Source organism: Mesorhizobium sp. M0140, from assembly GCF_040322475.1.
In the GTDB taxonomy this organism is placed as follows: Bacteria; Pseudomonadota; Alphaproteobacteria; order Rhizobiales; family Rhizobiaceae; genus Mesorhizobium.
The window spans coordinates 108,984-202,382 of sequence record NZ_JAMYTM010000010.1 but is presented as its reverse complement, the minus strand read 5'-3'; the positions used below and the strand labels follow the sequence as shown (position 1 = coordinate 202,382).

93 protein-coding genes (1 of these 93 cut by a window edge) are annotated in these 93,399 nt (G+C 62.2%); 46 read left to right on the top strand and 47 right to left on the bottom strand.

Going from position 1 to position 93,399, the window contains the following annotated elements; translation table 11 throughout:
• Positions 1-139 precede the first annotated feature (139 nt).
• Positions 140-751 carry an LOG family protein gene (locus tag NKJ37_RS13300; protein WP_023812907.1) on the bottom strand — a complete coding sequence of 204 codons (612 nt, stop codon included), beginning with the start codon at positions 749-751 and terminating at the stop codon, positions 140-142.
• Between the two features lie 143 nt (positions 752-894).
• Here NKJ37_RS13300 and NKJ37_RS13295 point away from each other — a divergent pair, with 143 nt between their 5' ends.
• Entirely contained in the window at positions 895-2,379 is a 1,485-nt protein-coding gene (locus NKJ37_RS13295; RefSeq protein WP_128303054.1) for a LysM peptidoglycan-binding domain-containing protein, read from the top strand.
• 24 nt (positions 2,380-2,403) lie between these two features.
• Here NKJ37_RS13295 and NKJ37_RS13290 read toward each other — a convergent pair whose 3' ends face one another.
• On the bottom strand, positions 2,404-3,198 hold the full coding sequence (locus NKJ37_RS13290; protein WP_023813729.1) for an NAD(P)H-dependent oxidoreductase: 795 nt from the start codon (positions 3,196-3,198) through the stop codon (positions 2,404-2,406).
• Positions 3,199-3,293: 95 nt separating this feature from the next.
• Between NKJ37_RS13290 and NKJ37_RS13285 the strand changes: the two genes are divergently transcribed.
• The 6 genes from NKJ37_RS13285 to NKJ37_RS13260 all read left to right on the top strand — a co-directional run bounded on the left by NKJ37_RS13285 (position 3,294) and on the right by NKJ37_RS13260 (position 8,856).
• Positions 3,294-4,226, top strand: a complete 933-nt coding sequence (locus NKJ37_RS13285; RefSeq protein ID WP_031213735.1) for a LysR family transcriptional regulator — start codon at positions 3,294-3,296, stop codon at positions 4,224-4,226.
• A gap of 67 nt (positions 4,227-4,293) precedes the next feature.
• Positions 4,294-4,626, top strand: coding sequence for an ArsR/SmtB family transcription factor (locus NKJ37_RS13280; protein ID WP_031213736.1), 333 nt, complete (start codon positions 4,294-4,296; stop codon positions 4,624-4,626).
• Between the two features lie 76 nt (positions 4,627-4,702).
• Complete coding sequence (locus NKJ37_RS13275) at positions 4,703-6,583, top strand: ABCB family ABC transporter ATP-binding protein/permease (RefSeq protein WP_023813732.1); 1,881 nt, start codon at positions 4,703-4,705, stop codon at positions 6,581-6,583.
• Positions 6,584-6,704: 121 nt separating this feature from the next.
• On the top strand, positions 6,705-7,052 hold the full coding sequence (locus tag NKJ37_RS13270) for an antibiotic biosynthesis monooxygenase family protein (protein WP_023813733.1): 348 nt from the start codon (positions 6,705-6,707) through the stop codon (positions 7,050-7,052).
• A 283-nt stretch (positions 7,053-7,335) separates the two neighbouring features.
• Complete coding sequence (locus tag NKJ37_RS13265; protein ID WP_352442157.1) at positions 7,336-8,034, top strand: phosphatidylserine decarboxylase; 699 nt, start codon at positions 7,336-7,338, stop codon at positions 8,032-8,034.
• A gap of 3 nt (positions 8,035-8,037) precedes the next feature.
• Positions 8,038-8,856, top strand: coding sequence for a CDP-alcohol phosphatidyltransferase family protein (locus NKJ37_RS13260; RefSeq protein ID WP_502895160.1), 819 nt, complete (start codon positions 8,038-8,040; stop codon positions 8,854-8,856).
• Positions 8,857-9,090: 234 nt separating this feature from the next.
• Here the strand turns inward: NKJ37_RS13260 and NKJ37_RS13255 are convergent, their stop codons facing one another.
• Together NKJ37_RS13255 and NKJ37_RS13250 are read right to left on the bottom strand one after the other, a co-directional pair.
• On the bottom strand, positions 9,091-11,313 hold the full coding sequence (locus NKJ37_RS13255) for an AMP-binding protein (protein WP_352609786.1): 2,223 nt from the start codon (positions 11,311-11,313) through the stop codon (positions 9,091-9,093).
• 123 nt (positions 11,314-11,436) lie between these two features.
• A complete protein-coding gene (locus NKJ37_RS13250; protein ID WP_352609784.1) occupies positions 11,437-11,844 on the bottom strand; it encodes a tautomerase family protein in 408 nt (135 codons plus the stop codon).
• A 113-nt stretch (positions 11,845-11,957) separates the two neighbouring features.
• Between NKJ37_RS13250 and NKJ37_RS13245 the strand changes: the two genes are divergently transcribed.
• Complete coding sequence (locus tag NKJ37_RS13245; RefSeq protein WP_352773967.1) at positions 11,958-12,815, top strand: LysR substrate-binding domain-containing protein; 858 nt, start codon at positions 11,958-11,960, stop codon at positions 12,813-12,815.
• A 133-nt stretch (positions 12,816-12,948) separates the two neighbouring features.
• Here the strand turns inward: NKJ37_RS13245 and NKJ37_RS13240 are convergent, their stop codons facing one another.
• The 4 genes from NKJ37_RS13240 to NKJ37_RS13225 form a co-directional block, all read right to left on the bottom strand.
• Entirely contained in the window at positions 12,949-13,875 is a 927-nt protein-coding gene (locus NKJ37_RS13240) for a DMT family transporter (RefSeq protein ID WP_352677475.1), read from the bottom strand.
• Positions 13,876-13,935: 60 nt separating this feature from the next.
• Complete coding sequence (locus NKJ37_RS13235; RefSeq protein ID WP_128303058.1) at positions 13,936-14,823, bottom strand: DMT family transporter; 888 nt, start codon at positions 14,821-14,823, stop codon at positions 13,936-13,938.
• Positions 14,824-15,001: 178 nt separating this feature from the next.
• Positions 15,002-15,409, bottom strand: a complete 408-nt coding sequence (locus tag NKJ37_RS13230; protein WP_352773965.1) for a hypothetical protein — start codon at positions 15,407-15,409, stop codon at positions 15,002-15,004.
• Positions 15,382-16,518: a S10 family serine carboxypeptidase-like protein gene (locus NKJ37_RS13225; RefSeq protein WP_352773964.1), complete on the bottom strand. Its 1,137-nt coding sequence runs from the start codon at positions 16,516-16,518 to the stop codon at positions 15,382-15,384. Before NKJ37_RS13225 ends, NKJ37_RS13230 begins: the two co-directional genes overlap by 28 nt.
• Before the next feature lie 153 nt (positions 16,519-16,671).
• On the opposite strand from NKJ37_RS13225, the gene NKJ37_RS13220 reads away from it, so the two are divergent.
• Positions 16,672-17,373 (top strand): helix-turn-helix transcriptional regulator, encoded by a 702-nt coding sequence (locus tag NKJ37_RS13220; protein ID WP_352753442.1) that lies wholly within the window; start codon positions 16,672-16,674, stop codon positions 17,371-17,373.
• A gap of 21 nt (positions 17,374-17,394) precedes the next feature.
• Here NKJ37_RS13220 and NKJ37_RS13215 read toward each other — a convergent pair whose 3' ends face one another.
• Together NKJ37_RS13215 and aguA are read right to left on the bottom strand one after the other, a co-directional pair.
• Positions 17,395-18,489 (bottom strand): polyamine ABC transporter substrate-binding protein, encoded by a 1,095-nt coding sequence (locus NKJ37_RS13215; protein WP_352550560.1) that lies wholly within the window; start codon positions 18,487-18,489, stop codon positions 17,395-17,397.
• 45 nt (positions 18,490-18,534) lie between these two features.
• Complete coding sequence (aguA, locus tag NKJ37_RS13210) at positions 18,535-19,641, bottom strand: agmatine deiminase (RefSeq protein ID WP_352722768.1); 1,107 nt, start codon at positions 19,639-19,641, stop codon at positions 18,535-18,537.
• Between the two features lie 202 nt (positions 19,642-19,843).
• Between aguA and NKJ37_RS13205 the strand changes: the two genes are divergently transcribed.
• On the top strand, positions 19,844-20,350 hold the full coding sequence (locus NKJ37_RS13205; RefSeq protein WP_056580352.1) for an OsmC family protein: 507 nt from the start codon (positions 19,844-19,846) through the stop codon (positions 20,348-20,350).
• Positions 20,351-20,353: 3 nt separating this feature from the next.
• Here NKJ37_RS13205 and NKJ37_RS13200 read toward each other — a convergent pair whose 3' ends face one another.
• The 16 genes from NKJ37_RS13200 to rpsF form a co-directional block, all read right to left on the bottom strand.
• Positions 20,354-20,575, bottom strand: a complete 222-nt coding sequence (locus NKJ37_RS13200) for a hypothetical protein (protein WP_352773962.1) — start codon at positions 20,573-20,575, stop codon at positions 20,354-20,356.
• Positions 20,576-20,742: 167 nt separating this feature from the next.
• Positions 20,743-21,372, bottom strand: coding sequence for a hypothetical protein (locus NKJ37_RS13195; RefSeq protein WP_352722767.1), 630 nt, complete (start codon positions 21,370-21,372; stop codon positions 20,743-20,745).
• A 134-nt stretch (positions 21,373-21,506) separates the two neighbouring features.
• The gene (locus NKJ37_RS13190; protein WP_352442166.1) at positions 21,507-22,247 is read right to left on the bottom strand and encodes an SDR family NAD(P)-dependent oxidoreductase; all 741 of its coding nucleotides are present in this window, start codon (positions 22,245-22,247) and stop codon (positions 21,507-21,509) included.
• Positions 22,248-22,291: 44 nt separating this feature from the next.
• A complete protein-coding gene (purF, locus tag NKJ37_RS13185; protein WP_013532528.1) occupies positions 22,292-23,761 on the bottom strand; it encodes an amidophosphoribosyltransferase in 1,470 nt (489 codons plus the stop codon).
• Between the two features lie 104 nt (positions 23,762-23,865).
• On the bottom strand, positions 23,866-24,525 hold the full coding sequence (locus NKJ37_RS13180; protein WP_352442167.1) for a CvpA family protein: 660 nt from the start codon (positions 24,523-24,525) through the stop codon (positions 23,866-23,868).
• A gap of 63 nt (positions 24,526-24,588) precedes the next feature.
• A complete protein-coding gene (radA, locus tag NKJ37_RS13175) occupies positions 24,589-25,992 on the bottom strand; it encodes a DNA repair protein RadA (protein WP_023813748.1) in 1,404 nt (467 codons plus the stop codon).
• A gap of 231 nt (positions 25,993-26,223) precedes the next feature.
• Positions 26,224-27,714, bottom strand: coding sequence for a replicative DNA helicase (locus tag NKJ37_RS13170; RefSeq protein WP_127261333.1), 1,491 nt, complete (start codon positions 27,712-27,714; stop codon positions 26,224-26,226).
• A gap of 226 nt (positions 27,715-27,940) precedes the next feature.
• On the bottom strand, positions 27,941-29,170 hold the full coding sequence (locus NKJ37_RS13165; RefSeq protein ID WP_352773960.1) for an RNA polymerase sigma factor: 1,230 nt from the start codon (positions 29,168-29,170) through the stop codon (positions 27,941-27,943).
• Positions 29,167-29,532 carry a YciI family protein gene (locus tag NKJ37_RS13160; RefSeq protein WP_128303068.1) on the bottom strand — a complete coding sequence of 122 codons (366 nt, stop codon included), beginning with the start codon at positions 29,530-29,532 and terminating at the stop codon, positions 29,167-29,169. Before NKJ37_RS13160 ends, NKJ37_RS13165 begins: the two co-directional genes overlap by 4 nt.
• Before the next feature lie 40 nt (positions 29,533-29,572).
• Positions 29,573-30,286, bottom strand: coding sequence for a DUF1428 domain-containing protein (locus NKJ37_RS13155; protein ID WP_352773959.1), 714 nt, complete (start codon positions 30,284-30,286; stop codon positions 29,573-29,575).
• A 140-nt stretch (positions 30,287-30,426) separates the two neighbouring features.
• On the bottom strand, positions 30,427-31,398 hold the full coding sequence (locus NKJ37_RS13150) for a small ribosomal subunit Rsm22 family protein (RefSeq protein WP_023813754.1): 972 nt from the start codon (positions 31,396-31,398) through the stop codon (positions 30,427-30,429).
• Position 31,399: 1 nt separating this feature from the next.
• Positions 31,400-31,723, bottom strand: a complete 324-nt coding sequence (locus tag NKJ37_RS13145) for a YnfA family protein (protein WP_023813755.1) — start codon at positions 31,721-31,723, stop codon at positions 31,400-31,402.
• A 67-nt stretch (positions 31,724-31,790) separates the two neighbouring features.
• Positions 31,791-33,095, bottom strand: a complete 1,305-nt coding sequence (locus NKJ37_RS13140; protein ID WP_023813756.1) for a cyclopropane fatty acid synthase — start codon at positions 33,093-33,095, stop codon at positions 31,791-31,793.
• 301 nt (positions 33,096-33,396) lie between these two features.
• A complete protein-coding gene (gene rplI, locus NKJ37_RS13135; RefSeq protein WP_127289263.1) occupies positions 33,397-33,981 on the bottom strand; it encodes a 50S ribosomal protein L9 in 585 nt (194 codons plus the stop codon).
• Between the two features lie 221 nt (positions 33,982-34,202).
• Positions 34,203-34,451 carry a 30S ribosomal protein S18 gene (gene rpsR, locus NKJ37_RS13130; protein WP_006203718.1) on the bottom strand — a complete coding sequence of 83 codons (249 nt, stop codon included), beginning with the start codon at positions 34,449-34,451 and terminating at the stop codon, positions 34,203-34,205.
• Positions 34,451-34,951 carry a 30S ribosomal protein S6 gene (rpsF, locus tag NKJ37_RS13125; RefSeq protein WP_013532520.1) on the bottom strand — a complete coding sequence of 167 codons (501 nt, stop codon included), beginning with the start codon at positions 34,949-34,951 and terminating at the stop codon, positions 34,451-34,453. The genes rpsR and rpsF overlap by 1 nt, the downstream gene beginning before the upstream one ends.
• 453 nt (positions 34,952-35,404) lie before the next feature.
• On the opposite strand from rpsF, the gene NKJ37_RS13120 reads away from it, so the two are divergent.
• Positions 35,405-37,063 carry a pilus assembly protein TadG-related protein gene (locus tag NKJ37_RS13120; RefSeq protein WP_352773957.1) on the top strand — a complete coding sequence of 553 codons (1,659 nt, stop codon included), beginning with the start codon at positions 35,405-35,407 and terminating at the stop codon, positions 37,061-37,063.
• Between the two features lie 47 nt (positions 37,064-37,110).
• Here NKJ37_RS13120 and NKJ37_RS13115 read toward each other — a convergent pair whose 3' ends face one another.
• Positions 37,111-39,042, bottom strand: coding sequence for an LTA synthase family protein (locus NKJ37_RS13115; RefSeq protein ID WP_352773955.1), 1,932 nt, complete (start codon positions 39,040-39,042; stop codon positions 37,111-37,113).
• 277 nt (positions 39,043-39,319) lie between these two features.
• Here NKJ37_RS13115 and fabD point away from each other — a divergent pair, with 277 nt between their 5' ends.
• The 5 genes from fabD (at position 39,320) to fabF (ending at position 43,068) form a co-directional block, all read left to right on the top strand.
• On the top strand, positions 39,320-40,261 hold the full coding sequence (gene fabD / locus NKJ37_RS13110) for an ACP S-malonyltransferase (protein WP_352631896.1): 942 nt from the start codon (positions 39,320-39,322) through the stop codon (positions 40,259-40,261).
• Positions 40,262-40,321: 60 nt separating this feature from the next.
• Positions 40,322-40,546 (top strand): type II toxin-antitoxin system RelB family antitoxin, encoded by a 225-nt coding sequence (gene relB, locus NKJ37_RS13105; RefSeq protein ID WP_352631894.1) that lies wholly within the window; start codon positions 40,322-40,324, stop codon positions 40,544-40,546.
• A gap of 40 nt (positions 40,547-40,586) precedes the next feature.
• Positions 40,587-41,324 carry a 3-oxoacyl-[acyl-carrier-protein] reductase gene (fabG, locus tag NKJ37_RS13100; protein ID WP_023813762.1) on the top strand — a complete coding sequence of 246 codons (738 nt, stop codon included), beginning with the start codon at positions 40,587-40,589 and terminating at the stop codon, positions 41,322-41,324.
• Between the two features lie 210 nt (positions 41,325-41,534).
• Positions 41,535-41,771 carry an acyl carrier protein gene (locus NKJ37_RS13095; protein WP_006203723.1) on the top strand — a complete coding sequence of 79 codons (237 nt, stop codon included), beginning with the start codon at positions 41,535-41,537 and terminating at the stop codon, positions 41,769-41,771.
• Positions 41,772-41,805: 34 nt separating this feature from the next.
• Entirely contained in the window at positions 41,806-43,068 is a 1,263-nt protein-coding gene (gene fabF, locus NKJ37_RS13090) for a beta-ketoacyl-ACP synthase II (RefSeq protein WP_352609745.1), read from the top strand.
• Here the strand turns inward: fabF and NKJ37_RS13085 are convergent.
• Positions 43,056-43,328, bottom strand: coding sequence for a hypothetical protein (locus NKJ37_RS13085; RefSeq protein ID WP_352442176.1), 273 nt, complete (start codon positions 43,326-43,328; stop codon positions 43,056-43,058). The genes fabF and NKJ37_RS13085 overlap by 13 nt on opposite strands.
• Here NKJ37_RS13085 and mltG point away from each other — a divergent pair.
• From mltG to gmk, 3 genes are all read left to right on the top strand, one after another.
• Entirely contained in the window at positions 43,327-44,379 is a 1,053-nt protein-coding gene (gene mltG, locus NKJ37_RS13080; protein WP_352442177.1) for an endolytic transglycosylase MltG, read from the top strand. The two genes, NKJ37_RS13085 and mltG, sit on opposite strands and share 2 nt — an antisense overlap.
• A gap of 156 nt (positions 44,380-44,535) precedes the next feature.
• Positions 44,536-45,426 (top strand): YicC/YloC family endoribonuclease, encoded by an 891-nt coding sequence (locus tag NKJ37_RS13075; protein WP_352442178.1) that lies wholly within the window; start codon positions 44,536-44,538, stop codon positions 45,424-45,426.
• Positions 45,427-45,429: 3 nt separating this feature from the next.
• Positions 45,430-46,086: a guanylate kinase gene (gene gmk, locus NKJ37_RS13070; protein ID WP_013532512.1), complete on the top strand. Its 657-nt coding sequence runs from the start codon at positions 45,430-45,432 to the stop codon at positions 46,084-46,086.
• Positions 46,087-46,136: 50 nt separating this feature from the next.
• Here the strand turns inward: gmk and rsmA are convergent, their stop codons facing one another.
• From rsmA to lptF, 6 genes are all read right to left on the bottom strand, one after another.
• Positions 46,137-46,976, bottom strand: a complete 840-nt coding sequence (gene rsmA, locus NKJ37_RS13065; protein WP_352609739.1) for a 16S rRNA (adenine(1518)-N(6)/adenine(1519)-N(6))-dimethyltransferase RsmA — start codon at positions 46,974-46,976, stop codon at positions 46,137-46,139.
• 10 nt (positions 46,977-46,986) lie between these two features.
• Complete coding sequence (gene pdxA / locus NKJ37_RS13060) at positions 46,987-48,003, bottom strand: 4-hydroxythreonine-4-phosphate dehydrogenase PdxA (RefSeq protein ID WP_502895161.1); 1,017 nt, start codon at positions 48,001-48,003, stop codon at positions 46,987-46,989.
• Positions 48,004-48,016: 13 nt separating this feature from the next.
• On the bottom strand, positions 48,017-48,946 hold the full coding sequence (locus NKJ37_RS13055; protein ID WP_023813768.1) for a peptidylprolyl isomerase: 930 nt from the start codon (positions 48,944-48,946) through the stop codon (positions 48,017-48,019).
• Between the two features lie 99 nt (positions 48,947-49,045).
• Entirely contained in the window at positions 49,046-51,484 is a 2,439-nt protein-coding gene (locus NKJ37_RS13050; RefSeq protein ID WP_352631891.1) for an LPS-assembly protein LptD, read from the bottom strand.
• Positions 51,484-52,569 (bottom strand): LPS export ABC transporter permease LptG, encoded by a 1,086-nt coding sequence (lptG, locus tag NKJ37_RS13045; protein ID WP_031213741.1) that lies wholly within the window; start codon positions 52,567-52,569, stop codon positions 51,484-51,486. The genes NKJ37_RS13050 and lptG overlap by 1 nt, the downstream gene beginning before the upstream one ends.
• Positions 52,566-53,768 carry an LPS export ABC transporter permease LptF gene (gene lptF, locus NKJ37_RS13040; protein ID WP_352773953.1) on the bottom strand — a complete coding sequence of 401 codons (1,203 nt, stop codon included), beginning with the start codon at positions 53,766-53,768 and terminating at the stop codon, positions 52,566-52,568. The genes lptG and lptF overlap by 4 nt, the downstream gene beginning before the upstream one ends.
• 351 nt (positions 53,769-54,119) lie before the next feature.
• On the opposite strand from lptF, the gene NKJ37_RS13035 reads away from it, so the two are divergent.
• Complete coding sequence (locus tag NKJ37_RS13035; RefSeq protein WP_352773975.1) at positions 54,120-55,631, top strand: leucyl aminopeptidase; 1,512 nt, start codon at positions 54,120-54,122, stop codon at positions 55,629-55,631.
• 28 nt (positions 55,632-55,659) lie between these two features.
• On the top strand, positions 55,660-56,109 hold the full coding sequence (locus tag NKJ37_RS13030; RefSeq protein WP_352631889.1) for a DNA polymerase III subunit chi: 450 nt from the start codon (positions 55,660-55,662) through the stop codon (positions 56,107-56,109).
• Positions 56,110-56,197: 88 nt separating this feature from the next.
• Here the strand turns inward: NKJ37_RS13030 and NKJ37_RS13025 are convergent, their stop codons facing one another.
• Both NKJ37_RS13025 and NKJ37_RS13020 read right to left on the bottom strand, forming a co-directional pair.
• Positions 56,198-56,719, bottom strand: coding sequence for a DUF995 domain-containing protein (locus NKJ37_RS13025; RefSeq protein ID WP_128305682.1), 522 nt, complete (start codon positions 56,717-56,719; stop codon positions 56,198-56,200).
• A 179-nt stretch (positions 56,720-56,898) separates the two neighbouring features.
• Positions 56,899-57,822, bottom strand: coding sequence for a glycoside hydrolase family 26 protein (locus NKJ37_RS13020; RefSeq protein ID WP_128305696.1), 924 nt, complete (start codon positions 57,820-57,822; stop codon positions 56,899-56,901).
• 625 nt (positions 57,823-58,447) lie between these two features.
• Here NKJ37_RS13020 and NKJ37_RS13015 point away from each other — a divergent pair.
• The 3 genes from NKJ37_RS13015 (at position 58,448) to NKJ37_RS13005 (ending at position 63,860) form a co-directional block, all read left to right on the top strand.
• Positions 58,448-60,334, top strand: coding sequence for a glycosyltransferase family 2 protein (locus tag NKJ37_RS13015; protein ID WP_352773951.1), 1,887 nt, complete (start codon positions 58,448-58,450; stop codon positions 60,332-60,334).
• Positions 60,335-60,561: 227 nt separating this feature from the next.
• Positions 60,562-63,003, top strand: coding sequence for a sulfatase-like hydrolase/transferase (locus tag NKJ37_RS13010; protein ID WP_352773949.1), 2,442 nt, complete (start codon positions 60,562-60,564; stop codon positions 63,001-63,003).
• A gap of 350 nt (positions 63,004-63,353) precedes the next feature.
• Positions 63,354-63,860 (top strand): hypothetical protein, encoded by a 507-nt coding sequence (locus NKJ37_RS13005; RefSeq protein WP_352773947.1) that lies wholly within the window; start codon positions 63,354-63,356, stop codon positions 63,858-63,860.
• Positions 63,861-64,018: 158 nt separating this feature from the next.
• Here the strand turns inward: NKJ37_RS13005 and NKJ37_RS13000 are convergent, their stop codons facing one another.
• On the bottom strand, positions 64,019-65,020 hold the full coding sequence (locus NKJ37_RS13000) for a glycosyltransferase family 2 protein (RefSeq protein WP_352773973.1): 1,002 nt from the start codon (positions 65,018-65,020) through the stop codon (positions 64,019-64,021).
• Positions 65,021-65,064: 44 nt separating this feature from the next.
• Positions 65,065-65,991 carry a lysylphosphatidylglycerol synthase domain-containing protein gene (locus NKJ37_RS12995; protein ID WP_031213747.1) on the bottom strand — a complete coding sequence of 309 codons (927 nt, stop codon included), beginning with the start codon at positions 65,989-65,991 and terminating at the stop codon, positions 65,065-65,067.
• Positions 65,992-66,538: 547 nt separating this feature from the next.
• Here NKJ37_RS12995 and NKJ37_RS12990 point away from each other — a divergent pair.
• Positions 66,539-67,015 carry a DUF995 domain-containing protein gene (locus NKJ37_RS12990; RefSeq protein WP_352442186.1) on the top strand — a complete coding sequence of 159 codons (477 nt, stop codon included), beginning with the start codon at positions 66,539-66,541 and terminating at the stop codon, positions 67,013-67,015.
• 690 nt (positions 67,016-67,705) lie between these two features.
• Here the strand turns inward: NKJ37_RS12990 and galE are convergent.
• Positions 67,706-68,785: a UDP-glucose 4-epimerase GalE gene (gene galE, locus NKJ37_RS12985; RefSeq protein ID WP_352442187.1), complete on the bottom strand. Its 1,080-nt coding sequence runs from the start codon at positions 68,783-68,785 to the stop codon at positions 67,706-67,708.
• Positions 68,782-69,819, bottom strand: a complete 1,038-nt coding sequence (locus NKJ37_RS12980) for a UDP-glucuronic acid decarboxylase family protein (RefSeq protein ID WP_352442188.1) — start codon at positions 69,817-69,819, stop codon at positions 68,782-68,784. The genes galE and NKJ37_RS12980 overlap by 4 nt, the downstream gene beginning before the upstream one ends.
• 1,053 nt (positions 69,820-70,872) lie before the next feature.
• Here NKJ37_RS12980 and NKJ37_RS12975 point away from each other — a divergent pair.
• From NKJ37_RS12975 to NKJ37_RS12955, 5 genes are all read left to right on the top strand, one after another.
• Entirely contained in the window at positions 70,873-71,478 is a 606-nt protein-coding gene (locus tag NKJ37_RS12975; protein WP_352442189.1) for a hypothetical protein, read from the top strand.
• 61 nt (positions 71,479-71,539) lie between these two features.
• Positions 71,540-72,394, top strand: coding sequence for a 23S rRNA (adenine(2030)-N(6))-methyltransferase RlmJ (locus NKJ37_RS12970; RefSeq protein ID WP_352631878.1), 855 nt, complete (start codon positions 71,540-71,542; stop codon positions 72,392-72,394).
• A 193-nt stretch (positions 72,395-72,587) separates the two neighbouring features.
• Positions 72,588-73,040 carry a hypothetical protein gene (locus NKJ37_RS12965; protein WP_023813788.1) on the top strand — a complete coding sequence of 151 codons (453 nt, stop codon included), beginning with the start codon at positions 72,588-72,590 and terminating at the stop codon, positions 73,038-73,040.
• A 133-nt stretch (positions 73,041-73,173) separates the two neighbouring features.
• Positions 73,174-73,755: a TetR/AcrR family transcriptional regulator gene (locus NKJ37_RS12960; protein ID WP_352442190.1), complete on the top strand. Its 582-nt coding sequence runs from the start codon at positions 73,174-73,176 to the stop codon at positions 73,753-73,755.
• Positions 73,752-74,588, top strand: coding sequence for an EamA family transporter (locus NKJ37_RS12955; protein WP_023813790.1), 837 nt, complete (start codon positions 73,752-73,754; stop codon positions 74,586-74,588). Before NKJ37_RS12960 ends, NKJ37_RS12955 begins: the two co-directional genes overlap by 4 nt.
• Before the next feature lie 38 nt (positions 74,589-74,626).
• Here the strand turns inward: NKJ37_RS12955 and NKJ37_RS12950 are convergent, their stop codons facing one another.
• Positions 74,627-74,938 (bottom strand): transcriptional regulator, encoded by a 312-nt coding sequence (locus NKJ37_RS12950; RefSeq protein WP_023813791.1) that lies wholly within the window; start codon positions 74,936-74,938, stop codon positions 74,627-74,629.
• 573 nt (positions 74,939-75,511) lie between these two features.
• Here NKJ37_RS12950 and NKJ37_RS12945 point away from each other — a divergent pair.
• The gene (locus NKJ37_RS12945) at positions 75,512-75,991 is read left to right on the top strand and encodes a histone (RefSeq protein ID WP_081734982.1); all 480 of its coding nucleotides are present in this window, start codon (positions 75,512-75,514) and stop codon (positions 75,989-75,991) included.
• Positions 75,992-76,403: 412 nt separating this feature from the next.
• Positions 76,404-77,000 carry a glutathione S-transferase family protein gene (locus NKJ37_RS12940; RefSeq protein ID WP_031213750.1) on the top strand — a complete coding sequence of 199 codons (597 nt, stop codon included), beginning with the start codon at positions 76,404-76,406 and terminating at the stop codon, positions 76,998-77,000.
• A gap of 106 nt (positions 77,001-77,106) precedes the next feature.
• Here NKJ37_RS12940 and NKJ37_RS12935 read toward each other — a convergent pair whose 3' ends face one another.
• Complete coding sequence (locus tag NKJ37_RS12935) at positions 77,107-77,763, bottom strand: outer membrane protein (RefSeq protein WP_023812630.1); 657 nt, start codon at positions 77,761-77,763, stop codon at positions 77,107-77,109.
• Between the two features lie 413 nt (positions 77,764-78,176).
• On the opposite strand from NKJ37_RS12935, the gene NKJ37_RS12930 reads away from it, so the two are divergent.
• From NKJ37_RS12930 to NKJ37_RS12905, 6 genes are all read left to right on the top strand, one after another.
• Positions 78,177-78,941 (top strand): SDR family oxidoreductase, encoded by a 765-nt coding sequence (locus tag NKJ37_RS12930; RefSeq protein ID WP_352442191.1) that lies wholly within the window; start codon positions 78,177-78,179, stop codon positions 78,939-78,941.
• Positions 78,938-81,001, top strand: a complete 2,064-nt coding sequence (gene uvrC / locus NKJ37_RS12925) for an excinuclease ABC subunit UvrC (protein WP_023812628.1) — start codon at positions 78,938-78,940, stop codon at positions 80,999-81,001. The genes NKJ37_RS12930 and uvrC overlap by 4 nt, the downstream gene beginning before the upstream one ends.
• 100 nt (positions 81,002-81,101) lie before the next feature.
• Positions 81,102-81,698: a CDP-diacylglycerol--glycerol-3-phosphate 3-phosphatidyltransferase gene (gene pgsA, locus NKJ37_RS12920; RefSeq protein WP_023673449.1), complete on the top strand. Its 597-nt coding sequence runs from the start codon at positions 81,102-81,104 to the stop codon at positions 81,696-81,698.
• A gap of 1 nt (position 81,699) precedes the next feature.
• Positions 81,700-81,957, top strand: a complete 258-nt coding sequence (moaD, locus tag NKJ37_RS12915; RefSeq protein ID WP_023812627.1) for a molybdopterin converting factor subunit 1 — start codon at positions 81,700-81,702, stop codon at positions 81,955-81,957.
• A gap of 1 nt (position 81,958) precedes the next feature.
• Positions 81,959-82,435 (top strand): molybdenum cofactor biosynthesis protein MoaE, encoded by a 477-nt coding sequence (locus tag NKJ37_RS12910; RefSeq protein WP_023812626.1) that lies wholly within the window; start codon positions 81,959-81,961, stop codon positions 82,433-82,435.
• Positions 82,436-82,546: 111 nt separating this feature from the next.
• On the top strand, positions 82,547-83,311 hold the full coding sequence (locus NKJ37_RS12905; protein ID WP_023812625.1) for a YbaY family lipoprotein: 765 nt from the start codon (positions 82,547-82,549) through the stop codon (positions 83,309-83,311).
• A 69-nt stretch (positions 83,312-83,380) separates the two neighbouring features.
• Here NKJ37_RS12905 and ndk read toward each other — a convergent pair whose 3' ends face one another.
• Positions 83,381-83,803: a nucleoside-diphosphate kinase gene (gene ndk, locus NKJ37_RS12900; RefSeq protein WP_352773943.1), complete on the bottom strand. Its 423-nt coding sequence runs from the start codon at positions 83,801-83,803 to the stop codon at positions 83,381-83,383.
• Positions 83,804-84,148: 345 nt separating this feature from the next.
• On the opposite strand from ndk, the gene NKJ37_RS12895 reads away from it, so the two are divergent.
• Complete coding sequence (locus NKJ37_RS12895; protein WP_023812624.1) at positions 84,149-84,406, top strand: DUF2934 domain-containing protein; 258 nt, start codon at positions 84,149-84,151, stop codon at positions 84,404-84,406.
• A 17-nt stretch (positions 84,407-84,423) separates the two neighbouring features.
• On the opposite strand, the gene NKJ37_RS12890 is transcribed toward NKJ37_RS12895, so the two are convergent.
• The gene (locus NKJ37_RS12890) at positions 84,424-85,116 is read right to left on the bottom strand and encodes a glutathione S-transferase family protein (protein ID WP_128305352.1); all 693 of its coding nucleotides are present in this window, start codon (positions 85,114-85,116) and stop codon (positions 84,424-84,426) included.
• A 60-nt stretch (positions 85,117-85,176) separates the two neighbouring features.
• Between NKJ37_RS12890 and NKJ37_RS12885 the strand changes: the two genes are divergently transcribed.
• Positions 85,177-85,689: a DinB family protein gene (locus tag NKJ37_RS12885; protein ID WP_023812622.1), complete on the top strand. Its 513-nt coding sequence runs from the start codon at positions 85,177-85,179 to the stop codon at positions 85,687-85,689.
• Positions 85,690-85,737: 48 nt separating this feature from the next.
• Here NKJ37_RS12885 and NKJ37_RS12880 read toward each other — a convergent pair whose 3' ends face one another.
• On the bottom strand, positions 85,738-86,328 hold the full coding sequence (locus NKJ37_RS12880) for a GNAT family N-acetyltransferase (protein WP_206535255.1): 591 nt from the start codon (positions 86,326-86,328) through the stop codon (positions 85,738-85,740).
• A gap of 1 nt (position 86,329) precedes the next feature.
• A complete protein-coding gene (locus tag NKJ37_RS12875; RefSeq protein WP_023812620.1) occupies positions 86,330-87,289 on the bottom strand; it encodes a LysR substrate-binding domain-containing protein in 960 nt (319 codons plus the stop codon).
• A 110-nt stretch (positions 87,290-87,399) separates the two neighbouring features.
• On the opposite strand from NKJ37_RS12875, the gene NKJ37_RS12870 reads away from it, so the two are divergent.
• The 5 genes from NKJ37_RS12870 to NKJ37_RS12850 all read left to right on the top strand — a co-directional run bounded on the left by NKJ37_RS12870 (position 87,400) and on the right by NKJ37_RS12850 (position 92,015).
• Positions 87,400-88,233 (top strand): hypothetical protein, encoded by an 834-nt coding sequence (locus tag NKJ37_RS12870; protein WP_023812619.1) that lies wholly within the window; start codon positions 87,400-87,402, stop codon positions 88,231-88,233.
• A 45-nt stretch (positions 88,234-88,278) separates the two neighbouring features.
• Positions 88,279-89,205, top strand: a complete 927-nt coding sequence (locus NKJ37_RS12865; protein WP_023812618.1) for a DMT family transporter — start codon at positions 88,279-88,281, stop codon at positions 89,203-89,205.
• Complete coding sequence (locus tag NKJ37_RS12860; protein WP_023812617.1) at positions 89,198-89,401, top strand: hypothetical protein; 204 nt, start codon at positions 89,198-89,200, stop codon at positions 89,399-89,401. Before NKJ37_RS12865 ends, NKJ37_RS12860 begins: the two co-directional genes overlap by 8 nt.
• Before the next feature lie 162 nt (positions 89,402-89,563).
• Positions 89,564-90,013: a Ros/MucR family transcriptional regulator gene (locus NKJ37_RS12855; protein ID WP_023812616.1), complete on the top strand. Its 450-nt coding sequence runs from the start codon at positions 89,564-89,566 to the stop codon at positions 90,011-90,013.
• A gap of 124 nt (positions 90,014-90,137) precedes the next feature.
• Entirely contained in the window at positions 90,138-92,015 is a 1,878-nt protein-coding gene (locus NKJ37_RS12850; RefSeq protein ID WP_352773941.1) for an ABC-F family ATP-binding cassette domain-containing protein, read from the top strand.
• 244 nt (positions 92,016-92,259) lie between these two features.
• Here NKJ37_RS12850 and NKJ37_RS12845 read toward each other — a convergent pair whose 3' ends face one another.
• On the bottom strand, positions 92,260-92,598 hold the full coding sequence (locus NKJ37_RS12845; protein WP_023812614.1) for a winged helix-turn-helix transcriptional regulator: 339 nt from the start codon (positions 92,596-92,598) through the stop codon (positions 92,260-92,262).
• Between the two features lie 135 nt (positions 92,599-92,733).
• On the opposite strand from NKJ37_RS12845, the gene NKJ37_RS12840 reads away from it, so the two are divergent.
• A protein-coding gene (locus NKJ37_RS12840; protein ID WP_128305354.1) for an NAD(P)-dependent oxidoreductase crosses the window boundary here: on the top strand, positions 92,734-93,399 show its 5' portion. 249 nt of this gene lie beyond the right edge of the window; 666 of the gene's 915 nt are visible here — the first part of the coding sequence; its start codon is at positions 92,734-92,736; its stop codon lies off the right edge, out of view.

The window sequence follows — 93,399 nt, the reverse complement described above, 5'->3', positions numbered from 1 at the left end:
AGGGGAATAGGGGAATAGGGGAATAGGGGAATAGGGGAATAGGGGAATAGGGGAATAGGGGAATAGGGGAATAGGGGAATAGGGGGCGCCGTTCCCAGGCACTTCACATATTCCCCTACTGCCTTACTCCCGTATTCCCCTACATCTTGTCTATCACCGACTGCACGCCCTCGGTCGGGGCGTCTACGGAGGATCCAGCCACCATGATGGCGGCGACGATCGCTTCGGGGTCGTCGACAACCAGCGGCTTGACCCGTTGCGCGGTGTGGATGAAGCCCTCAGCGGCCATGTGATCGAGCAGCGTCAGCATCGGATCCCAGAATCCTCCGACATTGCCGAAGACGATCGGTTTGCGATGATGGCCAAGCTGCGCCCAGGTCATCACCTCGACGATCTCCTCGACCGTGCCGATGCCCCCCGGCAGCGCCACAAAGGCGTCGGATTTCTCGAACATCTTGTGTTTGCGCTCGTGCATGTTGTCGGTGATCAGCAACTCGTCGAGCCGGTCAAGCGCGGTTTCGGTTGCCTCCCTGTTGATCAGGAAGCGCGGAATGATGCCCGTCACCTTGCCGCCGGCGCGCAAAGCGCCTTCGGCGACAGCGCCCATGATGCCTTTGGTGCCGCCGCCATAGACCAGCCGCATTCCTGCTTTGGCAATCGAGCGTCCGAGCAGGTTTCCGGCCTTGATATAGATTTCATCACGGCCCGGAGACGAGCCGCAATAGACGCAGACGGATCGAATCGTGTTCATGCCGATGATTGGTGATTGGGTCTGAAAGCGTGGTCAAGCCCCAAGGGTCAACAAGCCCGGGCTTTTTCTTGTCGGCCCGTTTTTCTTGTCGGCATTGGCAAAACAAGCTAGACCGGCGTTAGGTGGCTAAGGGGTAGGGAAATATGGCAATTAATCCACTGAAGGCGTTCCTGTTCGCGGCGGGTGGGACCGTTGCTGCCGCGGGAACCGCCTATGTATCGGGCGCACTCGACCCGTATCTCAATCCCACGCCGCCGGCGCAAGTGGCGGCGCAGACGTCGCCCGCAGCGCCAAAATCGGCCGATCCCGGCACCGAAGCGCGGCTGCCCGCCGCGGAGGTCCCCGCGGCTCCCGCCGCGGTGCCCCAGGCAACGGCACCGGCCGCGGCGGCGCCGGCTGCGGCCGGTCCCGTCGCACCGTCCTTTGACGTCGTGCGCGTCGAGGGCAATGGCTCGATCGTCGTTGCCGGCAATGCAGCGCCCAACGCAAAGGTCGAGATCCTCAACGGCACGACCGTGCTTGGCTCGACGGTTGCCGGTCCCGATGGCGCATTTGTCATCGTGCTGGACGATCCGCTGAAGCCCGGCGACTATACAATCGCACTGCGCGCGACCACGGGCGATGTCGTCACCCCTTCGGTGCAGACCGCTGTCGTTTCGGTTCCCAAGGATGCCGCCGGCCAGGTGCTGGCAATGGTCGAGGAGCCGGGCAAACCGGCCGAACTGCTCACCGTTCCGGCGCCCGAAACAAAGCCGGCTGCTCCGGCCGCCGCGCCGGCTGCTCCCGCAGCCGAAGCGCCCGCAACTGCTCCGGCACCAGCCGCCCCGGCACCTGCCGTCGTAGAAGCAGCACCGGCTCCTGCCGTGGTAGAAGCAGCACCGGCTCCTGCAGCGCCGGCGACGCCGCCCGCTGCAGGCGTGACCGAGCCCAAGATCGTCGTCGAGGCGGTCGAGATCGACGGCAGCAAGATCTTTGTCGCCGGTCTCGCCGATGCCGGCCGCAAGGTGCGCGCCTATGCCAACGATATCCTGCTCGGTGATGCGCAAACTTCGACGGACGGTCATTTCCTGGTCGAGGCGACGCGCGACATTCCGGTCGGCAGCTACACAATTCGTGTCGACGGCCTCGATACCGACGGTGTGACAGTTGTGGCCCGCGCAGCCGTGCCGTTCGAGCGCGAGCCCGGCGAAGCGGTCGCCGCCGTGGCACCCTCGGCGCCGAAGCCCGTTCAGCCCAAGCCGGCCGCACCTGCCGCCGCCGAGGCGCCGGCCGCGGCCGGGACGGCCCCGGCCACGACGCCTGCTCCCGCCACCGAGGCTCCGGCCGTTGTGGCGGAGGCGACGCCGCCAAGCGATGTGCCCGAGACCGTGGCGCCCAAGCTCGAACATGCCGACGGCGCCGTCATCATCCGCCGCAACGATACGCTGTGGCGGATCTCGCGGCGCGTCTACGGCCATGGCGTACGCTTCTCGACCATCTACCTCGCCAACCAGGACCAGATCAGTGATCCCGACCGCATCTGGCCGGGGCAGGTGTTCAAGGTCCCGGAAAAGTCGAAGGAAGGCGAGGCAGCCGACCTCAAGACGATGGGCGAGCAGGCAACGACAGCGCCGGCCAAGACCAACTAGATCCAAGGCCGTCCAGGTCGAAATCTACTGGTGTGCTGAGCCGCTCAGGTGCAGTTTGAATCCGATCATGTTCGGATCCCCCAGGTCGGGGCGTAGTTTCATGCTCGGAATCAAATAGTCGCCGCCATTCTGCCGGCGATAGGGGATGGGTTGCGTGGTCGCGAGCGTTCTCATCCTCTCGCGCAGGCGCTCGGCGGTGGGTTCGAAGTCGGCTTCACCGAAGCGGTCGACGCTGTAGACGACGAATGGCGGAAGGACGTCGTAGCCCGGGTAGTAGAGGATCCCGTGGTTGATCGGGAACAGCAGATCATCAATTGGTCCGTTGACGCCGCGAGGGGCATAGTGCTCCTCCCAGCCGCCGGCGGTCACGATCAACATTGCGCGCTTGCCCATCAAGGTTCCCTCGCCGTAGCGGTCGCCCCATCGTTTGTCGCTATGTTCGCCCACGCCGTAAGCGAAGCCGTAGGCAAAGACCCTGTCGACCCAGCCCTTGAGGATCGCCGGCATGGCAAACCACCAGAGCGGAAATTGGAGAATCAGGGCATCCGCCCATAGCAGCTTTGCGATCTCGGCCTTGACGTCCTCTGTCAGCGCGTCGGCCTCGAAAGACTTTTTTGACGCTGCGGCAGGCATCAGCCGCGCGCCCGGCGCCAAAACCGGAAAGTCGGCCCGATCAACCGCTGATTTCCAACCCTGGGCGTAGAGGTCCGTCACCCGCACTTCGTGGCCTTGTGCCTCGAGTTCTCTGATGGCGACGTCGCGGAGCGCGCCGTTGAGCGAGCGGGATTCGGGATGTGCGAAGACAAGTAGGATTTTCATGCGGGGGACTCCGGGGATTGAAAAACTGGTCCCTTAGCTAGGCAATATCGACGCAATCCGCTATATATTCGTAATGCATAAGATTGTGCCGAATAGTGGATAAATCGGACATCACCCTCGAACGCATGCGCACCTTCGTTCGCGTCGCGGAACGGGGCAATCTGTCCTTGGTTGCCGGTGAACTGGGTATCGGACAATCGACGGTCACGCGGCATCTGCAGGAACTCGAAGAGGCAGTGGGTGCGCCTTTGCTCAGCAGGACCACCCGGCGGGTCACGCTGACCGACGAGGGCAGCCGCTACTATGCCAACAGCGTCCAGATCCTGCGCCTTGTCGAGCAGGCCGGCGACGAAGCGCGGGGCGCACGTGGCGCGCCGGCCGGCACCGTCCGGATATCCTGTACTGCCGCTTTCGGGGTCTTGCACACCAGCCGACTCATCTTCGACTTTCAGGACCGATATCCCGACATCGGCGTTGACCTCAGCCTCAGCGATGAGCGTGTCGACCTCGTCAGGGAAGGTGTCGACATCGCGCTTCGGTTGGGGCCGCTCACCGACAGCTCATTGAGGCTGCGGGCCCTCGGCCTGTCACGGCGCCTGCTCGTGGCATCGCCGGATTATCTGGCGCAGCGAGGCAGACCGGCTATCCCGTCGGATCTGTCTGGACATGAGGGTATCCGGATGTCGAACGTGGCGGGGAGTGAAACTCTTGCCTTGCAGGGCGCCGGAGGCGAGCGCCATATGGTGCCTTTCGCGGGGCGCCTGCGTGTCGACCATGGGCTTGCCGCGCGCGAGGCTTTGCTCGCGGGTCGAGGGGTCGCACCGGCTCACCGATGGCTTGTCGACGATCTTTTGGCGGCGGGCCTGCTCGAGACGATACTGGATGATTATTCACTGCCGTCCGCCCCTTTGAACATGCTGATCGTCCCGGAGCGCGCGGGCGTTGCAAGGGTCCGCCTGATGGTCGACTTCCTGGCTGAGCGGATTGCCGGCATCCCGGGGATCGAGAAGTCCAGTCCAAAGCGTTAGCCGCTATCTGCTCTGCCCAGAAGAGTAGCTTGCAGCAGCGTCGACCATCGTTTATCGCCGATGGACGATGAGCGAATCCCTAGCTGAAATAGGTATGCCTGGCTGCGCCCCGGACAGCCGAGCCGTTGCCACCCGGCTGGCAGCACTTTCGCACCCGGCTCGGATCGAAATCCTGAAATACCTGTCCGCAAGCAACTCCTGCTGCTGCCGCGAGGTTGTCGACCGTTTCGATCTGGCGCAGTCCACTGTGTCACAACATTTGAAGATACTGGTCGAAGCCGGGCTGGTCCGGTTCGAACCCGACCGTCAGCGCTCGCGCTACGAGGTCGATCGTGCCGCACTTGCCGATGTTTCCGCGTCGGTGGCCGCGCTCGTCAATTCCTGCTGCTCCGGCCGCTAGACCATGATCCCGAAAAGTGGAGCCCGGTTCTCGGACGAGATCATGGTCAAAAAGACATAAGAAGAAGGCACAAGAAATGGCCGAAAAAACCGTCTCCGACTCCTCGACCTTCAAGACGCTGCTCAATTTGTGGCCCTATATGTGGCCGGCGGATCGCGCCGATCTGAGAGCCCGGGTCACATGGGCGACGCTTCTGTTGGTCGTCGCCAAGCTGACGCTGGTCGCCGGTCCCTATTTTTTCAAATGGGCGACCGACGCGCTGGCCGGCGACGCCAAATCGGTGCCGCCGCTGCCGAGTTTTCTGCTGGCGCCGGTCATGCTGGTCGTTGCCTACAATGTCGTGCGCCTGGTGCAACTTGGCTTCAATCAATTGCGCGACGCCTTGTTTGCCCGTGTCGGCCAATACGCGGTGCGCCAGCTCGCCTTCCGCACCTTCGTCCACATGCACCAACTGTCGCTGCGCTTCCATCTCGAGCGCCGCACCGGCGGCCTGTCGCGCATCATCGAGCGCGGCACCAAGGGTATCGAGACGATCGTGCGCTTCATCATGCTCAACACGGCGCCGACCATCCTCGAATTCGCGCTGACCACCGGCATCTTCGCCTACACCTATGGCTGGAAATACGTAGTCGTCGTCGCGGTCACCGTCTGGGTCTATGTCTGGTTCACGGTCCGCGCCAGCGACTGGCGCATCTCGATCCGCCGCGACATGAACGACAGCGACACCGATGCCAACACCAAGGCAATCGACTCGTTGCTCAATTACGAGACGGTGAAATATTTCAACAATGAGGGCATGGAAGCCGAGCGCTTCGACCGCTCGATGGCACGCTACGAGGTCGCAGCGACCCGGATCTGGACCTCGCTCGGCTGGCTGAACTTCGGCCAAGGCATCATCTTTGGCCTCGGCACCGTCATCGTCATGTGCATGTCGGCGCTGGAAGTGCAGGCCGGCACGCAGACGGTCGGCGACTTCGTCTTCATCAATGCCATGCTGATGCAGCTGTCGGTGCCGCTCAATTTCATCGGCTTCATCTACCGCGAAATCCGCCAGGGGCTGACCGACATCGAGCAGATGTTCGACCTTCTGGATGTGCCGCAGGAGATCGTCGACAAGCCGGACGCGAAGCCACTTACTGTCAGCGCCGGCAAGGTCGAGTTCCGCGACGTGCATTTTTCCTATGACCCCAACCGCAAGATCCTGAAGGGCATCAGCTTCGAGGTGCCGGCCGGCAAGACCGTGGCCATTGTCGGGCCCTCGGGCGCCGGCAAGTCGACCATCTCGCGGCTTCTGTTCCGCTTCTACGACGTCCAGTCCGGCCAGGTGCTGATCGACGGCCAGGATATCAGGGACGTGACGCAGGAGAGCCTGCGCGGAGCGATCGGCATGGTGCCGCAGGACACCGTACTGTTCAACGACACCATCGCCTACAACATCCGCTATGGCCGCATCGGCGCCAGCGAGGAGGATATGCAGAAGGCCGCCGAACTCGCCCAGATCGGCCCGTTCATCGAGCGATTGCCTGACGGTTACAAGTCGATGGTCGGCGAACGCGGGCTAAAACTTTCGGGCGGCGAGAAGCAGCGCGTGGCGATCGCCCGCACCATCCTGAAGGCGCCGCCGATCCTGATGCTCGACGAAGCGACCTCGGCGCTCGACAGCCACACCGAACAGGAAATCCAGGCCGCGCTCGATCTGGTCAGCCGTGGCCGCACCACCATCGTCATCGCCCACCGCCTGTCGACGGTGATTACCGCTGATGAGATCATCGTGCTGCAGGACGGCCAGATCGCCGAGCGCGGCACCCATGCCGAGCTGATGCGCAAGCATGGCCTCTACGCCTCGATGTGGGACCGCCAGCGCGAGGCGACCGAGGCCGAGGAGCGCCTACGCATCGCCCGCGAGGGCGACGAGCTTGGCGTTGTCGTTCGTCGACGAACGTCGGAGGTGAATTGACACCGTTTCCTTCTCCAACGAGGGGAAAAGAGAAAATTTCCGCTTGACCTCAACTTAAGTTGAGATCGTAGGCCGTTCTTGGAGCCCGCCAACTAGCGTGTTTAAAAAACGGAGCAATCGAATGAGCGAGACAAATCAGACTGTTGACGGGGGCAGCGTGTTCAGGGTGGACAAATTCGTCGTCCCGGCCGCCGCTCGCAAGGAGATACTCGCCAAGGTCCGGACGACGCATGAATTGCTGCGCCTGCAACAAGGCTTTGTGCAGGATTTCCTGCTCGAGCAATTCTCAGGCCCAGGCGAATTCAACCTCGTCACCATCGTCGAATGGGAGAGCCAGGCGGCCGTCGACAACGTCGTGCCGATCGTCAAAGCCGCGCACGAGCGCATCGCCTTCAACCCGCAGGAGACGATCGCCCGGCTCGGCGTTCGCGCCGACATCGCCAACTATCAGAGGGTTCCCGGGCTGTAGCAAGGCTGCTACCGCCAGCCGATGCCAGGTGCCGGCGCTTCGACGCTGAGCACCTGGCCGGTGCGGGCTTCAGAAGCCTTCGGATTTGGGATCATGGACGGGCAACCTTTTCCGGCGCCTTGAACCGTCGGTGTCCCGAATTCTGCCGACAACGACACCGACCTAGCAAGCGGATCGCGACCCCTGCCGGCGCACCCAATACGGCCTTCCCTATTGTTGCGTTGCGGCGAGGGGGGCTTTCGGCTATTGAGGCCGGACTTGAAACGGAGCCTGTTTATTACCGATGAGCCTTGTCGATACGGTCAAGAACGCGTTCGTACCGATCCATCGCGAGGGCTATCCCTTCATCGCAGCCTTTGGCGCGGCGACGCTTTTCCTCGGTTATTTCTCCTCGATCCTGTTCTGGATCGGTCTGATACTGACGGCCTGGTGCGTCTATTTCTTTCGCGATCCCGAGCGCGTCACGCCGGTAGATGACCGCCTGGTGGTCAGCCCCGCCGACGGCATCATCTCGGCGGTCGGACCCGCCGTGCCGCCGCGCGAACTCGGCCTCGGCAATGTCGAGATGACCCGCATCTCGGTGTTCATGAACGTCTTCTCCTGCCACGTGAACCGCGCCCCGGTGCGCGGCCGTATTGCGAAAATCGAACATCGGCCGGGCAAATTCCTCAATGCCGAACTGGACAAGGCCAGCACCGAGAACGAGCGCAACGGCCTGGTCATCGAGAGCCCCAATGGCACGGTCGCGGCCGTCCAGATCGCCGGCCTGGTGGCGCGCCGCATCGTCTGCTGGGCCGAGGCCGGCGGCTCGATCGGCACTGGCGAGCGTTTTGGCCTGATCCGCTTCGGCTCGCGTGTCGATGTGTTCCTGCCCCTGACCGCGACGCCGCGCGTTGCAGTCGGCCAGACGGCGGTTGGCGGCGAAACCGTGCTGGCCGAATTCGGCGGTGTTGCCGGCACGCCTCTTGTTCGGGTTTCCTGACCGGTGGGCACGCAATACAAAAAGTTCGAGGCCCATGCCAGCGGCGGTCCGCGCATCCGCGAAATCCCGATGCGCATGGTGCTGCCCAATCTGGTCACCGTGCTCGCCATTTGCGCCGGCCTGTCCGGCATCCGCTTCGGCTTCGAAGGCCGCTTCGAGCCGGCGGTGGTGATGGTGCTGCTTGCAGCCTTCCTCGACGGCATTGACGGCCGCTTGGCGCGGATGCTGAAGGCGACATCCAAATTCGGCGCTCAGATGGATTCGCTGGCCGACATCGTCAATTTCGGCGTGGCGCCGGCTCTGGTGCTCTATGCCTTCCTGCTCGACCGCGCCGGTTCGCCGGGCTGGATCGCGGCACTGCTGTTCGCCATCGCCTGCGGGCTGCGCCTCGCCCGTTTCAACGTGCTCGATGACGAGAAGGCCGATCGCCCCATATGGCAGTCCGAATATTTCGTCGGCGTGCCGGCGCCGGCTGGCGCCGTGCTGGTGATGCTGCCGCTTTATCTCTATTTCCTGCGCACAGGTCTGGAGCCCAGTCGTCCAGCAGCCTTCGTCGCCACCGGCTTCACCATCCTGGTCGCTTTCCTGCTGGTCAGCCGGCTGCCTGTCTATTCCGGCAAGAGCCTGAGAATCCCGGGCGACAAGGTGTTGCCGATCATCCTGGGTGTCGTCCTCTACGTGCTCCTGTTGATGACCTATCCCTGGTACACGCTGACCGCTTCGGTCGCCGGCTACCTGATCTTCCTGCCGTTCAGCGTGCGCGCCTATTCGAAGCGCGCCAAGCTGGAGGGCGAGAAGGTGCCGCCTTCGGATATAGGTTAGAACCTACGCTTTCGTCATCCTAGGGCGAAGCAGGAGCGAAGCGACGTTGCGAAGACCCTGGGATCCATGCCGTGACCTCAGCCAAAAAGCGCAACGGACGAGAACTGGCAATCGCTTGGCGCCGGTCGCCTTCTGAATGGCCGCGCGTGACGTGAATGTCACGGAATGGATCCTAGGGTCTGCGCCGCGTCGCTTCGCTCCTTGCTTCGCCCTAGGATGACGACCGCGAGGTATTTACGCCGCGACGCCGAGCCCCAGCCTGTCGATCGCCAGCTTTCTCGTCGACACATAGTCGGTCTTGCCGGATCCCAGCACCGGGATTTCCTCGACCTTAACGATGTCGTTCGGCACCATCAGTTCGGCAGCACCCGCCTGTTTGCCGAATTTGCGCAATTCGTCGGGATTGGCGTCGTCGGCGGTGGTGACCAGCACGATGCGCTCGCCGCGCCTCTTGTCGGGCACGGCCACAGCCGCGTGGTGCTCTTCCGGCCACAGCGACTGCACCAGCATCTCCACCGCACCCAGCGACACCATCTCGCCGGCGATCTTGGCGAAGCGCTTGGCGCGTCCGCGAATGGTGATGAAGCCTTCGCGGTCGACGGCAACGATGTCGCCGGTGTCGTGCCAGCCGGTCAGCGGCTGCAATTCACCGGGGCGGTCCGCGGTCATGTAGCCCATCATCAGGTTCGGTCCGTCGAGCCACAATTGGCCGGCGTCGGAGATGCCGTCGACCGGCTCGAGCTTCATGCGCATGGCCGGCAGCAGCCGACCCACCGTGCCGTCGCGGCCATGGATTGCGGTGTTGACGGCAACCACGGGTGCCGCCTCCGTCAGCCCGAACCCTTCGATGATTTCGGCTTGGAAGCGTTCGCGGTAGACGCGGCGGGTTTCCGGCTTCACCGCCTCGGCGCCGGCGACGACGAAGCGCAGGCTGGAAAAATCACCGTCCTTGGCGGTGCGCGCATAGTTGGCGAGGAATGTGTCGGTGCCGAACATGATGGTCGGTTTTACCTTGCGCGCAACCTCGGGAATGATCTTGTAGTGCAGCGGCGAGGGGTAGAGGAACAGCTTTACCCCGGTGACCAGCGGCAGGATGGTGCCGCCCGTCAGGCCGAACGAATGGAACACCGGCAGCACGTTGAGCAGGATGTCGGCGGGCGAGATGGTGATCCGCGCCTCGGCCTGCATGGCGTTGGCGTAAAGGTTCTTGTGCGACAGCACGACCGCTTTCGGCGTGCCTTCCGAACCGGAGGTGAACAGGATCACCGCCGGCTTGGCCGCATCCTGCCGCTGCAGCGGCCAGCGCCACAGCAAGGCGGCGGCAAGGTTGTCCAATGTGGTTACGCTTTCCCGCACATCCTCCAGCCAAAGCAGCCTGGCGCCGCCCTTTTCGACCGCCGCGACGATATCGGCAAGGTCGGCCTTCTCGACGAACGCGCGGGACGAAATCACGGTCCTTATCACCGCCGTGCGCACGGCCGCGGTGACGCTCGCCGGCCCGGCCGTATAGTTGATCATCGCCGCCACCCGGCCGGCCGACAGAAGGCCGGTGAGCGACAGCACGACGCCATTGGCGTTGGGCAGCATCACACCGACCGCTTCGCCCGGCGCCGTGACGGCCTCGAAGCGCCTGCCCAGGACGCGGGCGCCGATGAACATCTTGCGGTAGCTCAACGCACCCAAGATGACGTCTTCTATGATCGTGTGCGAAGCGCCGACGCGGTCGGCGGCATCGCGCATGGCCAGGAACAGGCCACGATCGAGGTTGGTGCCGAAGAGCCGCGCCTCGGCGACACGGTCGAACAGCGCGTTGGTGTTCGAGGCCTGCTCGGGATTGCGCGCCACCAGTTCGGCGATGGTCATCGGCTCCAGCACGCTGATCGACAGCTGCGGAAACCAGTGTCGTGGTGCCTTGTCCGCGGGCGTCAGCGACACCGGCAGGCTGCGCGCGCCGCCGACGAAGATCGGCACGATCTTGGCATCGGCCTGCATGGCGATGCGGGTGACGGCACGAAACAGCCGAAACGTCTTGACGTCGGGCTCGACCGCATCCGGCAAATAGACAGCGAGCCGGCCCTTGCCCTTCAGCACCCGCACCAACCGGCGGCTGACGAAGACATGTTCGGCGTTGAAGGCGATGGTGCGGCCAAGCTCGCGCCAAGGTTCGAGCCACGGCGAGCGCGCCGAGACCTCATCGAGAATATGCAGCGTGTCTTCCGGCAGCAGCGACAGCATCAGCGCCGGCTCGAAGCGCGATTGATGCGAGATGACGTAGATGACTGGGGCCTGCGCCTTGCGGGCGATCCTGATGCGGCTATCTCCGATCCGGTAGGCGAGCTTGAACGGCACATAGAGCAGCGCCTGGGTGAAGCGCAGGCCGAGGCGGAATTTTTCCGCCACGCCGATCAGCAGCCAGGCCAGAACAAGACCCGCAAGCAGCGCCAGTGTCAGGATCATGCCGCGTCTCTCCCAACGTTTTTAGCATCTCGGCTCTTTGCGGCCGTGTCGGCCAGAACCTAGACGATGTGGGAGCAAGGTCAATGCGGAGCTTTTGCTTCCCTTGGTGCGGGAAGCTGCTTCTCACGCCGCCTGCAGCCGTCCACTGATGAAACGAAATTCCTGCGTCTTGCCGCCATAGCCGTAAGCGGCTGCCGGCACTTCATGCACGAAGGCGTAGCTCTCCTCGTGCACTGCGCCCAGCAGACGGCCGAAGGCTGCGAAGATCGCCTTCAGATAGGCTTCCAGCTCGAGCTTGGTGTTGGTGCCGTCGACCACCTTGATATCAAGCCAGAACGTGTTGGTGCCGTGCTCGGCCAGCGACTTGCCGCCGGCGAACCAGTGCTGCGGATCGACATAGGACACGGCAACTGCCGTGATCGTCGGGTCCTTGCGCAGCTGCGTCGCGGTGATTTCCGTGGCCTCCTTTGCGATGCGAGCGGAAAGCGCCGCGTCAGGCTTGCCGGTGACGCTGACGTTGATGATGGGCATTTTTCTTCTCCTTGGCTTGAGCGGCGTCCGATCGCCGTTGAAACAACCATGCCATCATCTTTAGGTCAAAAAAATCGAATTGTTTTTAACTGAAGATTCGATAAGATCGAAGTATGGAAACACTGGATCCCGATCTGCTCCGAACCTTCCTTGCTTTCGTCGACAGCGGCTCGCTGGCCCAGGCGGCTGCAAGCGTTGGCCGCTCGCCCTCGGCGGTGACCGCCCAGATGCAGCGGCTGGAGGAAATCGTCGGTGAGCCGCTGCTGGCGCCGCAAGGGCGAGGACGCGGCTTGACCCCTGCAGGCGAAGACCTCGTCGGCCATGCCAGGCGGATCCTTGCCGCCCATCGCGAGGCTTGGCTGGCACTGAAGGGCGTGCGCGCTGCCGGGCGCGTCGCCATCGGCACGACGCAGGATTTTGCCGACAGCGGCCTGCCGGATCTGCTGCGAGCCTTCGCCGTCAGTCATCCACGCGTCAGGATCGAACTGCGGGTCGGCCGCTCGGCAGAGCTGGCGCAGGCGCTGCAGTCTGGCGGCCTCGATCTGGCGATCGTCATGCGCCAGGCGGCAGCGCCGGACGAAGTCGGCGTGCTGCGGGAGCCGATGATATGGCTATGCTCACAAAAAGGGCTGGCTTCGCGGCAGGAGGAATTGCCGCTGGCGCTGCTCGATCCGTATTGCGGTTTTCGCGAGGCAGCACTTGCCGCACTCGATGCTGCCGGCCGCCGCTACCGCATCGCTGCCGGCAGCGCCAGTCTGGCCGGCCTGCGCACGGCGGTGAACGCCGGTGTCGCGCTGACGCTGCGAACGGCTCGCTTTGCCCATTCCGGCATTGTCGAGGCGCCGCGCGAACTTGGCCTGCCGCATGTTCCAATGGCTGAGTTCGCCATCCGGTTGCTCGCTGGCTCCGATGGTCCGGCGGGCGATCTGGCGGCCCTTCTCAGTGGCAACCTTGCCCTGCCGGGCGGTTGAATGCCCAAAGAAAAAGCCGACCTTACGGTCGGCTTGGAGTAGGACGGGCCGAGGGGTTTGGGGGGACTTGGGGATGGCCCGTCGCAGCAATAATGCCTGACCCGGATGATGGTTCCGTGACCGCGTCACTTTTTTAAGAAATATTTGACGCCACGCGTTGCGGGCCGGCCAAGCGTTGCGAGCGGGCCATCAGCCAATCCCGCCCCGCATGGGCGAACACCGCGCACAACACGATGACGCCGCCGATCATGCTGGCGGCTGGTGCAATCTCGCCCAGGAACAGGAAGGCAAACAGGATCGCGAACGGCACTTCGGCCGAGCCGAGCAGCCCGGATTCGGCCGGCGGGATGAGCCGCGCGCCTTCCGTCCACAGGATCGAGGACAGCGCGAAGGACGCGCCGAAAGTGACGAGCAGAACCGCATCCCTTGGCGAAACCGCCAGCGGATCGGTGACGAACCAGCCGAGCACGAACAACAGGAAGGCCGACACCGCACCGGCCCACACCACGGGCGTGTCGCGGAAGGCGCGTACCATGATCATGTAGAGGCCGCTGCCGATGGTCATCAGCAGTGCCAGTCCGTCGCCGAACAGATTGCCGCTGCCGAAGCCGGACCAGACCATGATCGCCACGCCGCACAGCGACACGGCGGCGGCGACCATCGTCTGCAACCGGAACGGTTCGCGCGTCAGAACCCAGGCCAGCAGTGCGGTGACGAAAGGTGCTGTGGCATAGATGACGGCGACATTGGCGACGAAGGTGAACTTGAACGCCGATATGAAGGCGATGCTGGCCAGCGCACCTTCCACCGCCAGCAGCCAGCCGCGCCAGCCAAGCCGCAGCGTTTCGCGGTTGCCGGAACGGTGACGCCGCCACAGCACATAGAAGCTGATCAGGATCGCGCCGACAAAGCCGCGCCAGCAGATGATGGTCAACGGGTCGGCATGGATCGACTTTGTCAGGACACCGGTCAGGCCGAAAACGGCAGCTGAGGACGACACCAGGATGATGCCGAGTGTGCGCTCCGCGGCGGTGTCGGTGGCGGCTGCAAAGTCAGTCATGCAACCAGCCTACGCCGCTTGGTCCTGACATCGTAGTGTCAGCAATCATGGCCATGCACATCATAGCCGTTTGCGGAAATGCTCGGTGCCGACGATCAACAGGCCGGCGGCGACGATCAGGGCGGCACCCAGGAAGACTTCGCGGCGCGGCACGTCGCCCCAGATCGCAAAGCCGAGCGCGAACGCCCACAACAGCGAGGTGTATTCCAGCGGTGCCAGCACCGAGGCCGGTGTGCGCTTCATGCCCTCGAAGAGAAGATACTGCGCCAGGCCGCCGAGTGCGCCGACGCTGGCAAGGAGCAGCAACTGAGCCCCGTCCGGTGTCCGCCACCACAACAACGCCGGTACCGCCGAAAACAGCAGGAAATAGAAATTGTTGAGCAGGAGTTGGATCATCGAGCGCTCGGCAAGGGCGGTTTTGCGCAAGAGTACGATGGCGATGCCCCACAAGAAGGCGGCCGCCAGCACCAGCAGCACCGGCACGGACAGGCCGAGATGAGTCGGATCGCAAGCGATGAACACGCCGGCAAAGCCGATCAGCACCGCCAGCCAGCGCAGCATCGGCACTTTTTCGCCGAGCAGGAACACCGAAAGCACGGTGACAATGATTGGGGCCGCGTAATAGACGGTGGTCAGTTCGGCGAGCTGCAGGCTGCGCGCCGCGTTGTAGTAGCAGAGCCACGCAGCAAGCGTGAAGGCACTGCGCACCAGCATCGGCCGCACGATCGGCGAGCGCATCGTGTCAGCAAACAACTGTCGTCCGCCGATCGCCGCGCACGCACCCAGAATGGTGATGCTGCGGAAGAACATGATCTGCCAGACGCTCATGCCGACGACCAACAGCTTGATCGAAGCATCCTGTGTCGAAAACAGCAGATAGGCCGCACCGGTCAGCAGGATGCCTGCAAGAACCCGCTCGCGTGTTTCGAGAATGGCGATATCGGCCATAAGGCGCGTGGGACCAAAATTGCCGGAGCGGCAGAAATGCTGTGAGGAGCGACACAAGGGAACTGTGAATTCAGCTCCCTTGGCACCAAGCTATACGGGCGAAAACCGCTGCGGCGCTACGCCAGCCCGGTGCTTATGTTGGGGCAGGGGTCCATGGCGAGTTGCACTGTCGCCAAGCCTATTGCGTCGCCTGGTAAAGCTCCGAAGCGGCCTCTTTCAGGGCGCGCCGACCATCGGATCGGAAATACATCATGTGCCCGCCCTCGACGACATCGAGACGGATAGGCTTGGCATTGGCGAGCGACGGGATCTGGTTCACCAGGTAGCGCGAGGCGAGGTAAGGCGTGACCAGGTCGGTGTAGCCGTTGACGATCACGACGCCGAGCGAGGGGTTCAGCGAGCGTGCTCGCTGCAGATCGTCCATTACCCCGGCATAGCCTTGCCGTGACGCGCTGGTCCCGTAGTCCCAATTATGGCTGATTTCGCCATTGAGCAGCCGATAGCTGACATCGGTGCGGAAATGCAGTTCGTCGCTGATATAGCCGACGAACGCCGACGTCAGCGCCGGCACGCTGCGGTCGAGCACCGGATCCGGGCCGGCGATGCGAGCGCTCTCGGGCGCGATGTCGGCCGTGCCGATCGTGGCGTCATAGGGGCTGAGCACCTTGCCGCTGGCGCGGGCGAACTCCCTTGCGAACAGGCCGGTGGGAATGCGGGCGGAGTTCCGCTGCACCAGGTCGAGCGGCAGGCCGGTGATGTCAGCCACGCGTTGACTGGCCAGCCGCTGCCTTGCTCCAGTCCGCTGGTGAGCGCCGTAAGGTAATCGCCCATCGCATAATGTTCGACGTCTGCCAGCTTCTCCCGCAATGCATCGCCGCTGACGCCTTCGGCGCGCAGGCGCACCGCCGCCAGTGAAGGCAGTTCGAGCGCCCAATGCAGCGGCTCGAATTCGTCGGGCTGCACCAGCGTGAACTCCAGCGCCGGGGAGATCAGCACGATGCCGTTCGGACTGATGCCGATATCTTCCTGCAATGTCCTGGCGAGCAGCGCCGCGCGGAACCCGCCATAGCTTTCACCGGCAAGGAACAGCGGCGAGCCGGTGCGGCCGTTCTGCGAGAGATAGAGCCGGATGAAGGCGCCAATCGAGCTGGCATCCTGGTTGACACCCCAGAAATCGCGCGTGTCCTGCCCCGGTGCCTCGCGGCTATAGCCGGTTCCGACCGGATCGACGAAGACGAGATCGGTCATGTCGAGCCAGCTGTCCGGATTGTCGATCAGTCTTTGCGGTGACGGCAGGAATTCGCCGTCGGCTCCCGTCGCGATTATCCGTGGACCGAGAGCGCCGATATGCAGATAGGCGGACGCTGCTCCAGGGCCGCCGTTGAACACGAAGGTGATCGGCCGCTGCGGGTCTTTGGCCCCGCTTGCCGGCGGCTCCAGCGTGTAGGCGACATAGAAGATCTCCGCCGTGACGTCGCCCTTGCCGGAAAGCAGCGACAGGGTGGCGGCTTTTGCCTGGTAATCCAGCTTTCTTCCGGCCAGCGTGATCGAATGGTTGGTTGTCTGCGGCGGCGGCAGCAGGGACAGAACGCCGCCCGAGGGCGCCGGCCGCTCCGCTGTTTCAGCCAGGACGGGCTGCGCCAGGACGGCAAGCATCGGCAGGATAAGGCAGATCAGTTTCAGCTTGACCGGCATGATGGCTCCGCGACAACGACTCCCGCATAGGTATGGCCGAGAGGTTCGAAGTCAAAGGAAATGGCTGTTTTGAACTTGTAACGGCTTGCGCTACTGTGAGCCGGAATGCAGTCGAACGTTTCCCTCGATCAGTTTGGACGCTGGAGCGGCGGTGTGGCCGCTGCGGCCGTTGCCGCGACTCCCGAAGAATTGTCGGCTCGCTTCACGGCAGCGGCGAGCGAGTTGCTTGGCTCCGACCGCGCCTATGTCGGCTTTTACCGTCGCGATATCACGTCCCTGACCATCGACGATGCCGGCCCCGATCGCTGGAACCGCGACTACGATGCACGACTGTATCGCCAGGATCCCTTCTTCCAGAGGTTCGCCAGCACAAGGCAGGATTTCCTGTTGCCGCTGTCGGCACTCCGCAATGGCGACTTCCAGCGCACCCCCTACTATCGCGAATTCTTCGGCCCTTCCGACAGTTTCGACGAGATCACCGGCGTGTTCAATCTCGACGGGCTGACCGCTGGCTATGTCACTTTTCTCAGGCGAAACGGGGCAGAACCGTTTGGCGAGCAGGATCTGGCAACGGCTTGCGCGGCAAGCAGCGCGACAAGGCTCATTTTGGGAAGATTGCTTCATCTGTGCCGCTTCCGGCACAAGGGCGCCGCAATCGGTGACGCTCGCTCGCGGCTGAGCAGGCGCGAGGCCGAGATTGCGCGGCACCTGGTCGATGGTGGCAACGCCAAGACCATCTCGCGAAGTCTCGCCGTCTCGCCCGGCACCGTCCGCAACCACATCAAGCAGATCTACCGCAAGCTCGGCGTGCACTCCCAGGTCGAGCTGCTGGCGACCCTCCGCGACGTCGCTTGAGCCTGACGGCTCCCGCCGGCTCTATTGCCCCGTCACGATGCGCGTCCACATGCGGTTTTGCGATCGCAGCCACTTTGGGTCGTTGTTGTCGACCACGAACAGCTTGGCCTTTACGGCATCAGCCGGAAAGACGCCGGGATCGCTGGCTATGGCCTTGTCCATCAGCGGCAGGGACTCCGGTATCGCATTGGCGTAGGAGACATAGCTGGAATTGGCCGCGGCGATATCGGGCCGCAGATTGAAGTCGATCCAGGCCTGGGCGTTGTCGGGATGCGGCGCATCTTTCGGCACCGCCATCGTATCGAAGTTGATGAGCGTGCCTTCCCTGGGAATGGAATAGGCGATCTCCAGCTTCTTCACGGATTCCGCCGCACGAGTCCTTGCCTGGAGGATGTCCCCCGACCAGCCCAACACCACGCAGATGTCGCCGTTGGCGAGGTCGTTGATGTATTTGGACGAATGGAAATAGCGGATGTAGGGCCGCACCTTGCCCATCAGGTCCTCGACCCTGGCGAGGTCGTCGGGACTGGTCGATTTGGGGTCGATGTGAAGATAGTTCATCGCCATCGGGATGACTTCCGCCGGCGCATCGATCATGGCCACGCCGCAATCGGACAGCTTCTTGACCATTTCGAGGTCGAAGACCATGGCGAAGGAATCCGTCGGCGCGTCCGGCAGCCGCTGCTTCACCGCGGCGACGTTGTAGCCAATGCCGTCGGTGACCGCCATATAGGGCACGGCATGCAGGTTCCGCGGGTCGGCGCCAGCGATCAGCGCCAGGGCCTGCGGATCGATCTTCGAATGGTTGGCAAGCTTCGATTTGTCGAGTTCCAGGAACGCCCCCGCCTTCACCTGGTTCTTCAGGAACGGATAGGCTGAGGGGTAGACCACGTCATATCCCGAGCCGCCGGTGAGCAGCTTGGTTTCAAGCACCTCGTTGCCGTCATAGACATCGTAGCGAACCTTGATGCCCGTCTCCTTCTCGAATTTCTCGGCCGTGTCCTGCGCGATGTAGTCGGACCAGTTGTAGACGTTGACGATCTTTTCCTCGTCAGCCGAAGCCGCATTTGCGCAGATGCCGCAGGCAAGCAGGGTTGAGAAGATCAGAGCGCGCATAAATGTCCTCCGTTTTCGCTATCTGTTTTGGGCATGCCCCGTCCCTCAACGCCGTTGCGGGGCATAGACTGGCAAGGTGATGCAGGCGACATTGCCGCCACCCAGCAGGATCTCGCGTGAGTTTTCGATGCCGACTATCTTGTGGTCGGGAAACAGCTCGGCCAGCGTCTGCTTGGCCGTCACATCGAGATCGCAGCCGAACTGCGGTACCACCACGACGCTGTTGCCCGGATAGTAGTTGATATAGCTCGCCGCGATCCGGTTTCCAGCCGGTCGCGCCCAGGTCGAATCCAGCCGGTCCACGCTGTCGCTTTCTTCCGGCGTCATCTCGATCGGCAAGGGGTGGGGCAGCCGATGAACTTTCAGCGCGCGGCCACGCGCATCGCGGGCCGAACGCAGCACCTCTTCGGCTTCTCGCACAATCTCGTATTGCGGGTCCTCCCGGTTGTCGGTCCAGCTCAGCACGACCACGCCGGGGCGCACGAAGCAGCAGACGTCGTCGACATGGCCGTCGGTCTCGTCGAAAGCGAGGCCGCGTGGCAGCCAGATGACGGTATCGACACCGAGATAGTCGCCGAGCTGGCGTTCCACTTCGGCCTTGCCGAGATGGGCGTTGCGATTTCGGTTGAGGAGGCATTGCTCCGTCGTGATGAGGGTGCCCTGGCCGTCGCACTGCAATCCGCCGCCCTCGGCGATCAGCGGTGCGCGGTAGCGATCCATGTTCTCGATTTCGAGCACTTTCTGCGCCGCCAGGTCGTCCAGGTCCCATGGCGAATAGAGGCCGCCGTCGAAACCGCCATAGGCGTTGAAGATCCAATCGACGCCACGCACGTCGCCTTGATCGTTGACGACGAAATTGGGGCCGCTGTCGCGCAGCCAGGAATCGTTGGTGGACATCTCCACGATGCGCACATGGCCTGGCAATCGCGCTCGGGCATTCTGCCACTGGCGAGCAGAGGCCGCCACCGTCACCGGCTCGCTTTGCGCGATCGCCCCGGCGACATCCGCGAACAGCTTTTGCGCGGGCTTGGCGCCGAGGCGCCAGGTGTCCGGTCGCTCCGGCCAGATCATCCAGCAGCCTGATTTGGGTTCGAATTCGCCGGGCGCGCGAAACCCATCCTGTTTCGGCCTTGTCGAGAGGGTACGGGGCATCTTGGGACCGCCGGGAAATGGAGTGATGACTTGCCCGGATCAGACGTTTTGGGACCTTGTCCGTCAATGTCCCATTTGGGATATCGGTGTTGGCGGCTGTCTCCTGTTGCGGAACGGCATTGCCTTCCCACGGTGATCGGCGCAAATCTCGACCGGACGGCGTATGCCGGTGACGCAAGCAGTCGACGAAAGGGGAAAGCGGATGGATGCGACCGAACTGAAGGCCATGCAGGCGCCGCTGAAGCAGGCCTATCGTGACGATGCTTCGCAGGCCCTGATCACGCTTCGCGCCAAGGGCTCGATCGACGACCAGTCGGTTGCCTGCAAGGTGGAGACGGGCAGGGCGCTCGCCATCGCCGGACTGCATCCGGCAACAGGCGGCTCAGGGCTTGAGCTCTGCTCGGGCGACATGCTGCTGGAGGCCTTGGTGGCTTGCGCCGGGGTGACGCTGAAGGCGGTGGCGACGGCGCTCGAGTTCAAGCTCGGTGCCGCCACGGTGGAAGCCGAAGGCGATCTCGATTTTCGCGGCACGCTCGGTGTCGCCAAGGATGCGCCGGTCGGCTTTCGCGCCATCCGGCTCAATTTCAACCTCGACACCAATGAGCCGCAGGAGCGGATAGACTCGCTGCTGAAGCTGACCGAGCGCTATTGCGTGGTATTCCAGACCATCAGTCAGAAGCCGGAGCTGACGGTGAGCGCGCGCCGCTGACGCTTACTGCGCTGACGGTTCTTCGGCGTCGCCCTCGTCAGTGAAGGGCAAGGCGCTCGGCACGCATTGCACCGACCAGCCGGCCGGTGTCGGCTGCTTCTGATATTCGGTGATGGCGGCGGTGCACTGTTCGCGTTTGTCGAAGGTGCTGGGCAGCACGACCATGCCGCCTTGCGGGCCGGCGATTACCAGATACCAGACCAACGCTGCTGCGGTCGTAGCCATGGGGATTTCCTCATTCTGCCAGTGGGCGCTTGTTGTGGGAGTCGCTGTGATCCTTACCAACTCCACGGAAATGACGAAAGCATGACGGCGGCGCAGCCTTCCATCGTCACATCACAGCCGCGTGATGTGACGGGGGTTTCGCAGCCCGATTTCGAAGCGAAATCGGCTCAGTTGGTGGCAAAACAATAGAACAAGCCGTCGCCCCCGGTGCCCCTGAGCGCCTCCTGGCTGCAGCCGCCGCGCGAAGCGTGCGAGGAATTCCAGGATTTGGCCGCTGCCGAATCGTCGAGGCCGGCGCGGTCATGATGGCCTATCATAGCGGCGCCTTCCGCCCCGCTCATCGTCCAGTCGCCGCAGGTCTGGTCGGCGATCTTGGTGCCGTCGGGCTTGGAGCCGGTCAGCACGTCGTGGCGGTTGGGCGTGTCGCCGCGGCCGTTGACCGCTTCGCCTTTCTCGTTGAGCGCTGTCTGCTTGGTGATGCCGTTGGCATCGCTGTGCAACGAGGCGACATCGTCGGCGATCTTGATGCCCTTTGCGTTTACCCATGGCCCCTTGCCGATGCGGTCGCGGGCGTCGGTGTCGCTGGTCGACAGATAGGCGGCCCAACTTTTGCCGGTGACGCCAGCGGCTTCCGCCAGCGACGCGCAATGCGCGTCGGCGCCTTTGAGGCCGCCGAGGTCGGCACCCTTGCCGGAACCGACACTGGTAACGAAGAAGCTCATCTTGGCATCTTGCGAGTAAGCGGCGCCCGCGGCTGCGATCAGGGTGGCGGCGGTGGCGAGAAGCAGTCTACGCATGTCGGTCCTCCGGTTGGTCTTCGACGGGTTACATCAGAAGAAACGTTGCCGGAGGCCTGTTTAATCCCTACGCATGTCGCCTAAAAGTGTGCAGCGGTTTTTGGGAACCGACATGCGTCAAAAAGGCTCTAGTTTTATTCCGGCTGGCGATAGGCGACGAAGCGATTGTGCTTGGCTTGGAAGATCAATCCGGTCTCTTTCAGCTCCGGGCTGGCCAGCGGCACGATGCGTTTGGCGATCTCGGCGGGGTGCGGCAACGTCTCGGGATCCTCGCCCGGCACTGCCTGGGCACGCATGGCGGTGCGGGTGGCGCCGGGGTCGGCGGCGTTGACCCGGAGCGGCAGGCTCTGCGTCTCATGCGCCCAGGAGCGCATCATCGTCTCCACCGCGGCCTTGGACGCCGCGTAGGGCGCCCAGAAGGCACGCGCCGAGTGCGCTGCGTTGGAAGATAGGATGATCGCTCGTCCAGCATCGGAGAGCCGCAGCAGAGGGTCGACCGAGCGGATCAGCCGCCAGGTCGAGGTGACGTTGATGGTCATCACCTTCTCGAAGGTTTTTGCTTCGACATGACCGATCGGCGAAATGACGCCGAGAACGCCGGCATTGGCGACGAGAATGTCGAGCTTGCCCCAGCGTTCGTGGATGGCGCCGCCCAGGCGGTCGATGCCGGCCATGTCGGCGAGGTCGAGCGGCACCAGTGTCGCCTGGCCGCCGGCCGTCTTGATCTGGTCGTCGAGCTCTTCCAGTCCGCCGACAGTGCGCGCCACCGCAATGACATGCGCGCCGGCGGCAGCCAATTCCTTGGCCATGAAATAGCCGATACCGCGCGAGGCGCCGGTGACGACCGCAACGCGGCCGGTAAGGTCGAGGGTCATGCGATGGATTCCGGGAGTTTGACTAACGCTGATGACGGTCCGGTCTACGTCCCGCTTGTCGCCAGCAGCGACAGCGTGCGCACATTGTCGTGGCCTTCGAAGTCGAGCAGGCGGGTTGGATACTGGCCGGTGAAGCAGGCATCGCAGAATTGCGGCTGGTCGTTGTCGCGGCTGGCTTCGCCGACGGCGCGGTAGAGCCCGTCAATGGTGAGGAAGCCGAGCGAATCGACGCGAATGAACTCGGCCATCTCCTCGATTGACATGCGCGATGCCAGGAGCTTCGATTTCTCCGGCGTGTCGACACCGTAGAAGCAGGAGGCGCGTGTCGGCGGTGAGGCGATGCGCATATGCACCTCCTTGGCGCCGGCGTCGCGCACCATCTGCACGATCTTCTGGCTGGTGGTGCCGCGCACGATACTGTCGTCGACCAGCACCACGCGCTTGCCCTCGATCATGCGGCGGTTGGCATTGTGCTTCAGCTTGACGCCCATGTGGCGGATCGAATCGCCCGGCTGGATAAAGGTGCGGCCGACATAATGATTGCGGATGATGCCGAGCTCGAAGGGAATGCCTGCGGCCTGGCTGAAGCCGATCGCCGCCGGCGTGCCCGAATCCGGCACCGGCACGACGATGTCCGCCTCGACCGGGCTTTCAACCGCCAGCTCGGCGCCGATGCGCTTGCGCACCTCATAGACGTTACGGCCTTCGACCGAGGAATCCGGCCGCGCGAAATAGACATATTCGAAGATGCAGAAGCGGGTCTTCTGCGGTTCGAAGGGGAACAGGCTTTCAATACCCTTGGACGTGACGACGACCATCTCGCCGGGCTTCAGGTCGCGAACGAAACGAGCGCCGATGATGTCGAGCGCGCAGGTTTCGGAGGCCAGGATCCAGGCGCCGTCGAGATCGCCGAGCACCAGCGGCCGGATGCCGAGCGGATCGCGGCAGCCGATCATCTTCTTGGCCGTCATCGCCACCAGCGAGAAGGCGCCCTCGACCTGCCGCACCGCATCGATGAAACGCGAGTTCAAATCGCGCTCCTTGCTGGTGGCGACAAGGTGCAAAAGCGTCTCGGTATCGGAGGTGGAGGAGAAGATCGCGCCTTGCTTCTGCAGCGCGCGCTGCACGGTCATGGCGTTGGTCAGATTGCCGTTGTGGGCGACGGCGAAGCCGCCATCGGCCAATTCTGCGAAAAAGGGCTGGATGTTGCGCATGCCGGCGCCGCCAGTCGTGGCGTAGCGGGTATGGCCAATGGCGCGGTTGCCTTGCAGGCTGTCGATGACGCGCTGCTTGGTGAAGGTGTCGCCGATCAGGCCGACATGGCGTTCGACATGGAACTGGCTGCCGTCATAAGAAACGATGCCTGCCGCTTCCTGGCCACGATGCTGCAGCGCATGCAGGCCCAGTGTGACGATGGCTGCCGCGTCCTGCCGGCCGAAAATGCCGAACACACCGCATTCGTCGTGGAAATGGTCGTCGGCCTCGGCGGAAAGCACGTCGTCTGCGTCTGCCATCTTAAGCTCCGCTAAAATCGCCATATAATGCGGGTTCGCGCCGAAAGCAACGCGGGCCGTGCGGTCGTTCACACCATCGTCAGATCCTGACGTCGTTTTCGGCGTCAGTTTGCCGGTGCCGTCGGTGCCGGAGCGTTGTTGGCCGGTGGTGTTGCGTCATTGTCGTCAGGCGCCGGCGTGTTGGCATCGTCGCCGCCCGCCGGAGCATCCGCCGCCGGTGCGTCCGGAGCAGCTGGTGTCTCGGCGGCCGGCTGATTCGGATTGAGCTTCTTGAGGATCGCGTTTTCCGGATCCTCGGGCAGCAGGCTTTCGAGCTTGGCGCCGATCTGTTCGAGCAGCGGCCGCGACTTGGCCTCCGTGACCCAGGCTGGTGCCTTGGCACCGGCCAGCCAGTTGAAGAACAGCAGGGCGACGGCAACGACCAGGATGCCGCGCGCGGCGCCGTAAAGGAAACCGAGCGTACGATCGAGTGCGCCGATCCTGGAATCGATGATCCAGTCGGCTAGCTTCATGGTGATGACCGAGACGACGATCAACGCGATGATGAAAACCACGCCGGCGGCCGCCGCCATGGCGACCTTTTCATTCTCGATGTAGGGCGCGAGGTAAGGCACAACCGGCTTGTAGAAGAAGAACGCCGCCGCTGCCGCCGCTGCCCAGGAGACGACGGACAGGACTTCGCGCGAGAAGCCGCGAACCATGGCGAGCATCGCCGAGACCAGAGTGAAGCCGACGAGAATTCCGTCAAGCAGCGTAATCGGCATGTCTTTCGCCCCACTCCATGAGCCGCATTATAGCGCGGAGCATCGGGTTCTGGGTCCGATGCTCTAATCTTCTTCGTCCACGCGGCTTCGGCGTGAGCCGGCTATGCGTGCCACGAGGTCGGCAAGCTCGGTCGGCTGGAAAGAACCGGCCCCGATCCCCCCGGCCAGTTCCCCGCTGCCCGAGGGCAGAACCGCGCTTCCAAAACCCAGCTTTTCGGCTTCCTTGAGGCGCTGTTGCGCATGCGCAACCGGCCTCACGGCGCCCGAAAGGCTGATTTCGCCGAAATAGACGCAATCGGCGGGAAGGGCAAGACCGGTGAGCGAGGAAACCAGGGCGGCCGCCACTGCCAGATCGGCCGCGGGCTCCGAAATCCGGTAGCCTCCGGCGACATTGAGATAGACATCGTGAGTGCCGAAGCGCACGCCGCAATGGGCTTCGAGAACCGCCAGGATCATCGACAGCCGGGCGCCGTCCCAGCCGACGACGGCGCGGCGCGGCGTGCCGAGCGAGGAGGGTGCGACCAGTGCCTGGATCTCGACCAGCACCGGCCTTGTCCCCTCCATGCCGGCGAAAACCGCCGCCCCCGGCGATTTGGCATGGCGTTCGCCAAGGAAAAGCTCGGACGGATTGGCGACCTCGCGCAGGCCCTTGTCCGACATTTCGAAGACGCCGATCTCGTCGGTCGGTCCAAAACGGTTCTTCACCGTGCGCAGGATGCGATAGTGATGGCCGCCTTCGCCTTCGAAGTAGAGCACGGCGTCGACCATGTGCTCGACGACGCGCGGCCCGGCGATCTGGCCTTCCTTGGTGACATGGCCGACCAGCACGATCGCCGCCCCTGTGGATTTCGCATAACGGATCATCGCCTGGGCGGCGGCGCGCACCTGTGTGACGGTCCCAGGCGCCGAATCGGCAAGGTCGGTCCACAGCGTCTGGATCGAATCCAGGATGACGAGATCAGGCCGCTTGCCGTCGGCGATCGTCGCCAGGATGTCCTCGACATTGGTCTCGGCGGCAAGTTCCACCGGAGAAGAGGCGACGCCAAGCCGCTGCGCCCGCAGCCTGATCTGCGCGACCGCCTCTTCGCCGGAAACATAGACGATGCGATGGCCTTTTGATGCCAGCGCCGCGGCCGCCTGGGTGAGCAGCGTCGACTTGCCGATGCCGGGGTCGCCGCCGACCAGCAACGCCGAGCCGCGCACGAAACCGCCGCCGGTGGCGCGGTCGAGTTCGCCAATGCCCGAGATGATGCGCGGCGCGTCCTCGATATCGCCGGACAGCGTGGTCAGCACCACCGCGCGGCCCTTGCGGGCATTGCGCGTGTTGGCTGGTCCCGAGCCGATGCCGCCGGACGTGCCTTCCTCGACCAGCGTGTTCCACTCGCCACAGGCATCGCATTTGCCGGCCCAGCGCTGATGCACCGATCCGCAACTCTGGCAGATGAATTGGACGCGTGACTTTGCCATTACGTCGCCGCAGGCTGAAAATTGGGAAAGCGGGGCGTTCCTTCACACCCCCCTCTGTCCTGCCGGACATCTCCCCCGCAAGGGGGGAGATTGGCAGTTTTGACTACAGCACCATCTCTGCCACGTCGGCGATTGGCGAAATCGGTAACGACATCCAATCTCCCCCCTTGCGGGGGAGATGTCCGGCAGGACAGAGGGGGGTGTGACAGAGCGCGACGGTAGGTCAAAAAGCTACTCGAACCTTTCCGGCAGATGATGCTCCTCGGCGAGGTCGGAGAAGCGGGTGAACTCGCCCTGGAAGGCAAGGCTGACGGTGCCGGTCGGGCCATGGCGCTGCTTGGCGATGATCACTTCGGCCTTGCCCTGGACCTCGATCATCTTCGTTTCCCAGGCGAGGTGCTCGGGCGTGCCTTTCTCCGGTTCCTTGTTCTTGATGTAATATTCCTCGCGGTACACGAACAGCACGACGTCGGCGTCCTGCTCGATCGAGCCCGATTCGCGCAGATCGGACAGCTGCGGATGCTTGTCGTCGCGGCTTTCGACCTGACGCGAGAGCTGTGAGAGGGCGATGATCGGCACGCCCAACTCTTTGCCGAGTGCCTTCAGTCCGGTGGTGATCTCGGTGATTTCCTGGACGCGGTTCTGCGACGCCTTGGCGGACGAACCCTGCATCAGCTGGATATAGTCGATGACCATCAGGTCCAGCCCGCGCTGCCGCTTGAGGCGGCGGGCGCGCGCCGCGAGCTGGGCGATCGAGATACCACCCGTCTGGTCGATGTAGAGCGGGCGCTTGTGGTTCTCCTGCGTGTAGGCGACAAGCTTGCCGAAATCGGCTTCCGTCAAATCGCCGCGCCGGATTTTCGACGATGGAATCTCGGTCTGCTCGGAGATGATGCGGGTGGCCAGCTGCTCCGACGACATTTCGAGCGAGAAGAAGCCGACGACGCCGCCATTGGCCGCCTTGACCGAACCGTCGGCCTGCTGGGCAGGCTCATAGGCGGCCGCGATGTTGTAGGCGATGTTGGTGGCCAGCGACGTCTTGCCCATGCCTGGGCGGCCGGCGATGATGATCAAATCGGATGGCTGCAGGCCGCCCATGCGGTGGTCGAGATCGCGCAGGCCGGTGGCAATGCCGGATAGGTGACCGTCGCGCATGTAAGCCGCACTGGCCATGTCGACGGCGTTCTTCAACGCATCGGAAAAACTCTCGAAGCCGCCATCGTAGCGGCCGTTTTCGGCCAGCTCGAACAGGCGGCGTTCGGCGTCCTCGATCTGTTCGCCGGGCGCCATGTCGACCGGCGCGTCATAGGCGATGTTGACCATGTCCTCGCCGACGGTGATCAGCGCGCGGCGCGTCGCAAGGTCATAGATGGCGCGGCCATAGTCGGTGGCGTTGACGACGGTAACGGCCTCCACCGCCAGCCGCACGACATATTGCGCCATCGTCATGTCGCCGACTTTCTCGTCGGCCGGCAGGAAGGTTTTTAGCGTTATCGGCGTCGCGACCTTGCCCATGCGGATGAACTCGGACGCCACCTCAAAGATCTTGCGGTGCAGCGGCTCGTAGAAATGGCTGGCCTTGAGGAAGTCCGAGACGCGGTAGAAGGCATCGTTGTTGACCAGGATCGCGCCGAGCAGCGCCTGCTCGGCCTCGATGTTGTTTGGCGCTTCACGATAAAGCGGTGTTTCCGCGACGCCGAATTTTCGCGCTGCTTCTGCCATGATGTCCCCGATTTCGATCCCGGCTTCTCGATATCAGAACGTGACAAGTCCATGCTGACTTATCTGCACCAGTGCCTGTCCAATCAGCTTTGATACCCGCGATTCACAGCCGAGTTTTTTCGGTGGAAAGAATCACAATTGACTCGAATCGAAAGAACGAACGTAGCGCATCTACAGGGAGAACAAAACAGGAAAACAAGAATGGTGCCCTGTGCAGCCATCCCGCTCAAAGCTGACCGAGTCGCCCCTCGATGAACCGGCGTTCCGCCGGTTGCCGGGTCAACTCGATCGCCCGCCGGTAGGAGGTCCTTGCCGCTTCGGTCAAGCCAAGCCTGCGCTGCATGTCTGCTCGCGCCGCGTGCGCCAGATGGTAGCCGTCCAGCCCGCCTTGTCCCATGGCCGCCTCGATTGCCGCCAGTCCGGCCTGCGGGCCGTCGCGCATGCCTATGGCCGCGGCGCGGTTGAGTGCCACGACCGGCGAGGGGTCGACGCGGCCGAGCACATCGTAAAGCGCGACGATTTGTACCCAGTCGGTCTCCGCCGTGCCTGCCGCCTCGGCGTGGACGGAAGCAATGGCCGCCTGCAGGATGTAAGGTCCGATGCGGCGCGAGGCGATCGCCCGACCGATCAGGCCGTCGGCCTCGGCGATCAGCGAACGGTCCCACAGCGTGCGGTCCTGATCCTCTAGCAGGACAAGGTCGCCGCTGGCGTCGACCCGCGTCGCGCGCCGCGCCTCGTGCAGCAGCATCAGGGCCAGCAGCCCTTGCGCCTCCGGCTGGTCGAGCAGTTCGACCATCAGCCGGCCGAGCCGGATCGCCTCGGCGCACAGATCGGCCCGCGTCAGGTTCGGCCCCTCGGTTGCCGCGTAACCCTCATTGAAGATCAGGTAGATCACCTGCAGCGCACTCTCGAGACGCGCCGGCAGGTCGTCGCGGTCCGGCACTTCGTAAGGGATGGCCTCGTCGCGGATCTTCGCCTTGGCCCGCACGATGCGTTGCGCAATGGTCGGTGCCGGCGTCAGATAGGCGCGGGCGGTCTCTTCGGTGGTCAAACCACCCACTTCGCGCAGGGTCAGGGCGATGCGTGCATCCGGCGCCAGCGCCGGATGGCAGCAGACGAAGATGAGCCGCAATTCATCGTCCTGGATGTCTTCCGGCATGGCCGGCTCCGGTGTCGGCTCGGCCAGAGCCGTGAGCTCGGGCAGAGCCCCGGCCAGCCGCGCTTCCCGGCGCCAGCGGTCGATGGTCCTGAAGCGGCCGGCCGAGACCAGCCAGGAATAGGGATTGGCCGGCACACCCTGGCGCGGCCATTGTTCGGCGGCAGCAGTGAAGGCCTCATGCAAGGCCTCCTCCGCCGCGTCGAAACCGCCGAGCAGGCGGATCAAGGTCGCCAGCACGCGCCGCGCCTCGGTGCGGTAGGCCGCCTCCAGGGCGTCGCGCGGGCCGGCGGTGCTCACAGGACCGGCGGCGGCTGGCTGAAGTCGACGACCGGACGGACTTCGATAAAGCCGATCGTTGCCAGCGGATGGCCGCTCGCCACCCGCACCGCTTCATTGAGATCACGGGCTTCGATGACGATGATGCCGCCCAGGATTTCCTTGGTCTCCATGAACGGGCCGTCGACCGAAGACATCTTGCCGTCGCGGACCTGCACGGTCATCGCCTCTTCCGGCAACACCAGGGCCTCGGCGGTTACGAAGTGGCCGCTGGCCCTGAGCACCTCGTCATATCCGGCGCATTCGGCCAGCACGGCGTTGGCTTGCGGGCTGCCGCCGAACAGCGTCTTGGGGTGGTAGTAGATGAGACAGGCATAACGCATGGTGGGTTTCCTTTTCCAGGATTGTCTAGGGTTCTTGGGATCAGGCGTCGAGGATCGGTGCGAAGCCGCCGTGGACCCGGCGCTGGTTGTCGTAGGGCATGGTGTCGGCATACATGCGCGGATCGGCAATCACCTTCTTCCAGGCGTCGTCACGCACCTGCTTCGACGGCCATTCGACCCAGGCATAGACGACAACCTCATCGCCCGTCGCTTTCACGGCGCTGCGGTAATCGGTGATCTCGCCGTCGGGAACATCGTCGCCCCACGCCTCGACGACGCGGGTTGCGCCATGTTCCTTGATCACCGCGGCCTGCTTCGCCGCCACGGCAAGGTAGGCTTGCTTGTTGGCGGCCGGCACCGGCACCAGCGAGCCATCGATATAGCCGGTCTTGCCGGTCGTGTTCAGGTCGATGAACGGCGTGAAACCGCCGATGATCATGCGCTTGCCGTCAAAGGGCATGGACGCGCCGATCTCCGCCATGCGCGGGTCGCTCATCATCGTCTGATAGGCAGCGTCCGCCGCCGCCTTGTCCGCGTATTCGTGCCACGAAAAGGTGATGACCTCATCCGGCTTTGCCTTCACGGCTCCCTTGAAGTCGGTGATCTTGCCGCCGGGCACGTCGTCGCCCCATCCCTCGACCATCCGGGTGGTGCCGAACCCCTTCAGCACCGATGCCGCCTTGGCGACATGCTTGCGATAGGCTTCCTTGTTGGCGGCGGGCACCGCGGCGACAAATCCTGCGATATAGCTCATTGCGTCTCTCCTGTTGGCTGATGCCGTTTGACACTCTTGGCGTCTCGAAAGATCCGAGAACGCCAATGGTCGAACGGCACGGCCTGGATTCGACATCGCTCCGAATTTTTCTTCGGAGCGGTTCGAAACGCCACTGCCGCCTATTCGGAACCCAGCCTGTCGCCCCAGTCCAGCCGCCGGGCGAGCTTGAAGTCGGCGCCGTCGCGCTTGGTGAACAAGCGCTCGGCGGCGGTACCGTCGTCCTGGCAAAGCTTGAGCAGAACCTTGCCGGAGCCGGATTTCGGCGGCGCAAGAACCCGCGCCTGGTGCGAAGTGGGCCGTTCTCGGGAAGCCGCGACATAGATGAACTTCTCGTCTTCCCACGGCACGTCGGCATCCTTGGCCAGCCGATGCAGGCGCGAGCGGGCGACGCGGCGGGAAAAATGGCACCAGTCGGGCTGGATCAGCGGGCAGGGCGCCTGATGCGCGCAAGGCGCTAGCACATGCGCGCCCGCCTCGATCAACTGCCGGCGCACGGCAAGGATGCGCTGCCAGCCGGCAGGGGTGCCCGGCTCGACCACAAGCAGCGTGTCGGCGGTGAGTTGCCAGAGGCGGTCGATGAGCTTCGGCAGTGATGCGGGAGCGATTTCATCGAGCACATAGGCGCAAGTGACCAGATCGGCCGACTTGAGGTCGGCAAGGTCGATGGTGGCATCACCCGCCAGCCACCTCGTCTGGGCGGCAATCGCACCGGCGGCAAGTGTCTCGCCGACCTTGCGTACCGCCGCACTGGCTTCGAACAACACAGCCTGTTCGAGATCGGGCCACAGCTCAGTCGTGGCCCAAAGCGCAGTACCAGGACCTGCGCCGACATCGAGCAGGCTCTTGGGTTGGAAGGCGGGCTTGGCATCGCTCAGCGCATCGAGACTGGTGCGGATCGCGGCATAGGTCGCCGGCAGCCGCGTCGCCAGATAGGCTTTCACCGCCAGATCCTCGGCCATGTGCAGACGGCCGTCGCGCAATTCGGCACGATAACGGTCGGACAGCGTTTTTGCCGCTTGTTTGAGTACAGCCAGCGGAACGTTTTCGAGCAAGCGCTCGACACCTTGGCGAAGGGATGCCGGCAACTCCATCTCACGCGCCCCGCGGGACGAGAAGGATCACGGAAGCGCCGGCAATGCAGAGCGCCGCGCCGGCAAAATCCCAGCGGTCGGGGCGCACGTCCTCCACCAGCCACAGCCAGCCAAGCGATGCCGCAATGTAGATGCCGCCATAGGCGGCGTAGGCGCGACCGGCGGCTGACGTGTCGACCAGCGCCAGCAGGAGGCCGAACAGGGCAAGCGAGCCGAGGCCGGGAAGAAGCCAAAGCGGCGACTTATCCAGCCGCCACCAGGCCCAGAACGAAAAGCAGCCGGCGATCTCGGCCAGAGCGGCGGCGGCATAGAGGACGTAGGTCATGAAAAAGGTCCCGCGACGGTCACGGGACCTTTTTCAGTGCAGGCGCCGGCAATGGCAAGCGGCAATGCTATTCCTGGTCCGCAACCTTGCGGCGACGAGCCGGCTTGGCGGTCGGACTCTTTTTGACGGGAGCCGTTTCACGATGCCCCATATCGCGCATCTCGAGCGCCTTTTCGCATTTGGCCATGTAGTCGCGCGACATCGGCAGCGTATCGTTCTTCTTGGTGATCTGGATCTGGAAGATGACCAGGTCCTGCCAGCGGAAGGCGGCTTCCGAGGCCGCCAGATAGAATTCCCACATGCGGCAGAAGCGCTCGTCATAGATCGCCTTGGCCTTGTCGCGGTTGGCAGCGAAGCGCTCGCCCCAGTGCTTCAGCGTATCGGCATAGTGGAGCCGCAGGATCTCGACGTCGGTGACGACCAGGCCCGACTTTTCGATCGCCGGCATGACTTCCGAGAGCGAAGGGATATAGCCGCCCGGGAAGATGTATTTGCGGATGAATGCGCTGGTCGCCCACGGCACGCCGGAACGACCGATCGTGTGCAACAGCATCACGCCATCGGGCTTGAGCAGCGTCGCGCTCTTGTCGAAGAACGTACGGTAGTGGTTGACGCCGACATGCTCGAACATGCCGACCGAGACGATGCGATCGAAACGCTCGTTGAGTTCGCGGTAGTCCTTGAGCTCGAAATGCACGCGGCTTTCCAGCCCTTGCGCGTGCGCCCGGTCGGTGGCGACGCCATGCTGCTCGGTCGACAGCGTCACGCCCTGCACGTCGACGTCGAACGCTTTGGCGAGGTAGAGGCCAAGCCCGCCCCAGCCGGAGCCGATGTCGAGCACCGTCTGGCCGGCTTTCAGCCGGAGCTTGGCGGCGATGTGGCGCTTCTTGGCGGCCTGCGCTTCGTCCAGCGTCATGTCCGGCTGCTCGAAATAGGCGCAGGAATACTGCATGTCCTGGTCAAGGAAGAGCCGGTAGAGGTCGCCCGACAAATCGTAGTGGCGCTGCACGTTGCGGCGCGAGCGCGAGGCGGTGTTGATCTGCTGCAGGCGGCGGAAGGCGTGGCGCAGCCCTTCGATGGCCTTCGACCAGGTGGCGTCGATGCCGCCGCTGCCCATATTCTGGAAGGCGATGCGCATCACGCCCAGCACGCCGCCTTCGAGGATGTCGAGTTCGCCGTCCATGTAGGACTCTGGCACTGCCAGCATCGGATCGAAGGTGATGGCGCGCTCGGCATGCGCCGTCTTGATATGCATGTGCACCGGTTCGCCGCTGCCGTCGCCGAAAATCACAGCCGAGCCCTTGGGGCCGGTCACCTTGAGATTGCCGGTGCGCACCAGGCGGTCGAGAACGCGCTTCAACAGAATATTCATGACCAAATGTCCCCTCTCGGCCAGACAGGCTGCCTTGGCGCGTGACCGCGAAAATCGGTATCGATTTCGCCGGGGGTCTTGCGCCGAACCAAAGTTGCACAGCGTGCTTTGCGCGGCCAAAGGACGCGCTACGCCATAGTCTGCAACAATATATAGGGGTTCGAAAAGTTCCATTTGGCACAAAAATGCCCGGGCGAGAGACCCGGGCATTGGTCCAGCATGGCTGGATGACGGCAAAGTGATCGGAGCTTGGCTTTAAGTCGTGATCAGCCCATGGCTCCAATCGTCTTGCGAAGTGTGATCAGGCGTTGTCTTCGCCGCCCTCGAACTCGGTGTTCGGATCGAAGAAGTTCTCCGGCCGGGCGTTGTCGTTGATGTCGTCGCCATAGATGGCTTCGGCAGTGGTCAGTGTCTCGCCCTTGGCCTGGCGCTCGGCTTCGTCGGCCGTGCGGGCGATGTTGAGCGTGACGGTGACCTCGACTTCCGGATGCAGCGCGATCGCCACATTGGTGACACCGATGGTCTTGATCGGCTGGTTGAGCAGGATCTGGTTGCGGTTGATCGAGAAACCTTCCGCCGTCAGCAGATCGGCGATGTCGCGGGTCGAAACGGAACCGTAAAGCTGCCCGGTTTCGCCGGCGGAGCGGACGGCGATGAAGCTCTTGCCGTCGAGCTTTTCGGCGATCTGGGCCGCTTCCGACTTGCGCTCGAGGTTACGGGCTTCGAGTTGGGCGCGCTGGCCTTCGAACTTCTTCTTGTTGGCTTCGTTGGCGCGCAGCGCCTTGCCCTGCGGCAGCAGGAAGTTACGGGCAAAGCCGTCCTTGACCTTGACGGTGTCGCCCATCTGGCCGAGGCGGGAAACGCGTTCGAGAAGAATGACGTCCATGGTTTTGTTCCTTCGGTTGGGCGCCAATCAATCGATGAGATCGACGCCGAATGTCTCTGGAACAGGTCAGGAAGCTTGAGCGCCCGGGGGCGCTGGTGTCGCTGTCCTGCCTGTCGCGGCAGTTAGAGGTTTTTGACCTCAACCCGGGATTTGATGTCCAACCCTGCGGCGCCCGTCGCCGTGGGAGAGGAGCGGGCGGCGAGCCGCCCGCATTGACGCTATTAGCGAACCACGTAGGGCAGCAGGCCGAGGAAGCGGGCGCGCTTGATTGCCTTGGCGAGTTCGCGCTGCTTCTTCTGGCTGACGGCGGTGATGCGCGACGGCACGATCTTGCCGCGCTCGGAAATGTAGCGCTGCAGGAGACGCACGTCCTTGTAGTCGATCTTGGGCGCGTTGGCGCCTGAGAACGGGCAGGTCTTGCGGCGGCGATGGAACGGGCGCCGGGTCGGGATCTGATTGATGTCGACCATTATTCTGCACCCCCTTCAAAGCCTTCGCGCGGACGGCGCGGACCACGATCGGCACCGGCGTCGCCGAACGAGCGCGGCGGACGATCGCCACGGTCGCCGCGATCACGGTCGCCGAACGAGCGCGGGCCACGATCGCCACGGTCGCGGTCGCCGAAGCCGCCGCGTTCCGAGCGCTCTTCGCGCTTCTGCATCATGGCCGACGGGCCTTCCTCATGCGCCTCGACCTTGATGGTCAGGAAGCGCAGCACGTCTTCGGACAGGCCCATCTGGCGCTCCATCTCGTTGAGCGCGGCCGCTGGGCAATTCAGGTCCATCAGCGTGTAGTAAGCCTTCCGGTTCTTGTTGACCCGGTAGGTGAGGGACTTCAGTCCCCAATTCTCGACCCGGCCGACGGACCCGCCATTCGCGGAGATGACACCCTTGTACTGTTCGACAAGAGCATCGACCTGCTGCTGCGAGAGGTCCTGCCGGGCAAGAAACACATGTTCGTAAAGAGCCATTATGTCTTATGCCTTTCTTCGTTTCTCTCCCGGTTCCCGGCGGCAAAAGCCTCTGCAACTTCTCTGACCCGCAAACCCTCGAAGGGGCAGGGGGAAGAAAGGAGCATAACGAGACGGTCGAGAGCGGAGACACGGGAGGCGGAAGCACTTCCGGCTTCACACGAAGGTTCTAAAAAACCTCCGGCCCTCCGTTCAGCCCCCAGCAAGGACCGGCAGATTGCGGGCGTCTATATAGCAATCCGACCGTAAAGCAAGGGCAAGCGGCATTCCCGTGTGTCCCACGTGACGATCGGGGAGCAGCAACGGCGGAAGTTGTGGTTTCCGGGAACCACGTCTTAACCACACTAGAAGGTTGTGTGGAGTTGAAGCCCAGCCGTCAACGGTCGATTCATCATGGAAGGCGCAAAAGCCCGGACGACCGCACAAAAGCGGCAAGCATTTCCGGGGGTAAGGATGCTTCTCGACAAATTCTGGCGCTCGAAGAGCGGCAATTTCACGCTTGTGCTGGCACTGGGTTTGCCGGTCATCCTGACAGCAGTCGCTTTCGCAACCGATGTCTCGACCCTTATGCGGGCCAAGAGCAATTTGCAGAACGCTCTCGATTCGGCAAACCTTGCTTCCTCGCACCTTGGCGATCTCGACATCACCCGCAATGACGCTTTCAACCGCTATTTCCAAGCCAACATCGTCGGTCATGGCGAGCTCGGCAATGCGCAGGCGACGTTGACTGTCGACAAGGGCGTCAACTTCGTCAAGACAAAGGCGGTTGCCTCGGCGGACGTCAATCTCAACTTCGCCTTCCTGTTCGGCGACAGCAAGCGCATCGTCGTCGATGCCTCGGCGGTCGAATCGAACAACCAGCTCGAAGTCGTGCTGGTGCTGGACAACACCGGCTCGATGGCCGGCGCGCGCATGACGGCGTTGAGGACGGCGACAAAATCGTTGCTCGACACGCTCGAAGCGGCGAAATCGCCGACGCGCAAGGTCCGCGCCTCGCTGGTTCCTTTCGTAACGGCTGTCAACGTCAATGGCGACGGCTTCGATCCGTCCTGGATCGACATGGACGGCAAGTCCTCGACCAACGGCGTCAATTTTCCCGTCATCGACGGCAAGCGGCCGAACCACATGGCGCTTTTCAAACAGCTCAAGAAGACCGGATGGACCGATGCCGGATGGAATGGCACCGGATGGAAGGGTTGTGTCGAGGCGCGGCCAGGCGCTTACAATATCTCCGACACGCCACCCGACACGGCCAAGCCCGACACGCTGTTCGTGCCGTACTTTGCGCCGGATGATCCCGAAGACGCCCAAAAGCCGTCTGGCTCCTATGGCAATTCGGACAAATACTACAACAACTCCTACCTCAACGATGTCAGCGACAAAACCAGGCTTGCCCAGTCGGGCATCAACATTCTGGGCATCGATCTCAGCAACCTGCTCGGCAACCTCATCGACCTTTTGTCGCCCGATGACAGGGCTGCCAGGGAAAAGATCGCCAAATATGTTGCGCCCGCCAAGGAACTCATCACCGAGACCGGCTCTCCCATCACTATCGGTCCGAACCGTGCGTGTCCGACTCCGGTGGTCCCCCTGACCGACGATTTCGACAAGCTGCGCAAGGCGGCTAGTCGGATGACCGAGTGGAACGGTTCGGGCACAAATGTCTCCGAGGGCCTGTCATGGGGTATGCGGGTGCTGTCGCCCGCCGCGCCCTACACTGATGGAGCGCCGTGGAAGACGCCCGGCATCAGCAAGATCGTGCTGTTGCTCACCGACGGTGAGAACGTCGTCTATGGCGCCAGCCAACAGCCGACGAAGTCGGACTACACATCCTATGGCTATCTGGCCGGCGGTCGTTTCGGATCGGATAACCAGACGACGGCGGCACGCAACGTCGATGGCTGGACCAAAAGCGTCTGCACCCAATTGAAGGACCAGGGCGTACAGATCTACACCATGGTGCTGCAGTCCGACACCGCAGCCAACCGTGCGCTTTACAGCGCCTGCGCCTCTGATCCGAGCGGCTATTACGCAGTCAACGATCCGACCAAATTGCCGGACGTCTTCCAGCAGATTGCCAACAAGTTCTCGAAGCTGCAATTGACGAACTGAACGCGCGATCCGAGACGGACCAGCCGGCTCTGAGGGAATCGCCGGTCTCAACTCGTATGGGCGGCGACAATCTTGTCGACCGTTTCGGGAAAGAAGTCGGGCGCCGCGTGGCGTTTGCCGAACATCATATCGTACTGCAGCAGGCGGAAATCGCGGATCGCCGGGTCGATCTCCTTCTGCCGCGCCCAATCGGGCGTGGCCTCGCCAGCCGGCGTCAGCAGCAAATTGCGGTCGACGACACGGTAGCGTTCGCTCATCTCGCCCAGGAAGCCGGTGTAGTAGGGATGGCTGATGCCGGCCGTCTTCAGGATATGATAAGGCAGGAAGGCTGGGCTGACGGCACCCATGTGCTCAGCCGGTCCGGTGCGGTTCGACCAGATGACCAGCGGCGTCTCGTGGTGTTCGAGGGCGGCCTCGGGCGACGCTTCCTTGCGCGGTGCGACATTGTCCTTCAGGAAGCCGGTTTCGACATAGACCGGCCCCAGCGGCGGCAGATGGTCGCCGAAGAAGGCGATCACGGTGGGGCGGGAGCGTTTCTTCGCCCATTCGACGAGGCGTTCAAGACCGCGATCGGCGTCGGCTGAGCCCTCGGCATAGCTGAGCAGCGATTCGCGCGCCCACTGGCTGATCGGCGCCTGCACCGTATGCGTCGGATTGTAGTAGCGGTTCGGCTCGTAGGGGCCGTGATTTTGCAGGCTGACGGCAAAGAAGAACACCGGCTCGTCGCTTGCGTCGGCCTCGCTGATGATCTCGTCGGTCATCGCCGCATCCGATGCCAGCGGCCCGCGCTTTTGCATGGGTGGCAGCGTCTCTTCCGACTTGAAGTCGTTGAAGCCGAAATCAGCGTAGACCGCGCCCCGGTTCCAGAACCAGTTGGTGCCGGGATGGATGGCGCGCGCCCGGTAACCCTGTCTCTTGAGGAAGGTTGCGAGCGAAGGCGTCGGCGTGCGCACATATTGCTGATAGGGGATGCTGCCGGCCGGCAGGAACGCATTGGAGAAGCCGGTCAGCGCCTCGAACTCGATGTTGGCGGTCATGCCGCCGAATTCCGGCGAGAACATCGAACCCGAGCGCAGCGCGCGCACGTTGGGGATCGGATCGGGCGTGATGGTGACGCCGGGCAGCTTGGTCGGATCCCAGAAGGATTCGCTCATGACGATGATGATATCGGGCTTCTCGGCCGGCACCGAGGCGGTCACATTAGGCCTGGCTATCGCTGCGATCGCCTTGTCGGAATAGCCCGGCGGCGCCGAGACATGCGCCATCGGCACATTGAGCGCAAAAGCCAGCGCAAAGCCGTTGGAGGCATAGTTCTCCTTCTGGTCCCACATGATCGGGATGATCTGCAGCCGGTCCCTGGTCCAGGAGAAGGTGGCGTAGTCCATGATCGAAACGAAAAAGGCGAGCAGCGGCACGGCCAGCGTCAGCCGGGCAAGGCGGCCCTTGCGGCTGAGTGCGGGAACCTTGCGGCGCCACAGCCGCCAGCCATAGACGAGCAGCGACAGGCCGGCAACGATACCGGCGACCATGGCGAGCGCGGTCATCGGACGGTCGCGCACCAAAAGCGGCAGCAGCGCGAAGATCTGGCGGGCATAGAGGAAATCGGTCGGATAGAGCGGATCGCCGAGATAATGCGACTTCTGGTGACCGACGAAGGCAAGCGACAAGGTCAGCGGCGCGACGATCATCAGGCTCTGGTGGCTGCGGCCGAGCACCGCATCGAGACCGATCAGGATCAGCGCGAACACGACAATGGTGGTCCAGCCCGGCTTGAGCGGCTGCAGGAAGAAGGAGACCGTGCCGGCAAAATCGCCGCGCACGATCAGTTCGATCGCAAACACCAGGACGGCCGCGATCGCCAGGCTGACAAGCCCATAGCGCACGACCGGCCATCTCCTGCCCGGCAGATAGCCGGTGGAGGGGTCGTCTTCCAGGAACTGTGGCGCGGGCTTGCCGGCGCGTTTGTAACTCTTTGCCACTTAAACTTCCCCACCCAGCGACAAACACGTCACTCGATTGTCATGGAATTGTCACGCAAAGCTAGCGCCTGTGGCCAAAATAAGAAGAGCCAGCAAACGAATCGTGAGCGGTTTTCATCAGGAGTGATCGCCAAAAAGCCTTTCGGAACAGGCACTCGGCGGATGAGGCGGCCGTCGGGCAGGGTCGAACCGGGCTTGACTTGGCGCCCCGCCATGCCTCACAGGCAAGAAAAACTCGTCTATCAGGCAAGCAAAACCAGCCCTTGGGAGCCCTCGCATGGCCGTCGCATTCACCTTTCCCGGACAAGGCAGCCAGGCGGTCGGCATGGGCAAGGATCTCGCCGACGCCTTCCCCGAAGCGCGCAGGGTCTTCCAGGAAGTCGACGACGCACTTGGTGAGAACTTGTCGAAGCTGATCTGGGAAGGGCCGGAAGAGGCGTTGACGCTGACCGCAAACGCGCAGCCGGCACTGATGGCGGTGTCCCTGGCCGTGGTCCGGGCGCTGGAATCGCGCGGCTTCTCGCTGAAAGGCAAGGTCACCTATGTCGCCGGTCATTCGCTGGGCGAATATTCGGCGTTGGCCGCTGCTGGCTTCGTTTCGGTTGCCGATGCCGCCCGGTTGCTGCGCATACGCGGCAATGCCATGCAGGCGGCGGTGCCGGCCGGCGAGGGCGCCATGGCGGCGATCATCGGATTGGAACAGGCCGATGTCGAAGCAGCCTGCACCGAGGCATCCAAAGGGTCGGTCTGTCAGATCGCCAACGACAATGGCGGCGGTCAGCTGGTTATTTCCGGAACCAAGGCTGCGGTCGAACTGGCGGCGAAACTGTGCACGGAAAAGGGCGCCAAGCGAGCGCTGATGCTGCAGGTTTCCGCGCCTTTCCACTCCGCGCTGATGGCGCCCGCGGCCGACGTCATGCGGGAAGCCCTGGCCGGCGTGACAAAGAATTCGCCGGTGGTTCCCGTCCTATCCAATGTCACGGTTAGCCCGACCAGCGATCCGGACGAGATCGCCCGCCGCCTGGTCGAACAGATAACCGGCCGCGTGCGTTGGCGCGAGACGGTGGAGTGGTTCGGCGCGAACGGCATCACCACGCTTTACGAAATCGGCGCCGGCAAGGTGCTTTCAGGATTGGCGCGGCGCATCAACCGCGACATTGCCACCGCGTCGGTCGGCTCCGCGGCTGAGGTCGAGGCAGTGCTGGTGGCGCTTCGTTGAGCTGCGCAACTTGAATTCACCGGCGCATGACCACATACATGCATCGCAACGAGGTGCGGCATGCCCACATCGATCCGTCTTTCTTCTGAAGTCGAGCGACGGTTGGATTCGCTTTCGGCCGAAACCGGTCGCAGCAAGGCTTACTATCTGCGCGAATTCATTGAGCGGGGCCTTGAGGATGTAGAGGATTACTACCTTGCCGCCGAGGTGCTCGGGCGGATCAGGAGCGGCGAAGAAGGCATTCTGAGAGCCGAAGACTTCTGGAACGGCGACGTCTACAGATAGCCAATTCGCGGGCTGTCCGATTTGAAAGAGGATTAAACACATGTTCGAATTGACTGGCCGCAAGGCGCTCGTCACCGGCGCATCGGGAGGCATCGGTGAGGCGATCGCCAGGATGCTGCATGCGCAGGGCGCGATCGTCGGCCTGCATGGCACCCGCGTCGAGAAACTGGAAGCGCTGGCTAGCGAGCTTGGCGACCGGGTCAAGCTGTTCCCGGCCAACCTGTCGAACCGTGACGAGGTCAAGGCGCTCGGCCAGAAAGCCGAGGCCGATCTCGAAGGCGTCGACATCCTGGTCAACAATGCCGGCATCACCAAGGACGGGCTGTTCGTGCGCATGTCGGATGCCGACTGGGACACCGTGCTCGAAGTCAACCTGACCGCCGTGTTCAGGCTGACCCGCGAACTCACCCATCCGATGATGCGCCGCCGCCATGGCCGCATCATCAACATCACCTCGGTGGTCGGCGTCACCGGCAATCCCGGCCAGACCAATTATTGCGCCTCAAAGGCCGGCATGATCGGCTTTTCCAAATCGCTGGCACAGGAGATCGCCACCCGCAACATCACCGTCAACTGCGTCGCCCCGGGCTTCATCGAATCGGCGATGACCGACAAGCTCAACGACAAGCAGAAAGAGGCGATCATGGCGGCGATCCCCACGCGGCGCATGGGCACCAGCGTTGAAGTCGCGTCCGCCGTCGCTTATCTCGCCTCCAACGAAGCCGCCTACGTCACCGGCCAGACCATCCACGTGAATGGCGGCATGGCGATGATCTAACGAGGTTCGGCAGCAACGCCGGCGGGTTGTGAAAAGAGACCATTTCGGCTTGGACCTCAGCTATTTTTCGTGTAATGCGGCCCGCAACCCGGCGGTTCGGGCAAAAACCGGTCCGTAGTCGTTGCGTTTCCGGCAGGACCATCTTTCAGCTTGATTAGCGGCATTCTGCCCGCTAACGAAGACAGACAAACAAAAGACGAGGATGCCCAAATGAGTGACACCGCAGAGCGCGTCAAGAAGATCGTCATCGAGCACCTTGGCGTCGATGCCGACAAAGTGACGGAGCAGGCGAGCTTCATCGATGATCTGGGCGCCGACAGCCTCGACACGGTCGAACTCGTCATGGCGTTCGAAGAAGAATTCGGCGTCGAGATTCCCGACGATGCGGCTGAGACCATCCTGACCGTTGGCGATGCCGTGAAGTACATCGACAAGGCTTCGGCCTGACGCTTTCCGCAGTCATCACCGGGGAGGACCTGCGATGAGGCGTGTCGTCGTCACGGGCCTTGGGTTGCTGTCGCCGTTCGGCATGGGCTTCGAGCACAGCTGGAAGGAACTTCTGACCGGCCGCAGCGCTGCCAAGCGCATCACTGAGTTCGAGGTGGAGGATCTTGCCTGCAAGATCGCCCACGTCATTCCGCGTGGTGACGGCAGCAATGCCACCTTCAATCCGGAGGCCGTGCTCGAGCCGAAGGAACTGCGCAAGATCGGCGACTTCATCCTGTATGGGATTGCCGCCGCCGACGAGGCGCTGAAGGATTCCGGCTGGGAACCCAAGACGCATGAAGAGCGGTGTGCCACCGGCGTCCTGATCGGCTCCGGCATCGGCGGCATCGAGGGCATCGCCGAGAACGCGACGATCCTCAAGGAGCGCGGCCCGCGCCGCATCAGCCCTTTCTTCATCCCGGGCCAGATCATCAATCTCGTCTCCGGGCAGGTTTCGATCCGGCACGGGCTGAAAGGCCCGAACCATGCCGTCGTCACGGCCTGTTCGACCGGCGCGCACGCTATTGGCGATGCTGCCCGGTTGATCATGTGGGGCGATGCCGACGTGATGGTCGCCGGTGGCGCCGAAGCGCCGGTGACGCGGCTGTCGATCGCCGGCTTTGCCGCATGCCGGGCACTGTCGACGGAACGCAATGATTCGCCGCAAATGGCGTCGCGACCCTATGATCGGGACCGCGACGGCTTCGTCATGGGCGAGGGCGCCGGCGTTGTCGTGCTCGAGGAGCTCGAACATGCCAGGGCGCGCGGCGCCAAGATCTATGCCGAGGTGACGGGTTATGGTCTCACCGGCGATGCGCATCACATCACCGCGCCCGCCGAGGATGGCGATGGCGCCTTCCGTTGCATGACGGCGGCACTGAACCGGGCCAAGTTGACGCCGGCCGATGTCGACTACATCAACGCGCACGGCACCTCGACCATGGCCGACACGATTGAGCTCGGTGCCGTCGAGCGGCTTGTCGGCAATGCCGCATCGAAGATTTCGATGTCGTCAACCAAGTCGTCGATCGGCCATCTGCTTGGAGCGGCGGGTGCCGCCGAAGCGATCTTCTCTATCCTTGCCATCAGAGACAATGTCGCGCCGCCGACCATCAATCTCGATAACCCGGAACGCGAAACCGCGATCGATCTGGTGCCGAACAAGCCGCGTGCCCGCCAGATCGACGTGGCGCTGTCCAATTCCTTCGGCTTTGGCGGGACCAACGCGTCGCTGGTCTTCCAGCGCTACAATGGCTGATCGTCCGGCTGCCGGGCGGCGCTTTGGCGTGCCGTCAATTTTGCCATATTCGCCCCTACTCTGCCGCTGGGGATTCGTTGGGCGATCAAACGGTAGGGCGAAATGAACACAAATCCGGCAGGCAACGGAGAATTCGGGCAACGGCCGCCGACATCCGGCCCGATCGTGCCGAAAACGGCCAGCGAGGCGTTGCGGCCAGAGGCTGGCACGCCACCGCCGAAGCGCTCGCGTGCGTCACGCAGCCAGGTCGTCGTGTTCATGAACTTCGTCATCTCCTCGGTGATGCTGGTGGTTCTGGCGGCCGGCGTCGCGGTCTATTTCGGCAAGCAGGAATTCACCGAACCCGGACCTTCGGCTAATGGCGACACCTTCCTGGTCAAGCCGAACACCGGCGTCCAGGATATCGCCGACCAGCTCGAACGCCGCGGACTGATCAGCGACGCCCGGGTATTCCGTCTTGGCGTGCGGGCCTTCGGCAATGATTCCGCGCTGAAAGCCGGCGAGTACGAGATCAAGCCCAGGGCTTCCATGCGCGATATCATGGAGCTTTTGAAGAGCGGCAAGTCGGTGATGTATTCGCTGACCATTCCTGAGGGACTGACGGTCGACCAGGCATTGCAGCGCATCGCCGAGGAGACTGCGTTGAGCGGCGACATGCCGGCAACCACGCCGCCGGAGGGCAGCCTCGCCACCGACACGCTGCGCTTCACGCGCGGCGCGACACGCCAGCAGATGGTCGACAAGCTGCTGGCGGATCAGAAGAAGCTGGTCGACGATGTCTGGGAGCGGCGCGCGCCTGACCTGCCGCTGGCCAACGTCGAGGAGTTCGTCACGCTGGCCTCGATCGTCGAGAAGGAGACGGGCAAGGGTGACGAGCGTTCGCGAGTTGCCGCCGTCTTCCTGAACCGGCTTGCCAAGGGCATGCGCCTGCAATCCGATCCAACCATCATCTATGGGCTGTTCGGCGGCAAGGGAAAGCCGGCGGACCGGCCGATCTACCAGTCGGACATCCAGAAACAGACTCCCTACAACACCTATGTGATCAATGGCTTGCCGCCGACGCCGATTGCCAATCCGGGTCGTGCAGCGCTGGAGGCGGTGGCCAATCCGTCGAAAACCGCCGACCTCTATTTCGTTGCCGACGGCACCGGCGGGCACGTCTTTGCCGCGACGCTGGACGAGCACAACGAGAATGTCGCCCGCTATCGCGCGTTGCTGAAGAAGCAGGCCGATGATGCCGCCAAAGCCGCCAAGACGACTGGCACCGGCGACAGCGATGCCAGCGGCGGTGACGCGGGCGCTGCCCAGTAAATGAAGAAAGGCGTTGCCCGACAGGCAACGCCCTGACATTTGGAAGAGCGCCGCGCGTCCGATTTCGACGCGCCTGCGGCGCAGTCTTTTTTCAAGCCGCACTCGCTCCTGTCCGGAAGCCGGTTCAGGGCGATGTGCCAGGGACGTGTGGGCGATATGAATTTGCAGAGCATGACCGGTTTTGCACGTGCCGTCGCCGAGCACGAAGGCACTTCGATCGCCTGGGAGGTCAAGTCCGTCAACGGCAAGAGCGTCGAGGTACGGCTGCGGCTGCCGCAAGGCTTCGAACGGTTGGAACCTGCTGTCCGGCAGATACTTCAGAAACGTTTTGCACGCGGCAATTTCCAGGCGACGCTGACCATCGGCCGTGCCGTTGGCGCGCAGGCGCAGCCGGTCGTCAACGAAGCCTTCCTGAAGGACCTTGCTGGGCTCGCCAAACGGCTGCAGGAGCAATTCGGCGTTGCTGCGGCGACGTCAGATGGATTGCTTTCGCTGCGCGGCGTGCTCGACATTCCTGAAACCGTCGAAACCGAGGAGGCGAGGGCCGCGCTCGATGCCGCGATCATGGTCGCGCTCGAAGTGGCCTTGAACGGGCTCGAACAGGCACGTCAGGGCGAAGGAGCCGCGCTGGCTTTGCTGTTGTCGGGTCATATCGACACGATCGAGGTGCTGACGCTGCGAGCCGAGGCGGATCCATCCCGCGAGACGACGGTGATTCGCGAACGCATCGCCGAGCAGGTCAGGCTGCTGATGGACGCTTCCGCCAATCTGGATGCCACCCGACTGCACATGGAGGCGGCGTTCCTGGCCACCAAAGCCGATATTCGCGAAGAGATCGACCGGCTGAAAACGCATGTCGCGTCCGGCCGGGCTCTGCTGCTGGGCGGCGGTGCGGTCGGTCGCAAGCTCGATTTTCTGGCACAGGAATTTAACCGCGAATCGAATACGCTGTGTTCCAAATCGAATGCCGCAGCCGTCACCGCGATCGGCCTGGACCTGAAGGCGGTGGTCGACCAATTTCGTGAACAGATCCAGAATCTGGAGTAGCCGATGGTTGCCAAGGATTTGGGGTCCCGCATTCGCCGCCGGGGCCTGATGCTCGTCCTGTCGTCGCCATCCGGCGCCGGCAAGTCGACGATCGCGCGCAATCTTCTGGAAAGCGATTCCAGCCTCGAACTGTCGGTCTCGGTCACCACCAGGCCGCGCCGCGGAAGCGAGATCGAAGGCGTCCACTATCATTTTCGGACGATGCGCGAATTCGAGCGGCTTCGTGATTCCGACGCACTGCTGGAGTGGGCCGAGGTGCATGGCAATTGCTATGCGACGCCGCGCGAACCGGCCGAACTGGCGCTGTCCGAGGGGCGCGACATGCTGTTCGACATCGACTGGCAAGGTGCCCAGCAGCTCAAGGAGAAGATGCGCGCCGACATTGTCTCGATCTTCATCCTGCCGCCATCGATGAAGGAGTTGAAGGCGCGGCTGAAACGTCGCGCTGAAGACCAGGAGGCGGTGATCGAGACGCGGCTGAAAAACGCCCGCAACGAGATCGAGCACTGGAAGGAATATGATTTCGTCATCGTCAATGACGACCTTGACCGCGCCTTCGCCGAAGTGCGCGGTATCGTCGTCGCCGAGCGGCTAAGACGCGACCGCCGGCCAGGCCTGTTCGATTTCGTCTCTGGACTGTTGGACGAGAAGACGGGCTGAGGCGGTGAAGCGCCAATCTCCCCCACGAGGGGTGGGAGATCGGCAGCTTCTTACACCGCATTGGTCAGCCGCACGAACTCCTCGACGCTCAGCGTTTCGGCGCGGCGTGTCGGATCGATGCCGGCGCGTTCGAGCAGGGCCTCGCCGCCGAGGTTCTTCACGCTTTGCCGCAGCATTTTGCGACGTTGGCCGAACGCGGCTTCGGTGACGCGGCCGAGTTTTTTTACCTCGGCGGACAGAGGGGTCGGGCGCGGCACCAGATGCACCACCGAGGAGGTGACCTTTGGCGGCGGCGTGAATGCCTGTGGCGGTACGTCGAAGGCGATCCTCGCCTCCGTCCGCCAGCCGGCAAGAACCCCTAGCCGGCCATAGCTGTCGCTGCCGGCGGGCGCGACGATGCGCTCGGCCACTTCGCGCTGGAACATCAAAGTCATCGAGGTGTAGAAAGGCGGCCAGTCGCTGACCGTCAGCCAGCGCACCAGCAGCTCCGTGCCGATGTTGTAGGGCAGGTTGGCCACGATCTTGACCGGACCGCCGTTCCCGGTCGCTCGGCTGGCAAGGCCTGCGAAATCCGTCTTCAGCGCATCGCCGGAAACAACCTCCAGCCGGCCGGGATAGTGGTCGGACACTTCGGCAAGAGCAGCCAGGCAACGTTCGTCGCGCTCTATGGCGACCACATGGCGCGCTCCGTTGTTGAGCAAGGCGCGGGTCAGCCCGCCGGGACCAGGACCGACCTCGATTACTGTTGCATCGGACAAGTCGCCGGCGGTGCGCGCGATCTTGCCGGTGAGGTTGAGGTCGAGCAGAAAATTCTGGCCGAGCGCCTTCTTCGCCTGCAACCCATGACGCTCGATCACCTCGCGTAGCGGCGGCAGCCCGTCGATGCTCATGCCCGAGGTCTCATACGGCGATTGCCTTCGTGTTCGTGTCGGCCAGCCGCCGGGCAAGCTTCAGCGCGGCTATCAAGCTGTCGGGCCGCGCCACACCCTTGCCGGCGATGTCGAAGGCCGTGCCGTGGTCGGGCGAGGTGCGGATGAAGGGCAGGCCGAGCGTGACATTGACCGCCTCGTCGAAAGCCAGCGCCTTGGCCGGGATCAGCGCCTGGTCGTGATACATGCAAAGGGCCGCGTCGTAGCCCGCCCGCGCCCGGACATGGAACAACGTGTCGGCCGGCAAAGGGCCGAAAGCGTCGATTCCTTCGGCACGCAGGATGTCGACCGCCGGGCGCACGATCAGCTCGTCCTCGAGGCCCATGGCGCCGCCTTCGCCGGCATGTGGGTTGAGCCCGGCAATCGCCAGCCTCGGCTTGGCGATGCCGAAGCGGCCGGTAAGGTCGGCGGCGGTGATGCGCGCGGTGGCGACGATCAGTTCGGTGGTCAGTGCCTTCGGCACCTCGGCCAGCGCGATGTGGATGGTGACGGGAACGGTGCGCAGGTCGGGTCCTGCCAGCATCATCACAGGCATCGCCTCGACGCCGCTGTGCCGGGCTGCCAGATGCGCCAGATATTCGGTGTGGCCGGGAAAGCGAAAGCCCGCATCGTAGAGCGGCTTCTTGGCGATGGGGCAGGTGACCACGGCCGAGGCTTCGCCGGCAAGGCAATCGGCGACGGCGCGGTCGATGGCCTCGATGGTGGCGGCCGCATTGGCCGGATCCGGCCGGCCGGGGCTGTCGATGCAGCCGGCGGCTAGCGGAACGATCGGCAAGGCGCGGGCAAAGACCTGCGCCGCTTGCGCTGATGTCGTTTCGACGACCGGCAGCGAAATGCCGAGCAGGCGCGCCCGGGAGGCGATCAGCGCCGGATCGGCGAGCAGGTAGAAGGGGGGCAGGGCGGCAGCTTCGCGCGCCATAAAGGCGGCGATGGCGATCTCCGGCCCAATGCCGGACGGATCGCCGGCGCTCAACGCGAGCGCACTCACTGTGTTGCCCACGTCAGCGCTTGACGATGCGGGCTTTTGCCTTCAGCTCGTCGACATATTTCTTGCTGAGCGCGTCGGCATCCTTGTCGCCGCCGGAGCCTTCGGCCTGAAACGCCATCTGGGCGACCTTGTCGTCGGACACTTCGCGCGACGAGCAGATGCCGATGAATTCGACGCCGCGCTCGGTTTCGCGCGTGGCGGTGGCACCGCCGACTTTGGTAGCCTTGATCTGCTCGGCCCAGTCCGGCGGCAGCTGCGGCGCGAGCACCCGGCCCAGATCGCGAACGGTGACGTCGATCAAGCCCTTGGCGAATTCGCGCGTCGTGTTGCAGCCGTTGAAGCGGGCGCGCATGGCGTCGGCCTCGCGCTTGCGTTTGCCCAGCGTCGCGCTGCGTTCAGCCGCCGGCACCACGAAGATGACCTGCTGCAGCATGTATTCGGTGGCGCTCGGTTTGGCGCCGCCTTTTTCGAGCATCTTCCTCACGAGATCCTGCTCGCTGACGGCACCTGTGCCGTCGCCGGAACGGTAGCGTGCGCTCAAAGCCTGGTTCCAGGCCATCTGGGCGCGGATGAATTCCTTGAAGTGGCTCTTGGTGACACCTGACTTCTCCATGACGCCGTCAAGCTGGCTGAGCTGCATCTTGTTGCTCGAGGCAAAGCGCTGATACGCCGCCTCGACCTGTGCGTCGCTGATGCGGATGCCAAGCCGCTTGGCCTCGGCCATACGCAGCGTCTGGTCGATCATTTCCTGGCCGGCATCGCCCTTCTTGCGCTGCAGCTTCAGGAAGGCGGCGCGATGGGCGATGTCGCCGCTGGTGACCGGAATGTCGTTGACGACGTATTTGATCTCGCTGGCGAAAGCCGGCGGCGTCATTGCAGTGATCGACACGGACGTCGCCGCCACGAGCAACGCGAAACCTGCTGAAAAGAGGTATTTCCTCATCGTTGGTATCCCAATTCTATCCCGGTCCCGCCCAATTTCATCTTTCCAGGTGCGCGAAATCCGTGCCAGCCCTATGCGGCGAAACGATGTCGCCGATTGTTACTGGATCGTGTCGACGCCACTGGTCGACGAGCCGAAATCGCCGAGGGTGCGGAACGACAGATTGAAGCCGATGGTCTGCGACACCTCCCTGGTGTTCAGATCGCGCGACTGCGAGTAGGTCATCAGATAAGTGAAGCAGGAATCGTTGTAGGCGAAGCCGACACCGTCCTTGACCAGCAGGCTTTGCTGCAGGTCGTAGGTTCCTGTGCCGAAGACGCGCCAGTTTTCGGCGAGATGCGTGGATGCACCAAGTGTGACTTCGTGGCGGTCTTCCGTGAAACCGTACAGCGGCTGGGCCTGGATGAAGGCGTATTTGGCGCTCAGCGACACAGGCAGGCCGGAATAGGCGGCCTTCACCTCGGCACGGCGGACCTCGAAACTCTGTTCGTCGAAACGGCCGCTGACCGAGGCCGCGAAGCCGTTGGGGCTGTTGATGCCGAACAGGCCGACATAGTCGGACTTGGTCGTGTCGAGGCCGGAATTGGCGCCGGCATTGACCAGATCCGGCGCGGCAAAGGAGTTCTCGCCGCCGATCTGATAGGATTGGCCGAAAATCGCATTGGTGCCCCAGCCATTATTGTACGAGCCGGAATAGCGGAAGCCGACATTGGCGCGCGAACCGCCTTCGACGCGGTCGTAACCGGAGAACTTGTCGCGCTCGAACAAGGTGGTCGCGTCGAAGACCATGCTTTGGGCGTCTTCGTTGGGCACTGAGAGGCCGCCGACATATTGCTCGTTCGGACGCATGAAGACCTGCGCCATTGGCTCGATGACATGGCTGGACCCGCTGGCCATGGAAAACAGCACCGGCCAACGCATCTCGAGGCCCGCGGTTGCCATGTAACGGGCAAATGACGAGCGCATATCGTCCTGCTCGCCCAAATGCGTTGCCATTCGGTCGATGGCGTCTAGCGAAGCCGACGATGCGTTGAGGTAGTCCACATCGCCCTGCAGCGCGAGCAACGGCGTTAGCACCAGTCCGTCATCTGTGACGAAACTCCGCTTCCACTCGGCCTCGGCGGTGAGACGGCCCGATTCGCCTTCGATGCCGCGGACGCGCTGCGTCGGAGTGAGGGCATTGTAGGGCTGGACGAAGGTCTCATCGACATCGTCGCGGCGGATGACACGCGCGTTGACATTGAGGGACAGCTGGCCGCCGGCCACCGAGGCATCAGGAATATAGGCGTAATCGAGCGACGGCAGCACCCACGGCTGTTGTCCACTTCGCGCAGAGATATTGTCGTCAGGCGTATCTTCCTGCACATCGAAATGCATGGCGCGCACGTCGAAATAATTGCGGCCGTTGAGACCCGTCAAGTAGACTGACGACTGGTGAACGCTGCTATTGTACTTGTCGATGCCGTAGGTGTTCGAGAAGTTCTTGTCGGTCTGCAGCAGCACGTCCCAGCCGAAGTTCCAGCGTGAGTTGATGGCGAACTGCCCCTGGGTACCCATCATGCCGCGGAATTTGTTGGGATCGCCGGCGCTGCCCGAATTGACGTTGTGGCCAGAGCTGGATGGGAAGGCAGTGGTGTCGAGGAAGGCGTCGGGATTCTGCTGGTGTATCCCGGCGATCTTCAAGCTGTACTCGCCATTGTCGAAGCGCTGACGCCACTCGGCCTCACCGAGGAAACCCTGCCTGGTATAGCCGGTGCCGGTGACGGTCAGGTCGTAGGTCGGCGCCAATGCGAGATAATAGGGGACTTTCACGCCGACGCCGAGATCGCTCTTGTAGATGATGCTCGGGATCAGGAAGCCGCTCTTGCGCTTCACCGTCGGGTCGGCAATTTCGAATGCAGGCAGATAGGCAAGCGGAAAACCGAAGAATTCGAAATTCGCATTCTCGAAGCGAACCGTCTTCTTCTCACCGTTCCAGATGATCTTCTTGGCCTTGACGCGCCAGGTCGGCGCTTTGTCCGGCTTATCCTCGCACGGCTCGCAGGCGGTGTAGACGCCATTGTGGAAAGTGGTCAGCACGCCGCCCATGCGTTCTGCGCTTTCGGCGGCGAAATAGGCCTTGTCGATGGTCTCGACCCGCAACGCGTTGACGAAGCCGTCGGCGAAGTCATCGGTGATGTCGATATGTTGCGAATTGATCTTGGTGCCGTCGCTGTTGATGACTTCGACGTTGCCGCTCGCGACCATCCGCTTGGTGTTGCGGTTGTATTCGACCCGCTGGGCGACAAGGCGATTGCCACCATAGTCGATCTGCACACCGCCGACGGCGGTCACGGTCTGGTTGTCGTTGTTGTAGACCAGCGTATCGGCCGCCAGCAGCATTTGCGAGCCGGCCGGAACCGATGTCGCCATGTCGCCGACGTCCTGCGCAAGCGCCGGTGCCGGAACGGCGTAGGCAAGCACGCACGCCAAGGCGGTCGCCGCATAGAGGCGCGCCAAACCGGCCTGCCTGTTGCTGGGCAAAAACGCCTCCCTCACTAGCCGTCTTCCTTGTATAGCAGGAAAGTCACCCCGAAGAACATAGCCACCATGACCGGTACCCAGGCGGCTACGACAGTCGGCACGAATCCCGCCACGCCGAATGCCTTCACCAGCACCGAAACGACATAAAGCAGAAAGCCAGCGATGATGCCACCCAGAATCATCGTCGCCGACTGTCCCATCCTGGCAAATCGCATTGAAACCGTTGCCGCGATCAGCGTCATGGCGACGAGAAGGAACGGCAACGCCACGAGCGAATCAAACTGCATGGCAAAGGCATTTGCCTTGAGGCCAAAGGAGCGGGCAACCTCGACCTTTCCGGGCAGGTCGTAGAACGGGATGGTTTCGGGGCGAGCCAGCCGCTCTTGCACGAATTCGGGCTTCAGATTGGTCGGTACGCGATCGGTTGCCGATGCCTGGATCGTGCCGTTCTGGAACGTCTTGACGTCCTGCAATTCCCAATAGCCGTCGCGCAGGAAGGCACGGGCGGCGTCCTTGCGCTCGACGATGTTGCCTTGCGGGTCGAGAATGAAAAATACGACATCGGCCATTTCCAGGCCCTGGTTCAGGATGGCCCGCGCACCGATGATGGTGTCGCCCGAACTGGTTTTCTGACGGATCCAGGGCGCGGCATCGGCCGAGACCGTATTCGATTTGCCCGAACGCAGCTGGGTTTCGATCTGCTCGGACCAGGAGAATGCGTGCGCGGCGAGTGGATTGATGACGCCAACCGACAGGACGCCGAACAGCAAGGCTCCGATACAGCAGGGCAAGAGGAACTGCCAGGCGGAAACACCGGCGGAACGCGCGATGACCAGCTCGTAGCGCCGGTTCAGCGACACCAGCGTCGCCATCGCCGAGAAGAGACCGACGAACGGCACCGTCTGCAGCATGATCATCGGCATACGGAGGCCTGAAATGGCTACCGCCGTGCCGTAGGTGAAGCCGGGCAGGCCGGTGGTGCGTCCGGACAGCTCGGTGAAATCGATCAGGAACACCAGCGCCAGGAGGCCGATGAAGAACCAGATGGTGATCGTCACATAGCGGAAAAAGAAATAGCGGCCCAGTGTCCAGCCCATCAGCCGACCCCTTGGCCTGATGCGCCGCGCCTGGACAAACGCAATTTGAAAGCATTCCAGCTGTCAGCGATGCGCGTGGCGAAGTTTGTCATCCAGTCCGCCCAGGTCACGGGCAGTTCCAGTGTCCGGTTGGAGACGATGAACCAGATCGCCACCGCGGAAGCCACGATCGGCACGCCATAGACCATATACGCATATTGCGGGACCTCATCCGCCTTGCTGGCGGCAAAAAAGCCCAGCCAACGCACGAACAGCGATATCGTGATCGCCGTGATCAGCGGATTGACGCGCGCCTCGCGGTGCGAGCGCGCATCGCCGGCGACTGCAAGCGCGATCAGCGCGAAAACCATGGAATAGGTCCATTCCGAGAACCGTTGGTTGACCTCGGCCCGGTATTCGTAGGGGTTCTGCTGATAATACTTGTCGTTGGCACCCGGGTTGAGCAGGTACTGCGTCGTCTGGTCCTTGGGCAGGAGCGTCACCGCCGAAGCCGCCGCCATGAAGGCCGACATGTCGAAGGCATAGGAGGTGAAGCGGATGACGGAGAGATCGCCGGTCAGCGTTTTGCGATGGATGACGCCGTCATTCATCATCAGCACCTTTTCACCGCCGCGTTCGACGATGCTGCCGGTCTTGGCGTAGTAGACGAGGTTGACGCCTTCTTCGCGCGAATCGGCGACGAAAATGCCACCCAGCCGATTGTTCGGAAGGCGCTCGCCGATCTGCAGGAACAACCCGTCGTCAATCTTGCGGAAGGTGCCTTCCTGGATGATCAGCGACAACAGATCCGCGCGCGACGACGCCACCAGGGCCCGGTTCTTCTGCCGTGCGTAAGGGTCGATGCCGTTGTCGACGGCAAAGGAAAAAACGGCGGCGGCGAGCGCCAGCAACATGATCGGCCGCACGATCGTCCAGCGCGAGGCCCCCGCGGCGTTGACGACGGCGAGTTCGGAATCCGAATTCATGACACTGAGTGTCTGTGCGACCGCTACCACCAGGGCAAAAGGCACCACGATCGGGATGATGGACGGAAGGATGAAGGCGGCGACTTCGAAGAAGGTCAGCGCCGACTGGCCGCTGTCGGTGACCAGATCGATCTTTGCCAGCACCTGCGTCGTCCATACGATCGCCAGCGTCCACACAAGAGCGGCCATGAAGACCACGAAAGCGCGGCGCATGATGTAGCGTTCAACGACCTTCATGAAGGCTTTTCTCGATTTTTTCGAACGGCATCATGCCACCGAACAAGGTAGCTGTCCGGCAGCGCCTGCACAACTGGCTCATCAGATGGTCTATCCGGGTTCTGTCCCACATCACGCCCCCCGGCTGGGCGGAGTGTCGGCGGGAATGGATAAGAAAGGGCGAACATCGATGGTTAACAACAGGTTGCGGCAAAAAGCGGGGCCGTGCCGCGACGAATCGTCATCGATTCCATAGGTCATATGGGATGCCAATTCGGCAAAGTCTTGCCAAATGCCGGAAAACGACCAAATGTCGCGCATCGTTTCGAACCGCTTCCCCAAAAGTCGCGCATTCCCTGAAAGCAGGACATGATGAATCAAAGACCGTCGATCGCCTTCGCCAAATTTTCCGGGTCCCAGAGCGCGGTGAACAAGAAGGGCACGGTCTTCGTGCTCGCGGCGGATGAGGGCGGCCTGAGCGACGTCGCCAAGGCCGGTGATCCCGGCAAGACACTGGAGCGGGCCTTTCCCGTGGCTGAGTTCACGGGCAAGTTCGCCAGCACGGTGGAAGTTCTGGCGCCGCAGGGAGCATCGCTCGACAGACTGGTGGCGATAGGCGCCGGCAAGGTATCGGGACTGGACGAATATGCGTGGTTGAAGCTTGGCGGCACCGTTGCCGCGTCGCTGCGCAAGGCGACCGAAGTGGCGGTGGTCCTCGATGTGGCCGGCGCCTCGCCGAGCGCGAAAGACGCGGCAAGCCTTGCCGCGGGCATTCTCCTGCGCAGCTATTCCTTCGACAAGTACAAGACCAGGAAGGACAAGGACGACGGCAAGGCAGAGCCGAAGAAGCCGGTCAAGGTGACCATCCACACCGCCGATCCGGCCGCTGCGAAGAAGGCCTTCGCCGATGCCGAGGCGGTGATAGACGGCGTCCTACTGGCGCGCGACCTCGTCAACGAACCGGCAAACGTGCTTGGGCCGGTCGAGTTCGCTGCCCGCGCCAAGGAACTCGATGCACTAGGCGTCAAGGTCGAGATATTGGCTGAGAAGGAAATGAAGAAGCTCGGCATGGGCTCGCTGCTCGGTGTCGCGCAAGGATCGCCGCGCGGCGCCCGCATGGCGATCATGCAGTGGAACGGCGGCAAGCCGAAGGACAGCCCGATCGCCTTCGTCGGCAAGGGCGTCACTTTCGACACTGGCGGCAATTCCATAAAGCCGGCCTCGGGCATGGAGGATATGAAGGGCGACATGGGCGGTGCCGCCGCCGTTACCGGCCTGATGCATGCGCTGGCGGCCCGCAAGGCGAAAGCCAATGTCGTCGGTATCATCGGACTGGTCGAAAATGCCGTCGACGGTCATGCCCAGCGCCCCGGTGATATCGTCACTTCGATGTCGGGCCAGACCATCGAGGTGCTCAATACCGACGCCGAGGGCCGCCTCGTGCTGGCCGATGCGTTGTGGTACTGCAACGACCGCTTCCAGCCGAAATTCATGGTCAATCTGGCGACGCTGACCGGCGCCATCATGGTGGCGCTCGGTCAACATTATGCCGGCCTCTTTTCCAACAATGACGAACTGGCCGAAAAGTTGGCGGCGGCGGGGCAGGCGACGCAGGAACGGCTGTGGCGCATGCCGCTGGGGGCCGAATACGACAAGCTGATCGATTCCAAGAACGCCGACATGAAGAACATCGGCGGCCGTTTTGGCGGCGCCACCATCGCGGCGCAGTTTCTGCAGCGCTTCGTCAAGGACACGCCATGGGCCCATCTCGACATTGCCGGCACGGCGATGGGGGCGCCGTCGAACGAGATCAACCAGTCCTGGGGTTCCGGTTTCGGCGTCAGGCTGCTCGACCGGCTGGTGCGCGACAATTATGAGCAGTGAACGGGTTCAATCACTATAGGCTGAAGCGATGGCCGACGTCCTGTTCTACCACCTGACCGAATCGACGCTGGAGGATGCGCTGCCAGGCCTCCTGGAGCGCAGCGTCGACCGTGGCTGGCGCGCCGTGGTGCAGACAGGCACCGAGGAACGCCGCGATGCGCTCGACCAGCATCTTTGGACCTTCCGGGACGATTCGTTCCTGGCGCACGCGACCGATCGTGAGGCTCATCCCGGCGAACAGCCGATTCTGTTGACCACCGGCGACAGCAATCCCAACGACGCAAAGATAAGGTTCCTGGTCGACGGCGCGGTGCCGCCTGACCTTGGCGGCTACGAGCGCGCCGTGTTCCTGTTCGATGGCCACGATGCCGCCCAGCTCGAGGCGGCGCGAGGGCACTGGAAGGTGATGAAGAGCGCTGGCCACGCCGTCACCTATTGGCAACAGACGCCAGATCGCCGCTGGGAGCGCAAGGCTTAAGGCAGGTCGCCTGAACGTGACTGAGGCAGGTCGCTGACCGTTCAGTCGACCCGCTTTTGGACCAGTGACCTGTCGCGGATGAAAGTCTCTACTGCTTTGCCTTGATCCGGCTCTGTTTGCGGCTGACGTAGTCGCCGTGTTTCAATTTCATGAACGCGTCCGCAAGGTTGCGGTGCGAACTCCTGAATACGTACCATTCTCCATCCGGAACCCGGCGCTGGTAGAGAATCCTGCCTGCCTGGCGATGTTCAAAACAGGAAAGAGCGTTGGAGTCGCCTCCGGCTCCGTGCCATTTTGCGCGGAAGCACAGCTTGCCTCCTCCGGGAATGAACCAGATGCCGTCACCGTAGCCCAGCTTGCGCGCCTTGTCCGAGGTCCAGGCACTGAACTGACGGCGCTGGACGGCAAAATATCCAGCACCCTCCCGACCCCAGAGCCACGAGCGGTTCTGGTACATCTGGTAGATGCCTTCGTCCGGCACCACCTCTGCCCGCATGGCCTGTTCGGCGATTTTCGTCGCCGTCTTGGCCGTTGCGGGAAGCTGGAAAGCAAACAGACCGATGGAACAGGCAAGTGCCGTTCCGATACAATTGCCCAGTACTCGTTTCACAACCCCTACCCCTACTGTTACGCCACGCCCGGTTTATTGGAACGCCTGGAACCGGATGATTTCAGGTGGAATCCTGAAATCTGAATCCGCCACTAAATCAAAGAAACGGAGCATGACGCCTGGACAAACGGTGCCCCGTTTGTCCGAAAAGCCGCTTCTCACTTTTTGAGTATCATGCTCTAGGGCAAGACATGCTGGGTCACCCTCCAGTCGGGCAGACCATAGCCACCCAGCCACGGCCACACTTCCTTCTGGTTGAAGTAGACGACCGAAGTCAGCGCCGGAAACTCCGCGTAGGATTTGCGGGAATCTTCCTGCCATTTCGAGACATAGTCCTGCTTTCCGACATAGCCGAGTTCCGCAACGACGATCGGCTTGTTGAACACCGCAACGCGGTCATAGCCGGGCTTCAGCAGTTCAGCGAAGGTGCGGTCACGACCGGTCTCGTCACCGTCTTTTTTCTGCAGACCGAACACCGACAGGCCGATGACGTCGACATAGTCGTCGCCGGGGTAGTATTTTTCCAAACCCTCTTCGCCTTTGGGCGACCACATGTACTTGGCGGCGGGGGCAGCCTTGCGGCAGATGTCGACTTCGCGCTTGTAAGCGGAGATCCAGTCCTTGGGAGCCCAGTTGGCCCAGGTGAAGCGGCCGTTCTTGTCTTCCATTTCCTGAGCCCAGCGAATGGTCACCGGGCTCTTCATCTGTCCCACCAGGCCGCAGATTGCCTGCATGTTGGCATCATATTTGCCGCTCAAAATGCCGTCGCGCAATTCGGGCGGGGTGATGCGCCAGTCCTTGGACCATGTCCACGGCTCAATCGTGATCAGAAGCGAACGGCCGCGCTGCAGCGCATAAGCGTCGGCAAGCGGCAGCGTCGACAGATCGACGTCTTCCCAGGGCAGGAACAGCTCTTCGATGCTGGCGCTCTTGTCGGTGCTGAAGTCCCCGTAGGGATCATAGGAACCGAACGCCGACGCAGCGCTGCTCGTCTGAACGGGGTCGGTCGCGGTTACGGAGCCGGCCCCTCCTGCAGTAGGGAAGGCGGCGCTTCCGCCCAATACCAGCGCGATTGCAAGTGCCTTTGCCGCGGAGTGTGTCATCATAGATTCTCCCATGGCCTCGACTTCTCGCGGAAGTTAAGGCTTCGCCCGTGCGCATCGATGCCTGATCGATACGGCTACCCAAAAAACCTATCGGCTCGATTGGCGGAATCTGCGGGATTTCGGAGCGATCATTGGCGGTTGTGCGAACCTTCGCACGAAGCCCACCCAAAATTACTTCTCAAGGCGCCAACACAGAAGGAGCCGTCGAGAGAGTTTCGCCGCGATACCCACAAATTCGCGTCAATATTCCGATATATCATCCCTGTCTAATTTAAGAGCCGGGCGGACCAAAGAGTCAAGCGCAATTAATGGTTGCTTAACCATGATGTTCGCAACATGGTTAACGCTGCCTTGGGCGCTTCTTCCTGCGGGCAGCCTCGGCCCCTTCGACGGATTCTCCGACGCTGAAACTTTTGCCGGCTGTGATTGCAGTGCTGGTCGGGGGAGGCGTCCACGGAATTACCCTCCCGATTCAAGATGTTAAGTTAACCAATTCGCAAGAAGTATAGTTAACCAACACTTAATTTAGTTGACTCTAAGACACCCAAGTGGATTCTAAGGGCGGGTTTTCAAGGCGCGTCTGCCGTCGTTCGGCTGATGCTCGGGTGGCGGCGGTACGTGTATGAGTGTTTCCGCGGACATGGGGATCATCAGCGGCAAGACCATGCCGAAACGGGGGCGTGGGGCGGCTCCGGGGAAGGCGGCGGAGAAGCCTCCTTTTCTGGTGCCGGTGCTGTCGGCCACCCAGCGGCGGATCTGGAGGCTGGGACTTGCCTGCTGGTCGGTAACGTTCGGATTTTTCTGGTTCTGGTGGCTGCAGCCCGGGCACATCGAACATGTCATTCCATACATGCTGGCGACATTGACGCTCGTATGGCTGACGTTCATGCCGATGTATTTTCTCTTGAACGTGCATGCGATGAAAAAGCCGTCCAGTCTTCACACGATCCCGGAACGTTCGCGGGTCGCGATGGTGGTGACCAAGGCTCCGTCCGAACCGTTTTCGGTGGTTGCGCGAACGCTCGAAGCGATGCTGGCGCAGGACTGTCCGCATGATACCTGGCTGGCCGACGAGGACCCGTCAGAGGAAACGATTGCCTGGTGCGATGCCCATAACGTCATGATTTCGACGCGGCGCGGGCGGGAAGATTATCACCGCAAGGTGTGGCCCCGCCGGACGCGCTGCAAAGAGGGAAACCTGGCGTTCTTCTACGACCACTATGGTTATGAGCGCTACCACTTCGTCGCTCAGATGGATGCGGACCACGTCCCGACACCAACCTATCTCAGGGAAATCCTGGTCGCCTTTGCCGACCCGGCGGTTGGCTATGTATCGGCGCCGAGCATATGCGACAACAATGCCGCTGAAAGCTGGTCGGCACGCGGCCGACTGTTCCCGGAAGGGATGTTCCACGGACCCTTGCAGTCCGGCCATACGGGCGACGGAACGCCGCTCTGCATCGGCTCGCACTATGCCGTGAGAACCGCAGCGCTCAAGCAGGTCGGCGGCCTTGGCCCGGAACTGGCCGAAGATCACTCGACGTCCATGCTGTTCATTGCGGCTGGTTGGCGCGGTGTGCATGCCATAGACGCCATTGCCCATGGCGATGGCCCGCAGACCTTTGCCGATCTTGTCACGCAGGAGTTCCAGTGGTCGCGGAGCCTGATGACGATCATGCTCGAATACTCGCCGATATACCTTTCCAAGCTATCGCCACGGCTGAAATTCCAGTTCCTGTTTCGCCAGCTCTGGTATCCGCTTTTCGCCGTGTTTTCGCTTGTCATGTACGTCATGCCTATGTACGCGCTTCTGACGGGGAAGAGCTTCGCCAATGTGACGTATGTTGATTTCCTTTTATACTATGCTCCGAACTCTATTTCCCTGATTATGCTGGTGATGTTGCTGAAGGCATTCGACCTGTCGCGCCCGCTCACTGCCAGGACGATCAGTTGGGAGGGAATGTTGTTCTCATTCTTCGCGCGTTGGCCGTGGGTGCTGGCGGGCACGCTGTCGTCGATCCGTGATTATGTGACCAAGTCGTTCGTGGATTTTCGTGTTACCCCCAAGGGCAGTGGCCCGAAAAATCTGCTGCCTGCCCGCGTCATCGTTCCGTATGTGGCACTTGCAATCGGAGCTTCGCTGCCGGTCCTTCTAGTGGACCGCGCGTCGGATGCCACCGGCTTCTACTGGTTCGCTGCCTTCAATGCGTTCGTCTACGGGCTGCTTGTGGTCGTAATCATCACCAGGCACCTGGCGGAGAACAGAATTTCGTTGCGGCGCAATGTTGCGAAACTCGCCTTGCAGGCCTCGCTCGCTGGCATTGCGCTCTTCGTCCCGGGCGCTGCGTTTTATGACCGCGGCCTGGAAGGCATATATGGGCTCCAGCAGGGAGCAGGCGGTGTGCGCATCGTCAGCGTGGCCTACCCGGTTTCCGGAGCCGGGCGTGGTGGGAGCGGAACCCGCACATTCCATCTTGACCCCGCCTGGGATCGGCCAATCGTCAGATAGTCTGGAAGAGCCTGGCGCCCGCCAACTCAGGAATTGCCATGACAAAACACCCAAGGCACGGGGATTTCTCGACCCCAGGGGTGGAAGCGGTGGCTAATTCGAGATCTGTCGGTTCGCCGGGCGAGTGAACCTGGCACTTGGAAAATGGCAGCGGCTTTGAGATTGCAACGTAGCATCAGGCCCTTTGCTCTTTCGGTTGTCATCGCGGTTATGCACGGAACGGTCAGATGGAATTGAAGACACAGCCCGGTTCACAAGGTTCCAAGCGCTTCCTCCGCGCAGGCCTGCTGATCGCTTGCACCGGGTTTTTCTCCTGGGTGCTTCTGGGTGTCTACCGCGGCTTCATCATCGATCCCCAATCGACGCTCCAGGGTCGCTTGGCCTCTATCCCCGGCGGGATAGCGTCAAGCTACCACGATCTGATTTTCATTTCGTCGCTGACGGCAGCAGCCCTGCTCCTGCTTTTCCTGGCAAAGGCCAGCCGCCTCTTCGGCGTCGTCGTGGTCATCACTTTCTATCTCGCCATCCTGATTTCGCTATGTTGGGGGTTTGCCAACATCAATCTCGTCAAAATGCTGAGCGAGCCGTTTACTTTCCAGTGGTTGATCTATGGCGACTTCCTGCAGAATGCCGACGCCAAGAACGCCATAGGTGACGCGCTCAACCCAAGGGATTTCGCATTCTCGTCGTTGTCCATAGTTCTGGCGCTGGTCTTGGGTTATGCGACAGCAGGGCTGTGCGTGCGGCTGGCGGGAACTGCTCGAGCGGTATTGCTGGGGACGCTTTTCCTGTGCGTCGGTGCTGGACTGGTCGGCACCGGGTACCATGTTCGGGCGACGGCCTTGCCAGAGGCAAAGGTTGCCAACCCTATCGTGTACTTTGTTGAATCGGCTCTGTTCAGTCCGACCCCCGTCGTTTTCGCCGTGAATACCGGGGTGGACGTTGACGTCGCCAGCGTTGGGGAACGTCCGGCGGAGACGTCCAGCTTCAAGGTGCAATCACCAAATCCGATAAAGAACGTGCTGGTTTTCATGATGGAATCGGTGCCATCCCGATACGTCGAGACGTTTGGTGGAAAGTATCCTGTTACACCAAACATAAAGAGCTACTCAAGTGACTCGATACGCTTCGACAATATATATGCGCACACTCCCTCTACAAACTATTCGATATTTTCGTTGTTCAGCTCGATGTACAATGACATATCTTACTATGGAATGACCGCGAGCCATCCGGATCTGCCGCTGAGTTCAATATCCAACACTCTGACCGCAAGCGGCTTTCGCACCGGATTTTTCTGGAGTGCGGATTCACGGTTCCAGCGCGTGGATGAGTTTCTGCTCAACAAGGGGCTTGATGTCATTCAGGACTACCGTGGGCAGAAATGCGATATTCCCACATTCAAGCTCAGTTCCAAGGAATGGAAGAATTTCGACTACAACAGCGATCTCTGTACCGCTCAATCCGTCATCAACTGGGTGAATGAGGATGCCGAAAATCCCTTCTTCGCGGTGATGTTTACGGCGATGACCCATTACCCGTATCTCATCGACAGCCCGCTGTTTACGGCGATGAAAGAGATCCCCGACCTCTCTGACGGCTCGAAAGTTCACTATTCCGATGACGAGAAGTTCAACGCCTACCTCAACGCGCTGAAGGTCGGCGACCAGGCGCTGGGACAGATACTCGATTCACTCAAGCAGTCCGGCAAACTCGATTCGACGCTTGTGGTCATACTCGGCGACCACGGTGAAGCGTTTGGAGAGCATGGGAACTACGTTCATGCCAGTGCTCTCTACGAAGAAAATATCCATATCCCGCTTATCATGATCAACAAGCAGCTTTTCCATGATGACGTCGCACATGCTGTCGGTGGGATTATCGACATAGCCCCGACCATCCTCGATATACTCGGCCTTCCGCTTCCAAGATCCTGGCAGGGTCACAGCTTGTTCAGCGAGCAGCGGCCGAACAAGACATTCTTCTTCATTCCCTGGAGCGGTTTCCAATTCGGCTACCGCGAAGATGATCGAAAGGTCATCTTCAACGCGACCACCGGCGGCATCGAGGCGTATGATCTCAAGACGGATCCTGCGGAAAAGGCCAACCTCATCAAGGCCGGCACCGGCGATCGCACCGCCATCCTGCAGCCGATCGCGGGATGGGTACAGTCGCAGAAGCGCCGCGTTGCCGATATGATCGCCGACGCGGCGAAAGATGCGGCACGTTGCCGGATCGCCAGCCTTGAGATCGACGCGGCCGGCACCAGCTTCGAAGGTTCCCCTCGGCTCGACGTGCTCGTCGACGGAAAGCCGGTTGGACAGGCGGACGTCCTGGGGACGGAAAGCACGGCGATCACAGCAGAATCGATCGTCGCGGAGTTGAAGGCAGCGTCCGCTCATACCGTACCATTTCGCTTCAATCTAAGCGCCGTGCCCAATCCGCGGAAAATCGAACTCCGCTATGCCAACGACCTGTGGGCGGGGCAGGGCAAGGCTGGCGATCGCAACCTGTTCGTCAAGAATATCAAGATAGACGGCCGAGTGGTGCCGAAGGGCAAGCTGCATGTCGACAACAAGACTGTAGGGTTCATCGATGACAGCGGGACCAGCATGTTCAACAGCGGCTCGCTGTGGGTCAGCGGTCCATTTGTCGAGGGGTGCATATAGCGGCATAGGCACTCTGGAGCGGGCCGCCGCATCCAGCCACTTCCGGCGATAAGGATCGCCAGCCCTTTTTTTCGGCTGGAGAGAGCCTGGGGCAGTCGGCCCTGCCGGCGCCGGTTGCGGCGCTGAGCGTTTTATACATCGCAACATCCCTGACAGCCCGAGCGCCGCTTCTGTTTGCCGCAGGCGCGAGTGGGTCGCGTATGCCGGTGTGCCGTTTGGCAAGGCTCCGTCTGCCAGCCGATCCGACAATCGAATTTCCTTCAAATTCGAGCGAAGAGTGAAAGGCTGCGTTCATTATGACGTTTGCACGAATTTTAATAAGTCTCTTCTAATATGACGGAACGATGTGAATGGAAAACGACCACTCACGAGCGATTAGAAAACGACGGATTCGAAGTATATTCTTTGCTTTCAATCACGTTGCATTACAGGGCAGGGAGCAGATGATGAGACAATTTATGGAAAATCTGACCGGCAGAAAATATGCCTATGCTGTTGCTGCAATCGCATTGGCCTCGATGGTGTCAGGCTGCCAGACGATGGACACGACCAAGACCAGCTCAATCAACGGACGGATCGTTGATCAAGGTTTTGGCAAGAAGGTCCAGCACGTCAAGAAGCTCGATCGCGTCGGAAAGAAGGTTCTCTACCGCAAGCCGCTCGCACAGACGACCATGGTGACGCGTACGAGGGAGGAGGCCTATGCGGCCTTCGTGCGGCCGCAACGGGTCGGCAGGCCGGCGACGGTGAAGGTTTCCTACAGTCCGGGCAATGGTGGCCCCTTCCTGGGTCATTCGCCTTGGATTTGTGGCCCGAGCGGTTTCGGCCAGCGCGCCAGCTGCCGTTCGCGCTACTAGACCATCGGACCTAAAAGTGGCGGCGCGATTTGACTGAAGAGTCCGCCGCTCTTGTCTTCGCTGGGGGCGCGAGTCGAGGGCGAGAGGTTGCCCCAGACGTTGCGTTTACCTCTTGCCCTCCGACCGCTATTCGGAAGCCGCTGGCAGACGTGGTCAGATCATGATGGCCGGCCCGGGCGGAGCCAGCCGTCATTGTCACCGGGCGCCGGGCGCGGCCGCGCGACATAGGCCGATGCTCCATTCGCTTCGTGATAGACCCGTGCCAGCATTTCAGCCAGCACGCCCGATGTCACCATCTGCACCCCGGCGATGAGCAGGAAGAAGCCGGTGAACAGCATCGGGCGTGTTCCGATGTCTTCCGCGAAAAACAGCTTCAGGCAAAGCAGGTAGGCAAGGATCAGCGAACCCAGCGCGCCAAGCACGATGCCGATGCCGCCGAAGAAGTGCCCAGGTCGTGTGCGATAGCGCATGAAGAAATACATGAACACCAGATCGAGCACGACCCTGAAGGTGCGCGAAATGCCGTATTTGGACTGGCCGTGGATGCGGGCATGGTGCGTCACCACCTCCTGCGCGATGCGTCTGGGTGTCGTCACCGTGGCCAGCCATGCCGGGATGAAGCGGTGCATCTCGCCATAGAGCTTGACGCTGCGGATGACGTTGCCGCGATAGACCTTCAGGCTGCAGCCATAGTCCTTGAGGCGCACCCCGGTGACGCGCGCGATCAGCGCGTTGGCAATGCGCGAGGGCAGCCTGCGCATGAAAAACCCTTCCTGGCGATCCTTGCGCCAGCCGACCACCAGGTCGAGATCCTCGCTCAACAGGCGGTAGACCATACGCGGAATGTCGAAGGGATCATTTTGCAGGTCGCCGTCGATCGTGGCGATGACGTCGCCGCGCGCCGCGTCGATGCCGGCCTGCATCGCGGCGGTCTGCTTGTAGTTGCGCACCAGCTCGACCGCATGCACATGCGGGCCGTAATGCGCCGCCAGGCGCCTGATCTCGCTCACCGTCGCGTCGGTACTGCCGTCATCGACCAGCACGACCTCCCATGGCTGCTCGTAGCGTTCCATAGCCTGGTGAATCCGTGCCAGCAGTGGCTCGACGTTTTCGGCTTCGTTGTACATGGGTACGACGATGGACAGTGTATGGTCCGGCATCACCGTGCCGTCAGGCAGTCCCGAAGCAGGGATGGGCAATACGCTCATAGGGATGGTTTCCTTGCAGGGCCGACGGCCGGGTTCCCCGGCAGCGTCGATTTCGAGGGAAACAGCCAGGCGATCGCACCCGTGGCGATTGCCGAGCAGAAGATGAACAGATGCAGTGCCAGCGCTGCCTGAAGGCCGCTCTTCATGGCAATGCCGGAGGTGAGCAGCGCCGCCGCTGCACCCGCCTCGTAGGTGCCGAAGCCGGCAACGCCTTGCACCGGCAGTATGGCGGCGCCTTCGGCCCCGACGACGCCTGGAAAGGCGGTCGAAAAGGATGTCCCCAGCAGCATTGCCAGCAACCATCCCTGTACGGTGAGCTTCAGCGACCAATTGGCGATCGTCCACCACCAGCCATAGCGCGATCGGCCGGTCGCCTCGGTGAAGACATCGCGCAGCCTGCCGAGTTTCGCCACGATCTTGCCGCGGCCTGCCCAGTCATGCGGCGCCCGCGCCCAGCGCGGCAGATACCAGGCGGCAGCGACCACCGCCGCCACGCCCGCGATCCTTGTCGCCGGATGCAGGCCCGGCCACACCACCAGGGCCAGCACGCCGACGACGAAGGCATCCTGCAGTCTGAACCACAGAAGCGAGGCGCTGGCGCGCATGATCGGTATGCCGAAGACCTGGCGCAGGAGCAGGGGAAAGGCCGTCTCGCCGCCGCGAAAGGGCACGACGTTGATCATTGCATTGTGGATCAGGATGATCCGCAGGCAGGCACCGAAACGGCCATGCACCTCGTCGCGGAACTCGTCGCAGACGCGCAGCGCGCGCAGCACGTAGGTGACGAACAGCGCAAGCGCCACCGCCGCGAAAGCGCCGGGCGTGATGCTCGCGAAAGCATCGCCCACCATCTTCCAGCGCGAGTCGCTGACGACCCACGCCAGCAGGGCCAGGCTCACGATTATTGAGGCAGCTCGTTTCAACAATTCAACAATTCCTGCGCAGGCTTGCGCTATCGGATTCCGTCGGCCGCGGCGTGCTGTATCTCAAAATCCACAGCATTGGTAGCGGCACAAGCCTTTCCGATCGATCGCATTGCCTGGCTTGCGAGCGCGCATCCGCGCAACTTCAGGCGGCCGCTGAACCTCCGGCATCGGCCTGCTTTCCGACCCGACTATGGCCTCGGTTTCATCGATGGCTGCTGATTAGGTCGGCCGGCTGTCCGGATCCATAAGCCCGATGCGCAATCGCGATGTTGCCGTCTTGATGGACAATGCGCGTGTCGCGAATAGTTGTTGCCCGCGTGCTTTGCGGCGGTTGACACCGCCTTTCTCACGACTGTTAAATGGTTCGCGTGGCCGTCAAAGTGCTGACGCAGCCGCCTTGGACCGAATAGACATGCGAGTGCCAACTATGCCGACAGCTTTGATCAGATCGCTGCCGCTTGATGTCGGCCGTCGGCATCGCAAGGGGCCTCGGCGGTGTGCAAGTCTCAAGCAACTTGTGCTGCTCCTAGCTCTTTGCGGTCAGGTGGCTGTTTCGGGAGCGGCGCACGCGGCCGCCGCCAACGACAAAAGCACGGCGGAAGCCGGTACCGCCGCTGTTCCGACTGCTTACGAACTACAGCTTCTGTATGCCGGCCGCACATGGATATGGAAGGACGGAGCAGCTTATTTCGCGCGGGACAATCGACACCTCAGGGCCTGGACGTCCGGGCAGGGCACGGCAACCGTCGCGGAGGGCAGATGGCTGGTGACCAAGGACGGCAAGATGTGCATGGAGCTCGCCTGGCGATCGAAGAGCTACACCGGCGAGCCGCACCGCACCTGCTACAGCCATCGCATTCAGGGCCGGAACATCGAGCAACGCAAGGATCCGGACGGGGAATGGTACGGTTTCAAGCGATCTCCCGAGGATCCTTCCGACGAATACAAGAAATTCGAAGCAGGCGACACCAAGGGCGCGCAGTTCGAAGAGACCCGCAAGCTGGTCGATGCCAAGAAGTAGGCCATGCTTCCAGCCACGCTGAGCCAGTGGCCTGGCTGTTCTTGCCGTGCGCCTGTCGCGGAACCCGCGAATCGCCTATGGTTAAGCCTTAAGCGGCTCGGCAGGCGCGGTCGGCGCGCCGATCGCATCTAGTCGCATTCAATTGCATCAGCCAGACGACGAGACGATGGCCTGCCATACGGTTTTGATGAAATTTAATAATTAGTGATATCTAATATAACGTGTGATGTGCGAGTGGTCACTCATGCGGCGTGAAAGCGGCCCAAGTATAGTATGTCGCAACGCGCCCTTGGCTTATACTTGATAGCAAGGGACAGAGGATGAGAAATTCCGCGAGCGTATTTTGCTCAAGCAAAAATGTCGTATCTATTGCCGCGGCCGTAGCGTTGAGCTCTATGGTTGCAGGTTGTCAAGGTATGGACGCAACTGAAACCGGTTCGGTCCTTATCAGGCCCATAGTCCACCCGGTCCGCAGTCAGCCCGCGGTCCAGCCCGTGCAGGCCACATTTCTCGTGCGCTCGCTCCGTGCCGACCATCCGATCCAGATGACAAGCACAATAGCAACTGAAAGTGCCTACGCCTTTGCACCACCGCAACGGATCAAAGCCAGCACGCCGGCGCCGGTGAAAATCTCGTTCAATCCGGGCGATGGCAGCACGTTCTCGGGCGGCTCGCCTTATATCTGCAGCCCTAGCGGATTTGGCCAGCGCGCGAGCTGTCACCCCCGCTATCTCTGACTCGTCGAGCGACGACCGACGCTGCCACCCTGGCTGGCGGCAGTTTCATTGGCTTGGTCTTCAGTCCGAAAAAGGGAGCGGCCGTCCTGACAATGGTGTCGATGTCTGAAAGCTCCGGCACAAAGCCAAGATGTTCGCGTGCGCTTCCCGGATCGGCGTAGAGCTCCGCCGGATCCCCAGGGCGTCGGCTCCTGAGCACTGCCGGAACCGGCCTCGACGTCATTCGGCCGACCGCCTTGACGATCTCCTTGATGGAGATGCCCCGCCCGGTGCCGAGATTGACCGCAAGACTTCGCCCGCCACCCTCGAGATAGATGAGCGCTTTCAGGTGAGCGCGGGCCAGATCGGTGACGTGGATATAATCCCTTACGCAGGTGCCGTCCGACGTGTCGTAGTCGGTGCCGAAAACCTCGATCGCGTCGATGATGCCCGATGCGGCCATGAGCACTCTGGGAACCAGATGGGTTTCCGGCGAATGCCACTCACCGAGCTCGCCGTCGGGATCGGCGCCACAAGCGTTGAAATAGCGCAGGATCGCAAATTTCATTCCATACGCGGATGCATAGTCGCCGATGATCTGTTCACCCATCAGCTTGGAGCGCCCGTAGGGGCTGATCGGATTTTGCGAGGAGGTCTCGCGAACGGGCAACGCTTCCGGCACGCCGTAGGTCGCACAACTGCTGGAGAAGATGATGTTTTCGATCGAACTCGCGCGTGCGGCATCGAGCACCGCGATGGTGCCTGTCACATTGGTCGAATAATATTCGGCCGGCTCGCGAACGGACTCTCCGACATAGGCCAGCGCCGCAAAATGGATCACGGCCGTCGGCCGGTACGTTTCCATAGCCCGCCGCAGTGCATCCTGATCCCGGATATCGCCGACGACAAGCGGACCCCAGCCGACGGATCTCTCATTGCCGCGGCTCAGATTGTCGAAAACCACCGGCATGTAGCCGGCGGCGGCCAGCTGCTTGCAGGTGTGACTGCCGATGAAACCGGCTCCACCCGTCACCAGGACTGCCGGCCGGCTCATGAAGCGGCAGCTCCTCTGGCGATGTGGCTTCCGTAAAGCAGGGCATCAAAATACTCGACGGTACGCGCGAGCCCCTGGCTCAAGCTGATTTTCGGCTCCCAGCCGAGATTGGCCTTGGCAAAGGAGATGTCCGGCTTGCGCTGCCTGGGATCGTCGACGGGCAGCGGCCGATGCACGATCTTCGATCGGGCGTTGGTGTAATCGACGACCAGCGTCGCCAGTTCCATGATGGTGAATTCGGCAGGGTTGCCGAGATTGACCGGGTGGGCGGGCGCGCTCGGCGCGTTCATCAGTCGGATAAAGCCCTCGATCAGATCGTCGGCATAGCAGAAAGAGCGCGTCTGTTGGCCGCTGCCATAGACGGTCAGGTCCTCGCCGCGCAGCGCCTGGACGATGAAGTTCGAAACCACACGCCCATCGTCGGGCTGCATGCGGCGACCATAGGTGTTGAAAATGCGGGCGACACGGATATCGAGGCCATAGGTCCTCGAATAATCGAAGAACAGGGTTTCGGCCGAGCGCTTGCCTTCATCGTAGCAGGAACGCGGTCCGTGCGTGTTGACGTTGCCGAAGTAGCTCTCGGGCTGTGGGTGCACGAAGGGATCGCCATAGACTTCGGATGTAGAGGCCTGGAATATCTTGGCCTTGTTCTGTCGCGCGAGTTCCAGAAGGTTCAGCGATCCAAGCACGCTTGTCTTGAAGGTGTGGATCGGGTCTGCCTGGTAGTGCGGCGGAGAGGCGGGGCAGGCGAGATTGTAGATCTCGTCGCATTGAAGATCCGAAGGCAATGCATCGACGATGTCGTGCTCGATGCAACTGAAGCGCGGATTATGCAGAAGGGTATTGAGATTGTATCTTTTGCCGGTGTGGAAATTGTCCAGCGCGACAACGTCGTATCCGTCCCGCAAAAGACGTTCGCACAGATGCGATCCTAAAAATCCCGCTCCTCCGGCGACAAGGGCGCGTGGTCGGCTTTGGTTGGCGCCCCTTTGGCTGCCGGATTCCAGTTTCAGAACCTTGACAAGCTTACTCATGCTTTCCTCATACGCACCGCACACGCTACCGCCGGGCCGGGACAAAGCATCGCCCGGCCACGTTCCTCAGAACGTGGCAAACCTCCGCATCTGCGGAACCGCCATCACTGATGTGCGTCAATTTTTCTTTGGCTTTCGCGAAGCTGGTGCGACTACACAACCTCCGTGCTGCCACTCAGCATTCTCTGCGCCCCGAAATCGCGATTACACGCTCGGTGTCACCATCGTCGATTGCTCGCCCAAATTGCACATCCCAACGCATCGAAAATATACCTGTGGAAATCATAGTCAACTAAATTAGATATTTCTTAACCATATCTGTTTGCGAATGGTTAATCACGGGCCGGCATCGGCCTCGAAGCTGAACCGGGAGATGTCCAGAGCAGTTCCTCATTTCGAATCAGCGTATTGGGTCGGTCGCTGGCCGTCGGCGCCACACGCTGTTCGTTATGTCGAATCAGCGCTTGGCAGCCAAGATCGCCATGGAGGAGGGGTTGCGCAATTCAGGGCGAGGTCGGGATGGATCCAGCCGAAAGTGGATTTAACGACCCAAGCGACGGGAAAATTTCAGATAGCAACGAGATTGCTGCCCGAAACCGCTCGGAGTGCAAATATAAATTCCAGGGCGCGAATATTCATACCATAGGGCTTGACCTATCGTAGGCACGCCGCAGCTGGCTATAGTTGGAAGAAGGGCAAGGGCTAAAGCTTTGTAAGCAAATTCATTCACAGGGACGAATTTTGACTTTATCCTCTTTTGGTGCCGCTGTTCATGATCTTTGCCCATCAAGGCCTCTGGTTCGCAAGGCGCACCGATGGCCCATTTCGCCGAAAAGCGCATGCGCGTGTTCATTTCATAGTGGAGGAGCGGTCATTTCGGCAACGAATTTTAAGCGCATAGGTAGAACTCCGCATTGGCGCCCGGCCACGCCGCCACAGGGTTGTTGCTTGCGCACGTCTAGCTCGATCGCCTGGGGTGGCGACTCGGCTGGCCATCGCCTTTTGATCGTTGGGGCGCTATTGGCAAGGTCACGGTGGAATGTGGTGATGTGAATGCGCTTTCTGTTTGTCCTGATCCTGCTCGTCGGCGCCGGCATTGGTGTCGTCTATCCCTGGGCGATGAGCAATTTCTCCGGCCATCAGATCGGCACCTGGCGGGTCTATGAGCAGGGCCGCTTCAAGCCGCTGACGGTGCCGCTCTCCGGCCGCGACGCGCCGGTGCGGGTGCTGGTCGACCTGACCGCAAGAGCAGAGCGCATCGTCTCGCAGCAGCGCACCGTGCTGACGCTGACCGCTGCAAGCAATGGCCGCACGGTGCTCGCCTCGACGCTGCAGTTCAACCATTCCGACAATCCTCGCCAGGCCAGCCCGCAACTGCCCGACAAGATCTTTCGCGACGAGGCCGGCGTGATCGCGACCGTCAGCCCGGGTCCCTACATCTTCACCGTCGGACCGGGTGATGCCGACGACATACCGATGCGGGCGGTCGATCTCATCCTGCGCTCCGGCGCCGGCGAGATCGACAGCCGTGCACGGCCGGTCGGCTTCGCGCTGATGGCGATCGGCCTGATCGGGTTCTTGCTGACTTTGCGCACTCGTGGCGGCCGGCCGGAAAATCCCAACTCGCAGCCGCCACCGCCGCGCTGGGGCAGGGGCTGATGCATGTCGCCCAAAAGTGTGCAGCGGTTTGGGACAACGACGTGCATAACGGTACAAAACCATGAACTACCGCCACGCCTATCATGCCGGGAATTTCGCTGACGTCGTCAAGCATGTCGTGCTGACACGCTTGCTCGAGTATCTGAAGCAGAAGGACAAGGCGTTTCGGGTCGTCGACACCCATGCCGGTATTGGCCGCTACGACCTGTCGTCGCTCGAGGCGCAGAAGACGGGTGAATGGCAAGGCGGCATCGGCAGGCTGATCGATGCCTCGTTTGCCGCGCCGGTGGCGGTGCTGCTCGCGCCTTATCTGGAGACAATACGGTCGCTCAACCCCGAGGGTGGCATCCAGAAGTACCCGGGCTCGCCGTTGATTGCGCGCCATCTCATGCGCAAGCAGGATCGGCTGACGGCGATCGAGCTGCACCCCAAGGATGCCGCGAGGCTGAGGACGTTCTTTGCCGGCGATTTCCAGGCCCGGATCATCGAGCTCGATGGCTGGCTGGCGCTCGGCGCCCATCTGCCGCCGAAGGAAAAGCGCGGCCTTGTCCTCATCGATCCGCCATTCGAGGAAGCGGGTGAGTTCGAACGCCTTGTCGACGGGCTTATAAGGGCGCACAAGCGGTGGCCCGGCGGCATCTACGCGCTCTGGTATCCGATCAAGGACCGCAAGGCGATCATCGCCTTCCGCAAGGCGCTGAAGCAATCCGGCATTCCGAAGCTGCTCGACATCGAATTCGAGATCAGGCCGGCCTCTTCGGAACCCAGCCTCGACGGCAGCGGTCTGCTGGTGGTCAACCCGCCGTTCACGCTGGAGGGCGAGCTGCGGACGCTGCTGCCGGCCCTGCACAGGCTGCTTGCGGTGGGGCGGCCGGCGCACTGGTCGTTGGAATGGCTGGCCGGCGAGCAGGCTTGAGGCGGGCTCATCGATGACCCAGGGACCGTGCTCTCTTGGGTCTGGATATGAACGTGCCAGAGCCATTCCGGTGCGTGCAAACTCGGCTTTGGTCAAAAAGCGGTTTCAAACTGGGAAACCATTGTCAACGCAACCGCTTGACCGCCGCCGAGCGAATCCGCACAGTGCGCGCAATCGACCTTGAGAGGCTGCCATGACTCGCTTCGCCAAATCTGCCCTTGCCGCCCTGATTTCGCTCTGCACCCCGCTTGCCGCGCCTCTCGGTATCACCCAGACTGTGCAGGCCGCCGATCTTACGGTCTATTCCGATGAAGACAGCGGAGTCTGCGGTCAGCCCTGGGTACTGAACAAGATCACCAGCCGCTTTTCCTATCAGGTGCATCACGTGCCGCATCTGCCTGACGTGCAGATCACCGATTTCCGGCGCATCCACCAGCATCGCTATCTGGCGGCCAACGATACCTGGCCGATCGGTCGCCGTTATTGCGGCGCCACCGTCAGTCTGTCCGACGGCCGCGATCGCACCATCTGGTACCTGATCGAGGAAGGCCAGGGCTTTGCCTCGATCGGCGACAATGTCGAATTTTGCGTCTCGGGCTTCGACCGCTGGATGGTCTACAACGGCCGCTGCCGCATTCTGCGCTAAACCCGGTCTCCCCTTCCAATCTCTTTCGCGCCTGTGGCTTGATGGCTGCAGGCGTTTTTCGTGCCGCGTTGACAGCAGGTGCGATCCGTCGCATAGGTATGAGACAGACCTGTCTCACTACTAGGTAGCCTCCATGACGCCATCGTCCGCTTCCGGCAAGCGCCAGCACGTCGTTGAAACGGCCTACGTGCTGTTCAAGCGCGCCGGCTTCCATGCCACGGGTATCGACCGGATTATCGCCGAAGCGGATGTGGCCAAGATGACGATGTATCGCCACTTTCCCAGCAAGGATGAACTGATCGTCGAGGTGCTCGACTATCGCGCTATGCGTTTCGACCGCCAACTCGCCCGGCTCACCCAAGAGGACGTTCCGCCGGAGCAGAAAATCGGAAGAATCTTCGACTGGCATGGGCGCTGGTTCCGCAGCCCGGATTTCCATGGCTGTCTGTTCGCACATGCGCTGGCCGAGTTCGGCGATCCCGGGCATCCGGTTTTCAAGGCCGTTGTCAGGCAGAAGAACGGCCTCAAGCGGCGCATGCGGTCTATCCTCGAAGATATGATGCCGCGCGGCCGCGCCGAGAGCGTGGCGGCGACGCTGCTTATGCTGATCGAAGGTGCGACCTTGCTGGCGCAGATGGGGCAGGCCGACGCCGCCATTCGCGACGCCCGCAAGGCGGCCATGGGCATCGTCGCTGCTTCGCGCAGGCCGCAATGAGCCCGCTGGTCATCGGGCTCGCATTGTTTGCGGCGATCCTGCACGCAAGCTGGAACGCGTTCCTGCGCACGGGGGCCGACAGGCTGTGGACCGTCACCGTCATGAGCTTTTCAAGCACGGCGCTCGCCATCCCCTTCGCCTTCTTCCACGACCTTCCGGCCGCGCCGGCCTGGTCCTATATCGTGCTCTCGGCCTGCCTGCAGGTTGGCTACAGCTTGTTTCTCGTGGCCGCCTACAGATATGGCGAACTGGGGCAGGTCTATCCGATCGTTCGCGGCAGCGTGCCGCTGCTTGTCACGCTCGGCGGGTTCTTCCTGGCCAACCAGCAGCTCACTCTGCCGCAGACCGTCGGCGTCGCGCTGGTCGCTGGCGGCATCATGGGCCTTTCACTCGGACGGGGCAGGGCCGCCACGACATCGATATTCTATGCATTGGCAACGGGAGCGATCATCGCCGCCTATGCGACGGTCGATGCGCTCGGCGTTCGGGCGGCGGGAAACGCCGGCGCCTACACTGCATGGGTCCTGCTGATCTACGGCGCGTTGCTGCCGGCGGCCTTCGTCGCCTGCCGTGGCCGGCTCATAGTCGACCTGCGGGCGCCGGAAACCTGGAAGGCGCTGGGCGGGGGCCTGTTTGCACTTCTGGCCTACGGTGTCGTGGTCGCGGCCTTCGCGCTCGGACCAGCAGGTCCGATCACCGCGATCCGCGAAACCAGCGTCGTCTTCGCGGCCTTCATCGGACGCCTGTTCCTCGGCGAGGTGCTGACGCCGCGGCGGGTCGGCGCCTGCGCCATCGTCGCGCTCGGCGCCATCTGCCTCGGCTATCAGCCGTGACGGAACTGCGGATCGCGCAGGATTGCCCGGTCACCACGCTATTTCCTGCGCGGCGCCGCCTCGGCCTGGTCGAGGATCTTGCGCAGGAATGCGGCGTGGCCGCGGAACGCGCGCCGTCCACTCATCGTCGCCCTGACGCGCGTCTGCGGCCGGCGGCCGACGAACAGCTTTTCGATGTCGACATAACCGGCCCTGGCCAGCGTATCGAGGTGCGCGCCGAGATTGCCGTCGGTGACGTCCACGATGGCCTTCAGCCCGGTGAAGTCCAGCGTTTGACGTCTTTCCAGCATGCTCAGCGCGGCCATGATCCTGAGCCGAGTGCTCTGGTGGATGATTTCGTCGGCACTCATCGATTGGCTCCGGCGCAGCCAAGCCGGAGGCCACGGACAACCATGCTGCCGCCGTGGCGGACCGTCTTGGCAATCTGGAACGGCGGCAGCGCCGTTTGCCTCTGTGCGATCGACATCGAAGTACTCCCCATGCTGTGCAGAATACTCTGTTACGTAGAGTTATCTGTCAATTCACGAGCAAGCCGGTCTGCGATCGTGCTTGACAAGACGATGCATCGACCGGCTGTCGCGTTGCAGTATAGATCGTCCGCCTGCACGAGATGATCGCACCGATGAGGCGGCGGTCATGATATCGGCGGCCGACGATCGACACGCAAAGCTGTTCACTGATCTTGGGAGCTTCACGAGAGGAGCGGTCCCGCGGAGTGCGGAGAATGTCGGCGACACATTCTAGCCATTGGTCGAAGATCAGCAGTGAATTTCTGCGACGATCAGCACGACCATGTGCCGATCGTAACCGAAATTTAAGCTGCGAAAATCAGTCTATTGCTTCGCTGGCTAGCAAGCCGCGAGTCAGATATGCATGAGCGCGCCGGGTCATTACGGCCGTCGGCACAAAGGAAGGGGCATCGCATGGCTAAGCAGTCATCCAAAGCGCCGGCGTCCAAGGCACCGGCAAAGAAAGCACCCGCAAAAGCAGCGACGGCAAAGGTCGCAGCTGCAGTGAAGAAAGCAGCACCCGCTGCCAAGCCGAAGGCCGCGGCGGCCAAGGCAAAAGCAGCACCGGCCAAGAAGCCGGCAGCGAAAGCTGCTGCGAAACCGGCAGTGAAGAAGGCAGCACCCGCCAAGGCAGCGGCAAAGCCGGCGGCGAAGGCGGCACCAGCCAAGAAGCCTGCAGCGAAGGCCGCCGCGAAACCCGCAGCGAAGAAGGCAGCGCCTGCAAAGAAACCGGCTGCCAAGGCTGCACCTGCCAAGGCTGCACCTGCCAAGAAGCCGGCTGCGAAGGCTGCACCGGCAAAGAAGGCAGCGGCAGCGAAATCTTCAGCACCGGTGAAGAAAGCGGCACCTGCGGCCAAGCCGAAGGCAGCGCCCGCGAAGGCCGGCAAGAAGTAGTCGCGTCTTCCCTCGCCGGGGCGGTGCCAAAACAGTCAAGGGCGGGTGCCTGACAGGCGCCCCGCTCGCTGTTTAGGCAGTCGGAAGGCGAGAACAGAGGCGGACGGAGGATATCTTTTCGCAGCTCCCAGGACTTCGCCATAGGGCGAAGTCCGGTGGGGCTTTTTTTGTGTCATTCATGCGGGTGATGAAATATCGGCGCGAGGCTCTTCGGTCTTGCCTGTCGGCTGAGCGATCCCTGCGATTCCGGCAACTCGGCGACCATGGTGATGAAGCGCCGTCTTCACGGAGCGCTCGCTAAACGGCCCTGGCCGATGCGCCGCTCGCTGGCGGCTGGGTTTTCCGCTTCTGGCCATTGCTCGATCGCGCCTGATCGGTCAACACTGCCGGCCTGCAAAACAGGAAACCGATCATGCCCAGACTGCTCTATGCGTCCACCTCTCCCTACAGTTCCAAAGTGCGCATGGCCGCAGCCTATGCCGGCATCGACATCGAAACGGTGGCGGTCAAAACCGAGGACAAACCGGCCGAACTGGTCGACGCCAACCCGCTCGGCAAGATCCCGGTTCTGGTGCTCGACGACGGTCGCTCCATCCATGACAGTCGCGCCATCACCCAGCATCTCAACCGTTTGTCGAAGAACGCGCTTTTTCCACGCAATCCCGACAAGCGGCTCGAGGCGGAAGTGCTGGAGGCATTGGCCGACGGCATTTGCGACTGCGCGCTGTCGATGGTCTATGAACGGCGCACGCGGCCCGAGGAGATGGTCTATCAGCCTTGGCTCGATCGCCAGTGGGCGAAGATCACGGCGGCACTCGACCTGCTCAACGCCAACCCGCCGAAGCTGCCGAAGAAGATCACCGCCGGCCAGATGGCGCTGCGCGCCTGCCTTGGCTATCTCTCGCTGCGCTTTGCCGGAAAATGGGAAAAGGGCCGCGCCCGGCTGACACGGTGGGCTGCGCGCTTCGACGAGAAGTTTCCAGAGCTGAAGCCCTGCATTCCCGGTTGATAGCCGATTGCCCCGGGATTGATTTCCCGATCACCCGGGAAAATCACTCAGACACAAAAAAAGCCGGGCGCGAGGCCCGGCTTTTTCGTGTCGTGGCTTGAACGACTTAGAACTTCATACCGACGCCGAAGGTGACGCGGTTGTCGGTGGCCTTGACCTTGCCGATGCCGTCGAAGCTCTTGCTGCCGAAGTCGGTGTAGCGGTACTCGACGCGGCCGAAGACATTGTCGGTCAACTTGATGTCGGTGCCAACACCGGCGGTCCAGCCGAGCATCGTTGCGCGATCGCTGGCCCCAAGGACGGTGTCTTCCACCTTCAGGCTTCTGCCGGCGAGACCGCCGGTGCCATAGAGCAGGATTTCTGGGCTGACCGCGTAGCCGAGACGGGCACGCAGCGAACCTTCAAAGCCGGCCTTGGAGTCGATGCCGTTGTCGTCGCCCTTGACGCCGTTGTAGCCGAGTTCGGCTTCAGCGCCGTAGACGAAGTTCTCCTGCTGCCACTGATAGCCGCCGAAGACACTGCCGACGAAACCCTTGGTATCGGTTTCAACGTCGAAATCCTTTTCCTTGGTCCGGCCGCTGAAGCCATAGCCGACGTTGAGACCGGCGTAGGGGCCGGCCCACGAAGCGACCGGAAGTTCAGCGATCGGCGCAGGTGCCGGCGGCTCTTCCGAAACCACGTCAGCAGCATAGGCGGTTCCGCTGAGGGCGAAGAGGCCGAGCGCAACGGCCAGCGGCCGTGCGAATTTGAGATTGGCTTGCATTGTTCTTTACTCCTTAAGCCACAGGACACAGGCTTGTTTCTCACGATCGCCATCTACCCGTCCGGGGGGTGAAACGGATCTGGCGTTCGTCGGTTCCAAATGTCGTGTCAAAATGCGGCTGAAGCGAACCTGAACTTGGGTCATTCCCCGGCACGAATGAGGCAGAACCTTGACGTTGCATCTTCGCAACAGCGAAATGGCAGGAACCATCCCGTGCTGCGCTGCACACCGCTTGGTGCAAGGACTCCAGCACCCTATATTGCGGTCGGGCGCGCCCGAGTCCAGGGCGGGCCGGGATGTCCAAACGGCCGTTTCGCCACAATGCTGCCCAAGGTGCGAACACCATTTAACGCATGCCGGGCCATATTTCGCCGGCACCGCTTTTTCGGGCCGAAATTGAGGATTGACACCATATGAGCAAAGCCACTGTCACGGCGCTGGTGACGGGCGGGGCCAGGCGGATCGGCAGGGCGATCGTCGAGGATCTCGCCGCGCACGGTTTTGCCGTCGCCATCCATTGCAACCGCTCGCGCATCGAGGCCGATGCGTTGGCTGCCAAAATCATCGCCGGAGGTGGCCGCGCCGCCGTGGTCGCCGCCGACCTGACCGATATGGACGCCGTCGACGATCTCGTCGGCCAGGCGCAAGCAGCGCTCGGACCGATCCCGTTGCTGGTCAACAATGCGTCGCTGTTCGAGGACGATTCGGTTCTGGATTTCGACTGGCGGGCCTGGGACCGGCACTTTGCCGTCCATGTGAAAGCGCCCGCGCTCCTGGCGCAGAATTTCGCCCGGGCGTTGCCGGCAGGGCAGGAGGGCCTGATCGTCAACATGATCGACCAGCGCGTCTGGCGTCCGACGCCGCGCTACTTCTCCTATGCGCTGTCCAAGTCGACGCTGTGGACGGCCACGCAGATGATGGCGCAAGCGCTCGGCCCCAGCATCCGCGTCAATGCCATCGGCCCGGGGCCGACCCTGAAGAACGCGCGTCAGGATGACAGCGATTTTGCAGCCCAAGTCGATGGCTTGGTCCTGAAGCGCGGCCCGGATTTGCCGGAATTCGGCGCCACGATCCGCTATCTCTGGGAAGCGCGCTCGGTCACCGGCCAGATGATCGCGCTTGATGGCGGCCAGCATCTTGCGTGGCAGACGCCCGATGTGACAGGCATGACGGAATGAGTCCCGTAGACCACAAAAGCAAGCCGCGCGGCGGCGCCGACGATCTGCCCCCCGATATCGACGTCGAGGACGAGGCAGTCGAGGAGATCGTTGAAACCGTCGGTCCCGATGTCGCCTTCACCGCCATCGACTGGACGCCGCATGCCGGCGACGCGGAAGGCATGATCGGCGCCGAGGTGATCCAGACGCTGGTCAAGCGGCTGCCCAACGCGCCCGGCGTCTACCGCATGATGAACGCTGCCGGCGATGTGCTCTATGTCGGCAAGGCGCGCAGCCTGAAGAAGCGCGTCACCAACTACGCGCAAGGCCGCTTCCACACCACCCGCATCGGCCGCATGGTGCGCGAAACGTCGACGATGGAGTTCGTCGTCACCCGCACCGAGATCGAAGCGCTGCTGCTCGAAGCCAACCTTATCAAGCGCTTGCGGCCGCGCTTCAACGTCCTGATGCGCGACGACAAGTCGTTTCCCTATATCCTCTTGACCGGCGACCATGTCTCGCCCGGCATCTACAAGCATCGCGGCGCGCGCTCGCGCAAAGGCGATTATTTCGGGCCCTTCGCCTCGGCCGGTGCCGTTGGCCGCACCATCAACTCCCTGCAGCGCGCCTTCCTGCTCAGGAGTTGCACCAACTCGTTCTACGAGAACCGCACGCGGCCATGCCTGCTTTATCAGATCAAGCGCTGCGCCGGCCCCTGCACCGGAGAGGTTTCGCACCAGGACTATGCCGAACTGGTCAATGAGGCGAAGGACTTCTTGTCCGGCCGCAGCCAAAAGGTGAAGACGGAAATCTCGGCCGCCATGCAGCAGGCGTCGGAAGCTCTCGATTTCGAGCGCGCCGCGATCTATCGCGATCGACTTGCGGCCCTGTCGCATGTGCAGAGCCACCAGGGCATCAATCCGGCTACCGTCGACGAAGCCGATGTCTTCGCCATCCATCAGGAAGGCGGCCAGGTCTGCATCCAGGTGTTCTTCTTCCGCACCGGCCAGAACTGGGGCAACCGCGCCTATTTCCCCAAGGCCGATCCGGCGTTGGAAGCAGCCGAGGTGTTGGGTTCGTTCCTGGCGCAGTTCTATGACGACAAGCCGACGCCGCGGAACATTCTTCTGTCGCATGGCGTCGAGGATCAGGAACTATTGGCCGAGGCGCTCTCCACCCGCGCCGGCCGCAAGGTCGCGATCTCCGTGCCGCAGCGTGGCGAGAAGAAGGACCTGACCGACAACGCCCTGCAGAATGCCCGCGAGGCGCTCGGACGCCGGCTGGCTGAAACCTCCACCCAGGGACGCCTGCTTGCGGGTTTCGCCGAGACATTCGGCCTGCCGAAGCCGCCGGTGCGCATCGAGGTCTACGACAATTCGCACATCATGGGCACCAATGCCGTTGGCGCCATGGTCGTCGCCGGGCCGGAAGGTTTTGTGAAGAATCAGTACCGGAAATTCAACATCCGCTCGACCGAGATCACGCCTGGTGACGATTTCGGCATGATGCGCGAGGTGATGGAGCGACGGTTTTCGCGGTTGCTCAAGGAGCATGGCGATGTCCCGGCTGGCGATGCAGTTGATGGTTCGGCAGACGATATGGAGGACGATATCTCCGGCAGCTTCCCGGCCTGGCCCGATGTCATCCTGATTGACGGTGGCCAGGGCCAGATGACCGCGGTGCGCAAGATCCTTTCGGATCTCGGCATCGAGGACCGCGTGGTTGCCATCGGCATCGCCAAGGGCCAGGACCGCGACGCCGGCCGCGAACGGTTCTTCGTCAAAGGCAGGGACTCGTTTTCGCTGCCGGTTCGCGATCCCGTGCTCTATTTCGTCCAGCGGCTGCGCGATGAGGTCCATCGTTTCGCGATCGGTTCGCATCGGGCGCGCCGCAAGAAGGAGATGGTCAAGAGCCCGCTCGACGAGATCAGCGGTATCGGTCCAGGCCGCAAACGCGCCTTGTTGTTGGCCTTCGGCACCGCCAAGGCGGTCAGCCGCGCCGCCATCGAGGATTTGAGGAAAGTCGACGGTATTTCCGAGCAGGTGGCGAAACTGGTCTACAATCATTTCCATGAGAGCTGACAGCAAGGATGCTATTTTCGTCTGGTCAATCGATTCTCGCCTGTTGACCCCCTACATTCGCTTCTGATTTGAGTAGGCAGGCAGAAAGAGTTTCCCAGATATGGCCAAGCGCGCGTTCAACCTGCCCAATATGCTCACCTACGCCCGCATCGTCGCGGTGCCGCTGGTGGTGCTATGCTTTTTTCTCGAAGGACATCTGAAGTCGAGCGACTTTGCCCGCTGGTCGGCGCTGATCATCTTCCTGCTCGCCTCGATCACCGATTATCTGGATGGCTATTTGGCGCGCGCCTGGCAGCAGACCTCCAACATCGGCAAGATGCTCGACCCGATCGCCGACAAGCTGCTGGTCGCCACCTGCCTGCTGCTGCTGGCCGCCGACACCGATCGCCATGCGGGCATTGCCGGCTGGTCGTTGTGGGCCGCGATCATCATCCTGTGCCGCGAAATCCTCGTCTCGGGTCTGCGCGAATATTTGGCGGCGCTGAAAGTTTCGGTGCCGGTGACGCAGCTGGCAAAATGGAAGACCGCCATCCAGATGGTCGCCATAGCGTTCCTCTTGGCCGGACCGGCCGGCGACAAGATTTTTCCGCTGACCACCCAGACCGGGCTGGTGCTGCTGTGGATCGCGGCGCTGGTTACGCTCTATACGGGCTACGACTATTTCCGCGCCGGCCTCAAGCACATCATGGACGAGTGAGATGACGACCCGGCTCATTTATTTTGCCTGGGTGCGCGAACGCATCGGCCTGCCTGAGGAGGATGTCGACCTGCCTGCCGGCATCGAGACGGTCGCCGATCTCCTGCGCTGGCTGAAATCGCGCGGCGAGGGCTACGAGCACGCGCTGCGATATCCCGACGTGATCCGCGTCGCCATCAACCAGGAACATGTCGAGCACCGCGAGAAGATCGCGGGCGCCCGCGAAATCGCGCTGTTCCCGCCGATGACCGGGGGCTGACATGAGCGGCGGGGTCTTACCTGTCGTGCGCATTCAGCGCCAGGATTTTGACGTCGCCGCCGAGATCGCCAGACTGACGCAAGGCCGCGCCGATATCGGCGCCGTGGTGACCTTCTCAGGCCTTTGCCGCGACGAGCAGGGCGCGCTCTCAGCGCTCGAGCTCGAACACTATCCCGGCATGGCCGAAGCGGAAATCGCCCGCATCGCTGCTGAAGCGGTCGAGCGTTGGCCATTGCAGGGGCTCACCGCCATCCACCGCCACGGGAAGATCGCGCCCGGCGAGAACATCGTGCTGGTCGTGGCAGCCTCGGCGCATCGCCATGCGGCGTTCGAGGCGGCGAATTTTCTGATGGACTATTTGAAATCGCGCGCGCCCTTCTGGAAGAAGGAGCATCGGGCTGACGGCTCGGAGGGTGGCTGGGTCGAGGCCAAGGAGGCCGATGCAACGGCCGCGCAACGCTGGTCTCAGTCCGAATAAGATCCGCCGCAGCCATGCATTGACCGCAATCCTTTGGCCAATTGGCAGGATTGGTCAGCCTGGGGCATTGGCAGCCCGGGGCATTGGCAGCCAGGGGTGAGGGAGATGGTCATGCTGGACAGGATCGCGGAGTTCTTCATCTTCGGTTTCGTGCCTCTGGTCGTCGGCATATTGGCCGTTCCGGACCAGTCTGTTGCCGCCGAACAGGCCGTGAGGGGCGAGGTCATCTATCGCGAGCGCATTGCCTTGCCGCCCAGTGCCGTGCTGTCCGTACAACTTGCCGATGTGTCGCTGGCCGATGCGCCTGCCACCATCATCGGCGAGCAGAAAGTGCAGCCGGCCGGCCAGGTGCCGATCAGCTTCGAGATCAAATTCGACCCTTCCGTCATCCGGTCGCAGATGACCTACGCGTTGCAAGCCCGCATCACCGTCGATGACAAGCTGCTGTTCATCTCCGATATGCGCCATCAGGTCGATCCGCTGGCCGACGTGCCGCAGACCATCATGCTGAAGATGGTCACCCCGAGCGCCGAGCCCATGGTTTCGGTCTTCGATCAGCTCTGGCTGGTCGACTATGTCGACGGCATCGGCGCCATTGCTGCCCCGCAAGCGACATTCAGGGTCAGCGAGGCCGGCAAGGCGGGCGGCAGCGGCCCCTGCAACACCTATTTCGCCACTGCCAAACTCGATGGCCAAACGATCGTGATCAGAGACATCGGTTCTACCTACAAGGCCTGTGCGCCCGAGGTGATGGCCGAGGAAAAGGCGCTGTTCGATGCGCTGGCCAAGGCGGCGTCATACCGTGTCGATGCCGGCAAGCTCATCATATCGGACAAGGACGGCCGCGAGATCCTGCGCTTTAGCGCGGCGAGCTGACCCCCCAACGAAGAAGGCCGGCGAAACGCCGGCCTTCTTTTTACGGGATCCAAGGTCTGGACTATCGGCTCAGCCGACGATCTCGGTGTCCGAGAACCAGTACTTGATCTCTTCTGCCGCGGTCTCCGGTGCGTCGGAGCCGTGCACGGAGTTTTCGCCGATCGACAGCGCATGAACCTTGCGGATGGTGCCTTCGGCGGCGTTAGCCGGGTTCGTGGCGCCCATCACTTCGCGGTTCCTGGCAATGGCGTTCTCGCCTTCCAGCACCTGGACGACCGTCGGTGCCGACGACATGAATTCCACCAATTCGCCGAAGAAAGGGCGGTCCTTGTGGACGGCATAGAAGCCTTCCGCTTCGCGGCGGCTCATCCAGACCCGGCGCGAGGCGATGACGCGCAGGCCTGCCTCTTCCAGCATCCTGGTGATGGTGCCGGTGAGATTGCGCCGGGTTGCGTCCGGCTTGATCATGGAAAATGTGCGTTCGAGCGCCATGGGTCGTCCTTGTCTGAGAATGGAATTGAGAGTGGCGGGCTCTATACAAGCCGCCCGGCCCATTGCCAAGGGGTGAGGAACGGTCCGCGCGGCGGACGGAAAGCCAACTGCTTGGCTTTCCGAGTGACGAACGGTGAAAGCCCGGTCCGCCTTCGGGCGGATTGAAAGGTCCAGTGGACCTTTCAAAGGGTTTGAACGCCCGAAGGGCAGGGAGCGAGAGCGAAGGGCCGGACGGCTGCGCGTTTCTGCGGCAAGCCGGCCCCGTTCAGACGGCTGCACAGCAACGCTTTGCTTGCTATAGTCGCGTGTCGGCGCCGCGCTGAGGTCGGGCCGTATGGAGACACCATGACCATGACAGACGATCGTCAGGAACGCATTCGCAACCGCGCACACCAGATTTGGGTGCAGGAGGGCCAGCCGGCTGGCCATCATGAGCGCCATTGGCATCAGGCGGCCACCGATGTCGACCAGGAGGACGCCGCAGGCAAGTCGGCAGCCAAAAAGCCAACCAGGAAGGCAGCTGGCGCAGGCAAGGCAAAGGCCGCCCCCAAGGAGGCAAAGGCTGCCACGAAGGCCGGCAAGCCAAAGAAGGCGGCCAAGTAAGTTACTGCTTTACGGCGTCAAGCCGCGGCGGCGACCTTTCGTCCCAGCCCGCCATGCAGGTCGAGGCAGCGAACGAACCACTGCGCCACCACGTCGCCATCGTCGAGCAGTTGGTAGGGAGAGGCTATGCGCGCCCATTGCAAGGCGCCGAAGACGATATAGTCGCTAAACAGCGGCGACGCGCCGCCGATGAATGGCTGATAGCCGAGCATTGAACGCAGCGGCTCCAGCGCGGCGCGGAATGTCGCCAGCCCGGCGTCGCGCGCGGTGACGACGTCCTCCAGCGTCTTGCCAAAGCGTTGCTCGCGGCTCCGGCGGAAATAAGCGGCGTTCTCCTCGTCCTGCATGGTGTGGAGGTCGATGATCGCGGCGGTGGTCACGTAGGGATGGATGGTCAGTTGCGACCAGCGCTCGACGAAACGAGCCATCGCCTTGCCGCCTTCACCGCCAAACAGCGTCGGCCGGTCCGGATAGGCTTCATCGAGATAGAGGGCGATGGCGAAGGAATCCGCGAGGACCGTCTCGCCGTCGCGGATCACCGGGACGGTTTTCGAAACGCCGCCCTCGACAGCGGGCACCTCGAGAAAGCGCGTCGGCACGGTCGATATGTCGAGCCCCTTGTGGGCGACCGCCATCGCCACCTTCCAGCAATGCGGGCTGAACGGACGTGTGCTGTCGCGTCCGACGAGATCATAGAGCAGAATGGTCATTGGCGGCAGGCCCTTCAAGCGTTAGGTAGGCCCCGCATCGACGCGAGCCGAGGGGAAGCCATGAGACAGCATTTCATGATGTTTGCGGCCTATAATCAATGGGCCAATGGCCGCATCTATGAGGCCGCCGCCGAGCTCGATGATGAGGAATTCAACCGCGATGTCGGTGCCTTCTTCGGCTCGATGATGGGCACGCTCAACCACCTTTTGACTGCCGACCGCATCTGGATGAAGCGCTTCACCGGCGAGGGCGACGCGCCGACGACACTGGATGCCATCCTGCATCGGGGGTTGACCGGCCTGCGGGCGGCGCGTGAAGCCGAGGACAGGAGGATCATCGATTGGGTCGGCGGCCTCAATGACAAGGCGTTGACGGGCCGCTTCACCTACATGACCGTCTCGGATATGCGCACCGTCTCGCAAAGGCTGGCGCCGGCGCTGGACCACGTCTTCAACCACCAGACCCATCATCGCGGCCAGGCGCATACGATCCTGACCATCCTGGGACGGCCAAGCCTGGGGTTGGACCTGATGCTTTTCCAGCGGACCGAGGAGGGCAGGGCTTTCGCCTGATCCGGTGGCGTTTTGCGTAGTCGGTCCGGGGTTGAAGAGCTTGCGCCACTATCGCTGCATTTTGTGCTGCAGCATCGTCTTTACCTCGGGCCACTCGGAATCGATGATGCTGAACCGGACGGAATTGCGCTTCCGACCGTCCGGCATGATCCGCTCGTTGCGAACGATCCCTTCCTGCTTGGCGCCAATTCGCAGGATGGCTGCCCTTGACGCGTCGTTCAGTTCGTCTGTGGTGAATTGCACACGGACACATCCCATGAACTCGAATGCATGGGCCAGGAGAAGATACTTCGCCTCGGTATTGACCCCGGACCGCTGAACCGAACTGCTGAGCCAGCTATGCCCGATCTCCAGCTTTCTATTCGTGCGATCGATCTTCCAAAACCGCGTACTTCCGCAGATCACTCCCGTGCTGCGCATGACGATTGCATAAGGCATGACAGTGCCGGCCCGTCGTCCAGCCAGGGCATTGGCAATATATCCATCGATCGTGTCTGGCCCGGGGACCACGGTGGCCCTCAGGTTCCACAACGCACCATCCGCTGCCGCGCTCAGAAGCCCCGACGAATGTGCCTGCTGAAGTGGCGTGAGCTCAACAATCTTTCCGACCAAGGCGGGCTGTACGGATTGCACGTCCATTTCAGGCAGCCGTCGAAGCTTCGCCCCTGATTTCGCTGTCCAGCTGGCACTGCGTCAGAGCCGCTTCCGCCATCACCCACTGCTTGAACAACTGGACCTTGCGTGCGGCAAGGCCTTTCTGCGGAGAGACAAAATACCAGCCAGCCGTGTTGGGATGGTGGACGGCGAAGGGAGCCACCAGCCTTTCGGCGCGGATGTCGCTGGCCATATAGGCACGGTTGGCCACCGCAAATCCCATCCCGGAATTGGCTGCCTCGTAGGACATCATGCACGAGTCGAAATAGATGCTCTTGGTCTCGCTGAGCACGAAGCTGGCGCCGGCGAAACCAAGCCAGGATTGCCAATTCTGGGTGCAGGTGTCGGAATGCAGCAGGGTGAAGTGCTTGAGGTCGTCCGGTGTCACCTTCGACAGCCGCTTATCGCCGAGGACTTCGTGGAACAGCTTGCGGCTGCACACCGGTGTCAGGTCTTCGCGAAACAGCAGATCGGATTGCAGCCCGTGAAAGTGACCGTCGCCATAACGGATTTCGAGATCGAATTCCGAGGCCGTGAACTCATGCGTCGCGTAGGAGGTCGAGACCCGCATCACGATATCGGGATATTGCTGCTGGAACAGCGGCAGGCGTGGAAATAGCCAGCGTGCGGCAAAGGTCGGCAGCACCGATATTTTTAGCACATGCTCCTGCGATTGCCCGGTCGCTTCCATGCTGGCGGCGACGATTCGCTCCAGCGCCTCGCGAACGCGCGAGACATAGGTCTCACCCTCCGGCGTCAACGAGACCGCATTGCCGCCGCGCTGGAAAATCTTGAAACGAAGCTGATCCTCCAGGCTTTTCACCCGCTGGCTGACCGCTGAAGCGGTAATGAACTGTTCTTCGCCGGCACGCGTGAAATTACCGTGCCTTGCAGCACTTTCCACGATTTTAAGCGAATTGAGGTTGACCTGACTGAGCAGACGCACGGTTTCGACCTTAAGCTTGGCTTACACTAGCACCAGCATTCCTAATTTTACAGGGGTGGGTGAATTAATCGACTGTTTACCAAGTGTTGCCCCCATCCTGGAGAAGTACAATGAACGCCCATACCATTCCCGAACTGCGTTATGCGATGAGCCGCGAAGCCATTATAGGCCATGAAACCGCCTGGAAAGTGTCGAGTTTCGGTGTCGCGCAATATCTGCACGGCTATGACCCGGCACTGCTTGCCGCGATCGAGGAGGCTGCCCTGAAGCTCAAGGCCAGCCATGCCGTGCACAAGCACCTCGATCTGACCTTCATCACCGGGGCCGACCGTTTCATCCCCGAGATCAAGGAATTGCTGCATGACAAGCTGCGCCTGGAGCGGCTGTCCGACATGATGGGCACCAAGCTGGAGCCCTATCCGCTGTCGATCGTCGGCTCGACGGTCACCTTCATGAATCCCAAGGACGGCGCCGTGGAGTGGCATTGCGATGGCGTTCCGGTCACCGAGCTCATTCCATTGTCGATCAGCAATCCGCTGGTCGGCGGCCACCTCGAAATCTACTGCGACGACTCCGAAACCGGCCGCGCCATTCTCGAAGCCGGCCGCGAGATCCCGCGCAACAGTGTCATGCGCATCGATCACAAGATGAACTACGCGACGCTCGGGCAATTCCTGGGCGTCCTGCATCGCACCGCTCCGATCCGGTTCGGCGAGCGCGTCACGCTGGTGCTCAACCAGCGCTCGGTGGCCAAGCCCTATGTCGACGACAACAGAATGTTCTATCTCGCCGCCGACAATGACCACGACCGTGAGTGGGTCAGCGAACTGGCCGAAGATGTCTGGACCAACCAGTTGCCGGCCTATCGTCGGTTCGAGGCAGAGCATCCCGTGCCCGCGGCCGTCGATGCACCGGTTCCGGGCGGCGCCAGGGAATCATGGTAATGAACCAAGATCCCGAAAAGTCGGAACCGGTTTTCGGACAGGATCATGGTCGAACAGCAAAATAGAATCCCATGCCGATTGTTTCGGCAGGGATCCGGCTCGATATCCGCGTTGGTCTTCGCTGCCGGTGCGGTGGCGTTGTGGTCCACCAATGCGCTGGTCGGCAAATCCCTGCTGGCCAGCCACCCGGCGTCGCAGGTCCAGTTCCTGCAATTTGCAGGCGCTGCACTCGTCTTCGCCGCCATCCGATTGATGAGCCGGGAAAGAGTAGCACCGGTCACGGCCGGGGCGGCGCTCATCTCTGTCGCAGTCGGATTCATCGGTCTGGTCGGCACCATGGTGCTGCAATACATCGCCTTCGCTTCGATGCCGGTCATCGAGGCCAATCTGATGGCCTACACCTGGCCGTTGATGGTCGCGGTGGCAGTCATCGCCTTGGAAAATCCGCGGCATCCGGCCCTGTTGGGTCTCGCCACGGTGGTAGGCTTCATCGGCGTCGCACTGGTGATTTCGGGAGGGCGCAGCCAATCCTGGTTCCAGGGCGATCTGGTCGGCTATCTCGCCGCATTCGGGTCGGCGCTGTGCATGGCCTTCTACTCGATCATGGTGGGACGGGTCGCCACCCCAGCGGATCGCCTGTTGCTGCCATCGTCTTTGATTGGCGTCGCTTTGACGTTTCTATGGTGCGCTCGCGACGGTTTCACCTGGCCCGTCGGCGCGGACCTGGCTCTCGGCCTTTATCTCGGCGCCGGTCCGATGGGCTTGGGCTACTATTTCTGGTCGCGCGCCTTGAAGCTTGAAGGCAGCGGCAGGGTCGCGGTGGTCGCCTATCTCACGCCGATCGCCTCGACCCTGCTTTTGACCTTGTCCGGCGAGCGGCTGACGGTGACGGCCATTGTCGGAGCTATCCTCGTCATCGGCAGTTGTGTCGCGGTCGGTGTGGAACGTTCGGAGGCCGAAAACCATGTTTGACGAGAATGAGCGTCTGGCTATTCAGGAAGCGAATTGGCTGATCGATGAATTCGGCGCCGAGGCACCGCTTTACGCCGCGATGAGGGCCGAAAAGGCGATAGAACAAAAGGATTTCGCGCGTTGCGCCCGCTGGAAGCGTATTCTGGAGATATTGGACGAAAGTCCTGCCTCTAAGTCTGCTGGTTCCAAGTATTAGATTTTCTAATTTGCACAGCGTCGATTTTGCATGAATGCTATTTTTGCTGATTCTTGATTCTTTTATGAGGCTTGGCGGTCCGTTGGGGGACGCGGTTAAAGAGATACATCGACACAAGTCTTCGCTGGGGTGGATGATTTTGTCGCAAATAAGGTGAAAGAATTGTCAAATATCGATGATAAGACCGTTATCGAGCTGACGGCCGATATTGTCTCGGCCTATGTAGGCAACAATCCGCTTCCGGCTGCCGGCCTGCCCGAGCTGATTGCCAGCGTCAGCGCCTCGGTTCGCAAGCTCGCCGGCGCGGCTGTCGCGGAAGTCCCAAACCTGGTTCCGGCCGTCAATCCGAAGAAGTCGGTGTTTCCCGACTACATCATCTGCCTTGAGGACGGAAAGAAGTTCAAGTCGCTCAAGCGGCATCTGCGGACCGACTACGGCCTGAGCCCGGACGACTATCGGGCCAAATGGGGCTTGCCACCGGACTATCCGATGGTTGCACCAAACTACTCGGCGACGCGATCGGCGCTGGCAAAGTCGACGGGACTTGGCCGCAAGCCGGCAGCAGCGCCGGCCGCTGTCGCCAAGGCAACGAAGCGCAAGGCGACTGCCTGAGAGCAGGCAAGCCACTGTTCGGCTGCTTTGACGGCGCCCTAGCGGGCGTCGTTTCGAGGCCTTGTGCGGCCAACTGGCCCGCAAGGCCTTGCGAAGCGTTGATGTCCGGTGCAAAAGCGCGGCCATGCTGATCATCAACGACCTATCGCTCCGCATGGCCGGACGCTTGCTTCTCGACCATGCCTCGCTGACCTTGCCGGCCGGCACCAAGGCCGGCCTTGTCGGCCGCAACGGCACCGGCAAGACGACACTGTTCAAGGCCATCACCGGCGATTTCCCGTCCGAGACAGGATCGATCAGCCTGCCGAAGAGCACCCGCATCGGCCAGGTGGCGCAGGAAGCGCCGGGCACCGAGGATGCGCTGATCGAGATCGTGCTCAAGGCCGATCTCGAACGCACGGCGCTGCTCGAAGAAGAAAAGACGGCGACCGATCCGCACCGCATCGCCGACATCCATATGCGGCTGGCCGATATCGACGCGCACTCAGCCGAATCCCGCGCCGCCACCATTCTCGCCGGCCTCGGCTTCGACGACGCTGCCCAGAGGCGTCCGGCATCGTCCTTCTCCGGCGGCTGGCGCATGCGCGTGGCGCTCGCTGCGGTGCTGTTTGCCGAGCCCGACCTTCTGCTGCTCGACGAGCCGACCAACTATCTCGATCTCGAAGGCACGCTGTGGCTGGAAAACTATGTGTCGAAATACCCGCACACAGTGCTCTTGATCTCGCATGACCGCGACCTGCTCAACCGCGCCGTCAACTCGATCGTCCATCTCGACCAGAAAAGGCTGACCTTCTGGCGCGGCGGCTACGACCAGTTCGAGCGTCAATATACAGAGCAGAAGGAATTGCAGGAGAAGGGCCGGGTCAAGCAGGAGGCCGCCCGCAAGCACATGGAATCCTTCGTCGAGCGGTTCCGCGCCAAGGCCTCCAAGGCGAGACAGGCGCAGTCGCGCATCAAGGCGCTGGAAAAGATGAAGCCGATCGCGGCCCTCGTGAACGATTCGGTGCGGCCGTTCTCCTTCCCCGAGCCGGTGAAGACGGTGGCCTCGCCGATCGTGGCGCTGAACAACGTCAATGTCGGCTACACCGAGGGTCAGCCGATCCTCAAGAAGATGACGCTGCGCATCGACGCCGACGACCGCATCGCGCTGCTCGGCGCCAACGGCAACGGCAAGTCGACCTTCGCCAAATTGCTGTCGGGCCGGCTGAAGCAGGAGAGCGGCACCATGACGGTGGCGCCCGGGTTGAAGGTGGCGATCTTTGCCCAGCATCAGCTCGACGATCTCCGGCCGGACGAAAACGCCTACGAGCATGTCCGCCGGCTGATGCCGGAGGCCCCGGAATCGAAGGTACGCGGCCGCGTCGCCCAGTTCGGCCTCACGACCGAGAAGATGAACACCGCCGCCAAGGATCTGTCGGGCGGCGAGAAGGCGCGGCTGCTGATGGGGCTGTCGGCCTTCGAGGGCCCAAACCTGTTCATCCTCGACGAACCGACAAACCATCTCGACATCGACAGCCGCGAATCGCTGATCCATGCGCTGAACGAATTTCCCGGCGCCGTCATCCTGATCTCGCATGATCGCCATCTGCTGGAGGCAACCGCCGACCGGCTGTGGCTGGTCAAGGACGGCGCGGTCAACCCGTATGACGGCGACTTGGAAGACTACAAGTCGCTGGTCACCGGCGTCTCCGGCGACCGCCGCGGCAAGCGCGAGGCCGACAAGGCGTCAAAAGCCGACCGCCGCCGCGATGCAGCGGCACGCCGCGCCGCCTTCGAGCCGCTCGCCAAGGAGATCCGCGCCACCGAAGCGCTGATGGACCGCATTCGCAAGCGAATCGACGGCATCGAGGACGAACTGTCCAATCCGGCGGTGTACGAAAAGGATCCCTCGACGGCGACCCGGCTGGCCAAGGAGCGCTCGCAACTGGCCCAGACACTGGCCGGCCACGAGGAAAAATGGCTGACCATGTCGGCCGAGTATGAGGAAGGCACGGCGGAGTGAGCAGCCGGCTATGCAAGCGAATTCATCGTGCCAGCCGCACGATGAATTGCCTGTGAACGCCGGGACGGTGTAGAGTAGCGGCGGATCCGGCAGATGGCTGAAAGGCCTGTGGCACAGATGCACTTGCTGCGGCTATTTTGCTCGACCGGACGACGCTGCCCGGCATCTATTGCCGCCTTTGGCGTTTAGAAGCGGACCGCGGATCACAAACTCTTCCGCGACCATGCACGAGTTCCTGCTTTTTTCAGGCGGCTTTCCGCTCGTCTTTCCATGTCTCGTGCCGCTTTCCCCATGCCGACATAGCGGTGACCGCATCGTTCAGACTCATGCCCAGGGTCGTGACCGAGTATTCCACGCGTGGCGGTACCTCGTCATAGGCGCGCCGGCTGACGAGTCCGTCGGCCTCCATCTGTCGCAATTGTTGCGCGAGCATCTTCTCACTGATTCCAGGCAACCGCCGGTGCAGTTCGGCGAAGCGGTGCGGCCGCAGGTGCAATTCCCACAATAGCGAGGTTTTCCACTTTCCGCCGATTGCCTGCATCGCGGCGGCAAAGCCGCAACTGTCTGGCTCCTTGCTCCTCATGTGACAACTCCTGACATGATTCCAATAGCTTACCTCAAGGTGCGTACTTCTCAACACAGCAAGAATATATATCTTTGGATCAGCGCGCCAAACACAAACCAATCCCTCGTCGAGAGGGCTATCGGAGAAGTCACCATGAAATCCAATGTCTGCGTGCTCGGCGCGGGCCGCATGGGCTCGTCCATCGTTCGAACGTTGCTCGACCGAAATTATCCAACATCCGTGTGGAATCGCACTGCAGCCAAGTGCCAGCCCCTGGCTGCTCTTGGCGCGAGGTTGGCCTCTTCAGTAGAGGACGGAATCCGGTCGGCCGATGTCTTGATCATAAACGTTCTGCATTATGCCGCCAGCGATGCGCTGCTCAAGCAGCGCAATGTCGCTTCGGCGCTGGCCGGCAAAGCCGTCATACAACTCACCTCCGGCTCAGCGCGTTTGGCGCGGGAGGAGGCGCGCTGGATCGAAGCGCATGGCGCCGGCTATCTGGACGGCGCGATCCTGGCGACTCCGGATTTTATTGGCAAACCGGACACCGCATTGCTGTATTCAGGATCCCACGCCGTCTACGAAGCGAACAAGACCCTGCTTTTTGCCCTTGGTGGCGGCACGAGTTATGTCGGCGAGGTGCCTGGCCAAGCCTCCGCGCTTGACACCGCGCTGCTCACCCAGATGTGGGGCGGGCTGTTCGGCGCGCTCCAGGGCATGGCTGTCGCCGAGGCCGAAGGTCTCGATCTGGATACGTTCAGGAGCCATCTGTCCGCATTCAAGCCGGTTGTCGATGCCGCTTTGTTCGATGTGGTTGAC

Bases quoted from the DNA above. Each gene is read 5' to 3' on its own strand.
- NKJ37_RS13005 (WP_352773947.1), top strand. From the start codon at position 63,354: ATGGAAAACGACCACTCACGAGCGATTAGAAAACGACGGATTCGAAGT.
- NKJ37_RS13250 (WP_352609784.1), bottom strand. From the start codon at position 11,844: ATGCCCATCATCAACGTCAGCGTCACCGGCAAGCCTGACGCGGCGCTT.
- NKJ37_RS13120 (WP_352773957.1), top strand. From the start codon at position 35,405: ATGCTTCTCGACAAATTCTGGCGCTCGAAGAGCGGCAATTTCACGCTT.
- NKJ37_RS13160 (WP_128303068.1), bottom strand. From the start codon at position 29,532: ATGCGTTATGCCTGTCTCATCTACTACCACCCCAAGACGCTGTTCGGC.
- fabF (WP_352609745.1), top strand. From the start codon at position 41,806: ATGAGGCGTGTCGTCGTCACGGGCCTTGGGTTGCTGTCGCCGTTCGGC.
- NKJ37_RS12945 (WP_081734982.1), top strand. From the start codon at position 75,512: ATGGCTAAGCAGTCATCCAAAGCGCCGGCGTCCAAGGCACCGGCAAAG.
- NKJ37_RS13180 (WP_352442167.1), bottom strand. From the start codon at position 24,525: ATGCCGATTACGCTGCTTGACGGAATTCTCGTCGGCTTCACTCTGGTC.
- NKJ37_RS13280 (WP_031213736.1), top strand. From the start codon at position 4,294: ATGAGCGAATCCCTAGCTGAAATAGGTATGCCTGGCTGCGCCCCGGAC.
- NKJ37_RS13055 (WP_023813768.1), bottom strand. From the start codon at position 48,946: ATGAGGAAATACCTCTTTTCAGCAGGTTTCGCGTTGCTCGTGGCGGCG.
- NKJ37_RS13235 (WP_128303058.1), bottom strand. From the start codon at position 14,823: ATGGCCGATATCGCCATTCTCGAAACACGCGAGCGGGTTCTTGCAGGC.
- fabD (WP_352631896.1), top strand. From the start codon at position 39,320: ATGGCCGTCGCATTCACCTTTCCCGGACAAGGCAGCCAGGCGGTCGGC.
- NKJ37_RS13140 (WP_023813756.1), bottom strand. From the start codon at position 33,095: ATGAATATTCTGTTGAAGCGCGTTCTCGACCGCCTGGTGCGCACCGGC.
- NKJ37_RS13245 (WP_352773967.1), top strand. From the start codon at position 11,958: ATGGAAACACTGGATCCCGATCTGCTCCGAACCTTCCTTGCTTTCGTC.
- NKJ37_RS13030 (WP_352631889.1), top strand. From the start codon at position 55,660: ATGGCCGACGTCCTGTTCTACCACCTGACCGAATCGACGCTGGAGGAT.
- relB (WP_352631894.1), top strand. From the start codon at position 40,322: ATGCCCACATCGATCCGTCTTTCTTCTGAAGTCGAGCGACGGTTGGAT.
- NKJ37_RS12880 (WP_206535255.1), bottom strand. From the start codon at position 86,328: ATGGACGTGCAATCCGTACAGCCCGCCTTGGTCGGAAAGATTGTTGAG.
- NKJ37_RS13155 (WP_352773959.1), bottom strand. From the start codon at position 30,286: ATGAGCTATATCGCAGGATTTGTCGCCGCGGTGCCCGCCGCCAACAAG.
- NKJ37_RS13020 (WP_128305696.1), bottom strand. From the start codon at position 57,822: ATGACACACTCCGCGGCAAAGGCACTTGCAATCGCGCTGGTATTGGGC.
- NKJ37_RS13295 (WP_128303054.1), top strand. From the start codon at position 895: ATGGCAATTAATCCACTGAAGGCGTTCCTGTTCGCGGCGGGTGGGACC.
- rsmA (WP_352609739.1), bottom strand. From the start codon at position 46,976: ATGAGCATCGACGGGCTGCCGCCGCTACGCGAGGTGATCGAGCGTCAT.
- NKJ37_RS13265 (WP_352442157.1), top strand. From the start codon at position 7,336: ATGAGCCTTGTCGATACGGTCAAGAACGCGTTCGTACCGATCCATCGC.
- NKJ37_RS13290 (WP_023813729.1), bottom strand. From the start codon at position 3,198: ATGAAAATCCTACTTGTCTTCGCACATCCCGAATCCCGCTCGCTCAAC.
- NKJ37_RS12955 (WP_023813790.1), top strand. From the start codon at position 73,752: ATGAGCCCGCTGGTCATCGGGCTCGCATTGTTTGCGGCGATCCTGCAC.
- NKJ37_RS13150 (WP_023813754.1), bottom strand. From the start codon at position 31,398: ATGGAGTTGCCGGCATCCCTTCGCCAAGGTGTCGAGCGCTTGCTCGAA.
- fabG (WP_023813762.1), top strand. From the start codon at position 40,587: ATGTTCGAATTGACTGGCCGCAAGGCGCTCGTCACCGGCGCATCGGGA.
- NKJ37_RS13170 (WP_127261333.1), bottom strand. From the start codon at position 27,714: ATGGCAGAAGCAGCGCGAAAATTCGGCGTCGCGGAAACACCGCTTTAT.
- NKJ37_RS12845 (WP_023812614.1), bottom strand. From the start codon at position 92,598: ATGAGGAGCAAGGAGCCAGACAGTTGCGGCTTTGCCGCCGCGATGCAG.
- NKJ37_RS12965 (WP_023813788.1), top strand. From the start codon at position 72,588: ATGACTCGCTTCGCCAAATCTGCCCTTGCCGCCCTGATTTCGCTCTGC.
- NKJ37_RS12970 (WP_352631878.1), top strand. From the start codon at position 71,540: ATGAACTACCGCCACGCCTATCATGCCGGGAATTTCGCTGACGTCGTC.
- NKJ37_RS12940 (WP_031213750.1), top strand. From the start codon at position 76,404: ATGCCCAGACTGCTCTATGCGTCCACCTCTCCCTACAGTTCCAAAGTG.
- NKJ37_RS13010 (WP_352773949.1), top strand. From the start codon at position 60,562: ATGGAATTGAAGACACAGCCCGGTTCACAAGGTTCCAAGCGCTTCCTC.
- NKJ37_RS13035 (WP_352773975.1), top strand. From the start codon at position 54,120: ATGAATCAAAGACCGTCGATCGCCTTCGCCAAATTTTCCGGGTCCCAG.
- NKJ37_RS13000 (WP_352773973.1), bottom strand. From the start codon at position 65,020: ATGCCGGACCATACACTGTCCATCGTCGTACCCATGTACAACGAAGCC.
- moaD (WP_023812627.1), top strand. From the start codon at position 81,700: ATGACGACCCGGCTCATTTATTTTGCCTGGGTGCGCGAACGCATCGGC.
- NKJ37_RS13270 (WP_023813733.1), top strand. From the start codon at position 6,705: ATGAGCGAGACAAATCAGACTGTTGACGGGGGCAGCGTGTTCAGGGTG.
- pgsA (WP_023673449.1), top strand. From the start codon at position 81,102: ATGGCCAAGCGCGCGTTCAACCTGCCCAATATGCTCACCTACGCCCGC.
- lptF (WP_352773953.1), bottom strand. From the start codon at position 53,768: ATGAAGGTCGTTGAACGCTACATCATGCGCCGCGCTTTCGTGGTCTTC.
- NKJ37_RS13095 (WP_006203723.1), top strand. From the start codon at position 41,535: ATGAGTGACACCGCAGAGCGCGTCAAGAAGATCGTCATCGAGCACCTT.
- NKJ37_RS12980 (WP_352442188.1), bottom strand. From the start codon at position 69,819: ATGAGTAAGCTTGTCAAGGTTCTGAAACTGGAATCCGGCAGCCAAAGG.
- NKJ37_RS13195 (WP_352722767.1), bottom strand. From the start codon at position 21,372: ATGCGTAGACTGCTTCTCGCCACCGCCGCCACCCTGATCGCAGCCGCG.
- NKJ37_RS12910 (WP_023812626.1), top strand. From the start codon at position 81,959: ATGAGCGGCGGGGTCTTACCTGTCGTGCGCATTCAGCGCCAGGATTTT.
- NKJ37_RS12895 (WP_023812624.1), top strand. From the start codon at position 84,149: ATGACCATGACAGACGATCGTCAGGAACGCATTCGCAACCGCGCACAC.
- NKJ37_RS13205 (WP_056580352.1), top strand. From the start codon at position 19,844: ATGGATGCGACCGAACTGAAGGCCATGCAGGCGCCGCTGAAGCAGGCC.
- NKJ37_RS13255 (WP_352609786.1), bottom strand. From the start codon at position 11,313: ATGATCCTGACACTGGCGCTGCTTGCGGGTCTTGTTCTGGCCTGGCTG.
- NKJ37_RS13240 (WP_352677475.1), bottom strand. From the start codon at position 13,875: ATGACTGACTTTGCAGCCGCCACCGACACCGCCGCGGAGCGCACACTC.
- NKJ37_RS12860 (WP_023812617.1), top strand. From the start codon at position 89,198: ATGTTTGACGAGAATGAGCGTCTGGCTATTCAGGAAGCGAATTGGCTG.
- NKJ37_RS12905 (WP_023812625.1), top strand. From the start codon at position 82,547: ATGCTGGACAGGATCGCGGAGTTCTTCATCTTCGGTTTCGTGCCTCTG.
- aguA (WP_352722768.1), bottom strand. From the start codon at position 19,641: ATGCCCCGTACCCTCTCGACAAGGCCGAAACAGGATGGGTTTCGCGCG.
- NKJ37_RS12960 (WP_352442190.1), top strand. From the start codon at position 73,174: ATGACGCCATCGTCCGCTTCCGGCAAGCGCCAGCACGTCGTTGAAACG.
- NKJ37_RS12865 (WP_023812618.1), top strand. From the start codon at position 88,279: ATGGTCGAACAGCAAAATAGAATCCCATGCCGATTGTTTCGGCAGGGA.
- NKJ37_RS12870 (WP_023812619.1), top strand. From the start codon at position 87,400: ATGAACGCCCATACCATTCCCGAACTGCGTTATGCGATGAGCCGCGAA.
- radA (WP_023813748.1), bottom strand. From the start codon at position 25,992: ATGGCAAAGTCACGCGTCCAATTCATCTGCCAGAGTTGCGGATCGGTG.
- NKJ37_RS13015 (WP_352773951.1), top strand. From the start codon at position 58,448: ATGAGTGTTTCCGCGGACATGGGGATCATCAGCGGCAAGACCATGCCG.
- NKJ37_RS13275 (WP_023813732.1), top strand. From the start codon at position 4,703: ATGGCCGAAAAAACCGTCTCCGACTCCTCGACCTTCAAGACGCTGCTC.
- NKJ37_RS13300 (WP_023812907.1), bottom strand. From the start codon at position 751: ATGAACACGATTCGATCCGTCTGCGTCTATTGCGGCTCGTCTCCGGGC.
- mltG (WP_352442177.1), top strand. From the start codon at position 43,327: ATGAACTTCGTCATCTCCTCGGTGATGCTGGTGGTTCTGGCGGCCGGC.
- NKJ37_RS12850 (WP_352773941.1), top strand. From the start codon at position 90,138: ATGCTGATCATCAACGACCTATCGCTCCGCATGGCCGGACGCTTGCTT.
- uvrC (WP_023812628.1), top strand. From the start codon at position 78,938: ATGAGTCCCGTAGACCACAAAAGCAAGCCGCGCGGCGGCGCCGACGAT.
- rpsR (WP_006203718.1), bottom strand. From the start codon at position 34,451: ATGGTCGACATCAATCAGATCCCGACCCGGCGCCCGTTCCATCGCCGC.
- ndk (WP_352773943.1), bottom strand. From the start codon at position 83,803: ATGGCGCTCGAACGCACATTTTCCATGATCAAGCCGGACGCAACCCGG.
- galE (WP_352442187.1), bottom strand. From the start codon at position 68,785: ATGAGCCGGCCGGCAGTCCTGGTGACGGGTGGAGCCGGTTTCATCGGC.
- NKJ37_RS12935 (WP_023812630.1), bottom strand. From the start codon at position 77,763: ATGCAAGCCAATCTCAAATTCGCACGGCCGCTGGCCGTTGCGCTCGGC.
- NKJ37_RS13215 (WP_352550560.1), bottom strand. From the start codon at position 18,489: ATGCGCGCTCTGATCTTCTCAACCCTGCTTGCCTGCGGCATCTGCGCA.
- rplI (WP_127289263.1), bottom strand. From the start codon at position 33,981: ATGGACGTCATTCTTCTCGAACGCGTTTCCCGCCTCGGCCAGATGGGC.
- NKJ37_RS12950 (WP_023813791.1), bottom strand. From the start codon at position 74,938: ATGAGTGCCGACGAAATCATCCACCAGAGCACTCGGCTCAGGATCATG.
- gmk (WP_013532512.1), top strand. From the start codon at position 45,430: ATGGTTGCCAAGGATTTGGGGTCCCGCATTCGCCGCCGGGGCCTGATG.
- rpsF (WP_013532520.1), bottom strand. From the start codon at position 34,951: ATGGCTCTTTACGAACATGTGTTTCTTGCCCGGCAGGACCTCTCGCAG.
- NKJ37_RS13225 (WP_352773964.1), bottom strand. From the start codon at position 16,518: ATGCCGGTCAAGCTGAAACTGATCTGCCTTATCCTGCCGATGCTTGCC.
- NKJ37_RS13085 (WP_352442176.1), bottom strand. From the start codon at position 43,328: ATGAACACGACGACCTGGCTGCGTGACGCACGCGAGCGCTTCGGCGGT.
- NKJ37_RS12890 (WP_128305352.1), bottom strand. From the start codon at position 85,116: ATGACCATTCTGCTCTATGATCTCGTCGGACGCGACAGCACACGTCCG.
- NKJ37_RS12930 (WP_352442191.1), top strand. From the start codon at position 78,177: ATGAGCAAAGCCACTGTCACGGCGCTGGTGACGGGCGGGGCCAGGCGG.
- purF (WP_013532528.1), bottom strand. From the start codon at position 23,761: ATGGCAGACGCAGACGACGTGCTTTCCGCCGAGGCCGACGACCATTTC.
- NKJ37_RS12885 (WP_023812622.1), top strand. From the start codon at position 85,177: ATGAGACAGCATTTCATGATGTTTGCGGCCTATAATCAATGGGCCAAT.
- NKJ37_RS13145 (WP_023813755.1), bottom strand. From the start codon at position 31,723: ATGACCTACGTCCTCTATGCCGCCGCCGCTCTGGCCGAGATCGCCGGC.
- NKJ37_RS13075 (WP_352442178.1), top strand. From the start codon at position 44,536: ATGAATTTGCAGAGCATGACCGGTTTTGCACGTGCCGTCGCCGAGCAC.
- NKJ37_RS12975 (WP_352442189.1), top strand. From the start codon at position 70,873: ATGCGCTTTCTGTTTGTCCTGATCCTGCTCGTCGGCGCCGGCATTGGT.
- NKJ37_RS13190 (WP_352442166.1), bottom strand. From the start codon at position 22,247: ATGACCCTCGACCTTACCGGCCGCGTTGCGGTCGTCACCGGCGCCTCG.
- NKJ37_RS13200 (WP_352773962.1), bottom strand. From the start codon at position 20,575: ATGGCTACGACCGCAGCAGCGTTGGTCTGGTATCTGGTAATCGCCGGC.